Below are 112,513 nucleotides of genomic sequence, written 5' to 3' on the forward strand. Positions count from 1 at the left end.
ACATCTCCACCGACGAGGTCTACGGCGACCTCGAGCTGGACGACCCCGCCCGGTTCACCGAGAACACCCCCTACAACCCCTCCTCGCCGTACTCCTCCACCAAGGCCTCCAGCGACCTGCTGGTGCGAGCCTGGACCCGATCCTTCGGCGTCCGCGCCACCATCTCCAACTGCTCCAACAACTACGGGCCCTACCAGCACGTCGAGAAGTTCATCCCCCGCCAGATCACCGGCGTCCTCACCGGCATCCGCCCCAAGCTCTACGGCGCCGGACTCAACGTCCGCGACTGGATCCACGTCGAGGACCACAACACCGCCGTCTGGACCATCATCGACAAGGGCGCCCTCGGCCAGACCTACCTCATCGGCGCCGACGGCGAGGTCGACAACCGCACCGTCGTCGAGACCATCCTCGAACTCTGCGGCCACGACAAGGCCGACTTCGACTTCGTCACCGACCGCCCCGGACACGACCTGCGCTACGCCATCGACAGCACCCGCCTGCGCACCGAACTCGGCTGGACACCCCGCTACTCCGACTTCCGCAGCGGACTCGCCGCCACCATCGACTGGTACCGCGACAACCCGACCTGGTGGCAGGCGCAGAAGAGCACCACCGAGCAGAATTACGCCGCGGCCGGGGAGAGAACACTCTGATACTTCTGGCAGCGCTGGGCTCGCTCTCGGAATTGAAGGTGAGGGAAGGCAAGAATGACTGCGCAGTCAAGTGCGGCTTCTCTCCATTTTTCCTACTACCGAGTCAGACCGCAGGTACGCCACAAGTCTCGCGCAATGCGCGGGTTATAAGTCCATGGTTCTGCGAACTTCAGCACAGCCATAGATGGCAGCACCCCCGTCGACGGTTCAAACGCCCGTCGGCTCAACATTTCAAACCCGGCTCGCTATTGCTGATGTAGCGAGGGATTGTCAGTCGACAGTCGACCTCAACACCCGACAGCTCGACACGCGCCGAGGCCGGTCGGTACGGCAGAATGCCCGACATGGCTCAGAAGCGACGAACAGCGACCGCGCTCAGTGTGGTCATCGTGTTGGTCTGCGCATTCGCCGTCGCCGCGGTGGCAGCATTCGCCGCCACCAGGCCCGACCCCGTAGATGAGGGCATCGCTGCAAGAATCCCACCTCCCGCGCAGTACCAGTACCTGCGAGTTTCAGTGCTGGGTGACGCGGTCTCGCTCGGCGTCGGAGCATCGAACCTGGATGGCTACGTCAAGCTCCTGTCGAACAAGCTCTGCTGGAACGTCAACCGCGTCGCCGAGTCGGGTACCGGGTACGTCAACCCTGGACCCGACGGTTCCCGGCCGTTCACGACCCCGGCACGTCTCGCCGCCACTTGGGGCACCGGGCCAGAGCTGGTCATCGTGCAGGGAAGCACCAACGACGTGGGGCGACCAGGCGTTGCCGAAGCCGCAGCGGAGACGTACGCCGCGATCAAGACCGGCGCGCCGCAGGCGAAGATCGTCGTCGTCGGCCCGACGACGCCACCCTCGATCGACCCGGCCGGTGTCCGCGCCACCCGAGATGAAATCCGCGACGCGGCAATCGCGGCCGGGGCAACATTCATCGACCCGATCGAGCTGGGATGGCTGGAAGACGATGGCCTGTACGGCACCGACCGACTGCACCCCACGGACGCTGGTCACCGAGAACTAACCAAAGACCTCAGCACGGCATTCACGGGTGCCGGCGTGCTCCAGCGGGATACCTGCGCCCCCACAAACCGCTAGGCAACGCAGCGCTTCGCGAACAGCTTCCTCATGTTTGTGACTGCTCGGGGTGCTCAAGTAGCTCGTCTACGGTGCACAACCCGGCCGGCGGGCACCGGTCACCATGTTCCGCGGCACCTCACCGAGAAGTACTCCATGTTGGCGACAGCAAACGTGACCGCGGCCGGGAGCTGCAACAAAATCGGTCCGAGGCGGAGCCCGAGCCAGCACTCCCGGCCCGCAAATGTTGCCCAGCGCAGCGTCGACATCCCGCAGCTTTGTCATGTGCACGATGAAGCGGGGCCAGTTCACCGCGAAGAGGATCCCGTCGGTAATCTCGTCCCGCCATCTGGCGTAGCTGGTGGCACGCTGGAGCGAATAGAGAGACCCGTTGGCGTAGATCGAGTTGATCTCTCCGCGGCGTGGGCCAATTCGCAGAGTCGAGCCAGCCCCTGCGGACATAAGTCCGCGCCACGCCCGGTACCGCCACCCGCATATTCCGATGCAGGGAGGAACCACGATCCCACCTCTCTCGTGCCGACGGCATGACACAGGTGAGCGCCCGACGGTGCTGCTGCGATGCACCATCGGTTGCAGCCTTATACGGATATTGCGCGCATGTCGGCAATTCGAACAGACGTTCGATTTTGTCGGAGGTGTGCGGTAACTTCAGGTCATGTTTTCGGGGGGAAACGACGGGTCTCGGCGTGATGCCGATGATTCCGCCGATCAGGCTGGTGCGCAGGGGGATTCAACCCCCTGGGCCATCGCTGACCCCACTCTGTCCGAGCTGATCGCAGCCCAGGAGGAGGTGACGCGTCGCATCGCCGCCTACGACACTTCCCACCTCGGCACCGATGACAGGCTTGCTCTCCTCGTGCGGGACGAGCGCGTCTCCAGGGCGCGCCACGGTCAGGCGCTCATGTGGCTCGGCCAGCTGGTGCAGCAACGCGGATTCGATGCCAAGGGCGCCAGGAACGCCGACGCCCTGTCTCTCGTCCTGAACATCGACAGGGCAGCCGCCAGTCGCCGGCTGTCCGCCGCGGCTCAGCTCGGGGACCGCACCACGCTGCTCGGTGACCGGATGGAACCGGAGCTTCCCGACACCACGGCCGCTCTCCGCGCCGGGAACATCGACCCTGCACACACCAAGGTCATCCGTAAGTTCATGGCGAGCCTCCCGAATGCTGTCGACTCCGGGACGCGCGCGGATGCCGAGCGCCACCTCGCTGCCGCGGCACACACCGTTCGACCGGGCGAGCTCGCGATGCTCTCCGAGAGAATCGCCGCGCACATCATCGAGGAGGCCGGGTTCGAAACGCCGGCCGATCGCGTCCGTAAAAGGGGCATCTTCCCCGGCAAGGTCGGCCCCGACGGCATGCTGTCGGGTCGCTTCGTCCTGGATCCCGAAACAGTGGCGTACGCAGAGGCAATCGGCGCGAAGTTCGCCCAGCGGGGCATGAACAATCCCGACGACACCGCTGCGCCTGTCGTCGACGGCGTCGAACCCGACGCCGCGACCCGCACGCGCGATCACCGCACCCGCCCCCAGCGGCTACACGATGCCTTCAAGATGGTTCTGCGCCAGACACTTTCCTCGGGGACACTCGGTCAGCACCGCGGCCTTCCAGTGAAGGTCATCGTGACTACGACACTCTCAGAGCTGCGGCGCTGTGCCGGATTCGCCACCACCGCGTCGGGAACCACCGTGCCGATACCGGATCTCATTCGTATGGGCGCCCACGCCGACCACTACCTCGCCATCTTCGACGACGACGACGGTCGCATCCTGCACCTCGGGCGCACCAGACGCCTCGCATCCGAAGACCAACGACTCGTGCTTCTCGCCTCGGACCGAGGATGCACCGCACCGGGATGTGATCGCCCCGCCATCGAGTCCCAGGTACATCACATCGAAGAATGGCAGGACGGCGGATCGACCGACATCGATTTGCTGACCTACGTCTGCGACATGCACCATCCGATGATTCACGACGGACCGCTCGGATGGTCCACATCGACAGCGCCGCCAGGTCACCTCTACGCGGGCAGAACTCTGTGGCACCCACCTGCCATCGTCGACCCACAACGACGTGGGCGTATCAACCACTATCACCATCCCGCGGATTTCCTGTGGGACGACGACGAACCGGCCGCCTGACGCCATGGCGACCGGGTATCCGTCCTACCCAGGGCAGACGTTACTGGGTTGGTTCCCCATCCAGCGCACGATCATGCTGGACCATCGATTCGACGATGGCATCGAAATCAGTTGTGACCGACCAATTCAGCTCGTTCCTCGCCTTCAGCGGGCTGCCGATGCTCACTGCGGAATCTGCAGGCCTCGTCAGGGTTGCATCGGACTTGACCAGATCCTGCCAGTCCGAAATACCCACCGCCCCAAACGCAGCCGCGACGAAGTCCATGATCGACCTCGCCTCCCCCGTCGCCACGATGAAGTCGTCGCCCTTCCCGTGCATCGCCATCCTGTACATCGCGTCGACGTAGTCCGGGGCCCAGCCCCAATCACGCCGGATGCTCGTGTCGCCGAGTGTCAGGGTGTCCTGCTTGCCGGCCGCGATGGCGGCGACAGCCGCGGTGATCTTGCGGGTGACGAAGGTGGTCGGTCGACGAGGCGACTCATGGTTGTACAGAATCGCGTTGGTGCCCTCGAGACCGCGGGCTCGGTAGACCTGAACGAGGTTGTGCGAGAACGCTTTGGACGCGCCGTACGGCGACGTGGGCCGGATAGGGGTGTCCTCGGTCTGCGGAGACTCGGTCGATCCGGCGAAGATCTCGGCGGACGAGGCGTTCACCACCATCACCTTCTTCCCCGACTTCTCCTGCTGCTGCAGGCAGGCGTCGAGCAACGCCGCCGCGGAGACTCCGTTGACTCGCGTGGTGGTCACCGGGTCCTGCCACGACTTCCACACGGACGAGATGCCGGCCAGGTGGAAGACGTAGTCGGGCGCGATCTCCTGCACCGCCGTCGTCGTTGCGATCGGGTCGGCGATGTCCTGATATCGCACGGTGACACCGTCGAGGTACTGCAGGAACGGGGGTCCGTCGTCGTCCGGGCGGGCGATGCCGTGGACCTGCCACCCTTTCGACACCAACAGCTCGGCCAGGTAGGTGCCGTCCTGACCACCCACTCCGGTGATCAGCGCCACGGGTGCGGTGTCGTCGAGCTCCACGTCGGTAGGGCCGGTGCTCATGCGGTCAGTATGCCGTCCCGCGTGCCTCGATCCCCAGCCACGTTCGCGGTGTTGCCCAGGCGTGAGCGGGCGAAGTCGTACGCCTCGGTCAACCGCCCGGCCATCAGCGCGAAGTCGAAGGACTTCGCCACCTCCACCGACTGCGCTCTCACGAGCTCCTGGTAGTCGAGGTCGGCGAAGAAGCGCCGTACAGCGATCGCCATCTCCACCGGGGTGGTGCCGGCCAAGGGGTAGTTGAGCGACACCATGCTGGGAATAGAGCGGCTGAGAATCGGGCATCCCATCTCGGCCGCCTCGAGGGTGGACAGCGGAGCCCCTTCCCACGCAGCGGTGTGGAGGTAGAGGCTCGCCGTCTGGACCAGACGACGAACCTCGGTCGGCTCGATCCATCCCGTGATACGGACGCCGGCTCGCTCGAGGCACTCGCGCCCCTCGTCACCCGACCCGATCCACACGAACTCGCACGACGGGCCCACCACCTCGGCCACCTCGGCGAAGAAGCGCGGGTCCTTCTGGTCGGCGATCCGCCCGAGCATCGCCACCAACGGGCGGTCCGACGCTGGCGGGCGCTCCACGACGAGGGACATGGGGGTGGCGGTGTTCGGCACTTCGCGGCTCGGCATGCTCGGGCGGAGATCGTGCCCGATGGCCAGTTCGCGAGGACTCACGGCCATCAGCATCTGCTCGCGGCCGGCGAGGAAGCGTTCCACCGCCCAGTACGTGAGACGCTTCGCGGGCGGGTGGCCCTCCTCCATGGCATAGCAGTGCGGGGAGTAGACGATGCGGGTGCCCTTGGGGAGCATCGCGCGGAGCAGCCCCGCGTAGCTCGAATGCAGGTGCACGATGTCGAAGTCGTTGTCCAGGATGAGCCTTCGTGCGTCACGGAGGAACGCCATGAGGTCGCCGTCGAACGTCTGGACGGTCGCCGTCTCCGGCACGTCGAACGTCTCGTGCCCCACGCGCGTGCGAACGAACAGATGGTGCTCGTGGGCGTCGGCACCGCGGACGTAGTTCACGATGGCGCTCCGCAGCCCGCCACCGAACGCTTCCGACACATGCACGATCTTCATCTCGCACCTTCTCGGTCGTGGGTGGCACGACGCTCCCCACCCGCGTGCAGACGAAACATAACGCCCTGAACCATTCTTCGCACGCCGAACAATGTGTGTTCGCGTCGCTCGCGTTCTTACAATGGAAAAGGCATGGCTACTTTACGTATAAAGTCGATGAAACGGGCCGGAAAGCGGCACTGCGACTGTTTCGAGGTTGCGGGCGCACGGTGACAGACCACGACGAGTCGTCCATTTTCGTGCCATAGTTGTCGGCATGGCGGCACCGGTCTCGACGGACGATTCGCGCAAGCAGTGGGTCTCCCGCGTGCAGACGGGCGCTCGGGAGCAGGCCGGTGAGCGGCTCTACAACGTGGTGATCACCCGGATCCCGTCACGCACGCTTCGAGTGGGCTGGTTGCGGCTGTTCGGGGCCACCATCGGCGAGGGCACGACCATCAGGATGGGCACCCGAGTGCTGGGGCTGCGCTCCCTTGTCATCGGTGCGCACTGCGCCATCGGTGCAGGCTGCCTGCTCGACGCGCGGGGGCAGGTCACCATCCACGACGACGTGGAGATCGACACGCACGTGCAGATGATCAGCGGCCAGCACGTCGTCGACTCGGACGATTTCGGCACCACCTACTGCCCCATCGTCATCGGACACCACGCCTGGATCGCCAGCCGGTCGATGGTGGTGGTCGGAGTGCGCATCGGAGCCGGTGCAGTGGTGGGAGCCGCGTCGCTCGTGCGCGACGACGTGGCGCCGAGGACCGTCGTCGCGGGTGTCCCTGCTCGTCCCATCGGGACACGCGACGCGGCTCTCGACTATCACCCGGTAGGGAGCCCGCGCCTCACCTGAGGTGCGTCGTGCTGTCTGCGCCGACGGTGGCTGGTGGCCACGCACCCCAGGACACTCGCGCCGGACAGTCCCAGCTTCCCCACCGAGTGCGTCAGATCCGCCGAGGTGGTCGACCCCAGAAGCGCCACCAGCAGGACGCCGTCCGCGACTCCCGCGAGGACGGCCGCGTCGGCCGAGCACAGCACCGGCGGTGCGTCGATGATGACGAACTCGAAGTACTCGTGAAGTTGCTTGACCATCTCGTTCATCGTCACGCGGCCGAACAGGGCGCTCGACGACTCGGTGGCGACGCCGGTACCGATGATGCTGAGGTTGTCGCGGTCGGTGGGCACCACGGCGTCGTCGAGTGTGGCCTTGCCGCGCAGCAACTCGCTCAGCCCCGGCACTCCCCCGATACCGAACAGAGTCGGGAGCCTCCCGCCGCGGAAATCGGCGTCGATGAGGGCCACCGATCTGCCGGTGTCCGCCAGTGCAGCCGCCAGTCCTGCCGCCACCGTCGTCGATCCGGTCCCCACCGTCGGCGCCGCCACCACGATGGTCCGCGGCGGCGTGCCCGTTCTGAGCGCGAGGATCGCCGTGCGGATCTCGCGGAATGCTTCCTCCGCCGTCGGGAACGACGAGCCGAGAAGCAAGGAGTCGGCCATCGCGTCGTTCTGGCGGGGAACGACGCCGAGCACGGGCCCGGCGGCGCCGGCCGCGATGTCGTCGTCGGTGTGCACGGTCGAGTCGAGGGCCGAGCGACCCACCGCCGTCGCGAGACCGAGGATCAACCCTCCGAACAGGCCGAACACCAGGTTGCGGCCCCAGCGGGGACTCGAGGGAGCGACGGGGAGGTCGGCGAAATCGGCCACGGTGGCGGTGGCCGCCGGCAGTTGCCCCGCCTGCGCCGTCTCCAATTCCTGCACGAGCTGGCTCGTCTGGGACGCCACCGCATTGGCCAGGTCTCGAGCAGCGGCCGCGTCGGAGTCGCTGGCCGTGACGTCCAGCAGAACCGATCCCGTGACGGCCGCGGCGGTGACTCTCGACATCACGCTCTCCGGAGGAACGTTCAGACCCAGTTCGTCGATCGCGCGCTCGGCCACCTGCTTGCCCACCGCGAGCCCCGCGTACGACGCGACGCGACCGGTGGAGAACAGGCTGCCCTGATACGCGTCGCTGATGGAGCCCGCACCGGTGGTCGAGATGAAGAGTCGCGCCGTCGCCACGTAGGTCGGTTGCGACAGGGCCGACACCGCACCGGCAGCACCGACCGCGAGCACGGTGCACAGCACGATGGTGACCCAGTGTCTCCGCCAGGCCGAGAAATACTCCCGTATGTCCATGACCCGTTCTCCCCGCGGAAGATACCCAGCGATTGTGGCCGGGAATGATTGCTCATAGTATGCGGATGATCAGTGAAAAGCGCAGGGCAACATGGGTGTCACAGAATGGTCATCCGCTCGCGCAGTCGCACTGACAGAATGAAACGGCGATACCCGGAAATGGCCCCGTTTACGGGGACGTACATGAGCACGACGCGACGGAGTTCGGCGTTTCGGACACTCGAGCTCGACTGACGGAAGCGATGGTGTGTCTTGACCAAGCGAGCTCTCATCACAGGAATCACCGGACAGGACGGCATGTACCTCGCCGAACTGCTGCACGAGAAGGGGTATGACGTGTTCGGCCTGGTGGCCGGCCAGAACAATCCCAAGGCGGATCTGCTCCGCGTCACCCACCCGTACGTCGAGATCATCAGCGGCAACCTGCTCGATCTGGTGAGCCTCATTCGCGCCGTCGCCCATGCGAAGCCCGACGAGGTCTACAACCTCGGCGCCATCTCCTTCGTCGCGTACTCGTGGGAGAACGCCCGCCTCACCAGTGACGTCACCGGCGGCGGTGTGCTGAACATCCTCGAGGCGGTGCGCTTCTTCCAGGACAGCTCCGGCCGCGACGTGCGGTTCTACCAGGCATCGAGTTCCGAGATGTTCGGCAAGGTGCAGGAAGTACCGCAGACCGAGAAGACGCTTCTCTGGCCGCGCTCGCCCTACGGTGTCGCCAAGGTGTACGGCCACTACATGACGATCAACTACCGCGAGTCCTACGGCATGCATGCCAGCTCCGGCGTCTTGTTCAATCATGAATCACCGCGCCGTGGACCGGAATTCGTCACCAGAAAGGTGTCGCAGGCCGTCGCTCGCATCACATTGGGCCTGCAGGACGAGATCGCACTGGGAAACCTGGACGCCAAGCGCGACTGGGGCTTCGCCGGCGACTACGTCGAGGCGATGTGGTTGATGCTGCAGCACGACCACGCCGACGATTACGTCATCTCCACCGGTGAGACGCACTCGATCCGCGAACTGCTCGACATCGCGTTCGACGAGATCGGCATCTCCGACTGGAGCGAGCGGGTGCACATCGATCCGGCCTTCATGCGACCGGCCGAGGTGGACGAACTCATCGGCGATTCCACGAAGGCACGGGAGACGCTCGGCTGGCGTCCCAAGGTCGGCTTCGACGAGTTGGTCCGCATGATGGTGCGGCACGACGTCGACGATCAGTCCAAGCGTGCGGCCGGTGCCCTGTGAACTCCGCGCCTTACTCGAGCACGCGCAAGGAACAACTGGGTGAGCGCGTCTTCAACTTCCTGATCACCCACATCCCGTCGCACACACTCCGTCAGGGGTGGCTCCGCTTCTTCGGCGCCACCATCGGCACGGGCTCGTCGATCATGTTGGGCTCCACGACGTTCGGGCTCCGACGGCTGGTGATCGGCAACAACGTGTCCATCGGGTCGTCCGTGCTGCTGGACGCCCGCGGGGGTCTCCTCATCGACGACGACGTGGTGATCGCGTCCGACGTCCACATCATCACCGGGGACCACGACGTCGACAGTGACGATTTCGGTGTCCGCCTCGGGCCGGTGCACGTGGGACACCACGCGTGGATCGCGAGCCGCGCCACCGTGCTGCGGGACGTGGAGATCGGCGCCGGCGCCGTGATCGGTGCCGCGTCGCTGGTCCGCCGCGACGTGGGCGAGATGGAGATCGCCGCCGGCGTTCCCGCCACGGCGCTGGGCAAGCGCACGTCCGCGTTGGACTACCACCCCACCTTCCGCCCACTCCTCTACTGATGGGACCCGACGTGGTGGATCTCGCCCGTACGCGGCTGGTCTACGTCGCACCGGCTGCCGGCCGCAGCGGCGTCGGCGACTACGCCGACGATTTTCTCGCCGAGGTCGCCCCGCACTTCCTCGACGTCGTCGACTACCGCATCGAGACCGAGGGTGCGGAGACGGCGCGCGAGGTGCTCGCGCATGCGCGACGGATCCGCGCGCTGGTGAAGGCCTCGTCGGCGCAGGGCCCCACCCTCGTGCACTTCGAGCAGAGCGGCGGGTCGCTGTCGGTGTTCTGGGCATCGCTGCTGCGCGGGGTGACCGTCACGGCCACGGTGCACGATCCGCCGTACCCGGTGTGGTGGCCGTTCAAGACCAAGTCGGTGGGGCGCCACCGCCTCCTGCACCACGCCGTCCACTATCCGTTCCGGATCGTCACCACCGCGTTGCAGCGTCGAGTGTTGCGGGGGCGCACCGTCTTCGCCCTCACGACGATGGGCGCCGACAGCATCCGTCGTACCTTCCCCCGGTCACACCCGGTCGCGGCACGCATCTTCGTGCCGGCCCGCCCCGACCTCACTCCGCCCGCGGAGCGTCCACTCGCCGTCGGCTTGTTCGGCCATGTCTACCGCGGCAAGGGCTTCGATCTCATCGGCCGTCTGCGCGAGGAACTGGACGTCGACATCGACATCCGCGCCGCCGGACGAGGAACGGCGGCACTGCCGGCGATGGCCGGTGTGACCCTCGTGGGCGAGGTCAACGGTCCCGACGAGGACCGCTTCTTCGAGTCGATCCGACTGCTTCTGGTGCCGTACTCCAAGCACAATCCGTACGGCAAGGCCTATCCCGCCTCCAGCGCCGTCACCCGATCGTTCGCCTACGGAACGCCCATCGTCTGCATCACCGAGGGAGCGCTCGCCGAGACGGTGGAGCGCGGAGGCGCCGTGGGAGTCGACAGCGTCGACGATCTCGCGGCCGCGGTACTCGATGTGGTGCGCGACAGCGCCCGGCTCGACGATCTCACCCGCCAGGTCGACGCGGTACGGCGAGCCGACGCCATGACCCACTGTGCGGCCGTCTTCCTCGACGCGTGGTCCGCCGGGGCGAGCGTCGACGCCGCCGAGTACTCGGTGCAATGAGAGCGCTCGACAGCCATCTCCTCCGCACGGGGGTGGCGTCGTTCTGGAACTACAGCGGCCGGCTCGTCGGGCTCGGCTGGACGTTCGCCCTCATCCACACCCTCGGCATCGGCTCCTACGGGCAGTACGCCGTCGCGGTGGCGACGGCTGCCATCGTGAACGCCGGCATCGACAACGCGTTCTACGTCCGCTCCCTTCGACTCGACGAGGCCAGGTACGAGCGGGAGCGTTGCGCCCGCGTGCTGTTCGGCTCGGTGGTGGCGGTGGTCGGTGTCGCCGCGTTCACCGCGTCGTTCGTCGTGGGTTTCGCCGTGATCGTCGCGGCGGGCGAGCTTCTGTTCAACACCTGGAAGAGCCACCTGCTCCGGGAGGGACGTCCCGACGTCGCCATGCGCTTCGACGCGGTCCGGCAGATCACGAGCATCGTCCTCGGTGCCACGTATCTGTATGCGGTGGAGGCACCGTCGCTGTCGACAGCCGCGGCCCTGTACCTGCTCCCCTACCTCGTGGTGGCGGCCGCCTGCCTCCGGTACGTCCCCGGACGGACCCCCGCCGCACCCGGCGGGCCGAAGGAGTTCGCGCTGCTCTCCTTCGAGGCTCTCGCCGCCGCCCTCTACGCGCAGGGCGACGTCGTCGTGATCGGGTGGGTCGCGGGCGACGAGGTCGCGGGCTACTACTCCGTGGCACTCGTGGCGGCACTGGCCATCTCGACCATCGGCCAGAACTATGCCAACACCTACCTCGAGAAGATCCGGGCGGTCGGCGGTCACGTGTCGGGAGCGCCGGCGCTTCGCGACGTCGTCAAGGTCGGCCTGCTCACCGGTGGGTCGATGGCCGTCATCGGCGTCGGCATCCTGCTCTGGGGCGGCGCCGACTACACCGGCCACATCACGCTGATCCTCTCGCTGTTCGTGGTCGCGCGGGCGATCAACCACTCGTTCATCGTGGTGCTGTTCGTGCAGAAGCGCGACGCCCTGCGGGTGAAAGCCACCGTCGCCGTGGCGGTGGCGAAGCTCGCGGCACTGGCGTTGCTCGTGGGACCGCTCGGCGGGTACGGCGCGGCCGTGGCCTGTGTGGTGTGCGAGGCGGCCCTGCTGTTCGTGTACCACCGCGCCGTGCACGGCGCGGCGTCGTCCTCCATCCGAGAACCACTTCACGACAGGGCTACTCGATGAAAGCGGCATTTCTCCTGGCCAAGGATCCCCGGTTCGAGTCGACCGGCGATCTGACGATGGCGAACCTGGTGATGACGCTCGCCCGGTCGTCGTACGACGTTGCCGTCGTGTGCCTCTCCGGCCGCCCGGAGGTGGCGGAGGCCGACGTCGTCCGCATTCCCAAGACGGCTCCGCGCCCGGCCGAACTGGTGAGCCGGAGCCTGCGCACCCGTCGCAGTCTGGTGCACACGCGCTTCACCTCGGACAGCCTCGTGAAGGCCGTGGACGACACCGACGCCGACATCTTCGTCGCCGACCACAGCTACATGGCCGAGGCGTTCCTGCACTCCTCGCGGGCACATACCCGTCGACACGGAGACCCCATCCTCGCGGTGAGCACCGTCGTGTCGGAGACGTTGGTGTGGAAGGCGACCCGCGGGGTGCTCGGCCGGGTCGACTCACGTCGAATCGTCAGCGACGAGCTGCGTGTGGCGCGAAAGGCCTACACCGTCGGCACGTACGACGAGGAGGAAGCACAGTTCTACCTGGACCACGGGGTGCGACGAGCCCATTGGCTGAATTTGACGTTACCTCCGAAACCGAGAGTGGACATCGGAAGTTCCGGCCCTCGACTGGTGTTCCTCGGCGACCGGCAGTGGTCGCCCAACCAGGAGGCGTTCGAACGGCTGCTGACGTGGTGGCCGGACATCGCCCGCGGCATCGACGGTGCGGAACTGCGCATCGTCGGCTCGCGCGGACCCGGCCGGCCCGTACCGCTGCCGCCCGGTGTGGAGGATCTGGGCTTCGTCGACGACCTGGACGCGTTCCTCTCGACCAGCCGCGCCATGGTCGCGCCCATCGTCACCGGCGGCGGAGTCCGGGTGAAGATCCTCGACGCGGCCAGCCGGGGCATGCCCGTCGTCGGCACCACCGCAGCCGTCGGATCGCTCGGACCCGTCCTGGGAATCGACGGCATCGACGACAAGCACGAGTTCGTGCAGCGCTGCCGGCGCTACCTGCTCGACCGTTCGGCCGCGGTGGCCGACGGCGACGCCCTCTACCGAGCCAACGCCGACCGTTGGAACGAGGGCGCGCCGCACCGCGCGGTGCAGGAGTGGTTGGCGCCATGACCCCCCGCAGAGCGTCTCTCCTGGTGGGTAGCCTCGGCGCCGGTGTGGCCGTCGCGGTGGGGCTGCTCTCCGGCTCCAATACCAGCGCGGCCCGGCTGCTCGCGGTGGGCCTGATCGGCATGGTGGTCGGCGTGACGGTCACCCTTGCCTCACCCAAGTTCGTCTATGCTGCACTGGGATTCACGCTCGGTGGCATCCCGTTCGCGGTGATTCCCGGCGCGGGACCCGCGGTGCTGCTCCTCGCGGTCGCGGTGTGGGCCGCGATGCTCACCCACCCGCCCCCTGTCCTGCGGGTGCGCAGCCTCGACGTGATGGTGGCGCTGCTCCTGCTCGTCTCGCTCGCCTCGGTCACCCAGAGCGCCACCAGCGGAGTCCATGTCACCGAGTTCCTGAAATGGGCAGTGGCGACGTCACTGATCTTCCCGCTGCTCCGACTCGATGCGGTCGACCTGCGCCGCTTCGGCCTGTCCTACGTGTGCGGCGCGGCGGTGGGCGGCGGCGCCTCCCTCCTGATCCTGTTCTTCGACCGCACCGGGACGGCGATCTCCGTCCTGTCCCCCATCGGGTACGGGAACACCGGGACCATCGGCACCACGCTGCGCTGGTTCGAGGTGGGTGGTACATCCATCCGTCGGTTGGCCGGCACCTACATCGACCCGAACGTGGCGGGCATCTTTCTGTTCCTCGGCTTCGCCCTCGCGTTGGCGTTGACCCGCGGGTGGATCCGCATCGTGTCGAGTGCCGTCATCGGACTGGCGCTGATGGCGACCCTGTCGCGCTCGGCCATCCTGTCGGTGATCGTCGCGCTGGCGGTGTACCTCGCGTTCCAGCGACTGCGGGCACGGACCCGCGTGATCGTCGTGGCGGCCACACTGCTGGGCGCGGCTGTCGCACTCGCCATCCCCGCCGTCAACGCGCGGTTCCTGTCCAGCTTCGGCTCGTCCGACCGCGGAACCGACGACAGGGCACGCGCACTCGCGAACTTTCTCCCATCGATGGACGGGCACTGGTTCTTCGGGCGCGGGTGGGGTGCCCTCGAGCTCATCGACGAGGTGGCCGGCTACAACGCGAACTATGTCGCCAACACCCCGTTGCTGACGCTCTATCGCGGGGGCATCATCGTCGGCGTCGTGTTCCTCGCGCTGCTGCTGGCCGCGCTGGTCATCGCGTACCGACGGATGCGCTCGTCGACGCACTGGCAGGCCGGCGTGATCGGTGCGGCCTTCATCGGATTCCTGCTCGTCGCACTGCAACTGGACTTCCCGGTGGTCACCAATCCGATCGTCACGATGGTGTTCTCGGTCTTCCTCGCTCTGCTCACAGTCAACCCGACACCCACACCGGACGACAGCGCCGTCGAACCCGATCATGCTCGACTGCAGGAGGTTCCACGGTGACCGATACTCCCGCTCCCGTCACCGCACCGCCGACCCAGCGGAAGGCCTGGATCGCCGGGCTGGAAGGCCCCCGCGGTGTCGCCGCGATCTGCGTCGTCCTCGCCCACGTGGCCGTGGTGCACACCCCGAACATCGTCGCGTCGACGCGGATCGACTTCCTGGGCCAGGCCCTCACGTTCTTCTTCGCACTGTCCGGGTTCCTGCTCTACCTGCCGTACGTCACGCGCTTCGCCGACGGGGCAGTGTTCCCGAACACGAAGCGCTACTTCGTCGCCCGCGTCCGACGGGTGTTTCCCGCCTACATCGTCATCTTCCTGATCGTGAACTTCGTCCTGGGCGCCGGCTACGTGGTGAATCCCGTGACGAGCGGCTGGGATCATTCCGCCGACGGTACCGGCACCATCACCGCGCCGCTCCCCCTCCTGGCGCATCTGACGCTGACCCAGTCGTACTTCCCCAGCACTCTGCAGACCGGAATCAACCCCTCCTGGTCGCTGAGCACCGAGTGGGGCTTCTACCTCGTCCTCCCGATAGCGGGCTTCCTGCTCTTCCGGTTCGGCCGCGGCGGCCGGCGACCCCTCGTGACCGCGCTGATCCCCGCGGTGGCGCTCATCGCGCTCGCGCTGATCGCCAACACGATCGTCGGCAGGCTGCAGCACGCGAGCGGCCTCCCACCGCTCGAGCAGTACTGGGGACCGAACTGGGTCGCGGTGTTCTCGCGCAGCTTCCTCGCTCTCGCCGACCACTTCGCCTGGGGCATGGTGGCGGCCGTCGTCTACGCCGCGATCGCCCGGGGAGCCTTCTCCCGCTTGTCGACGTCGCGGTTGTCGGCGGTTCTCCTCAGCATCGCCGTCCTGGCGCTGTCCGGCTCGATGCTGCTGTTCGCGCTCGGATCTCGCTACATCTCCTCGGTGTTCGCGATCGCCTCGTGCGCCTCCATTCTCGCGATCGTCGCGCCTCTCGGCCGCGGCGAGGACTCCCGCCTCGCGAGGATGACCGACTGGGCGCCGCTCAAGTATCTCGGCATGGTCTCCCTGTCCTCCTATCTGTGGCACTACCCGGTTCTGGTCCTGGTCGGCCGTGCGGGGATTCCCATCCCGCCCACCGCACTCGGTCTCGTGTGGGGATTCGTGCTGGTCATGTCCCTGACAGTGGCGCTCGGGTCGCTTACTTACTACCTGGTGGAACGACCGATGATGCGATGGCGAGCCGGACGTACCACGTGAACCGACGGGGGTTCCTCGTGCTCGCGGCCGCGGCAGTGGCGGCGGGGTGCGCGCGGGACCGGAGTGCGCCGCCCGTGCCCGAGGAATCGGCGGCGCCTCCCCGGGTACTCGGCTACTCCACCGGGTCGTCCATCCTGTGGGCCGACGACGCGGACGTCTTCCGGACGATGGCCGCGGTCCGCGACGGCGGGGCGACATCGGTTCGAATCGACATCTCGTGGCGCTTCGCCGAACCTGCTCGGGGTCAGTACGACTGGCGACCCTCCGATCGGGTGGTCGACGCTGCCAGGGCGGCCGGCCTGGACGTGGTGGCCACGCTGACCACGACACCGGCGTGGGCGGCCATCGGGTTCTCCGACCTCGCCGCAGCGGCTCCCCGAAACCCGCAGGAGTACGGCGCGTTCGCGGGTGTCGTCGCCGATCGGTATCGCGGGCGGGTGTCGACCTACGAGATCTGGAACGAGCCGAACGGCCGACTGTTCTTCTGGCCGAACCCCGACCCCGTCCGGTACACCGCCATGCTGCGGTCCGCCTTCACCGCCGTCACCACGTCCGATCCCGACGCCGTCGTCGTGGCCGGGGCACTGGGCAACACGGACACCACCGACGGCCGGATGGACTCGAACGAGTTCCTCGTGGGTATGTACGACGCCGGTGCGGCCGGGTCGTTCCACGCGCTCTCGTACCACGCGTACGACTACGGCACCACCCTCGCCGACGCCGGACTGTACCCCAATTCAGCTGTGCAGCAGATCATCAGGATGCGGCAGACGATGGTGGCGCACGGGGATGCGGCGGCACGCATCTGGATCACCGAGTACGGCGCGCCCGACACCGGCGTGGACGCGGACACGCAGGCGCGGCTCGTCGTGGAGTCGGCGCAGCAGTGGGGTGAGGTGCCGTACGGCGGGCCGTTCTACGTCTACACCGTCCGTGACGGCGACAGCCTGTCCCCCGATCCGGAGGCCCGCTTCGGCGTGCTCGACGATGCCTTCGTACCCAAACCCGTCTACGGACAGTTGGCCGCACTGGCCGCGGCGGGGCTGCCCCAGCGCGACATCGCGAACCGGTTCGACGCCGCCGCACCCTCCGACTTGGGCGAGCCGCGGGGCCCGGTCTTCGCACTCCCCGCGGGCTCGGGCCGCCAGTACACCCACGGCAGCCTGTACTCGACTTCGAGCGGCTGGCTCACCTCGCCGCCGGCGGTCGCCGACATCGCCCGCACCACGGGGCTCGTTCCGGCGGGCCCGTTCCACGACGGATACCAGGACCTGCTGGCCGACGGCGGGTTCCGGGTGTTCTCCGATCCGCGGTTCGGCACGTGGGCCGTCGTCGGCGCGATCCTCGATCAGTGGCGGCCGGAGCTCGGGTTCCCGGTCACCGGGGAGTACGAGGCGCCCGACGGTCAGCGCGTCGTGGACTTCGAGTCCGGCCGCATCCTGTGGAACCCGACGGACGGGGCAGTGGTGGTGCGCGACCGGTGACGCGGCTGGGCGCGCTGCGCCGGGTTTCCGCTGACGTCGCCAATGCTGGACATTGCGACACCGTTTCACGGGCCGCTACTCGAGCGTGACGGGCGTCCGGGGATTGCGGTTCAGAGGCGTCTCCTCGCGCAGAATGCGAGCCCCGTCCTCGATGTCCGCATTGTGAATGGCACGGCCCATGGCGACGCCGATGACCAGGGCTGCGACAACCCAGACGGCGCCGATGCCGTAGACGATCCACCACATCGCACGAGTGTGACACCGAAATTCGGAAATGTGACCAGAAATGGCAATTAAACCATTGAGAACGTTTCTCGGCGGGGTTCGAAGCGCCACCACGGGCGTCTTCGGTACGCGATCCGCACCACAGAGCCTGTCATTCGATCGAAGGACGGGGTCAACGACGCTTCCGTGCACTCGGCCTGTTCAGGCGTGTTTCGAGTTCTTCGACGCCGAGGACGAGTCGAATGAGATCGCGGGATGACTTGCAGCGGAAACAGCGGATGGCCATACTTTCCGCATGGTCAGACGACGTTCGCGCATTGTTGCGCCCGATAAACCGACTCTCGGACAAGTCAGCTCCGTCGGTGTCAGTTTCGTCGCTTTTCTCGTGTTGCTGTTTCTCTGCATCAGCCACGGCCTTCTCTGAATTCGGCCCACTTGCGCGCATGTAGGCAAATCGAACACATGTTCGATTTTTGTCGGTGGTCCGCGGTACTGTGAGGCATGTTTTCGGGGGGAAACGCAGGGGATGGTCGTCGTGACGACGGCTCCATCGGCGACCCCGTTCTCGCCCAGCTCGTCGATGCGCAGGAGGAGCTGACGCGCCGCATCGCGGCCTACGACACTCAGCACATCGGGACGGCCGACCGTCTCGCCCTTCTGGTGCGGGACGAGAAGGTGACGCGGTCGCGGCAGGCGCAGGCGCACGTGTGGCTGGCCGAACTCGTCCAGCAGCGCGGCTTCGAGGAGACCGGGGCGCACAACGCCGATGCGCTGGCTCAACTCCTGACCATCGATCGCGCAGCCGCCGTGGCGCGACTGTCCGTGGCCGCTCAGCTCGGCAACAGGACCACCCTGCTCGGCGACGTCATCAAACCCGAGCTGCCCGCCACCGCTGCGGCGCTGCGCGAGGGTGCCATCGACCCGGCCCACGTGAAGGTGATCCGGAAGTTCGACAAGAATCTCCCCGCTGCTGTGGATGCCGACACCCGCGCCCACGCGGAGCGCCACCTGGCCGACGCGGCGCGCGAGGTGCGTCCCGCAGAGCTCGCGGCGCTCGCCGAACGCATCACCGCGCACATCGTCGAGGAAGGCGAGTTCGAGCTCCCGCCGGAGCGCGTCCGCAAGCGCGGCATCTTCATGGGCAAGCAGGACAGCGACGGGATGCGCAGCGGCAGGTTCGTTCTCGATCCCGAGACCGCGGCGTACATCGACGCCTACAACAGCAAGTACGCGGCGCTCGGAGTGGGCAATCCCGAGGACACACGCGCGCCCGTCATCGGAGAACCGGACGACGAGACCCGCCAGCGCGACACCCGGACCACACCGCAACGACGGCACGACGCTCTCAAATTGCTGCTGCGCGACACACTGTCCTCCGACGATCTCGGCAAGCATCGCGGTGTGCCGGTCAAGGTCATCATCGTCGCCCGGCTCGAGGACCTGATCCGAGGCACCGGACTGGCCACCACCGCAACGGGTTCCACCATGCCGATCCGCGACGTCATCCGCATGGGGTCGCACGCCGACCACTACCTCGCTGTCTTCGGCGACGACGACGGCAGACCACTGCACTTCGGCCGCACCCGCCGCATCGCCAGTGAGGACCAGCGCCTCGTCCTGATGGCCACGGACCGCGGATGCACAGCACCGGGGTGTGATCGCCCTGCCGTCGCCACCCAGGCGCACCACATCCACGAGTGGCAGGACGGCGGGCCCACAGACATCGAGTCGCTCACCTTCGTGTGCGACATGCACCATCCGATGGTCCACGACGGAGCACTCGGATGGTCCACCACCACAGCGCCACCAGGCCATCCCTACGCCGGGCGCACTCTGTGGCACCCGCCTGCCCTCATCGACCCGTCGAGGACGGGCCGGGTGAACCACTATCACCACCCACAGGACTATCTGTGGGAGGACGACGAGCCGGCGGCATGAGTCATCTCGCTGAGCCGCAACGCATCCCACGGCGCGAAGCCCTTCGCGTCGTTGTCGAAGTAGACGTACACGTCTCGCTTCGCAGCGCGCCACTCACCGATGCGCTCGGCCCACCGGCCGAGCGCCTCGTCGGAGTACCCACTCGTGTACAGCTCCGTGTCGCCGTGCAACCGGACGTAGACCACGTCGCTGGTCACCTCGGTGAGCATCGGGAACTTCCCCGCCGAGTCGGCCACCACGCACCCGATGCCCTGTGCCCGCATCAGCTCGTACGCCTCCGCTGAGTCGAAGCTCGGGTGCCGCACCTCGAGACAGTGTCGCAGCGGCCGGTCCTCGTCGACGTCCAGGAACATGCGGTCGTCGGCGAGCTTGTCGTCGTGCTTCTCCCCCAGCCGAGCGGCCTCCGTTGTCGACCGCGGCAGCAGCGCGAAGAAGTCGGCCATCCTCGTGGCGTCGAAACGGAACGTGGCCGGCAGCTGCCACAGGATCGGCCCGAGCTGTGGCCCCAGCGCGAGAACACCCGACGCGAAGAAGTTGCCCAGCGCCGCGTCCACCCCCACCAGCTTCTTCATGTGGGTGACGAAGCGCGGCCCCTTCACCGCGAACACGAAGCCCTCGGGTGTCTCCGCACGCCAACGCTGGTAACTCGACGGCCGCTGCAGGGAGTAGAACGAGCCGTTGATCTCGATGGAGGTCAGTGCACGGGAGGCGTACTCCAGCTCACGGCGCTGCGCCAGCCCCGCGGGATAGAAGTCGCCCCGCCAGCCCGCATAACGCCAGCCGGAGATGCCGATGCGAAGTTCCATCGGCTACCTCCCGTCCTCTCGGCGTCCGTCAGCAGATACCCGCACACCGGGCTGCGACACATGGGGCCTGGTGCGATCACGGTCGCGGTGGCCAGGCGGCCCAGCCGTCAGGCAGTGCACGGAGAATGGGATCCGCAGCGTCGAGACGCGCTGCGGGGATACCGTCGGAACCGGTCCGCCCCGAGCTCGCGCCGTCGGGAAAGGTGAATGCGTACCCGACCATCGGACGGAGCCCGCGCTTCACACTCTCCCGATAGTTGCCGTTCACGACCGCGAACACCTGACGCTCGAGGCCGTCGGCTTCGTCCTGCCAGGTCGAGTCGCACGCGTCGCACCCGCAGCTCGGGAAGTAGAAATCGTGCAGCAGACCCGCGTGCACTGCGATCCCCGGGTACGGGGTGAACACCAGCGTCAGAGGTGCGCACGTCGACGCGTTCGGCCGAACGCGGACTCCCCGAACCACGTCACGATTCGGACGAATCAAGTCCGCCACCGCCTCCGGACCCTCGTCGATCTCGACGTCGTAGGTGTCGCCCAGGTGCTCGATGAGGGCATCCGCGATCACATGAAGTGGCGCATAGCGTTCCGGGTGTTCGGTCACGGAATAGGCACTCTCCGGCGGAGAGTCGGCCCACAGGTTCCCGTAGTCGATGACCCGACCGTCGGAGTCGCGGAACACCGACTCCTCGATCGTGGGGCGTACGTACGAACTCACGTCAGTCATCCTCTCTCGCTGCGAGCAGTCCGATCGGTGCTACCGCCCGGTCCGTGCGGGGATCGCGCCACACCGCGACACCCGTCTCGTGAAGCGAGAGGGTCCACCGAAGTCGGTCGAGGTCCAGGTGCGCACCGGACCGGCGCCAGTGCAGGTCCGACCCCACCGCGACACACGCGTCGACCATCTGGGTGGGCGCACCCATTCCGGAGTCGGGGAGCAGCGGAAACGTTCATTCGTCGACGTACTCGAGATCGGGGCCCCACATCGGTCCAGTGTGGCAAGCATTCCGGTGCTCGGAAAACTGTTTTTCACGATCCCCTCGACACCGTACGGTTCGGTGCATGGACGAGGTCGTGACCCGACGGAAGAACCAGCCACCGCCCCGACATGTGGTCTTCGACGATCTCGCGCATCCGGGTCGAGAGACCAGACGACCGTGGTTGCACCTGCTCGATGACGAGACGCTTCCGCGCGTCATCGAGTCCGAGCCGCCGTCGCTGGTCGTGTGGTCGTCGCTCTGGCCGGCGAGACCCGAGGCCCGTATTAAATTCGACCTGGCCGACGGTGGCGCTGGGACGAACCTCCGGTGGACGTTGCTCCTCGACCCACCGCGCCCTGACGACGACGCCGTTCGCGGCATGCGCAAGCGCATCGACAGGCTGATCAATGGCAACCTCCGCCATACCTACGGGCAGTGACCGACCGGTGCGGTGAATGGGAGCGTGCGAGAGCCACCATGACGCCAGGGATCAGGGACTGTCCAGCACCCTCTCCAGCGGCACGTTCGGGATCGTGATCCCCCGCGACGCGCCGAGGCCCGTGATCTGCAGCCAGATGGTGTCGGCGAGGAAGGCAGCGAACGTGTCGAGATCGACCGAATCCTTCTGTGCGCGCCACGTTCTCACGGCGCCGACGCAGCCGGAGATGAGGCTCGACACCCACGGCCCGACCAGGCGCAGGTCGTCGTCGCCCAGATCGGCGTCGACGAGGGCGAGGAATCCGCCGACGGCCACCTCGATCTTCTCGGCGACGCGGGCGATGGTGCTCTGCAGAGGTGATTCGGACGATCCGGTGACGTTCTGCTCGATGACGTACGTCCAGGTGGGGTGGGCCACGACCCAGCGCACGTACGAGTCGACCACCCGTTGCACCACCGAGCGTGGCAGACCCTCGAGTGTCACCGACGCCGTCAGGGTGTGTTCCAGCTGCTCGCAGATGGTGTGCTGGATGGCGACGTCGAGGTCAGCCCGGTCGGCGAAGTAGCGGTAGATGCCGGTGCGATGGATGCGCGCCTCGTCGGCGATCTGCTGCGCCGTGACCCACTCCCCCGGATGCACGCCCCGCTCGAGCACGTCGAGGGCAGCGGCGATCACCTGACGGCGGCGGTCGGCGTTGTGCTGATCCCACCGTCGCCTCCGGCCGTCACCGGAGGTGGTGCGCTCGGTGCTCATCGCACCGAAGCATCTCACGTACGCAGTAGTCTCCGCGGAGCCCTGACGTTCACACGTGCCGCGACGGCCTCCTGATCGAGCCGATCGACGATCTTCACGCGCGGCCGACCGTTCCGTCGACCGAGAGCGAGCTCCTCCGCATCCAGCCGGCGCCATGCCGCCAGGTCACCCGCCCGCGGGATCGCCGCTGCGATCAACTCGTCGGGCGTGTGGTGCGGCTCGGTGATGTCGGAGTCCAGGTGGTCGAGCACCGCCTCCACCGTCTCCTGCGCGCAGGTCTTGTTCGTGCCGATGAAGCCGCGCGGACCGCGCTTGATCCACCCGACGACGAACACACCCGGCGCCACCCGCCCGCGATCGTTCGGCACGGTGCCCGTGCGCTCGTCGAACGGGAGCCCGGGCAGACCGACACCGCGGAAGCCGACCGACCGCACCACCAGGCCGGCGTCGAGGACGTACTCGTCGGACGTCGGGACGGCGACGACGGCACCGTCAGCACCCTCGACCAGGTTGTTCCGGGCGACGCGGACGCCGGTCACCCGGCCGTCCCGGCCCAGGATCTCCACCGGAGACACCGCGAACGTGAGCACGATGCGACGGCGCGTGGCGTCTGTCGATCGCGGCCGAGCAGCCAGCTCCGCGAGCAGGCGACTCCGCTGATCGTCACCTTGCAGCTGTGCGGGATCCGCCTCGACGATGACATCGACATCGGTGAGCGCTGCGAGACCCATCAGCTCGGGCACGGTGAAGGCCGCGTCGGCCGGTCCGCGTCGGCCGAGAATCTGCACCTCTCGGATCCGAGATCCCCGGAGCTGGTCGAGAGCGTGCGGCGCGATGTCCGTTCTCTCCGAGAGCCATTCGGTGTCGCGGGTGAGCATGCGCGCGACGTCGAGGGCGACGTTGCCGTTGCCGACGACGACGGCGCGCTGGTGATCGAGCGTGACGGCGGCGTCCCGATGGTCGGGATGGCCGTTGTACCAGCCGACGAGGTCGGTGGCCGCCACGGAGCCCGTCAGATTCTCACCGGGAATGCCGAGCGCGCGATCGGACGAGGCGCCGACGGCGAACACTACGGCGTGATAGACCGATTCCAGTTGCGCCACAGTGACAGTCGTGCCCACATCGGCGCCCAGCACGTAACGGAAGCCGGGCTCGTTCTCGATCGCCTCGAAGAGATCGGTGACCTTCTTGGTGGTCGCGTGGTCGGGCGCGACGCCGTGCCGCACCAGACCGTGCGGAGTGTGGAGCTTGTCGTAGACGTCGACCGACGCCACCTCGGGATGCTTGAGCAGCTCGTCCGCGGTGTACAGCCCGGCGGGCCCGGCACCGATCACCGCGACGCGGAACGGGCCACCGCGGCGCAGACGGCGTTGCGGCGCAACGAGAGCCAGCGGAGTGCGGTCCGCGTGCGGAGACCGCTCGAAGTACTCCGCGTTGAGGGCCGCGTACGGAGCCGTCTCGATGGTCAGCTTCGTATCGGGGACGATCGCGCCCACCGGGCACGCCGTCACACAGGCACTGCATCCCACGCATGTCGCCGGGTCGATGAACAGCATGTCGGTGGTCCCGAACCCGGGCTCACCCGGCGCGGGGTGGATGCAGTTGACCGGGCACGCGAGGACGCAGGACGCGTCGGCGCAGCACGTCCCGGTGACGACGTGGGGCATCGAATCAGGCCGCGGCGGAGGCGGGCTCGCTGCGGAACCGCGACGGGCGTCCGTCGATACGCAGACTCGTCCACAGACGCTTCGAGACGCGGTTCATCAGGCCCATGTCCTCGGACAGCTTGCGGACGTCACCGAACATGTCGCGCAACGTCTTCGCGGAGGCCTCGTTGTCCCACCACACCTCACGCACCACCTCGGGCGGGATTCCGAGCTCGCGCTGCACCTGCTTGCTGGGTTTCATGATGACGTCGCACAGCACGCGCATGATGATCGGCGTCGCGATGGACATCGCGAACCGCTGACGTCGGGACAGTTTGGGCGCGCGGTGCTCCAGGTACTGGTGCGCGAAGCCGATGTGCCGCGCCTCCTCGGCGACGTGGATCTGCATGATGCGCGTCATCAACGGGTGCTGCGATGCACCGGCGCGCAGGATCGACTTCTGCGCATGGTCGATGGGCTCCTCGCCGGCCAGCACTCCGACGAAGAAGCCGAACGGCAGCGGGCCCGCGAAGAGGGGAAGAAGAGGGCCGGCCTTGCGGAACCACTTCGGGCCACCGGGCACGGCGACACCGATCCGGTTCACCAGCTCCTGGAACATCTGGGTGTGGTGGCACTCCTCCGTCGCCTCGTGCGTGGAGTAGCGGAACTCCGGCGAGCCGTTCGGGAGCCGCAGCGCGTAGTTCATGATGCCGGCGATGAGCACCTGCTCGAACTGCAGACCCACCTTGAGGATGTTGGCCTGCCGGTACATCCCGACCGCGATCTGCCGATCGAGAGGCAGCGACCGGTACCACTCGGTGTTGCCCAGCGGATCGGCTGCCGGGAGCACCCAGCGGGGATCGTCGGCCACGATCGCGTAGTACGGATCGTCCCAGGGGATGTCGAGGAATGCATCGAAGTGCTGGTGAACGGACGCTTCGGACAGGGTGCGCAGCGTCTGCTCGTACTCGGAGCGCGTGTCGGATGTGATCGTCATGGCGTGAACCTCCGTGAGTGCCGGGCCGACTTGGTGCGACAGGCTGTTGCAGTAAAAGTTACTGCAACTCGGTGTACCACGCAAGCGTTGAGCCGTCGCGAATTGGTACAACGAACGTTGTCATCGTGGCCGAAATCAGGCCATTCTCGGTTGTTGCATTCACTCGGCATCTATTCTTCGATCATCGGGTACCGTTTGCCCGTCCTTGCGAACCGCAGCTCCGAATACCGGGAACTCGACCTGTCCTTCTCCTCACTGCCGCATCGTTCGTCGGGGGTCGACGCGGCTCGACGAACGAGAGTGTGTGTTGCCCGTACGTCCGATCCCGACCGCCGACCACGCCGCGGCACGCCTCGAGTACCCGAGCGTGCCTGCGATGCGTCTCGTCGTGTTGACGCTGGTCATCATCGTGGGCCTGGCCGGGATCACCTGGGGTCTGTCACCGCAGTTCGACAGGACGTCCTTCGTCATCGTCGCCGTGGCGGCGCTGACCACTCTTCCGTCCGCGTTGCTCATCTACCTCTACGGGCGGAACCTCCGCTACTCGATCCCTTTCGTCGTCTACGCCGACATCGGCATCACCGTCGTTCTGTTCGCCTCCCGCTCGCCGTTCGACGCCCTTCCCGGCGTTGTCCTACTGATGCTGGTGTCGTTGTTCGCGGGTGTGTACGTCTCCGGGCGGATCCTGGCGGCCCAACTGGCCTTCGCCGCAGCGATCCTCGTCGTGCTGTCTGTGCTCTCGGTACACGACGGAGTCCCCGGCTGGCTCGTTCTGTCTCGAGCGCTCACCCTGCTCACCGCGGTCATCGTGCCGATCCTGCTCAAGATGCACGTCGACTTCCTCACCGACAAGCTCGAGAACAGCCGACGCGACAGCGTCAGCGGCCTGCTCAACCGTCGCGGCCTCGACGGCGCCGTCGCCCGGTTCGATGTCCCCCGCGGAGTCGAGCAGACCCTGGGCACGGCCGTCGTCCATCTCCGCGACTTCGTGCAGATCGAGCGACGCCTCGGCCGCGCCACGAGCCACGACCTGGTCGCCGAGACATCGAGTCTCCTCACGGATGCGTTTCCCGACGCCATCGTGGCCCGGACCCAACCGGGCGAATTCGCTTGTGTCTGGCTCGGTTCCGCGGACGACGTGGCCGAGCGGCTCGCCGCGGCGCGCGCCCTGGTGGAGTCGACCCGCCTGCGCAGCGCCACCGTCAGCATGACCTGCACCAGTTCCACCGTGCCGGTCGACTACCGCACCACGGTGACCGTCGCGCTCGGCAAGACCCTCACCGCCGCCGCGTTCCTGCAGTACGGCGACGCCGTGGCTCCGCGCAGCAACCACCACGTCGCCGAGCTGATCGCCGACGGCGGGCCCGCCATCGTATTCCAACCCGTATTGTCGGTGTCGACGGGTCGGGTCATGGGCTACGAAGCGTTGTCCCGCTTCCCTTCCGGGCACGGCACCACCCAGAGCTGGTTCCTCGACGCGGCCGCCGACGGCCTGCAGATCCCGCTGGAGCTCGCTGCTGTCCGACGCGCCGTCGCGGCGTCCCGAGACCTCCCGACCGACGTCTTCCTCGCCGTCAACGTCTCGGCGACCACCATCGTCGCCACCGACCTGGTACCGATTCTCGACGAGGCCGCCGAGTGCCGACGCGTCGTCGTCGAGATCACCGAGCACGACCTGGTCAGCGACTACACCGCACTCGGCGCCGCGCTCGATCATCTGCGCGACGAGGGCCTGTCCATCTCCGTCGACGACGTCGGGGCCGGCTACTCCGGTCTCCGTCAGCTCGTCGAGATCAAGCCCGACGTCCTCAAGCTCGACGCCTCGATCGTGCGCGGCATCGACACCGACCCCATGCGCCGCGCCGCCGCCAGCGCCCTCACCACCTTCGCGGCCGCCATCGGTGCGGAATGCGTGTACGAGGGCATCGAGACGCCGCAGGAGCTGGAGTCGGCGCGCAGCCTCGGTGCCGACATGGTGCAGGGGTTCCTGCTGGGGCGTCCCACCTCCACTCCGATCCTGAGCCGTCAGGACGGCATGAACGCCCTCTGAGCGGGTATGGCCAGGCCATGACGACACCCGGTTCCGACTTCGTTCCCCGCACCGCCGTCGTGACCGGCGGCGACTCCGGCATCGGCCGCGCGGTGGCCGTCGCGTTGGCCGGCGGCGGCCTCGACGTCGGGGTGACCTACAACCGCGACCGCGAGGGCGCCGAGGCCACCGTCGCGGAGATCCGCGCGCTCGGGTGCAGCGGGTTCAGTGCCCACATGGACCTGACCGACCTCCCGGGCGCCCCGTTCGCCGTCGACTCGCTGGCCAGTGAGCTCGGCGGGATCGACGTGCTGGTGAACTGCTCCGGCACGGGGACCGCCACCTCGTTCCTCGACCTGGACTTCGAGTCGTGGCGCACGGTGCTGTCGGTCGACGTCGACGGGGCGTTCCTGTGTGGCCAGCACGCCGCACGGCTGATGGTGGAGCAGGCTCACGGCGGGCGCATCGTCAATGTCACCAGCGTGCACGAACACCTGCCCAAGGTCGGGGCGGCACCGTACTGCGCCGCGAAGGCCGGTCTCGGCGGACTGACGCAGGTGATGGCGATCGAGCTCGCGCAGTTCGGCATCACGGTGAACTCGGTTGCGCCGGGCGAGATCTCGACACCGATGACCGGTCAGACCGACGAGAACCCCGAGAGCAACCCCCGGCCGGGTGTCCCGCTCGGGCGTACCGGCGACGCACGGGAGATCGCCTCCGTCGTCGCGTTCCTCGCCGGCCCGACGTCGTCGTACATGACGGGCGCCTCCCTCGTCGTGGACGGCGGCATGGCCCTGATGGGGCCGCAGGCCGTCCAGTTCGTGAGGGACGACGCCTGGCGGAGCGTGTGACGTCCGATGGCCCTGCACTGCAGGGCCATCGGGGTCGTCAGGTGCCCTTGACGTTCATGATCTGGCGGAGCTCGTGGAGCACCGTGACCAGATCGCGAGCATCCTCCATCACCACGTCGATGGACTTGTAGGCATCGGGGATCTCGTCGATGAACTCGGCCGAGTCCCGGTACTCGATCCCCACCATCCGCTCCCGCAGGTCGTCCTGCGTGTAGCGCTTGCGCGCCTCGGCCCGGGAGAACCGCCGACCCGCACCGTGCGGAGCCGAGTGCAGACCGCTCGCGCTGCCCTTGCCCTCGACGACGTACGACCGCGTTCCCATGCTGCCCGGAATGATGGCCCGCACACCCTCGGCCGCGTGGACGGCGCCCTTACGGGTGAGCCACACGTCCTTGCCGGCATGCTTCTCCGGCCGGGTGTAGTTGTGGTGACAGTTGATTCGATCCGACTCGACACTCGTGTCGGTACCGGCCCGATGCACGAACTGGTGCAGGAACCGATCCATCATCTCGGCCCGGTTGAGGTACGCGAACCGCTGCGCCCACGTCAGATCCGCGATGTACCGATCGAACTCGGGCGTGCCCTGGGCCAGGTACGCGAGGTCACGGTCGGGCAGCTGGATCCACCACTTCTCGCACATCTTCTGCGCGATCGCGATGTGCTTCTTGGCGATCTTGTTGCCCACCCCTCGCGAACCCGAGTGCAGGAACAGCCACACCCGGTCCCGCTCGTCGAGACACAGCTCGATGAAGTGGTTGCCACCACCGAGAGACCCCAGCTGCTGACGCCACTTCGGCGAGTGCGACAGGTCCACCCCGCTCTTCTCGGCCAGTTCCTCGAGCTCCGCGATCTTGGCAGCGGTGAACTCGAAGCGGTCGAGGTGCCCGTTGTAGTTGCCAGGCGAGAGGGGGATGACGCGCTCGACGTCCTGACGCAGCTGCGCCAGGTCGAGGTCCGTGATGTCGCTGTGAGTCAGCGTCGTCTCGACGCCGATCATCCCGCACCCGATATCGACGCCGACCGCGGCGGGGATGACCGCGCGCAGTGTCGGAATGACCGTGCCCACAGCGCTTCCCATTCCGGGGTGCGCATCGGGCATCAGGGCGACATGGGGGTGGATGAACGGCATGGCCGCGGTGCGACGCGCCTGCTCCAACGTGGCGTCCTCGATGGCCGAGGCCCAGTTGAGCAGCCGCGTTCCCGCGCCTGTCGGTGGCATGGTGATCTCCTTCGTTGTCGGTGAGTCAGTGACGGTACGAGGTGTGGGTACCTCGGGGCCAGGCAATTACGCTGTCCCGCATGCACTCGGAGTACGACGCGATCGCCCCGGACTACGCGGCAGCCTTCGCCGACGAGCTCGGCTCGCGCCCCTTCGACCGCGGGTTCCTGTCGTCGTTCGCTCGCTCGGTGCGGTCCTCGCGCGGCACGACGGTGCTCGACGCCGGGTGCGGGCCCGGCCAGGCGGCACGCGAGCTCGCGGGTGCCGGCCTCGACGTCCTGGGCCTCGACGCGTCGAAGGGCATGATCGCCGCAGCATCGGGGCCGGCCTCCTGGGTGGTGGGCGACATGACCGCGCTCCCCCTGGCCGACGGTTCTGTTCACGGCGTGTGCGCCTGGTACTCGATCGTGCACACCCCCACCGCCGATCTGCCCGCTCTGTTCTCCGAGTTCCGCCGCGTCACCGTCCCGGACGGCTGGCTGCTGCTGGCATTCCAGACCGCCGCACCCACCCGCGAACTGCGCACCGCGTTCGGGCGGGACGTGCACCTCGACTACCTCCGCCACGACGTCGACGAGGTGCAGTCGCTGCTCATCGACAGCGGGTACGTGCTGCACCGGGACGCCGTGCGATCCGCCCACGGCACGGAGACGGCGGCGCAGGCGTTCGTCGTCGCGCGGGCACGCGATCACCTCGTGGAGCCGCCGCCGCGGGGGTGTTGATCGTGGATGTCAGACCCCGGTTTCCGGGGTCCTGGTTCCACTGTTCCTGCGGGGATCCCCGGTGGGCCCACGACCGTCCAACAGTGCGTGGACGAACTGGACAGATTCGCTGGTCGGCACGACGGCGTCATCAGCCGGGCGCAGGCCCTCGCACTGGGGCTGTCGTCCACTGCGCTCGAACGCCGCGTGTCCGCAGGACGCTGGACCCGCATGGCGTCGGGAATCTACATGCCGGCAGGTCAACCGGTCACCCAGCAGGCGATGGTGCGCATCGCGGTGCTCCGATGCGGTCGCGGAGCACTGGCGAGTGGGCCCACCGCCGCGTGGTGGCTCGGCCTGCTCGAGCGGCCGCCCGCCCACTCCTGGGTGACCATTCCGCGTGCTCGGCGCTACCTCGATCGGTCGGTCACCGTGCGACGACGCGACGTTCCTGCAGTCGACGTGGCGGTGGCCCGCGATCTCCGCGTCACCGGCCTCGCTCTGACTGTGCTGGAGACCGCGGTGATCCTGGAGGAGGCACGACCCGGCGACGGAACCCAGTTCCTCGACCGCGCACTGCAGACCCGCACGTCACTGGACCGGCTGCAGAGTGCCCACGCTCGCAACCCCGGACGTGTCGGCAGCCCTCGCGCCGCGGCGATGCTCGTGCACGCGGCGACCGGCGGCGAATCCGAGGCGGAGCGAATCTTCCTTCGACTGCTGCGCACCTTTCGCATCACGGGATGGGAGTGCGCCGTGCGATCGTGCGGCTACGTGATCGACGTGGCCTTCGTCGACCGGCGGGTGGCGATCGAGATCGACGGCTGGGCGTATCACCGCACGCCCGAGCGCATGGCACACGACGCGGTGCGTCAGAACGCGCTCGTGAACGACGGCTGGACGGTGCTCCGGTTCACCTACCACCGGCTGATCCGAGAGCCCGATGCCGTGATCGCCGAAGTACGTCGGGCACTGCGTCGATAGTGGAATCGGCGCCCCGGATTCCGGGGTCCAGATTCCACTATCAGCGTTTTCCACGCAACAGGATGATCGCGAACGCCGGCACACCCACGAGCGCCGTCACGACCCCCACCGGGATCTCCTGAGGAGCGAAGACGCTGCGCGCCAGGGTGTCCGCCCACACCATGAACACGGCACCGATCGCCATGGACACCGGCAGCACGCGGTGATGGGCGGTGCCGACGAGGATGCGAGCCGCGTGCGGGATGACCAGCCCGACGAACCCGATGGCTCCCGCCGACGCCACGATGGTCGCGGTCATCAGTGCAGTGACTCCGAGCAGGACGACGGACAGGCGGAGCATCGAGACACCGAGCGCGCGGGCCGTGTCCGATCCCAGCGTGACCGCGTCGAGCGACGGCGCCGCCACCACGCACGCCACCGCCCCGATCCCGACGGCGCCGGCGCACACCGCGACATCGCTCCACCCGGCACCGGCGAGCGAGCCCAGCAACCAGAACAGCACCCCGCGCGTCTGCTCGGCGTCGGCGGAGGACAGCACGATGAACGAGGTGAGGGCCGAGAACAACTGCGTACCGGCCACTCCCGCCAAGATCACCGGCCCAGTTCCACCGCCGGCGCCGGTGGCCAGCATCATCACCAGCACGAAGGACACGAGAGCACCGACGAAGGCGCCGGTCGACAGCGACAGTGCGCCCGCACCCACACCGAGCACCGCCACCGACACGGCGCCCGTCGAGGCACCGGACGAGATGCCGAGAACGAACGGATCCGCCAAGCGGTTACGCAGCAGCGACTGCATGATCGCGCCACACAGCGCCAGGCCGCACCCGCAGATCGCCGCGAGAAGTGCACGGGGAAGCCGCAGTTCCCAGACGATGCCGTCCTGGATGCGGCTGACGTCCGCCGGCGGGCCACCGAGATGCGCGACGACGACGGCGACCACGTCGGGCACCGTCACGTTCGCCGGGCCCAGCGCGATGGACACCGCCACCGACGCGACGACCGCCAGCAGCGTGGCCACGACCGCCAATGCCGGTCGCACCCTCACCCGTTCGACCACTCCTGCAGTGCCGCAGCCACTTTCTCGATACCGTCGATGGTCCGGATCGACGGATTGAGGTCGGCTCCGTTCACGACGATGTAGCGCTTGTCGATCACCGCCTGCATACGACTCGTCACCGGGTTGCTCTCGAGGAATGCGATCTTGCTCGCCAGCGCGTCACCGTCGATGCTGCGCCGGCTGAGGTCGGCCAGCACGAGTGCGGAGGGGTTGCGGTCGGCGACACTCTCCCAACTCACCTGCGGCCATTCGTCCTTCGTGTCCGCGAAGACGTTGCGCACGCCCACCGCGTTCGAGATGACACCGGACGCTCCGCAGCACCCGGCCATGTAGGGGGCAGTGGTGTCGGCGAACCAGTACGCGAGCGACGCCTCCGACACCGGCGTGGATGCCGCGTCGTAGCGCGTTCGCAGCTCGTCGACGAGGGCATCCCCTCGGTCGCGGACATCGAAGATCGCCGCGAGATCGCGCACCTCCTCGAACACCGTCTCGATGCTCAGTGGCTCGTCCCGGGCACCGTCGGCGTTGACGCTGGTGGCCGACTTACCGATGCAGTCGGTCGGCGACAGGTACGTCGGGACGCCGAGGGCATCGAACCGGTCGCGGTCCGCGACTCCACCCTCTCCCAGCGTTCCGCCGAACGACGCGGTGACCAGATCGGGCTCGGTGTCCAGCACCACCTCGAGCGAGGGCTTGTTGTCCGCCAGCCGAGGAACCTGCGCGTCGGCGTCCGCGAGGTCGGCCCGTACCGGGTCGGTCCAGGTGGCGGTACCGACCATCCGATCTTCCAGCCCGAGGGACAGCAGAATCTCGGTGGATCCCTGGTTGAGGGAGACGGCGCGCTGCGGCGGCGCGTCGATGGTGACGGTGCGGCCGCAGTTCTCGAGGGTGACGGGATAGTTGCTTCCGGCCTCGGCCGCAGCCGTCGTGGTCGGGCCGGTGGAGCATCCTGTGGCGAGGAGGCCGACTGTCGTGACGACAGCGGCGATCGCTAGGCGTGGGGTCATGTTCGGTTGTGCCGTCCTGCTGGGAGCCCGTGCGCGGAGCTTCGAGGGTGGTGCCGGACAGCAAGCGATCGGACTTCGAGCCGAAGCTCGTCACCGTTGCGCGCCAGTCCCGGAATCGCACCGGGTTCCCTCGCTGAACGACTGTTCGAGGGTCACTCTAACGGTCGGTCGTCAGGCCGCCGAGTCGCGGCGGTGTTCGGGAGTCGACTCCTGCCGACGTGCGTCGCGCTCGTCGCGCTCCGCCTTGCGGACGGCGCGACCGATCCAGACACCGATGAGGACCGCCATGAGAAGCCACGCGACCGCAATGCCGACCACGAGCATCCAGCCCGTGGTCACGAGCGGGTCCCGAGGTGGTGCGGTGTTGTCACGACGAGTTTTCGTCACGGCCATTCGCGAGGATTGCCGTGCTCGATCACAATCAGATCTCGGTCCCCATCACCTCGTGGGAGCGAGTGGCGCGTCACCGTCGACGTCGTGTGCGTGCTCGACGTCTTCCTCGACGTCGGCCACATGAATGGCATGGCCGACTCGGACGCCGAGAACGACCGACACCACCATCCAGACGGCCACGAAGCCGATGACGAACCACCACATGTCACGAAGTGTTCCACCGATACCGGCGACCGAACCGCCTGCGAGGACGCGACATGGTCACGGTATCCGCTCAGTTCACATACGGAATGTTCACGAAGCTGGGGTTCGCGGGGTCGAGTTGCACGTGCTGAGGTGCCAGCGCGGAGTCGACGAGCATCGGCCCCAGTGGCAGGTAGCGCGGCACGCTGGCGGCGTAGACGTCGATGCGGATCCGGTGGCCCGGCGCGATCACGGCATCCGTGGGGAGCAGGTTGATGTCCACCGTGGTCGGGACGCCGGGTACGAGCGGCTGCCGGCTCGCGAGCGTGAGCGCCGGCTTCGCGTCGACGTAGTCGCCGTTGGCCGAGCGGGTGCTCGTCGCCTCGTCGATCTGGCGCAGCGATGCGGTGAGAGCGCCGTGGCTGATCGGGGTGGACGTGCCGTCCGGCGCGACGTCGTTCATCGTCGCGGCCCAGAAGCCGTCGGGCCGATCGAGCACCGTGTTGAGATGCAGGTTGGTGGCACCCGAGATCTGGGTGGGCTTCTCGGCCGGCGCGCTGGTGAACGTCAGGGCCTCGGCCTCGTTGAACCGGGAGTCCTTCGTGCACACGGACCCCAGGATCGCCGCCGCACCCGCAGTACCGACCGCGGCGTCGCGGGAACAGACCCCGCGCAGGCCCGGCGCGACGGTGAGGCGTGCGGTGTCGGACGTCGGCGACGAGGACAGCGAGCCGTCGTGGAGGCTGTGCCCGGCGGTGCCGCTGGGGGCGGCGGAGAGGTAGGTGCGCTGTGACTGCGCTCCGGCACGGGGGAACTGATCGGTGGTGGTCCACCCGCCGCCCTGCTGGAACAGCGTCACGGGGCCGTACTTCTCGACACCGTTGTCGACGCCCTTGAGCCAGTGGTCGAACCACGCGCGTTCGAGTGCATCGAGTCGCGGCGGGTTGCCCGGGCGTCCGAAGCCCGCGCCCGGATTGACGTGGTACCCGTCGCCCATGATCAGCTGCTTGCGTCCGGGCGCGACCGGGATGTCGTTGTAGATGCGCGGCTCGCTGTTGGTGAAGATGTCGTGCCAGCCGCCGTAGACCATGGTGGGTACCTCGATCTGCGACAGATCCGCCGAACGGTCGGCGTAGAACTCGCCGTCCTGCGCGACACCGAGTGTCTCGGGCCGGATGTCGGCAATGGTCGGCGCCGTGAAGGCGTTGGCGAGTTCGGGGATCAGGATCGCCGGATCGGCCAATCGATCGGCGAGCCACCGAGTGTCGAACTGCCCCTGCAGGATCGACTGCACGTTCGGGACGAACTTCAGCACGTTGACCAATGTGAGCCACAGCGGCATGAACCCGACACCCAACGCGCCGCCGGTACCCACGATGTCGCGCAGCAGGTCGTTGCCGGGCTCGACCGGGAAGATGGCCTTCAGCGCCGGCGGACGCAGCGCCGCGGCCTGCACGGAGTTGATGGCCGAGTAGGAGATGCCCGACATGCCGACCTGACCGTCGGACCAGGACTGCCGTGACGTCCAGTCGATGATCTCCGCCGAATCCTGTTGCTCGCGTGGACCCAACACGTCCCACGTGCCCTGCGAGAACCCGGTGCCGCGGGCGTCGACGACCACCTGGGCGTAGCCGTTCTGGACCAGGTTCCGGTTGACGGCGAAGAGACGCAGGCCCCCGCCGTCGACCGCCTGCGTGAGATCGGTGATGCCGTCGAACGGCGTACCCGCGAAGTTGAGGCTCGCCAGGAAGTCGAGCACCGGCTCGCTCACTCCGGGGATCTGCTGGATCGAGTCGATCAGGTTGCCCACGAGCTTGGTGTACGGCGTGATGTTCAGGACGGTCGGGAGGTCGGTCTCCACCGGGCGACCGGACGCATCGGCGGGCCGGTAGATGTTGGCCTGCAACACCGTTCCGTCACTCATCGTGATGGGGACGTCCCAGTCGATGGCCACCTGCGGGTAGTGCGGCGGCGCATCGGCCGCGGCGGTCCAGGCGACGGCGTCCGCGCCGCCGGTGGGATCCGCCGTGGCCGGCACCGCGGTACCGGATGCGACGAGGAGGGCGACGAGAACGCCCGAGATGACCGTGGAACGACGCCGCACACGAGCCCCCATGCTCTGATCGGCACCCTCCCCTGTGATGGGCGCCACTAACCTACCGGACGGTAACCTACGGTCACGGAAAGGTCAACGACCATTCATGCGCCGAACAACAAGAAGAGACCGAGGAAGGTGTACAGCACCATCACCAGCATCAGTGCCAGTTCGCCGAGCAGCGCATCCTTTTTCGGTAAGAGCCGCAGAGCCGCGTCGTGCGCCAGTGTCACTCCGACGATGTGCCCGATCACCACGCACAGCACCGTGATCGACGCGACCACCGACGGGTGCGAGGACAACGCGTAGTTCACCGACGCGTCCGCGATGCCGAGCGGATTCCATCCTCGGTCGAACGGATCGAACAACGTGAAGACGCTCTGCTGACCTTTCTCCACGAGATAGGTGAGGTAATGGGCGAAGAAGTACCCGACGACGATCGGGATCAGCGAGTGCGCCAGCAAGCCGGGCAACTGCGCGCGACGCTCCCTCGTCACGCCGCCGGTGGTGCGCGCCGCGAGCCAGAACACGGTGCCCACCAGTGCGACACACGCCAGCACGCCGGCCGTGCGGATCAGCACCGGGTCACCGAGGTCACGCGCGAACGACTTCCAACTCGGCGTCTGCGCCAGCGAGTCGAACGCGGTGGAGCCGAGCAGCGTGGCCGTCACGGCGACGGTTCCGCGTCGTACGGGGAGGGTGGCGGCGCCGTCGAGCGGGTTGCGCACCACGAGGGCGCGTGACTCCCTGTCGCGCGCCAGGATCGACAACCGCGCCACGGTGTCGCTGAACACCTCGAACGGATCCGCGCGCGCGAACCATTCCTCGCCGAAGATCAGGGCGCCGCCGAGCAGGACCACCACGTACAGCAGACACCAGGTACGCACGGCGGCGACCGAACCGGGATCACTCGACGCCAGTTCGAGCCACACGAAGGCCAACAGGCCCAGCACCGCCGGGACCACCCCGATGCCGTCGGGCAGGGTCCGCGGCCGGCCGTGCGGCAGAACGCGATACAGCGCGCGGACCGGGGACACGATGCGCCACACCGGCCCGAAGACCAGCGATGCCGGAACCAGCCCGACCCACACCAGCACGTAGAACACGCCGAGCAGCGCGTTGGATGCATCCTGCGGACCCAGCACCGACGCCGCACCGACCCACACGGCCAGCGCCACCGACGCGGTGCCGACGACGCCCCGGAACGCGGCAGCGTCCACGAGTCGCGCCAGCGGCGTCCGGACCAGGTGTCGATCGGGCGTCAGACGCGGAGTCTTCCATGCCAACAACAGGACCGCGAAGGACGCTGCCAGCGCCCAGGCGCCCCCGATGAGGGCGTACGTCACCGGGATCGGCAGGTCGGTCGACCCGCCGAGACCGTGCGCGAGGAGCTCGCTGCTCACGACCGGACGAGCACCGTCGCCACGGTGACGTCGACCTCGTGCAACTCGATGTCGACCGAGCCCGGCACGTCGACCGTGAAGCGGAACTGCTGATCGTCACCTACCGCCACCGGGAAGCTGTGCTCCGGAACGGAATGCACGTGGATCTCGTCCTCCGCGTCGCTGGACACGGTCACGAGGATCTCCTCGCCGACCCTGCCCTCGAGACGCTGGTCGACCGGGGTGACCTCACCGCCCGCGATGGAGACGTCGAGCGTGGTGGTCGGCGTGATGCGTGGGACGTCGGACGCCGCTACGGACGTGGCCGGTGTCGAGGAGACCTGCTCGGGCGTCGCCTCGGTCTCCGGCTCCGCCTGCGAGCACCCCGCCAGCGCCAGTACCGCCAGCCCGACCACCACTACCCGCCTCACTCCGTGCCCTCCCTCTCGTTCGCGTCCTTCAGGTCGTTCTCGGCGTTCTCCGCCCGCTCGGCCCGCCGGTCGCGCACGACGATGACGATCACCACGAGAGCGATGAGCACTGCGGGGATGACGGCCGGAAGTGCCAGCACGACAGAGTGATCCGCGAGGTAGATCACGTTCGGGTCGGGCGTCATACGCGACTGCGCTCCTTGCTGCCCTTCGTCGCGGTGTTGCCGGGGGTGGCCAGGCTGATGCGTGCGGCGCCCCAGGACAGCGACCAGATGAGGGCCAGCGAGCAGGCCAGCACCACGAGGCACGCCGCCGTGAACAGCCATGCCGGGTGGTCGAACGAGCGCTCGCGCTGCAGCAGCTTGGTCTCGTACTGGAATTCGCGGGTGAACTCGGTGGTCGCGGGGACCTCCTCGGCGCCGATGCCCTCGTCCGCCGCCATGAAGATGGGCGCACCGGCCATGGTGCGGCCGTCCTGGATGCGCAGGAACGTCTTCCACGTCCCGTCGACCGGCATGGCACGCGTGGAGCGGTACTCACCCGGGCCGGTGCGCTCGAGGTTGTCGACGACGAGTCCGTGCAGCGAGTCGCCTGCGCCCTGCCAGGCGAGGATGGAGACCCACTCGGGATCGTCGGACACCAGGTCGCTCGGGTCGATGCTCACCGTGGCGGTGACCATGCGGAAGCCGTCCTCGCGGGGAGCGTCGGTGAGACTCACGGTCGCGTTCGCGCCCTGCGGAACGTCGATCATCAAGCCGTTGGCGACGCTGCCGCCGAGCACCAGCACCATCGCGACGACGACGGAACGCCGGACGGCGGGACGCGGGAGTCCGTCACCGCTGAGCGCCTGCGCGAAGAGACCCGCGGTGAGACCGACGACGAGGCCGGCGGGGATGCAGGTGGCGAGCGCCTCGACCCACATGCTGTTCGGCCACGGGTAGAGGAAGACGGCGTCGACCCACATGGACTCCAGGTACAGGCCGACGGTGCCCACGGCGACACCGGTGACGGCACCGAACAGGAGGCGGCGGTGGACGAGACTGGTCAGACCCATGATCTCGACGACCACGGCCATGCCCAGGTAGAGCGTGAACACGCTGTGCGGCTCACCGAGGACGGGACCGACGATCAGCGCGGTGATCTCGCGGATCACCGCGGCGAACGCGACGGCGAACAGAGCGGATCCACGACCGACCATGAGCCGCGCAGCAATGAGCGCGAAGGCACCGGCAGCCGTCATGAGCAGCGGTTGGAAGACGAGCCGGAACTGTTCGACACCGAAGTCGTACTCGATCTGGAAGACGGACAGGCCGATGACGAGACCACCGAAGGCGGAGCTGCGCATGAACCAGGTGATGATCGAGCGCTTGCGCGAGTCGACGGCCTGCGCCGGGTCCGCCTTCGTCTCGCCGTCGGGCTCACCGGCGGTGGCGGCGGTGGTCACGGCGGTGGAGGCCATCGCGACGCGACCCTCGTGCTCGAGCAGCAGCACGCCGACGAGCGAGAGCCCGGCCCCGCCGATGAGCATGAGGTGCGTCGGTCCCCACAGCGTCACGTCCTGGCCGAACATGCGGTGCCAGATGTCGTCGAGCGGGAAGCCGATGAGCGCGTACAGGCCCGAGCCGGCGATGAGCAGCCCGCCGGTGGGGGCGTACCAGGTCCGGGTGATCTTGATGGCTGCCGGACCGGGCTTCTCGTCGCGCGGCAGGATGATCGCCAGCGCACCGGCGATGAACAGGAAGAACAGGCCCACCAGGATGAAGTAGTGCGCCGGATTGGCCAACGGGCCCTCGTCGCGACCCCGTCCGATGTGCAGGCTGACGTCCCAGATGAAGCCGAAGAACGCGGTGAGGATCGTCGAGATGAACATGACGAGCGGCAGCGCCACCCACCCGGGGCGGTGCAGCTTCTCGCCCGCGTAGTCCGCGAGGCGCTGCAGCCACGTGATGCGCCTCGTCCGGTGCATCACGGCCAGATACAGCAGGAACAGCGAGATGACACCGGCTGCCGCGGTCATGCCGAAGACCTGATCGAGCGCGGCGCCGCCACCGGCCGGCGCCTGTGCGATCAGGTTACTCGAGGTAACACCTACATTGTTCACGCATCGGATTATGTCTGTAACCGGGCGTCGACACCAGAGCTACCCGAAAGTAATTTCTCGGGCACTCTCACGTGCCGCACGCGGCGGTCGTCGCTGCTCTATCGTCTGCGCATGGACGTCGAACTCCGGCACAACCCTTCCAACACCGTCGCCCGATGCCGCCTCGCGCCACGGGAATCGCTGAACACCGAGGGCGGGGCGATGCTCGCGTGTTCGGCCGGTGTGGACATCCGGAGCAGCACCCCGGGCGGATTCCTCGGCGGACTCAAACGCAGCGCGCTGAGCGCCGGATCCTTCTACATCACCACGTACACGGCACCGGACCAGGGCGGCTGGATCGACCTGGCCGGCAAGCTGCCCGGCGACGTCATCACCGTCGACGTCGCCGACGGGCAGGAGTGGTTCGTGGGCCACGGTTCGTGGCTCGGCAACTCCCCCGACGTCACCGTCGACCCGCAGTTCGGCGGAATGAAGCAGATGTTCGGCGGCCAGGGCGCCTTCGGCTACAAGGCGTCGGGACGCGGGCACGTGCTGCTGGGTGTGTACGGCGCCATCGACGTCATGGACCTCGGTCCCGGGGAACGCGTCACCATCGACACCGGTCACGTGGTGGCGTACCACCTCGCGATGACGTTCGACGTGCGTCGAGCGGTACAGGGGAAGACGATGCAGACGCTGAAGTCCGGCGAGGGGCTGGTGTTCGACTTCACCGGTCCGGGCCGCGTCCTGCTGCAGACCAGGAACCCTCGCGAACTCGAACGGCTCATCGACGAGAACCGGCCACGCTCGAGCTGATCGTGGAACTCAGACCCCGGAATCCGGGGTTCAGACTCCACTATTCGCGGTGTAGGCCCGCCAGCCGCCGAACTCGGTGATGTCGGTGCCCGCCTCCGCCGCATCGGCGGCGCACATGAAACCGACCACCTCCCGACCGTCGGACAGCGTCACCGATCCCAGGCCCATCGGTGCGGGCAGCCCGGCCAGGAACGTGCCGAGGTGCGCCGGGGCCATCCGATACAGCTCGCCCGGGATGGAGGCGCTGCCGCCGCGCACCAGTCCGGGCTTGGGCGGTGTGGTGCCCAGATCGACCAGGCGGTAGTCGGCGGAGGTGCTCACCTCACCGACGAACCGCGCACCACGCTCGACCAGCTGACCGTTCAGCGGGAACCCTCGCAGGTGCGCGCCGACGACGAGCACGTCCACGCCGTCCTCCACGAGTACCGCCGTGTCCTGATCCGCCACCGCGGCGCCGATGTCGAGCAGTACCTGATCGGTGAACGCGGGGCCCACGACCATGACGCCGCAGGGATCCCCCGCCGTCGTGCGCGCACCCGGCACCGCGACCGCCGCCATGTCGAGAAGGTTGCAGAAGTTGGTGAACGTGCCGAGCCTGCGATTGATGCCGAGCGGATCCGCCTGTACCGCAGCGATGGTGGGGTGCTCGGTGGTCGTCGGCAGCACCAGGCCGTCGAGCCCGTCGAGAATCGACGCCGCGTGCGCCTTGGCCGCCAGCAGCGTCGAGAGGTCGTCGACGTACGCGTGCGCTGCCGGATCCTTCGCGCCCAGCACGATGCGGGAGACGGTCGGGTCGGCGTGCTCGGGCGATGTCGACAGGAACTCGCCGACCGCCGCGTAGCGCTGCGCCACGATCGCCCCGTCGTACAACAGCACGGCCGCGTCCAGCAGCACGGAGATGTCGACGATCTCGTGGTCGATCCCCACAGCGTCCAGTCCCGACACCGTGCGCTCGAACGCCTCCGCGTACTCGGGGCACAGCGCGCGGAGATCCTCGGTGCGTGGAACGGCGACACGGGGGCGCGGCGGGGCCGACAACGGCACCGTCGCGGGCCACGCACGACTCCGCGGATCCGCCGAGTCCGCACCGATCATGATCGCCATGGCTGCTGTGGCCGTGGTGATGTCGGCGGCGAAGACCGTCACGGCGTCGTAGTCCACGCACGCCGGGACGACGCCGGTGTTCGGCACCAGTCCCAGCGTCGGCTTGATGCCCACCAGGGAGGCGAAGGCCGCAGGAACTCGGCCCGACCCTGCCGTGTCCGTTCCGAGGGCGATGTCCACGATGCCCAGCGCGACCGCGGTCGCGGAGCCGGAACTCGAGCCGCCCGAGATCTTCTCGGGGTCGTGCGCGTGCCGCACCGCGCCGTACGGGCTGCGCGTTCCCACGAGTCCGGTGGCGAACTGGTCGAGATTGGTCTTGCCCACCACCAGAGCGCCGGCGGCGCGGAGTCGCGCGACCACGGTCGCATCGGCGTCCGGGGTACGGGCGAACTCGGGGCACGCCGCCGTCGTCGGGAGACCCGCGACGTCGATGTTGTCCTTGACCGCGAGCACGGTCCCGTACAGCGGCAGGCTCTCGTCCAGTCCGGCGGCCTCCGCGAGGACCTCCGCCTCGTCGCGCAGCGTGATCCACACCTCGGGGCGATCGACCTCGGCGATGCGCTTGTACGCGAGCAACACTCGGTCGGTGACGGTCGTCATCATGCTCCCTGTGCTGTGGTGAGGGCGAACTCCCCGGCCGCGGACCAGGCATCGCGCTCGATGCCGAACGCCTCGGCCTGCTTCTTGCGGAACTCGGCGATGGAGCTGTCGTTCTCGGCCAGGAACTCGTCGTGGTCGGCCAGAGAGAAGGTGCCGTCGGTGATCTCGACACCCGCTCCGCGCCCGGCCGCGAGATCGGCGCGCATGTCGGCGAGTTCCTCGGTGCTGACGGGGTACCAGGAGATGCGGTCGAAGAAGCGCAGCAGCCAGGGCGTGCCCTCTTCGAACCCCTTCGTGGTCAGAGGATGACGGTGGTTCCAGACCTGCGTGGTGCGACCGACGAACTGGTAGCCGCCGGGTCCCTCCATGCCGTAGATGCACAGATACGCGCCGCCGATCCCCACGGCGTTCTCCGGTGTCCACGTGCGGGCCGGGTTGTACTTCGTCGTGACGAGGCGGTGCCGTGGATCCAGCGGAGTCGCCACCGGTGCACCGAGATACACGTCGCCCAGGCCCAGCACCATGTACTCGGCGTCGAAGACCGTGTCGTACACGTCGTCGACGGACTCGAGCCCGTTCATCCGGCGGATGAACTCGATGTTCCACGGGCACCACGGCGCGTCGGAGCGTACGCCGTGCATGTAGCGCTGGATCGCCTCGCGCGTGGACGGGTCGTCCCACGAGAGCGGCAGCCGCACCTGCCGACTGGGCACCGTGAGCTCGGAGGTGTCCGGCAGCGCGTCCTCGGCCTCGAGCAGCAGATCGAGGAGTTTCGCAGTCGGCAGCACGTCGGGGTCGACCTTCACCTGCAACGACCGGATACCGGGCGTCAGATCGACCAGTCCGGCGGGGGCGATGGCCTCGACGGCCTCGTGCAGTGCGTGCGCGCGGGCCCGCAGTGCCAGGTCGAGGGACATCTCGCCGTACTCGACCAGGATGTTGTCGTCACCGGAACGTCGGTAGGTGACCGGCGTGGCACCGTCGCGGCGCGCGATGACACCGTCGTCCCCGTCGCCGCCGCGCGAGAACACCACGGGCAGGCCGGCGCGCCGGCCGACGCCCAGCGTGTTCTTCGAGGCGGCCGCAGCGGCCTCGAGCGCGACGAAGCGCACCGTGTCGCCGGGGCGCAGCTGACCGAGCTTCCAGCGATCGGCCGCGACCACCGTCACCGGGCACACGAAGCCGCCCAGGCTCGGGCCGTCGGGACCGAGTAGGATGGGAGTGTCGCCCGTGAAGTCCAGCGCCCCGACCGAATACGCGTTGTCGTGGATGTTCGACGGGTGCAGACCCGCCTCTCCCCCGTCGGTGCGCGCCCAGTCCGGGCGGGGTCCGACCAGCCGCACGCCGGTGCGATCGGAGTTGAAGTGCACCTCGTAGTCGGTGCCGAGAATGGTGTCCATGTCGGTGCGGGTGAAGAACTCGGGTGCTCCGTGCGGGCCCTCCGTGACGGCGAGCTGCCACGAGTGCGTCAGCGCCGGAACGTGTTCCATCGGCACGGGTGCGGGCGTGCCGGTCGCGCGATCCGCCGGGGCGAGGTCGTCGTCCGCCTGCAGCACACGGCCGTCGAGCCCGCCGAACGTCCCGAGCGTGAAGGTCGACGCACTGCCGAGGTACTCCTCGGCCAGGACGCTGCCGCGGATCGCGACGTACATCCGCAGACCGGCCCCGGACACCGCACCCACGTCCAGCACCCCGCCCGCGGGCACCGTGATCGGCGTCCAGCGCTCGGCGGGTTCGCCGTTCACCGTGACGGGTGCGTCCGCACCGGTGACGCACACGACGGTCTCATCGGCGAAACGCAGTGCGGGACCGCTCATCGTGGTCTCGAGCGCCGGCGCTCCCTCCGGGTTGCCGACGGCGACGTTGGCCAACCGCAGCGACAGGTCGTCCATCGGCCCGGACGGGGGTACTCCCACCTTCCAGTACCCCACCCGGCCGGGCCAGTCCTGAATGGTGGTGAGCATGCCGGGGCGCTCGACGTGGATGCTCATGCGGGCCGCGTCACGATCAGGCGAACCGGTGTCGGGTCGAAACCGTTGCACGGGTTGTTGATCTGCGGGCAGTTCGAGATCAGGACCAGCGAGTCGATCTCCGCGCGCAGCGCGATCCGCTTGCCCGGCGCGGACAGTCCGTCGACGATGCCCAGGCTGCCGTCCGCGTCGACCGGGACGTTCATGAAGAAGTTGATGTTGGAGACGATGTCGCGCTTGCCCAGACCCCACCGCGACCCCTCGAGCACGAAGTTCTCGACACACGCGTGCTGGTGCTTGGTGTGGTGGCCGTAGCGCAGCGTGTTCGACTCCTGCGAGCACGCGCCGCCGATCGTGTCGTGATTGCCCACCTCGTCGGCGACGATGGTCATCATCGGCCGGGACTCACTGTCGCGCAGCACCGTTCCCGTGGTGAGGTAGACGTTGCCCTGACCCACCATGGTGGCCGGTGCGCTGTAGCGGACGGTGTGGTCGTCGGCGCCGTAGACCAGGGTGTCGACGGCCTGGTTGCCCTCCAGGTCGAGGATGGTGAGGACGTCACCGGCGCGCACGACGGCGGACCACGGGCCACGGGCAGGTGCGACCTCGTCGAGGATCACCCGGCCGGCCACCAGCGCCAGTTCCTGTACTGCTGTGGTCATTTCGAGCCTCCTGCTGCGTACGTGTCCTCCGTGTTGGCGACGGCACGGAGGTATTCGGGGTCGGTGTTCGGCAGCGCGTCGAGATCCTGCGGCGACGGCCAGGCCAGCACCTCGAGCGACGTGGTGTCGAAGGTGGGCGACGGATCGATCGGGTGCGCCGTGTTGGCGATGCTCACGATCACCGGCAGGTGCAGGATCAGGTCGACCTCGCGGCCGGCACCCGCGGAACCCGTGCTGCGGAGCGCCCCGTCGGGATCGACGGTGACGCCGTGGAAGAAGCTGAGTGTCGGCGGCACGTCGCGGGGACCGAGTCCGTTCTTCAGGGCGGCCAGGATCAGCAACTCGCGGCCCGCGGGCGACGCCGAGTACGCGCTGCCGTCACCGTACTTCGCGGTGTTGGTGAGCAGCGTCGTCGTACCGCACAGTGCGTCGTGGTGTCCGGACGAGTCGGCCAGCACGGTGGCGAGCACCCGCCCCTGGTCGGACAGCAGCGGATGACCCACCCCCATGTACGCCTGCCACGGCACCTTGACGGTGTCGGCGGTGTTCAGGCGTTCCCACGGTGCGTCGGCACGGTGCAGCAGGACGTGCGCGCAGGCCGCTCCGTCGATGTCGCGCAACCGGACTCGGGTTCCGCGCTGGAGCACCTTCGTCGTGTACCGCCCGCCGGGAACCGTCTCGGCCCAGACGAGCGACGAGGCATCGGTTCCGGGAACCTCGTGCGGCCACAGGGAGGGTGGGACCACCGGCATCGAGTCGGTGATCTCCCGAGCCTGCGACCGGGCGTGCTCGCGGGCGGCTGTGGTGGTGGCGGTCATGCGGACACTCCTGTGGTGACGGGGTTGGGGTGGGCCTTGCCGCGCGGGAAGCACAGCGCACCGACGGCGACGACGGCCAGCACGGTGAGGGGCGCGGCCCAGCGCAGTAGCGGGAAATCGCCGGAGGGGTCGTAGATCTCGGGGCGCGGCCAGGACAGGTTGACCACCATGGCAGCGCCGTAGACGACGGCGAGAAGGTTGACGGGCAGGCCGAGTCGGCCGAGGGTGAACAGCGGCTTGCCCTCGGAGTCGACCTTCGGTGCGCCGGTGGTGTTGTGGGGCCAGCCCTTCAGCCGCTGGAGGAGCAGCGGCACGGTGACCATCATGTAGGCGAGGTAGATGAGCACGATGCACACGCTGGCGAGGGTGGAAAAGATCGCCGAGTTGCCGACGTTGACCACGAGCACCAGGACGCAGCCCAGTCCGATGACGACGGCCGGGGCGATGGGCGTGCCCGTGGTCTTGTTGACCGATCCGAGAACACGGGACGCGGGGAGCCGGCCGTCGCGGGCCATCGAGAACATGAGCCGGGACGCGGCGGTCTGAATGGCCAACGTGCAGATGAGGATCGCGATGGCCACGTCGATCAGGAGCACGGTGCCCCACGGGGACGAGAGCACGGAGTTCAGCACGTACGGCAGGCCCTGCGTCGCGAGTTCACCGTCGGTGAGGCTGGGTGCCGCCATGAGCGCACCGATGATCATGAGCCCGCCGCCCAGCGCGGAGACGGACAGCGCGAGACGGATGGTGCGCGGTGCGACCCGACGGGGATTCTTCGTCTCCTCGGCCAGTTCGCCGGCGGAGCCGAATCCCACCATGACGTAGGCGGCCATGAGTCCCGAGACGATCCACGCCCCGATGTAGCCGGAATCGACGGGCACGCCGCCGGTGTCGAACACGACGTCCGGTCCGCGCTGAGCATGAGTGAAGAACACGCCGATCACCGCGATGACACCGACGATCTCGCAGGTCACGCCGATCGAGTTGATGCGCGCCATGGCATTGACACCGATGGAGTTGATGGTCGTGGTGATCACCAGCAGCGCGGTGCCCAGCACGACGGCGTTGGTGGCGCCGTCCGACGAGGTCAGTGCGGTGTCGGTGCCGACGATCTGGAAGCCGCTCCAGACGTTCGGCAGCACCACCTGCAGTGCGATGGCGGCGGCGGAGGCCGTCACGATCTGCGCGATGATCATGAACCATCCGGCGAACCAGCCGGTGATCTCACCGCCGACGCGGCGTGACCACTGGTAGATGGCCCCGGAGATGGGGTAGCGCGCGGCCAGTTCGGCGAAGCACAGCGCCACCATGAACTGGCCGACGAACACCACCGGCCACGCCCAGAAGAACGCCGGGCCGGCGAAGCTGAAGCCCAGGCCGAACAGCTGGAAGATCGTCGTCAGGATCGAGACGAACGAGAAGCCCGCCGCGAAGGACGCGAACTTCCCCAGCTTGCGATGCAGCTGTTGTTCGTACCCGAACTCGAGGAGATCGTCGGAGTCGCCGTCCGCGTGACGGTCCGACGGGGGTGGGAGCACGGCCTGGCTCATGGGTGTTCTCCATCGACGGGAGGGGTGTATCTGTCGAGTGATAGTTAATCGGACGCAGCGGCCGCGGTGGTGTCCGTGATGTATCGAGATGTTGCGAGTGCGTTACGAGCTCAGGGCGCGCAGGAAGAGGGGGAGGAAGGGGCGTGCGGACGGTGCGCCGGCCTGGCGGAACGGTGCCGAGTCCTGCGATGCGGCGATCCAGTCCCGCCGCTCGACGTCGGTCAGATCCAGCCGGAACCCGGTCGGCGCGACGAGCAGATGCAGCAGCATGGTCGCGGCCCGTCCGTTGCCTTCACGGAAGGGATGCACCTGATTGACGTCGGCGTAGGTGCGGCTCAGGAGGTACGCGAGCTCGCCCCGGTCGGCGGCCGCCCAGTCGGCACTCAGGATGGTCTCGTGCACGCCCATGAGGCCGTCCCACACGACGGAGCACCTCGCGAACGCGGTGCCGTTCTTCGACAGTTCCACGGTGCGCACGTCGCCTGCCCACACGTAGACGTCCTGGAAGACGTAGCGGTGCACGCTCAGCAGGCGGTGCACACCGACGGCGCCCCCGAGGTCGGCCCGCCCGGTGTGACAGCGGACCAGACGGAGTGCGGTGAGGATGCTCTCCGCGCGGTGCAACGCGGCCGCGTCGACGATGCCCAGCACGTTGCGCAGCGTCGTCGACCCGGGCAGCAGGTACGGGGTGTGCCGCGGACGCAGTGCCGCCCAGCGTGATTCACGCTTCGGTCCGTCGCCGACGAGCCCCTCGCGCACCGACGGCAGCACCGTCTCGCCGCGACACTCGGCGACGAGGAGTGCGAGGTCCGCCGGCGTGGGACGCCATCCCTCGAGCCGTTCGGCGGCGACGGCCTGATCGACGGCGTGGCACTGCTCCGGGGTGAGCCCGGCGAAGGTGTCGGGATGTTCCTCGGACGGCCTCATCGAGCCAGGTACGCCGAGGCCCGTTGCACGCCCGCCACTTCCCGCGCAGCCGCGTCGAGCAGGCTCCGGTCGAGGGGCGTGAGGTCCGACGGGCGCACCAGGTCGTCGACGGGGCGGCCGTCGCGCAGTGCCTCGCACTGGTGCCGCAGCCGGATGCGCTGGACGACGTCGAACGATTCCGCGAGCACCGCGGCGTCGTCCTCGGACAGCACCTGCGCGCGAGCACCGTGCTCGAGCCGAGCCGGCGTGCCCACGGCGTCGTGCCCGGCGGAGACACCGGCCCAGCGCGCGATGTCCACGATGGGAGTCAGGATCCCCGCCTTCACGTCCATCATGTCCGCACGACGGAAGAGCTTGTCTCGCAGCGTCACCCGCGCCTTGACCGTCGCCGCCTCACGCAACATCAGCAGTCGCGAGTGAGCGGCGTCGGCCAGCGCGGCGCGCGCGGGCTCCGCCGGTGTCCATCCGCCAGGCACCACCGGACGCGTATCGAGCGCGAGCGAGAGCATCACCACACCGGTGTCCTCGTACGGATCGGCCACCCAGCCTGCCACCGCGTCGGACCACTCGTCGACCGTCCGCACGAAGCGCGGCGACGCGGCACTCGCGTGATGGGGATCGGCTGCGAGACCGCAGCGTTCGAGTACGGCGTGCACGTCCGACCCCATCGGGGACGGGCCGCCCACCCGCGCCGTCTCGACATCGGACGACGGGACCGATTCGCGCCGAGCGACGCTTCCGGAGACGAGCCAGGTGGACGCGTCGTCGCCCAGCAGTTCGGCGGCCCGGCGCACGGTGGCCGTCACCACGGACGATCGCACTGCCGTCACGTCGGCCGACGGGACGCGGGAATCGTTCAGCGACAACGTCACCGAGGCAAGCCGCCCGCATGCCTCGACCAGATCGTCGACACTCGCCGAGCGCTCCACCGCGGTGCGCAGCGCTGTGCCCGCACGCAGCGCCGGCGAGAGCAGGTCCTGTTCGAGGGCGATGCCGAGCACGCCCCCACTCGCATCCAGCACCACCAGTCGGCGGACACCCGCAGTGAGCGCGAGGGCCGCCGCCTCCGCGACGGGCACCTCGGCGTCGACAGTGACGGCAGGAACGGACGCGACGGCCGATACCGGTGCCGCGGTGCTCAGGCCCGCGGCGATCACGCGTCGGCGCAGGTCGCCGTCGGTCACCACTCCCCACACCGAGCCCGGGCACTGCACGACGAGGGTGCTCGACCGCGCCCGGGTCATCGCGTCGGCTGCCTCCGCGACGGTGATGTCGGCTCGACCGATCGGGACACCGCGACGCGTCAGCGCGCTCACCGGGGAACGCCGACGCGAGGAGGTCACCCGGCCACGTTAACCCCGACGGCCCCACTGTTCCCGGTGCACGGCGTCGGACAGGGGCCGACGCGGACGCCACCCGAACCGCTCGAGGTCCGGAACCTCCTGGAACTGCGTCACCGGACCGACGCACAGCCACGCGACGGGACGCACGGCGTCGTCGCCGGTCAGGCCGATGATGTCCCGCAGCACCGCCTCGTCGTAGAACGACACCCACCCGACGCCGACGCCCTCGGACACCGCTGCGAGCCACAGGTTCTCGATGGCGAGGGCCACGGAGAGCAGTCCCGTGTCCCGCACCGTGGCCCGGCCCAGGACGTGCTCACCACCGCGGGAGTCGTCGTACGTCACGACGATGCCGGTGCCACTGGTCTCGATTCCCTCGACGCGGATCGGGTCGAAGGTCTCGGCGCGGTCGGCGGGCAGTGATGCCGCGAAATCGGCGCGGCACTGTGCCACGTGCGCGGCGAATCGACCCAGCGTCTCGGGGTGTCGGACGATCACGAAGTCCCACGGCTGGGTGTTCCCGACGCTCGGAGCCCGGTGGGCGGCGGTGAGGATCCTGGTGAGGACGGCGTCGTCCACCACCTCACCGCTGAACTCACTGCGGACGTCCCGACGTGCGGCGATGGCGTCGTACACGGACAGGTGCTCGGTGCTCATGTGGTGACCGTGCCAGAACACGCCTAGTGTCGACACCACTCGGTGCGTCCGAGTCTCGAGACAACGGGGGGGCGTTTCATCGTGGGTTCGACACCCGGCACCACGCCACCGCCCGGTAGAGGTCAGCTCACCCGCGCCGTCATCCTGCGCGCGGGCATCGCCTTCATCGACGACAACGGCGCGCGGGATCTGACGATGCGCCGACTCGGCGGGCGTCTCGGGGTCGAGGCGATGGCGCTCTACCACTACTTCGGTGGCAAGGAAGAACTGCTCGACGGCATCGTCGACCAGGTCATCGACGATCTGGGGAGCGACCCGCAGGTGCTGATGAAAGGCGCCTCGAGCTGGCAGGACTACCTGCAGCGGCTGGCGCACGGCGTGCGCCGGATGGCTCTCGAACATCCTGAGGTGTTCCCCCTCATCGCGACCCGGCCCAACAGCGCACCGTGGGTACGGCCCCCGCTCCGCAGCGTCCGGTGGCTCGAGAACTTCCTCTCCAGCTTGAAGGAATGGGGATTCGACGACGCGGCCGCGGCCGCCGCGTATCGCTCGTACACGAGTTTCCTGCTCGGACAGCTGCTGCTCGAGGTCTCGGCGCAGGGAGTCTCGATCGGTCCGACGGACCCCAACGATCCCGACGATCCGCGCGCCACCGCCCAGCCCGGAGACGACATCGACCCGACGGAGTTCCCCACCGTGGTGCGGATGAGGGCGGAGCTGGCGCGCGATCTCGGGCTGCCCGAGTTCGAGAGGGCGCTCGAGGCCCTGCTCGACCGACTCGCCGCCACCCTGCCTCAGGCGGACGGGTAGCGCAGCTTGGCGCCCGCCTCGACGATGTCCGCAGCGAGTCTGTGCAGCGGACGATTGTTGTTCTGCGACAACTTCGAGAGCATCTCGAACGCCTGGACCGAGTCCACCTCGAACCGCTCCATCAGCATGCCCTTGGCCTGACCGATGATGTCACGGGACGCGAGACCGGACCGGAACTGCGCTTCCTTCTGCAGACTCTGCACCGCGATGGCGGCGTGCGCCGCGATCGCCGTCGCCACGGTCAGGCTGTCCTCGTCGAACGCCGCGGTCGACGAGGAGTACAGCGTGAGCACTCCCAGCGTGCGCTCGTGCATCGCCAACGGAAGGGCGGCCAGCGCCCGGACACCGACGTCGTCGGCCACCTCCGCCAGATCGGGCCACCGATGCACCGGACCGGCGACGACGGCAGCGAGGTCCACGTCCGCCTCGGAGGACCGATGCAGCAGATCGACGGTCGGTCCGTCCCCCGGCCGCCTCTGCACCCGGTCGAGTGCGGACGCGATGTCGCTGCTCGTGCGGCTGGGCTCCGCAGGCCCCGATACCTCGGCCGCCAGCCGCACCGACGCGTGATCCGCGGCGTCGATCAGATCGACCGACACCGCGAGGACGTGATCGAGAACCTCGTCGATCGTCCGGACCTGGCGCGACCCGGCGAACTCGCGCGCCAGCTCGGCCAGAGTGCGCACCAGATCGAGGTGCTCGGAGCTCGGCGGCCGACCGTCGTTGCTCATGTGTGGTGCTGATCCCTTCGGTTCTCTCATCATCCGTCGTCACTCGGTCGTCGCAGACCGGACGACAAAAGGCGACACCCACCAGTGCCGACGCCTACTGCTGGACGCCGGGCGGGGTATCGCCTTCCGCGCAACTATAACCGGACACCCCGACAGCGGTACGGTGGTCTCGCACTCCGCGTACGGGTCGTCGAGTGATGAATCGGCGAAGGCGGGAGATGCGGGAATGACCGACAGCGCGGACACCACGGCCGAACGACGGGCGTTGGCCCTGTTGGCGGAGGCCCTGACAGACCTGGACAGTGCGCTCGCCGTCTCCCACACGGCCGACGGCGCGCTCGACACGATCTGCGCGCGCGTCGTGACGGCGATTCCCGACGCCGACGCAGCGGGCGTCACTGTCTTCCGCCGCGGCAGGCCGCAGACCGCCGCGAGCACCGAGACGTTCGTCCTCGAGGTGGACCAGGCCCAGTATCGCAGCGAGCAGGGACCGTGCATCGAGTCGGCGTTGACCCACGAGGTGGTGCGTGCCGATCTCGACGACGTGTCCCAGCGCTGGCCCGTGTTCGCGAAGGCGATCGATCACCTCGACGTCGCGAGTTTCCTGTCCGCGCCCGTCACCTCGGGCGGTGCCCTCAATCTCTACAGCCACACCGGCCACCGGTTCGATTCCGTCGACGAGTCGGCGATGCGGGTGTTCGTGCAGGCCGCCCAGTCGGCCCTGACCGGAGCGGAGAACTCCGAGCACGCCGCGAGACAGGTCGAGACCTATGCCGCCGCGATGGAGTCCCGGGCCGCGATCGAACAGGCCAAGGGCGCCCTGATGCTGGGACTCAACGTGTCGGCCGACAAAGCCTTCGACCTGCTGCTCTGGCGCTCGCAGACCACGAACATCAAGGTACGGACTCTCGCCGAGCAACTGGTCCGCGACATCGGCTCGCTCGGCGATGCACCGGACGCTCTGTCCACCGAACTCGGCAAGCTGCTGATGACAGCGCACACGCGCGTGCCGTCGGGTCAGGTCACTCCAGCCGAGTAGTGCGCCCCGTGTGGCGGGAACGAGCCCGGTCAGCTCAGGGCATCGATCACCGCACGCGCCCGATCTGCGAGCGAGGTCCGTGAGCGGCGGGCGTCGGTGACGAGCAGGTCGGTCGCGGGGCCGATGGCGAGACCATGGGTCTCGGCGAGCACACCGATGGCCTGATCGATCACGGCGGCGTCCTCGAGGACCTGCTGTCGACGCGTCGCCTCGACCGACAGGCGCACGTCGCCCTCGGTGTCGACGCTGACGGCCAACGCCGCCAGATCCGCGACGGCCTGAACGAACGCCGCCGCGTGACCCGGTGCCCGCCACGGCCCCGACGTGTGGACCACGACGGCGCCGATGACCCGGTTCGCGATCCGAGCCGGGTAGGCACGCATACCGCCGATGCCGGCCGCACGCGCCTCGCGGGCGTGGTCCTGCCAGCGCCCCGGAGCGTTCTCCAGATCGTCGAGCAGCACGGCCGCGCCGGTACGCACGCACATCGCCACCGGTCCGCCCACGGACAGCGATCGGTCGAGCAACCCGGTCGAGGCCGCAGCGACCAGGTCGAGGTCGACCGACCCGGACCCGTCGAACACCACCGACACCGCAGCGGCCCGCAGGGCCTCGCGGGTACGGGTGGCGAGGAGGTGGAGCAGATAGGGGGCGTCGACCCCGGCGGCCAGATGGCCCGTCAACTCGGCGAGGACGACGACGGGCGACGGCACGTCGGTGTCACCGACGGGGCCGGTGCCGGGCGGATCGAAAGTGGGCGGGAAAGTCACGACGGCTGTCCTTTCGTCGTCGAGTCCGACGCGGTGTCGTCGGTGGAGAAGCGCACCTTGCGCTCGACCACCTCGCGGGCGATGTCGTCGACGGGGCGTCGGGCCGAGTACGCCGCGGCGCGCAGCCGGGCGAGCGCCTCGGTCGGCGACACCCGCATCTGCACCGTGATCATGCCGACGGCCAGATTGACGTAGGGCCGGGTGCGATGGTCGCCCAGCGGCGAGTCGTCCGAGGCGTCGCCGAGCGACTGTCCCGCGCCGAGGCCGGGCGCGAAGGCTTCCAGCAGGCTGATGGCTGCCGCGTCCGCGGTCAGCTGGGCGACAGCGGCGAACTCGTCGCTGAGTTCACCGACGGATGCGCGATACAGCTCGAGCACGCCGAACACGGTGTTGCCGCCGCGCAGCGGGAAGGCGAACAGAGCGGCCGCGCCCCCGTCCGACGCGTCGGCGGCGAATCCGGGCCAGTGCTCCTCCGCCTCGCTGTCGAGATCGGCGACGAACACGGTCCGGCCACGGTGGAAGGCGTCGACGCAGGGACCCTGACCGGTGGTGAACTGCAGTTCGTCGAGGTACTGCGACACGGCGTCGGTGGCGTAGACCAACTCGCGCGTGGTGCCGCTCATGACGGTGATGGCGGCGCCGTCCACCTCGACCAACTGCACGACACTGCGGCACAGATCGGCGATGTCGGTGATGGACAACGGTGCGTGCGCGTCGTCGTCACCACCCGATCGCGTCGTCATGACCTGCACTCACTCCTCGTCGATCGACGTCCACACCGTTGTCCGCGACCCGAGGAATGCCCCGTGTGCCGCGAGTCAACCGCAGCGACAAGTCTGGACCGCGCGGGCGACCGGCGTAGAGTTTTCCCGCACCGTTGCACTCGTGAACGGGCGAACGACCGAGAACACGGAGACCCATGACGAGCGACCCGGAGCAGTCGTTGTATGAACGCATCCGTGCGGCCGCAGACGAGCTCGTATTGCTCGAGCGACTCGGGGCCGTGGTCACCTAGCGCATCCGGCTGTCCCTCGATGCGCGCGCCGCGATCGATCTCGCCGTGGGTGCACTGATGGTGCGGCACGGATGCGAGGCACCTGCCGCGGTCGCGCGACTGGCGTCGACGGCGTCGTCGCGGTCCGCCACGATGCCCGAGATCGCCGCCGAGGTGCTCGCGACCATCCGATGAGCGGTCGACTCAGTACGCGCCGTCGCTGCCGACGACGGCCTTGAGGGTCTTCAGCACGATGAGCAGATCACCTGTCATGGACCAGTTCTCGACGTAGCTCAGGTCGAGGCGCACCGATTCCTCCCAGGACAGGTCGGAGCGGCCACTCACCTGCCACAGGCCCGTCAGACCGGGTTTGACCAGCAGCCGGCGGCGCACGTCGCCGTCGTAGGTCTCCACCTCGCGGCGCAGCGGCGGCCGCGGGCCCACGATCGACATCTCGCGGCGCAGCACGTTGAAGAACTGCGGCAGCTCGTCGATGCTCAGCCGCCGCATCACGCGGCCGACCTTGGTGACACGCGGATCCTCGCGCATCTTGAACAGGACGCCGCCCTCGCTGTCGTTGAGCGCCAACAACTCCGACACCCGAGCGTCCGCGTCCTGCACCATCGAGCGGAACTTGATCATCTGGAACGGTGTGCCGTCGAGGCCCATGCGCTCGGATCGGTAGAACACCGGACCCTTGCTGGTGGCCTTGACGAGAAGGGCGGCGAGGAGGAACAGCGGGGCCACGGCGACGAGGGCGACCACGGCGAACACCATGTCGAACGCCGTCTTCCCGAAGCGGCTCGCACCGTTGTACTGCGGCTTCTCCACGTGGATGAGCGGGAGGCCGGCGACCGGCCGCATGTGCAGGCGCGGGCCGGCGACGTCGACGACGCCGGGAGCCACGACCAGATCGACGTTCTTCTTCTCGAGGTCCCAGACCATGCGGCGGATGCCCTCGTGGCCGATGTGGTCCGTCGCGGTGACGGCGACGGTGTCCGCGCCCGTGGCCTCGATGGCATCGAGCACGTCGTTCTCGTTGCCGAGGACGGGAATCTCGAGACCGTCGACGGACAGCTGATCCTCGGTGACCGACTGGGTGCGCGGCAGGCACACCCCGACCACGGCGTATCCGGCACTCCCGTCGCGGTTGAACGACCGCGCCATGGAGAGGGCCGAGCTGTGACTGCCGACGATGACGACCGACGTCTGATAGTCGCCGCGACGACGTCCGCGAGCCACGTGCTTGCGGAAGAGCCACCGCGAGACCAGGAGCCCGATCAGCCCGACCGGCAGTGCGATGGCCAGGTAGCCACGCGCCAGTTCGAAGCGGAAGAGCAACGAGATGATGGCCACGAGCCCGAAGAGGCGGAAGGTGGCGGACAGCAGACGCCTGTACTCCTCGGCTCCCCCGCCGAGCACACGCGGCGAGCGGGTGCGGAAGATCGCGAGGAATGCGATCCACGTCAGCGCGAGGGTGACCGAGACCAACGTGTAGTTGAACGCCGCGCGCGGTACCTCGAGATCCGGCCGACCGAAGCGCACCACCTGTGCGCAGGCGACGGCGGCGACGACGACGAGCACGTCGGTCACCCGGAGCCGGTCCATGTACGCGCGCTCCCAGTCGCGTCGCGAGGTCGCCCTCCGCGATCGCCGAGCCCGCGGCAGTGCGACGTCGCGGCGCTCGGCCGACTCGCTCTCCGCCGGGCTGGGAGCAGACACGTGTACCTCGTTCCGTTCGACTGGATCCGCCTGGGACTCGACCGCTGATTCGTGTATCAGGGCAGTCGGTAGCTTATTGCCTTCCCGCAAGGCTCGCTCAGACAACCACAGTGCGGTGAATCACACGGTGAGTTCACACAGATTTAGCGTGTTCGAACGACACGATTTCAGAGGACCCTCAGGCCATTTGTTTGCGGCCGCTCACGAAGAAGACGATCCGCGACGCGACATCGATGATCTGGTCGGCGTAGCGCTCGAAATACCGTCCCAGCAGTGCGATGTCCACGGCATTCATCACGTTGTGCCCGTGATCGTCCGCCGACACGGTGTCCACGACCGTTGTCTTCAGAGAATCGACCCGATCGTTCTGTGAACTCAGACAATCGATACGCCCGAGATCACTCGTACGCAGTGCGTCGACTATTCGACCGGACATGTCGAGACACAATTCGCTCATCTCACGAAACTGCGGCATCAGATGATCGGGAACGATCGGCTCGGGAAAGCGTCGGCGTGCGGCTTCGGCGATGTGCACCGCGAGGCCGACCATCCGTGAGAGGTCACTGCTGATGCGCACGGCCGAGAACACTCGGCGGAGGTCCGCCGCGACGGGTGCCTGCAGCGCCAGTACGGTGACAGCCTGATCCTCGCAGCGGGCACCGAGTTCTCCGAGTGCCTCGCCGCGGGCGATGACGGACTCCGCAGCCTGCAGGTCGCCGTCGAGCAGAGCGATGCTGGCGTCGCGCATGGCGGTCTCCGCCGCCTGCGCGAGAGCGCACAGATCGTCGTTCAATCCCTCGAGTTGAGCTGTGTACGCGTTGCGCATGATGTCCCCGATTCTGGCCGTCCCGCCGACGCGTCCCGGAGGACGCGACGATGGGGAGTACCCACGAGAGCGCCCCCTAATCGAGCAGAGAGCGAACATCGCGCGCGGGCACCGCACGAGAGTAGAGAAATCCTTGGACGCGAGTGCACCCAGTATGGCGGGCGGCCGCGACCTGGTGGTCGCTTTCGATTCCCTCCACGACCAGGGCACGGCCGGTGTCGACCGCGAATCCGGCCAGTGCGCGGACCAACGAGTCGCCCGCGGCTGTACCGAGCGTGCGCGCGATGCCAGCGTCGATCTTGAATCCGTCGACGGGGAAGTCGACGAGGCGTTCGAGCGACGAGAAGCCGATGCCGATGTCGTCGAGCAGCACCCGGAACCCGACGGCCTGCAGGGCGCTGACGAACTCGTGGGCCCGCGCCGGACGTGCGTGCGACACGGTCTCGGTCAGTTCGAAGACCACGCGCGCCGCCGGCACCGCGGACGCGGCGACGATCTCGATCAGGTGGCGCACCGCGTCGGGGGCCGCGAGATGCCGCGCGGACAGGTTGACGTGCAGGTCCATCTCGGGAGCGTCGACCATCCACCGCTCGAAGTCGACGAGCGCGCGGACGAGGACCGCGTGGTCGACGTCGATCTCGAGGTCGCTGCCCTCGATGGTGGGCAGGAAGTCCGCGGGACTCACCATCGACGGCGCAGTGGTGCCGTCGCCCGGACGCGTCCAGCGGGCGAGAGCCTCGACCGCGGTGACGGCGCCGGACGACACGTCCACGATCGGCTGATACCAGGGGGTGATCTCGCCCCGCTCGATCGCGGCCGCGACAGCGCGGACGCACCCGGCGGTCTTCGCACGGCCGTGACCACGCAGCGCCTCGAGATGGGTCTCGACCACCCGGCCGAACTCGGTGAGGGTGGTGACCGTGTACTCGTTCGCGGGGTGCGGCTCGGTGTCCAGCACACAGAGGGTGCCGATGATCAGCCCCTCGCGACCGCGGAGCGGTACCGCGACGTAGGACCCGAGGGACAGGGCGTGCAGCGCCTGCGCGGTGGCTGCCCGGACCGGATCGTTCGAGAATCGGTCGAGGCCGGAGTCCGAGACCGCGACCGGCGCCGCCGACGCGACCACGTGCTGACAAGCAGTGTCCGAGCGCGGCAGTGTGTGCGGGAACGGTCCCCCGTGCTGAGCACGGGTGTACTGCACGTCCTCGTCGAGGATGTTGAGCTGCGCGGCGGAGAATCCCAGCGTGGTCGCCGCGAGAGCTGTGAGGGTCTGGAGCGTGGGGTCCGTGGCCGAGAAATCGACATAGTGCCGCGCCGACTCACTCTGGCGCCGGAGTGCGCTCCTCGGCATGACGTGTCCGTTCTACGAGGCCACCGTCGGATGGTTCCGACGTGGCGTGTCCCGACACCGTGACCCCCCGGATCGTCAGTGATTCGTACCTGTTCCAGCCCCGTATCGTTCACGGGCAGGAAAAAGTTTCATCCATTCCACAGTCGAGTCATCGTACAAGCCGTCAAACAGGCACGACGCCGGGTATCGGAGGTTCGGCCGTAGTATCACCGAATGACAGCAGACGGGCCCCTGACCGGGTCGGACTGGAACGCACGCGAGCGGCACGAGACCGAGACCGAGCGCCTCGACCGCAACTGGTCGAACCTCCTGCAGGAGCTGCGCGTGGTGCAGACCGGTATCCAGTTGCTCACCGGCTTCCTGCTCACCCTCCCGTTCCAGGCCCGGTTCCCGGAACTCGAGACGTACGAGCAGGCCGTGTACCTCGTGACGCTCGGAGCATCGGTCACCGCCACCATCCTTCTGGTCGCGCCGGTGGCTCTGCACAGGATCCTGTTCCGTCGACGGGCACTGCGTCAGCTCGTCGACCACGCGAACCGGTTCGCTCTCGCCGGTTTCGTCCTGCTGGGCATCGCGATGTCCGGCGTACCGCTGCTCATCTTCGACCTGGTGGTGGGTCCCACCGCGGGCATCATCGCGTGCGCAGTGGCGGCCACCCTGTTCGTCTCGGTCTGCCTCGTACTGCCCGTGTCGTTGCGCCGCCGGCTGGGTCCGGTGAACGATCGGTCCGATTCGACCGAGTGATCTCGACCATGGATGTGCAAAATCTGCGCGCAGTGGGTACAGGGGTTCCATGATCACCGACGTCGCCGACGACATGCCGGTCACCGACCGTGATGACGCGACCCGCGATCTGATCCTGCAGGACATCCCCGCCGAGCCGCGGGCGCTGACCGGTGTGCGTACGACGGTGCTCGCATGGCTGCGCGACCGAGGCCTCGACGAGGACCTGTGCCAGGACATCACCCTGGCCACGTACGAGGCACTGGCCAACAGCGTCGAGCACGCCTACGAGCGCTCCGCGGACACCGTGGTGCGCACCGTCGGACTCGAGGTGCGTACTCCGCGGGCCGGCGAGGTGACCATCGACGTGACCGATCGGGGATCCTGGGTCGACAACGGCAACGATCCGCGCCGAGGTCGAGGGCTTCCCCTCATTCATGCGCTCGCGCACGAGGCGTCGGTGGATTCCTCGGAGGACGGCACGACCGTCCGGATGCGGTGGAACGCGGCCTGACGGTCAGACCAGTGCGTGCCGCGACTGCGTCGTCACCGCGGGCACCGGTTCCGACCGCGTCGGTACCACCGGCAGCGGCGCGCTGAACGGAGACTCCGACCGCCGTGCGGCGAGGAGGGCAGCCCCCGTCGCGGCGATGGACTGCGGATCCTGCGGCATCACCAGAGCGGAACCCCACTCGCGCGCGAACACACCGCGCAGCAGAGGGAGGTTCGCCGGTCCGCCGGCCAGCACCACGGCGTCGACACGATGCGCACCCCGGCGCACCACATCGCTCACCCAGTCGGCAGCCTCGGTGACGTAGTCCAGCATCAGCCGGTCCACCGTGGTCCGCCAGACGTTCACAGTGCCCCCGACGAACGGTCCGCCGACGCGCACGACGCGATGCAGGGCGATCATCTCCATCGCCCACTCGACGCCCTCGGTCAGTAGCTGAGAGTCGTTCGGCGACAGCGGTTCCGCTGTGCCGTAGGCAGCCAGGAGGTGCTCGCGGACACTGTCCGCGAAGGCGCTGCCCCGGTAGCGGTCGGTCCACGTCGCATCCTTGACGAAGCCCGTGGCCACGTCGACGACGGACACCGACGTACCGCTCTTCCCCATGTCGACGACGGCGATCGTGGATCCCGACTCGACCAGGCCGCGCATTCTCAGATACATCAGCTGGGCGCCGAGTTCCGAAGCGAGACGGACACATCCGCCGGTGTGCACGGACAGGGAGATGGTTCCCACGCGTGACCGGGGCTCGTCCGGAACCACCAGCACGGCGGTCTCACGATCGGCGCCGTGGCGCGCACAGACCGAATCCACCACGTCGACAGCGGCTTCCAGTCGATCACGACCGCGTGCCACCGTGACGGACTCGGTACCGAGCAACGCACGGCCCATGGGATCCATCACCGCGGCTCGTATCGCCGACGCTCCGAGGGAAATTCCTACCACTGCTCGCATGACCCGCCCCGTTCCTGGTGTTCCGCGACGAAGCCTAGGCGCTCGAACAGGGAAAAGGTCGGTTCTCAGTGGCTATTGGCAAAGTTTGGTTGGTTTCACTAGTAACCGGGGAGTCACTCGACCGACGCGGTACCGGACGTGTCCGGCGTCGGGTCGGGCTCGGACGGCTGGCTAGGCGGCTCGGAATCCGTCGGCGGCTCGGACGACGAGCCTCCCGTCGATCCGGGTGTCTCGTCGCCGCCGGAACCACCGCCCGTACCGGTGCCGGGATCGGTACCACCCGTGCCGGTTCCGCCGCCGCTGGTCGATCCGCCGCCGGTGGAGCCACCACTGGTCGAACCTCCGCTGGTCGAACCACCGCTGGTCGAACCACCGCTGGTCGAGCCTCCACTCGTCGAACCACCGCTCGTGGAACCACTCGTCGGCGATCCACCGCTCGTGGAACCGCCGCTCGTCGATCCGCCGCTGGACGGCGCCGCCGACGAGGTTCCCGGTCGCGTGGTCGCGGCACCGGGTGCGGCGGGCACCGACGCGGCGCCGTTCTGCTGCGTGACACCGGGGCGGATGCCGGTGAGGGCGTCCGCGGCCGTGGTGCCGCCGGGCACGGGTGCCGGAACGGCCGTGGGGCTCGATCCGGCGGGCGCTGCGGGATTGGGGGCGATACCGGTGCCCGCCTCGGCCGAGTCGGTGGCCGACGTGGACAGAGGTTCCGCGACACCGGCGGCCTCGGGAGCCCGCGGTCCCGTCACGGCCCAGACCGCGAACGATCCCGCCAGGACGGCGGCAGCGACTCCCGCACCCACGACGGCGAATCCCCGGCGCGTCTCGCGCGAGGACGCGTCGACCGGCTCGGGCAGCACCACCGGGATCGGACCGGTGATCGCGTCGCCGGCGTCGTGGTCGGCCCACAGCGCGACGGCGACCGCCGGTTCGAGGGACGGATCGACGTCCACCGCGTCGACGACGACCACGTCGCGAACGTGACCGTCGCGCAGCGCGGACTCGACGGGCTCACGCAGATGCGATGACTCGAGGACGACGGCGGCACCGGTGAGCAGCAGATCGGCGCGGGCAGCCCGGAGCCGCATGACACCGATGGACGTCGCGACCGCCGCGGCCACCTCGGCCGGGGACCCGCTCTGCATCGGGATGGTGCGCTCGTCGACCGGACCGAGCCGAGGCAGCTCGACGTCGACGAGAGCCGCCGTCACCTCGTCGCTCGTCGCCGAGATTCCCAGCACGATGTGCATGTCGTCGTCGTCCGCCTGTTCGTTCTCGATGATGCGTGGTCTCGTACGGTCCCGCCCGATGGATCAGTGCGCCGTGGAGGGCTGGGCGCTGGTTGCCGCGGGCGTGGTCGTCCGAGTCGTCGTGGGCGTCGGCGACGGAGCCGCAGATGTCGTCGTCGTGCTGGTGTTCGAGTTCGGCCGCCGTGTCGTGGTGAGCTCCGGCGTCTCCTCCGGCTCGTCCTGTACCGCGGTGGAGGGTGCCGGGGCGAGCGTCGGGCGCTGGGAGATCGAGGTCGACGGGGTGACGCTCGACGGTGCTGCGACGGGCGTCTCCGTGGACGGCGCCGGCGCGGCGGTGGCGGTGGCGCTCGACGACGCCGCCGAGGGCGAGGCCGGCGCCGCGTCGACGCGCGGGGCAGTGCTGGGCACGGTGGTGGCGGTGGGCGTGGCGTCGACGGACGACGTGACGACGACGCGATCCGTCGCCTGCACGGCCTCGGTCTCCGACCGGCCCGACGCACCGGCGGCTGCGCCGAGGGTGACCGCGGCGACGAGCGCCGTGGTTCCCACCACGACACCGGCACGGGACCGACGTCGCCGCGTGGAGCGGGCGCGTCGAGGCGCACCGGTGACGACGCGCGGCGTGGGCAGCGGTGGTCGAGCGGTCTCCGGCTCCGGTGCCACCTCGGGTTCCGGGGTGGGAACCGGCTCCGCCGCTGGGGTGTGAGCCGGCTCCGCCACCGTGGTGAAGGCGGCCGTGACCTCGTCGTCCGCCGGCGGTGCGGTGACGACGGGCAACGGCACGGCGTCCACGGCGGGGGGCACGACGGTGGAGAGATGTGCGGCGCCCATGGCCGCGAAGAACTGCGGCCAGCGCGGCGTGATGACGGGGACCGCGACGCGAGCGGCGATGTCGCGGCGCACCGACGGGATGTGCGCGCCGCCGCCGACCAGGAGCACGGCGTCGGCTCCGCGGGCCACGGCGTCGTCCACGAGGTCGACGAGCATCGCGGTGGGCTGGGCGATGAGAAGTTCGAAGTCGGTGCGGCGCAGGCGAACCGAATCGGTGACGAACGGCCCCGACAGGTCGACCGCACGCTCGTCGGACAACATCTCCTTGGCCGCGAGACTGTCTCGCGCCAGGGTGCGCACGGCGGCGGGGCTCATCTTCTCGGCAGCACCGAAGGTGGTGGACAGGTGATCGGCGACCGCGGCGTCGATCGCGTCACCGGACAGCTCGGTGATGCCCACGCTCGAGTACAGGTCACCGGTCTGTGTGTCCAGGACGTGCACGCGCGTGCCGACCCGACCGAGGTCGACGATCGCGAGGGTGCGAGCCGCGTCGACGCAGCCCTCCATCCGTGCGGCGGCCAGCAGCGCGTCGCACTCGGCGACGAGTCGGACTCCGCCGGGACCGTAGGTGCTCTCGGGGTCTCCCCCCACGGCGATCACCGGCGCGTCCGGACCGACGCACAGATCCGCGGCCATCTCGAACGCTGCCGCAGCGGCCGCGGACAGAGGATGGTCGGATCCGGTGGCGAGCGAGCGCACCTCGACGACCCGGCCCTCCGGGTCCATCACGACTCCGCGCACGCACCCGGTGCTCATGGAGACACCGAACGTTTCCGTCTCGGTTCGCATCATGGATCACCACCATCGGCTGTCGGAGTTTTAGACAGACCGATAGTAGAGCGTCAAACCGGGCATAGCAACGTATACGACGGCGAAAACCGACCGTAGGTCTACTGGAGAAAGTTCAAATAAGCCTTCGACGGGGTCGGACCGCGCTGTCCCTGATACTTCGATCCCAGCGCTGAGCTGCCATAAGGATTGATCGCCGGACTGGAGAGACGGAACAAGCAGAGCTGCCCGATCTTCATGCCCGGCCACAACGTGATGGGCAGATTGGCGACATTCGAGAGCTCCAGCGTGATGTGTCCGCTGAAGCCCGGATCGATGAAACCCGCCGTCGAGTGTGTGAGAAGTCCCAGCCGGCCCAGACTCGACTTGCCCTCGAGTCGCCCCGCGAGATCGTTCGGCAGCGTCGTCAGCTCGAGCGTCGACCCGAGCACGAACTCGCCCGGATGCAGAACGAACGGCTCCCCCTCGGCGGGCTCCACCAACGTGGTCAGCTCGTCCTGCTGCAGCTTCGGATCGATGTGGGTGTAGCGCGAGTTGTCGAACACCCGGAACAGCCCGTCCAGGCGCACGTCCACACTCGACGGCTGCACCATCGCCTCGTCGAACGGTTCGATGCCGAGCGTTCCGGCATCCACCTCGGCCTTGATGTCGCGATCGGAGAGCAGCACGCACAGAGACTATCGACCGAGCCCGCCGAGGCCACCCGGGCGCCCTGCTAATCTTCAGGGCAGCACCACCGGCCGATGTAGTTCAATGGCAGAACATCAGCTTCCCAAGCTGAATACGCGGGTTCGATTCCCGTCATCGGCTCCACGAACGCCCTCACCGCCGGGCGATGGTGGAATCCAGACCCCGGATTCCGGGGCCTACATTCCACGATCCACACTCGCGGTCGTCCCACTGTGTCCAGCGACACGCGTCGTTCCTGGTCAGGCTGGGTACACCTCCGCGCACACCCCCTCTCCCCCCGGAAACGAGCACCTCCATGACCGAACGCGTCGTCTCCGCACGCCTCGATGTCGACATCACGGCCGCCAGCACCCTGGAGTTCCAGATCGCCGTGGCCCCGCATCCCGGCGCGCAGGTCGCCGAGACCCTCTCGTTCGTCCTGGACGGGAAGACGGTCGAGGCCCGCGAGGTCAGCGGAGCCCACGGCAACCGGATCCACGTCCTCGAGGCGCCGGTGGGCAACCTGCAGGTCTACTACGACGCGACCGTCACCGGGAACGCGGAGCCGTCCCCCGTCACGGATCTCGATCGCTCGGTCTACCTCCGTCCGAGCCGGTACGCGGAGGCCGACAAGTTCTTCGGCTTCGCGGCCACGGAGTTCGGCAGCGAGACGGACGACGCGGTCCTGCTGTCGGAGGTGTCCGACTGGGTCGGCCGTCGACTGCACTACGTCCCGGGGAGCAGCGATCCCATCGACGGTGCGGCGGACACGCTGCTCGCCGGTGCCGGCGTGTGCCGTGATTACGCGCACCTGGTCGTCGCGATGCTGCGCGCGCTGAACGTTCCGGCTCGTCTGGTCGCCGTCTACGCACCCGGATGCGACCCGATGGACTTCCACGCCGTCGCGGAGGCCCTGGTGAACGACACCTGGCACGTCGTGGACGCGACGTGCCTCGCACCTCGATCGACGCTGGTCCGGATCGCGACCGGACGCGATGCGGCCGACACCGCGTTCCTCGACAACCACAAGGGTTCGATCACGCTGAACAGCTCCACGGTCACGGCCGTGGCGACCGACGGCCTGCCGAAGGACGACATCCACGAGCTGGTCTCCCTCACCTGATCCGGCGCATGCGTCGGTCGCCTCCTGCGTCGTCGGGTTACTGTGACTCGACGAATCAGGAAGCGAGACGCACATGAGCATCGAACGAGATGCAGCGTTCACGGGTGGGCGAGGGACGGCGGCGGACCGGAGCAACGACTCCGACGATGCCGTCGAGCGGCTGACGACGACGCCGAACAAGGACCCGTTCTACCGCTCCCCCGCCGGGTTCGAGAAGGCCGAGCTGGGGACCGTGCTGCGGTCGCGCCGTGTCGAGATCGCCCTGTTCGGCACCATCCGCCAGCGCGTGTCGGCATGGCAGCTGCTCTACCGGACGTCCGACATGCACGGCGAACCGCGCACGGGTGTCACCACGATCCTGCTGCCGGCCGGCGCGGTCCCGGGTCGGAGCAGGCCGCTGCTGTCCTACCAGTGCGCCATCGACGCCGTCTCGGACCGCTGCTTCCCGTCGTACGCGCTGCGGGACGGAGCACACGCCCACGGCGCCGTGCCCCAGTTCGAGCTGCTCATCATCCTGTACGCGCTGCGCCGCGGGTGGGCGCTGTCCCTGCCGGATCACGAGGGCATGGACGGCCGCTGGGGTGCACCGATCGAACCCGGATACTGCACTCTCGACGGCATCCGCGCCGCCCTGTCGTTCGCACCTCTGGAGCTCGACGACTCGGCGCCCGTCGCACTGTGGGGGTATTCGGGCGGCGGCCTGGCCACGTCGTGGGCCGCCGAGGCCGCCGACGAGTACGCGCCGGAGCTGAACGTCGTCGGTGCCGCGCTGGGCTCGCCCGTCGGTGATCCGGCGTCGGCGTTCTCCCGCCTCAACGGCACGATCTTCGCCGCGTTGCCCACCATGGTGGTCGAGGGTCTGCGCCGCACCTACCCCGATCTGGACCGGACGATCCGCGATCACGTCGCGCAGCCCGGCATGACCATTCTGTCCTCGCTCGAGCGCAAGACCACGGTGCACGCCGTTCTGACGCTGCTGATGCACGACCTCGAGCGCTACACCGACATCCCGCTCGCCGACGTCATGGCGACCCCCGAGCTGGTGCAGATCTTCCAGGACATCCAGCCGGGCAAGTCCGCACCGAGCTTCCCGCTCCTCATCATGCAGGCGGTGCACGACCCCATCATCGCCGTCGACGACGTGGACGGGCAGGTGGAGCGGTACCGCACCGCCGGCGCCCACGTGACGTACGTGCGCGACCGGCTCAGCGAGCACCTGTCGCTGCACCCCATCGCCGCACCTGCGACGCTGAACTGGCTCGCCGATCGCATCGCCGACCGCCCGGTGCCCCCGAACACCACCGAGACCGTGTGGTCCTCGGCCCTGTCGGTGTCAGGTGTCCGAGGGCTGCTCGGGCTCACCGTCTCGACCGGTCGCGCTCTGCTCGGCCGGGTCCGCTAGGCGGTCGTCGCCGGAGTCGCGGCGCGTCGGCTCGATCCCGAAGTCGGGTGGCCCCGACGCCTCCGCGAAACCGGACGGCTCCGAGTGCTTCTCGTCGGACGTCGACATGATCACGCCCCGAGCTTGTCGATCATGTCGTTCAACGCGGTGGCCGCCGTCTCGAGTCGCTCGGGTGACCTGTCGTCTCCCAGTTGCTCGACGAGTGCGGCCTTGGTGGTCACCAGAACGGCACCCGAATCGTCGTCGGTCATCGTCAATTCGCCGTCCCGCATCACCAGCAGCGTTCCGTCGGGTGCGTCGAGCACGCCGCGCACCGTGTCGCTCGTCATCGTCATCGTGTCGATCCTCCTGTCAGGGTGTTGCCTCGTGACCGCGCTTGCCGTGCGTGCGTCGGTCCTCCTTCATCTCCGCCTCGAAGACGTGACGGCGGCCGTCCATCAGGTCGTCGCGGATCCGGCGTTCGTGCTCACGCGCGGTGGTCCAGTACCCGTCGTCGAAGTCCTCGACCATCTGGAACGTCCACCGACCCTCGATGACGTTGCGGCCGACCACCTCTCGCTCCAGTGCGTCCGCTGCGTCACCGTGCCCTGCGTCGCGCAGCTCGTCCGCGGCAGAGCCGAACTGGAGATCGGCGTGGCCCATCAGCTGGTGGAACGTGTACAGGTGGCCGCGGGCGCGTTCCACCCACTCGAGGGCCTCCGAGACCGAACCGACGGCGGACACCGTGGCATCGTCGGACCCGTCCGGACGGTGGTGGTCCGTCAGCATCTTCTCGCGATCATCGCTCATACCTGCCGGTTACCCGTCCGGCAGTCACGGCACACACCCCAGAAGAAGACGTCGACGCCGTCGATGTCGAAGTCGTCGTCCTCCGGCTCGGGAGCACGTCGACGCACATCGGAGGTGAGGGCCGTGTCGAACACTCGGCGGCACTGCCGACACATCAGATGGTGGTGGTCGTCGCCGTCGACCCGAAGTTCGTACAGCGCGGGCGAATTGGCGGGCTCGATCCGGCGCAGGAGATCCACCGACACGAGTGCGTCGAGGTTGCCGTAGACGGTCTGCCGCGACATCCCCTGACTCTTCAGCGTGCGGGCCACGTAGCCGGCGTCGACGTGTGGGTGCCGCGCCACGACGTTCAGCACGCGAAGGCGCGGACGGGTCACGCGCAGCCCGCGCTCACGCAGTACCCGACGCCACTGCTCTTCCGACGAGACGACCGTCGGCTGTTCCCTGGTGTCCACGACGCCGGAGTGCCCCCGCAGGGCGCCGTGAAACGTCCGGGCCGTGTCAGTCGTCGCGACCCCGGTCCTCGGTGGTGGACGCACGGATCTTGCGGCGATGGCTGGTGTCGCAGAAGGGGTAGTTCTTGCTGCGTCGACACGCGCAGAGCGCCACCATGAAGCGGTCGGACCGCACGCGGGTGCCGTCCTCCATCTCCACGTCGACGGGCCCCTCCACCATCACCGGCCCGCCCGGAACAACACGGACGAGCCGTGCTGCGGGAGCAGCGTCAGGCGCGTCGGGCACGGACGACCACCAATTCCTCGGAGCGCCGACCCGGCTGCAGGGCGCCCGTGGCCTCGAGCCACTCGGCGCGCGCGTGCATGACGGGACCGAACGCGATCCGACGGCGAGCCACCACGTCGACCGTGGTGCCGGACCGCATCAGACGCTCGATCGTGCGGTCCACACCGGCGAACTCGGACTGCACGATCAGCATGGTGCCGCCCGGAGTGAGGAGATCGAAGGCATTGTCGCACAACGGGTCCAGGACGATGCGACCGTCGGCGCCGGCGTCCCACGCACGGTGCACACCGCGCCCCTCCGGCGCGGTCGGCGACGGCACGTACGGCGGATTGGAGACCACGAGGTCGAACGGCGCCTCGGCGAGGGCGTCGATGAGCGTGCCCTGTCGCGCATCGACCTCGACACCGATGCGCTCGGCGTTGTCCAGGGCGCACGCGACGGCGCGAGCATCCAGGTCGTAGGCGAGCACCTCACGTGCACCGAGACACGCAGCCTGGAGTGCGAGCACTCCGGTACCCGTACACAGATCGAGGGCGCGAGCACCCAGGGGCGACGCCGCCACCGGCATGACCTCGCAGAGCAGTCTCGAATCGTCCTGGGGGGCGTACACACCGGGGTGTGCACGCACCATGCCGATCGTGTCGCGATGAATCGTCGTCACACGAGAACCTTCCGTCGGCGCAGATGCGCTGGCAGCATCTGCCGCCTTTCTTCAGGAATGGCATTCCCGAACGGACGCGATTCAAACGCGGGACCGGCGCGTCACCACCTCCGGGCGATGATGGAGACGATGCGCGGAATCTCCTCGTCGGCAAGCGGTTCGACCCCGATGACCACCTGGCGGGTGAGCAGACCGTCCACGGACATGGCGAACAGTTCCGCCGACGCCACGGTCGCGGGGTAGCCCGCCTCGCTCATCTTGGACGACACCAGGCCGACGAACGCGGCCAATTGGGCGTCGAACGCCGCCTTGAGTTCGGGCCGCACCAGACCCTCGCCGAGAAGGTGGTGCCGTGCGACGACGCGGCCGCGATGCTCCTCGCTGCACATGTCGCGGACGAACCCGACGACGGCGTCGACCACGGCGTCGTGATGCCAGGTGTCGAGTGCGAAGTGCCGACCGGCGACCTCGAGATCTCTCCGGAACACCTCGTCGAGCGCCAGCGAGAGCAGGGTGGCTCGATCGGGCGCGTGATAGTTGACGGCGCCGGCACCGAGACCGGTGGCCTGATCGACCGCACGATGAGTGAACCCACGGGGACCGCGTTCGGCGAGCACCTGCACCGCGGCGGCAGAGATGAGTGAGCGCCGACTTCTGGGCTTCTCCACCGTCTCACCATCACTCATTGGTGAGATGTTACGGCCCTGACGTGCCGGTACCACCATCACCGGTCACGGTCGGCTCACGATGATCGCGCCGGCGGAACGGGCTGATCGAGCCCGCTCCACCGTCCCCCGACTGCCGCGTCACTGTCATGACAGGCGTTGAGGATACACCCGTCTCGGCACGTCCGCTCGTGCTTGACACCGGGGTCGCCGGCGTCTTTTCTGTACAGATGTTGAGGAATCGGGCCATGAGTCGTCGCGGGATGTTGGGAGCGGCCGCCGTCGCCGCGGGAGCGGTCACGGTGGGGATCGCCCCGCGCGTCCGCGCAGCGCCGACACTCCCCTCGGCGGCCTGCGCCGTTCGCTACCCCGGCTACCGCGGCGCCGACTTCGCGCTCCCGTACGCCCACTACATGCAGGCCCGGACCGCCCCCGCGCCGCAGATCGTGACCGACGCCTTCGCCGGCCCGGCGCTACCGCCGGGAGCGGTACCTCGGTTCGAGGACATCACGCGCGATCTCGGCCCGACCGGGACGTCCGCCGTGGAGACCGGGTACGGCCAGGGCGCCGACGGGGTGGTCTTCGTGGCGGTGCGCACCGTCATGCCGAGAGTCACTGCGGCCATGTGGGACTGGTGGTTCGGGTGGCACTCCAGCGAGGCCGCGCGCTACAAGTTGTGGCATCCCGACGCGCACCAGTTCGCCGCCCTGGACACCGACCTCACCACCGCCGACCTCACGGACCGGCAGAAGTACATCGGCAACACCACCTACGTCGACGAGTACGTGGGGCCGAAACTGCAGCAGCTCGGGATCAACTTCCGAGACCCGGTGGCGCACGGGTTCACCGTGCCGTCGGATCAGACCATCGTCCTCGGCCGCGTCGGGAGCAGCATCGCCCCCGTGGACCTGGGGTGGCTCGCCCACCAGGTCCGCCCGATCGAGGGCGGCGCCGAGATGCGCAGCCGGTTCCACCTGAACCTCCGCGGCCTGCACGTACCGAACGTGACGCAGGCCGCGTGTGCGGTGGCCCGTGGTGCGTCGGTCGATCCGACCGATCTGCAGCTGAGCCTCGACCTCGGTCGTGATCTGCTGATGCACTGCGGGCAGGAGATGAACCACCTCGCGGCGTTCCTCCCCGAACTGCACGCCGAGTTCTCGTGACCCGGCACCTCAGCGAGCCGACTCGGACCCCTTCTCCACCAGTTGGACCGACAACCGGCCGATCGGGGTGTTGGAGTCCTGGGACAGCCTGGTCAGCAGGGTGAAGGCCTGCTGGGCGTCGACGCCGAAACGCTCCATGATCATGCCCTTGGCCTGCCCGATGACGTCCCGGGACGCCAGGGCCGAATGCAGTTGATCCTCGACCCGACCCGCGGTCAGAGCGATCGCGGCGTGGGTGGCGAGCGCCTCCCCGACCATGATCGCGTCGTCGGTGAAGGCTCGGGGCTCGAACGCGAACAGGTTCAGGGCACCGAAGGTGTCGCGGTGGGTGAAGAGCTGAAAGGAGAGCGAGCTCCGCACGCCCTCCGCCAGGGCGATCGGCGCATACTTCGGCCACCGGGTGTCGGTGGTCAGATCGTCGGCCCGCACCACCGCGGTGGTGGTCGCCGCGTCCAGGCACGGGCCCTCCCCGAACTCGATCTGAGCTGCGTCGAGCCGCGGCGGAAGAGACGACGTGGGCCCGTGCGAGGTGAACGACGACCTGCCCGAGATCGCCACCACGTCGGCGGCGTCCGTTCCGGGAACCAGATCGAGGGCCGCCTCGGTGACCCTGCGCAACGTGTCGTCGAGATCGGTGTGTGCCGTCAGGTCGCGAGCGAACGCCGCCAGCGCCGACGCGATGTCCGACGGCTCCCGTTCTCGAGACGCGTTCATCCGACCTCCTCGAGCAGCAGCGGGCATGACACTCGGCACAGATTGACCGCGACCGGGGACGGGTAAACCAGGATCACTCACTCGAAAGGCATGTCTTGCGCATCCTGGTCACCGGGTCCACCGGCTACATCGGCTCACGTCTCGTTCCCATCCTGCTGGGCGACGGTCACGACGTGCTCGCCGCCATGCGCGACGACAGCAAGGCGTCCTCCTTCAGCTGGGAGGACGACGTGACGCCGGTCCACTTCGACATCACCGACGAGAAGTCCATCGACGCCGCGCTCGAGGGTGCGGACGCGGTCGTCTACCTCGTGCACTCGATGGACGACGGCGACTTCGTGACCAAGGATCGCGAGGCCGCGCAGGCCGTCGCGCGCGCCGCGGAGAAGCACGGCGTGGGCCGCATCGTCTACCTGTCCGGCCACGTGCCCGACGACGACGAGGACCTCTCCGACCACATCACGTCGCGCCTGCAGGTCGAGGAGGTGTTCCTCAACTCGTCCGTCCCGGCGACGGTGTTCCGGGCGGCCATCATCCTCGGGTCCGGCTCCACCTCGTTCGAGCTCGTACGCAGGATGGTCGAACGTCTCCCGGTCACTCCCGTGCCGAGCTGGATGGTGAAGAAGGTGCAGCCGATCGCGACGACCGACGTCCTGCACATCATCGCCGCCGCTCTCGGTGACGAGCCCATTCCGGGGTCGTACGACATCGGCGGGACCGAGGTGCTCACCTACCCCGAGTTGCTCACCCGCTACGCGACCATCGCCGAACTGTCGCGGCCCCAGTTCCGCGTGCCGCTGGTTCCCACACCGATCGTCGGGCGAGCCGTCGCCGCCATCACACAGATGCCGCCCGGCACCGTGATCTCGTTGGTGGACAGCCTGCATCACGACATGATCGTCCGTCGCGGCAACGCGGCCACGGACACGTTCGCGCACGCCGTCGACTCTCTCGTGGGTATCGACGAGTCCATCAGGCGGTCGCTGACGGTCAGCTCGCACGACGGCACCGACGCCGAGGGCACCACCGACCCGCAGTCCGCGGCGGACACCGACCCCTCGTGGGCCGGCGGCGTCGTGTCGATCGGCCGAGACGGACGGGTGCGTCACGACGTGTCCGGACGATTCTCGCGAGCGCTGTTGCACCCGCGTTCCTGAGGCGGGACCAGGATTCCCGGTCGGGAACGCGGGTACCCGGCCGGTATGACTTCGTCGAACGGCTCGATCGACCAATACACCAAGAGAGACCCACGTACCGCCTACCCGACTCCGGATCGCGAGGGGCAGCAACCGATCTCGCATCCCGGGCTGACCGAGGACATGCGGACCACCCCCGACCACGGGGAGTCCACCTACCGCGGATCAGGGCGGCTCACCGGCCGGAAGGCACTGATCACCGGAGCGGACAGCGGCATCGGCCGCGCCGTCGCCCTGGCGTTCGCGCGCGAGGGCGCCGACGTCGTGCTGTCGTACCTCGAGTCCGAGGAGCCCGATGCGCGCGAGACGGTGCGGCTCGTCGAGGAGGCCGGCCGCCGGGCCGTCAGCGTCCCCGGTGACATCCGCGACGAGGCGCACTGCGACGCCCTGATCGACACCGCGGTGCGCGAACTGGGTGGTCTCGACATTCTCGTGAACAACGCGGCGTTCCAGATGGCCCAGAGCGGCGGTATCGCCGACATCACCACCGAGCAGTTCGACCGCGTACTGAAGACCAACCTGTACGCGTTGTTCTGGTTGTCCAAGAAGGCTGTGGCCGTGATGGATCCGGGCTCGACCATCGTCAACACCTCCTCCGTCCAGGGCGTGAGCGCCTCACCCGAACTGCTCGACTACGCCACCACCAAGGCCGGCATCATCAATTTCTCCAAGGGGCTCGCGAGCGACGTCGCCCAGCAGGGCATCCGCGTGAACGTCGTGGCACCCGGACCCATCTGGACACCGCTGATCCCGGCCACGATGCCGTCGGACAGTGTCGACGGTTTCGGCGACCAGGTGCCGCTCGGACGTCCGGGACAGCCCGCGGAACTCGCACCCGCGTACGTGTTCCTCGCCTCGGGCGAGTCCAGCTACATCACCGGGCAGGTCATCGGCGTGACCGGCGGTTCCCCGATCACCTGAGCATTCCCGCATCCGCACGACACGAAAGGCACATCATGAGAGCAGTGACCTGGCACGGCAAGCGCGACGTCCGCGTCGACAACGTCCCGGATCCGACGATCCAGGATCCGACGGACGCCATCATCGAGGTGACGTCCACCAACATCTGCGGCTCCGATCTGCACCTCTACGAGGTGCTCGGGCCGTTCATGAACGTCGGTGACATCCTCGGCCACGAACCGATGGGCATCGTGCGCGAGGTCGGCAGCGCCGTGTCGACGCTGGCGGTGGGCGACCGCATCGTCGTCCCGTTCCAGATCTCGTGCGGCTCGTGCTTCATGTGCGATCAGTCGCTGTACACCCAGTGCGAGACCACCCAGGTACGCGAGACCGGTATGGGCGCAGCACTGTTCGGCTACTCCGAGCTCTACGGATCGGTGCCGGGCGGCCAGGCGCAGTACCTGAGGGTGCCGCACGCCGACTTCACCCACATCAAGGTCCCGGAGGGCCCGAGCGACGAGCGATTCGTCTACCTGTCCGACGTACTGCCCACCGCGTGGCAGGCCGTGCAGTACGCGGGGGTGCCCGAGGGCGGCTCGCTGACCGTGCTGGGCCTCGGTCCGATCGGCGACATGGCGGCACGCATCGGCACCCATCTCGGATACCGCGTCATCGGCGTCGACCGCGTACCCGAGCGGCTCGAGCGTGCTCGCGCTCGCGGCATCGAGACGGTGGATCTCCGGGCCCACGGAGGGCAGGTCGGAGACGTCGTCCGCGAACTGACCGACGGCCGCGGTACCGACTCGGTCGTCGACGCGGTCGGAATGGAGGCCCACGGCTCACCGGTGGCGAAGGCCGCGCAGCAGGTGGCGGGTCTGCTCCCGGACGCCCTCGCGAAACCGTTCATGGAGAAGGCCGGAGTGGACCGCCTCGACGCGGTCTACTCGGCGGTCGACATCGTCCGCCGGGGCGGCACGATCTCACTGTCCGGCGTGTACGGCGGCGCGGCGGATCCGATGCCGATGATGACCATGTTCGACAAGCAGATCCAACTGCGCATGGGTCAGGCGAACGTCAAGAGGTGGGTCGACGACATCATGCCGTTGCTGACGGACGACGATCCGTTGGGCGTGGACGATTTCGCGACCCACACCCTGCCGTTGACGCAGGCGCCGCACGCCTACGAGATCTTCCAGAAGAAGCAGGACGGAGCCGTGAAGATCATCCTGCGTCCGTGACGAGCGGGTCAGCTCGCGAGCGGCTCCGGTTCCACCGAAGCCACGACCGGCACGAGACGGGTGAGGCCGAGGACACCGAGAGTGCGCCGCACCCGAGGTGACGGCGAGATCACGACGTCGATCGCGGTCGGGGCGTCCGACAGGACGTCCTCGATCGCGGTCACGCCGGCCGAGCTGAAGAACCGGACGTCGGTGAGGTCGACCGTGACGGGGCCGTCCGAGACGGCCGCTCGGAGGCAGCGGGTCAGGTCGCGCGCGGTGACGAGGTCGACGTCGCCACGGACGGCGACGATGCGGCGGCCGTCGTGGCCTGCGTGGACGACGACGTCGAACGGGCTGGAGGAGTGGTGGGAAGGAGCAACCGTGGTCATCATGTTCCTTCTGCGGCGCTGCTCGGACGCGGTGTCTCGCACCGGTACCGAGGGTGTAGCGAAGGGCCCTGGGCTGGACCGCCTTGCAGACAACTCTGATCGATCGACATCGCGGTTCGGCGAACCGGAACATCACGATCAGGTCACGGCGGGTAACGGAATGATCACGGCGCCGGGCTCGCCGAGCGGGTTCATCAGACTGTCCTCATGAACCCCCGCCCTCTCGCCCGGTTCTCGGACTCGGTCGTCACGTTCACGGGACGCTCGTCTTCCGACTACGGCGCACTGCATCGCTGGTCGATCGACGAGCCGGAACAGTTCTGGGCCGGCGTCAGCACCTTCTTCGACGTGCCGCTCACCGGTCACGAGTCCGTCCTGTCCCCCTCGGAGGACCCCCGCGTGTTCAGCGGGCGGCAGTGGTTCCGGGGTGCCAGCGTGAACTACGTGGATCGCGTACTGGCGTGGTGCGACCGGTCACCCGAGTCCGTGGCGATCATCGACGACACCGAACCGGGCGGGCTCGGCACCCGCACATCGTCGTACGCGGAACTGGCCGAGCAGATCTCCTCGATCGCCGCCGCGCTGCACCGCCTCGGCGTGCGGAGCGGCGACCGGGTGGCCGGTTACGTCCCGAACACGACCGAGGCCGCCGTCGCGTTCCTCGCCACCGCCGCACTCGGCGCCGTCTGGACCTCGTGCGGGCAGGACTACTCCGCGGCCGCAGCGGTGGACCGGCTCGGACAGCTCGAACCGACGGTGCTGGTGACCGCCGACGGCTACCGCTTCGCCGGTGTGGACCGCGACCGCCGGGACCAGGTGGCGGTACTGCAGGCCTCGATTCCCTCCCTGCGCGCGGTGATCGCCTTCTCCCGACTCGGCACCGACGTACCCGGAGCCGTCCGATGGGACGATCTGCTCGACGAGGTGCGCGGTGGCCCACGGGTGCTCCCCGAGCCTGTCCCGTTCGACCACCCACTGTGGGTGCTGTTCTCCTCCGGCACCACCGGGCGCCCCAAGGGCATCGTTCACGGCCACGGCGGTGTTCTGCTCGAGCACCTCAAATCTGCTGCGCTGCAGTCGGACATGACCGAGGACGACGTGTTCCTCTGGTACACCTCACCCAGCTGGATGATGTGGAACTACCTGCTGGCCGGGCTGCTCGTGGGCTCGACCGTCGTCTGCTACGACGGCAGCCCCGGCCATCCGGACGCCGGCGCACTGTGGGAGCTCGCGGCGCGGCACCGCGTGACCGTGCTCGGCACCAGTCCCGGGTACCTCCTGCACTGCGAGAGTGTCGGAGTCGAACCGGCTTGGGCACAGGACCTCTCGGCACTGCGCATTCTCGGGGTCACCGGGTCGGTCCTCCCCGCCGCGGCGCACGGCTGGGTGGCGGAGCACGTGGGGCGGTCGGTGCACCTCGCGCCGGTGTCGGGCGGCACGGACGTCGTCAGCGGATTCGTGGGAGCGCCCACCGGGGTGCCCGTGGTCCCCGGCGAGATTCCTGCCGTGAATCTCGGTGTCGCTCTGGAGGCGTGGAGCGACGAGGGGACCCCGCTGGTGGACGAACCGGGTGAGATGGTCATCGTCGCGCCGATGCCGTCCATGCCCGTCGGGTTCTGGAAGGACCCGAGCGGTGACCGCTACGCCGACGCGTACTTCTCCACATTCCCCGGCGTCTGGCGGCACGGCGACTCGATCACCGTGACCAGCAGGGGCAGCGTGGTGATCCACGGACGATCGGACGCCACGCTCAACCGCAACGGTGTGCGCATGGGCAGCGCCGACATCTACGGCGTGGTCGAGCGCCTGCCCGGCATCGCAGAGAGTCTCGTCGTGGGTCTCGAACGCCCGGACGGCAGCTACTGGATGCCGCTGTTCGTCGTCACGTCCGACGACGTGGAGCTCGACGACGATCTGCGCGAACACATCTCGGCGGCGCTGCGGAGGGAGGCCTCGCCGCGTCACGTCCCGGACGACATCATCGAGATCCGCGCCGTGCCGCACACGCGGACCGGGAAGAAGCTCGAGATCCCGGTCAAGAAGATCCTGTCGGGTGCGGACCCGTCGACGGTGGCCGATCCGGAGTCGGTCGACGACCCCGACGCGCTGCGCTGGTTCGCGGCGCTGGCGCCGGGGTCCTGACCTGTCGGCTCAGCTCAGCGTGGCGCGCAGCGCGTCGACGGCCGAGACCGGCTCACGCTCGAGCAGTCGAGTCAGATCTCCCGACTCGGTGTCGAGGTCGCCGCGGGCGATGCCCGCGTCGGCGCTCGCCAGCATCTGCGCGACGGGCGCGGGCAGTCCCGCACCCTCGAGCGCGCCGATGTGCTCGTCGGTGCTCAGATCCTGGTACTCCACCGGCGCGCCGATGATCTCGGAGATCGCACCCGCCAGACCCTCGTACGTCAGACGCTCGCCGCCCAGCTCGTATACGGCGCCCGCCTGGTCGTCGGCGATCAGCACCGCGGCCGCGGCCGCCGCGTAGTCGGCCCGAGCAGCACCGGCCACGACACCCGACCCGCCGCTCCCGATGATGGCGCCGGTGTGCTGTGCCTGGCCGATCGACGCCGCGTAGTTCTCCCAGTACCACCCGTTGCGCAGCAGCACGGACGGCACGGAGGACGACGCGAGGCGCTCCTCGGTGGCGACGTGCTCGGGCGCGAGACTGATGCCGCTCGTCGGCGCCTTCAGCACACTGGTGTATGCGATGAGCGAGACACCGGCCGCCTCGGCGGCCTCGATGACGTTGGTGTGCTGCGGGATTCGCTTCCCGGGCTCGGAACCCGACACGAGCAGGAGCTTGTCCACCCCGTCGAGAGCGGCGCGCAACGCAGCGGGATCCGCGTAGTCGGCGACGCGGACGACGACACCGCGCGCCGCCAGGTCGGCGGCCTTGGCCTCGTCGCGCACCACGGCCACGATGTCGCCCGCGGCGACCCCGTGATCGAGGAGCGATCGAATCACTGCGCTGCCGAGTTGTCCGGTCGCGCCGGTCACCGCTGTCGTGGTCATGAGCATGTCTCCCTGGAGAGTGAGCGTCGTCCGGCGCACCACGAGGGTGTGCCGCTGCGACCGATCCGGCCGTCGGCACCACTATGCACTTACTGTTCGTGCAGTGCAACATTCCTCGTAATCACTTACGGACCAGCTGGTAGGATGGCACTCGTGCCCGACACCGACCCGACACTCGAAGCCGACGTGTTCTCTCGCCACTGCTCGTCCCGCGACACGATGCAGGACATCACCAGTCGCTGGGGCCTGCTGGCGCTCGCCGCGCTGCACGAGGGGCCGTACCGGTTCGGAGCGCTTCGGCGGCGCGTGGACGGGGTCAGCGAGAGGATGCTGTCGCAGACACTGCAGCGGCTGGAGCGTGACGGGCTGATCACCCGCACCGTGCTCGAACAGATTCCGCCGAAGGTGGAGTACGCACTCACCGACCTCGGGCGCGAGACGGCGACCCGGCTCGTCGGCCTCATCGAGTTCGTCGAGTCGACTCTTCCGACCGTGACGGCCGCGCGCGCCGAGTACGACGCGCGCGGCACGGACGGGGTCTAGCTGGTTCCGCGGCCCGTCTCGGACTGCAGCTTGTCGATCATCTCGGACGCCTGCGCCTTGGTCAGGTCCGACGGCACCTCTTCACCGGCCTCGCGGGCCAGCGTCTCGAGGTAGCTCAACTGGGGGCCGGTGGGCGGCTCGTCACCGGTGACCCAGTCGGACGGATCCTTCTCCGCGCTCTGGTCGACGTCCGCATTGCCTGTCTTGGTGGTGTCATTCGCATCGCTCATACGTTCGACTGTACCCACGAGTACCTCCGCGCAAACCGACGCGAATCGGCGAGCAGGCAGCCGCCGAGCGCGCCGATCGAGATTCATTCCGGTTTACTCCGTAAGAAACCGATCCAAGTCTCGCGTTTCACAGAATGTTTTCAGTTCGAGGTGCTACAAACGGAATCGTGATAGTCGTCGTGGTTGTCGGAGTGGTGTGGCTGCTGGTCGCCGCGGGTGCCGCAGTGCTGCTCGGACGCGCCGCATCGCGCGCGGACCACGAGGAACTCGGCTCCGAGCTCCAGTGGGACATGGCCGAACTCGATCACGAGGTCTTCGGCTCCCGCTGACTGGCCGACCATTCTCCGTCGGCCGCCCCAAGTCACAGCACGACGGCAGAATAATCCCCGTCGGTCGGTTTCAGGGATTGGTACGCGAACGCAATTCGGTCGATCGCAGCCTCCAATCGATCGGCACCCTCCGTGTACGGCAGGCGCACGTGGCGCTCGAACGCCCCCTCCACCCCGAACCGCGGCCCCGCCGCCAGCGCCACCCCGTGCGCCGGCGCGATCGCGGCGAGAGCCGTGGACGCCGCGGCAGGCATCTGAACCCACAACGACAGGCCGCCCGGCGCCGGGTCGTACGACCAGTCCGGAAGGTGCCGCGCCAGAGCCGCCGTCAGCGCATCCCGGTTACCACGGAGTTCCGCGCGGCGGGGAACCAAGATCTCCTCGTGCCGCTCGATCAGTGCCGCGCACGCGAGCTGATCCATGATCGGCGTGCCGATGTCGACGGCGGCCCGCGATGTCGCCAAGCGAGAGATCAGCGACGGCGACGCCCTGATCCAGCCGACCCGCAGACCACCCCAGTACGCCTTCGACGCGGACCCCACGGTGACGACGGTGCCGGGATGCCCCACCGCCGCGACCGGAGCGGGCGGCGCCTCGTCCAGCCACAGGTCGGCCATCGACTCGTCCACCACCAACGTGGTGCCGGTCCGGCGGGCGTTCGACGCCAGTTCCGCGCGGCCGGCGACATCGAGCAGAGCACCCGTCGGATTGTGGAAGTCGGGCAGCACGTACGCCATTCGCGCCCCCGTCTGCACCGTCGCGTCGCGAATCGCGTCGAGGTCCCACCGCCGCGACGAGCGCGCCGATCCAGGGGTCGAGTACTCCCGCGGCCTCAACGGAACGGGCACCGCGCGCGCCGCAGTTCGTCGAATCGCCTCCAGCGCATTGGGATACGTCGGGTGATCGACCACCACCCGGTCACCTGGCGACACCAGCACCTCGAGCAGCAGCCGCCAGGCCTGCTGCGCGCCGGACGTCACCATGATCTGGTCCGGCGACGTGGGCAGCCCCCGCTCGTCGTACCGGCGAGCCAGGGCCTGCCGCAGTGTCGCGAGACCGACCGGCTCGATACCGTGACCCGTGTAGTAGGCCGGAAGTGCCTCCAGCGCAGCGGCGTACGCCTGTGTCACCTCGTCGGACGGGGCGGTGACGGCGGCATGGGTCAGATCGATCACCGACGCCGCCGCGCGGGCCGGCCGCCCCGCCAGGGTGGTCCGCGGCAGTGCGACCGTGCTGCGGGAACCCTGCCTGCTCAACAGGTACCCCTCGTCACGCAGTGCCGCGTACGTGTTGGTGACGGTGGTGCGGGACAGCGACAGGGCTCCCGCCAGATCGCGCTCACTGGGCAGGGCGACGCCCAGGGGGATGCGGCCGTCGTGCACCAGGAGCCGGATCCCGTCGGCGAGTGCCCGGTAGACCGGCCGGTGCCGCCCCGACGGCCGCCAGTGCCCGAGGTCCCGCGAGAGAGTCGACGCACCGATCACGCGAGTCACCATGAGGTCCAGTATCCACCTCGGTGGACACCGGGGTGCAGTCCAGTTCAGGCGGTGCGGACGGATCCCATGAGGAATGCCCCGGTACCCGGGAGCCATCCGACGGTGCCGTTCTCGAACACGTTGTAGCGGCCGTGGCCCGTCGGAGTGCGCTTCTCATCGGTGAGCGGGTAGCCGAGCGATCCACTCGGGCCGCCGTGCGCGAGGTACCAGGCGAGGATGTCGCCGTGCACCTCGTGCGCGCCGCCCTCGGGGAGCGCGAAGACCATGGCGTGCTGGAACTCGAGCATCCCACCGCCGCGCGGCCCCAGCATCAGCTCGCCGACACGGTCACCGATCCACGAGTGCTCGAAGCTGAAACGCTCGAACTGGCACTGGAAGACCTCGAGCCCGACGTAGGTGCTGTCCATAGCGGTCCTCCACTGACCTGCTCTCGCCGAGAGGGGGATCCGTTTTGTTCCACCTCATAGCGAACCTGAGCCACAGTATGAGCCATCCTGGCGTTATCGTCACGCCATTTGTGATATCTCGACCGTGTCAGGACAGGATGTCGCGCCGCACGATGGTCTGGTCACGGCCCGGACCGACGCCGATGTACGACATGTACGACCCCGAGAGCTCCTCGAGACGCAGCACGTACCTCTGGGCGTTGACGGGCAACTCCTCGAAGGTCCGCGCCCCCGAGATGTCCTCCCACCACCCGGGCATCTCCTCGTAGATCGGCTTCGCGTGATGGAACCCGGTCTGCGTCATCGGCATGTCGTCGTGACGCACGCCGTCCACGTCGTACGCGACGCAGATCGGGATGGTGTCGAGCGAGGACAGTACGTCGAGCTTGGTGAGGAAGTAGTCGGTGATGCCGTTGACGCGCGTGGCGTACCGCGCGATGACGGCGTCGAACCAGCCGGTGCGCCGGGCGCGGCCGGTGGTGACACCCACCTCGCCGCCCTGCTTGGCCAGGTACTCGCCCGACTCGTCGAACAGCTCCGTCGGGAACGGGCCCGAGCCGACGCGCGTGGTGTACGCCTTCAGGATGCCGAGGACGGTGGTGATCCGACCCGGGCCGACGCCCGAGCCCACGGCCGCGCCGCCCGCCGTCGGGTTGGACGACGTGACGAACGGATAGGTGCCGTGATCGACGTCGAGGAGCGTGCCCTGCGAACCCTCGAGCAGCACCGTCTCGCCGCGCTCGAGCGCCTGGTTCAACGCGAGCCGGGTGTCGGCGATGCGGTGCTTGAAGCCCTCGGCCTGGCCGAGCACCTCCTCCACGACCTTCTTCGACTCGAGGGCGCGCCGGTTGTAGATCTTGGCGAGCACCTGGTTCTTGAATTCCAGTGCGGCCTCGACCTTCTGGGTCAGGATCTTCTCGTCCAGGACATCCGCCGCGCGCACTCCGACGCGGGCGATCTTGTCCTGGTAGCACGGGCCGATGCCGCGTCCGGTGGTGCCGATCTTGCGGGCACCGAGGAAACGTTCGGTGACCTTGTCGATGGCCACGTGGTACGGCATGATCAGGTGCGCATCGGCGCTGAGCAGCAGTTTCGACGTGTCCACGTCGCGCTTCTCGAGGCCGTCGAGTTCGGTGAGCAGCACACCCGGATCCACGACGACGCCGTTGCCGATCACGTTGTTCACACCGGGCGAGAGGATGCCCGACGGGATGAGGTGAAGCGCGAACTTGTCGCCGTTCGGCAGCACCACGGTGTGGCCGGCGTTGTTGCCACCCTGGTAGCGCACCACCCACTGCAGTCGCTCGCCGAACAGATCCGTGGCCTTGCCCTTGCCCTCGTCGCCCCACTGGGCGCCGATGAGGACGATTGCCGGCATGTGTTGCTCCATCACTCGGGTGGACAGCCGGACCATCCCGGGCTGTGGCACGTGTCGGAACGCACTTCGTGACGTGCGGAACGCGCACCGACCATGACCGGTGACACAGTGTACCGCCCGAGACGACACGTGCCGCTCACAGCCGACCGCACACCGTACTGCCTGGTCTTCTGTCGCGGCGGCACGGTCAAAGCGACGCGAAATCGAGACCGGGCAAGCGCCTTCCCGGGGTCCACGACGACCGTGTCCTGATTAGGGTGGGGCAGACCCATCCGGCTGAGAAGGAATTCGCGTGACTCCGTTCGTCTTGCAGTGCGGCAGGCCCTTGCTGCCCATCGCGCTGTCCTCGCTACCGCTCACCGCGGTACCCGAGGTGCCGTCGAAGGAGGAGTGCGACGCCCTGCTCGCCGAACTCGACGCGGTACACGACCCCCGGCTGATCGTGCTCGGCACCGACGCCTCGCTCGCCGCCGTCCTCACCCGGTTGATGCGGCGCGACCGACTCGACATCGAGCTCGCCTACGTCGCCGAGACCGCCAGCGAGGCCAGCCACCTCTTCCGCGTCGGCACCGGATCGCGCGCCGCCAAGGTCGCGCTGTCCGGCACCGCCTCCCCCACTCCCCTCATCCGTGACGACGCCGGATCGGCCGTCGTCGGACTCGCCACCGTCTCGGGGCCGTCGGGCCACCTCGTCGGCGAGGCCTACGTCGACGACACCAAGCTCTTCTCCGGTGAGGTGCCGGGCATCGAGGTCACCCCGACGCTCGAGATGCCGGGACTCCGAGCTCGGGTGCAGGGCAAGCGCGGACTGTTCCGCCGCCGCTGGATCACCGGCCGGGCGATGCAACTCGGAGCCACGGCGGCGCGTCTGACGAAGGACGGCATCGACATCCCCCGTGAGACCACCCGGTCCACCATCTACCGCCACGACAAGCAGTGGTTGCTCGTACGTTAGCGCCGACTGATACTGCTGCTCAACATCTTTCGTAGTTCTTCGGCGTCCCGTGGTCGCGATCCCGGTTCGAGCATTCCGTCCCGGACGAGGTCCGCCGCGAGCGCCAACGGCCACGGTGTCCGCAACCTGGCCCGTCCCAGCAGGTCGGTGTCCGACAGCAACGTCACCGGATCCCCCTGCACCACAGCGCCGTCCACGACCACGGCGACCGAGTGCGACCACTCCAGCGCCAGGGCCACGTCGTGTGTCGACAGCACCACGGTCGTGTGGTGATTCTCCAGGCGGTGCAGCGCGGCGAACATCTCGTCGACGCCCTGCGGATCGAGCCCGGCCGTCGGTTCGTCGAGCAACAGGATGCACGGCCGCATGGCCACGGCGCCGGCCGTCGCGACGCGCTTGCGCTCACCGTAGGACAGCTGGTGCGTCGGCCGCGACCGCAGATGGTCGATGCCCATCACCTCGAGCGCCGCCTCCGTGCGCTCGCGCACCTCGTCGGGCCCCAGGCCGAGGTTCACCGGACCGTAGGCGACGTCTCGGTACACGTCGACCGAGAACAACTGATCGTCCGGATCCTGCAGCACCAGTTGCACTTCCTGGCGATGTGCCCGCAGGCCCGACCGGCTGTGGCGCAGTGCGACGTCGTCGATCTCCACCCGTCCGCCGTCAGGAACGATCGCTCCGGACAGGCACCGCAGCAGGGTCGTCTTGCCCGAGCCGTTGGCGCCCAGGAGCGCCACCCTGGCGGCGGCGGGAACGCTCAGGCTCGCTCCGGCCAGCACCGGCGGCCCGCCCTGATACCGCACCTCGAGGTCGCGGGCGGTGAGCGTGCGGTGGCTCATGCGCGATGTCCCAGCAGGGACAGCGCCACCACGGCTCCCAGCACCGCCACGACGGTCACCAGGAAGCTCGGCGAACTGCGCTGCCGGTCGACCGGATCCGCCGAGACCGCGTCGCCGAACTCGCGACCCGCCAGCCCCGCCTCGAGCCGCGAGGCCCGGTCCCACGACTTGATCAGCACAGCGGCCGTCAGCAGACCCGCGGAATGCAGTGACCGGCGCGGCGACGAGTAGCCGAGGCGGGCGGTCTGCGACTGGCGGATCGTGCGTACCGACGACAGCAGCACGAACAGGAAGCGGTACATCACGGCGGCGACTTCGATGCATGCCTGCGGTACCCGCAGCCGTCGCAGCCCGGACAGGATGTCGATCATCGGTGTCGTGACGGCCAGCAGGAGCACGGCCGACGTCCCGGCGATCGCGTGACCGGACACCTCCAGCGCTCGTCGCGCGCTGTCGGCCGTGACCCCGACACTCCAGTCCGGCGTGGCGGTCACCGTGACGGCGACGGAGACGGCGCCGAGGGCGATGAAGGCCGCCGGTGCGGTGAGCGCACGCAGCACCGGCCGGAGCGGTGTGCGGGCAGCCCCGACGGCCGCACCGAGCGCGACCACCGTGACGATCAGCGCGCCGGGCCACGGCGGGAGCAGCAGCGCGCACAGCACGAGGCCCAGCGAGAGTACTGCCTTGTCCCCCACCGCGCGCGTGCGCCACGGACTGGCCCAGGCCGCGTCGTCGACCGCGAGACCCTGCACCTACGTCCGTTCGAGTTCGGTGCGGAGCGCGTCGAGCTTGCGCCGACCGCGCAGCGCCGCCAGCACGTACCCGAGGACGAGTCCACCCAGCGCGGCCTGCAGCGCGAAGAGTCCCGACTCCACCTCGCCCGACGTCGGCGAGAACACCGACTCGAACCACGGCACGTAGTCCGGGTGGTCCTCCTCGATCTGCGACGTGGCGGCCGAATCGGTACCGACGAACCGCTCCTCGTCGCCGCTGCGTCCCGCGTCGAGCACCAGCGCGGCGCCGACGATGAGGACGATCCCGAGGACGAGCAGCAGGTTGATCACCACGTTCCTACGCATCGACGGCACCCTTCTCGCGGCGGAGCACTCCGAGGTCCCGCAGCTCCGGCGTCGCCACGGTCCGCAGGACGCGGAACACCAGCACACCCAGCAGGCCCTCCGCGATGGCGAGCGGAATCTGGGTGACAGCGAAGATGGACAGGAACTTGGTGACGGCTCCGAGTACGCCGCTCTGCGGATCCGGGAACGCGAGCGCGATCTGCACCGACGTCGTGCAGTACGTCGACAGGTCGGCCAGCATCATCGCGAAGAACACCGACAGCGACAGACCACCGCCCAGCCTGCCGGTGAGACGGAACGCGGCGTACCCCACCCACGGGCCGACGATCGCCATGGAGAACGCGTTGGCGCCCAGCGTCGTCAGGCCGCCGTGCGCGAGCAGCAACGCCTGGAAGAGCAACACCACCGTGCCGAGGAACGCCATGACCGGCGGCTTGAACAACACCGCCCCCAGGCCGGTTCCGGTGGGATGACTCGAGCTGCCCGTGACGGACGGCAGCTTGATGGCGGAGAGAACGAAGGTGAAGGCACCGGCAGCACCCAGCAGCAGACGGCTGCGGGGGTTCTCCCGGACCTGGACGACGACGGCGCGAGCGCCGTGAACGACGAACGGCGCCGCGGCGCACGTCCAGACTGCCGCGTGAACGGGTGGCAGAAAACCCTCGGCGATGTGCACGAGTGGAACTCCTCAGATTGCGCGTCCGATTCGAGTCTCACGTGCCGGATCGGCGATCTGACTCACGGGCGACGAGGCCCGCTCACAGTGGCGCGACCGTTCCGGATTCTCACCGGATTCCCCTCGCCAGCACGTCGCAGGTACTGACCTGCCGTGTCATGGTCGCACAGGTGTTCCGATGCCTGTCACCATCCCGGCCGGCCTGCTACCAGGTGAGCTCGTCGCGGCAGGTGGCACCGTGCACCGCGGGCTCGACCTGCACGGTGGCGTGGTCCAGGCCGTAGGCCGAGAGCACTTCCTTCCCGCGGGCCAGCATCACCGATCCGGAACCGTCCGACGTGATGTGCACCGTGGCGACGTCCATGCCGGTGGTGAGGGTCCAGACGTGCAGGTCGTGGACGTCGACGACTCCGGGCAGCGCCCGCAGATCGGCCTCGAGCGCACCGATGTCCACCGACGACGGGCTGGCCTGCGTGAGGATGCGCAACGACTGGCCGGCGAGCGAGAGTGCCCGCGGCACCACCCACAGCGAGATGGCGATACCCACGACGATGTCCGCCCACGTCCAGTCGAACGCCAGGAGCAGCACACCGGCGACGAGCACCCCGACGCTGCCCACGGTGTCCGCGAGCACCTCGAGATAGGCCCCGCGTACCGCGATGGAGTCCTTCGCGTCGGCGCGGATGAGCAGCATGACGACGATGTTGGCGACGAGTCCCGCGGCGGCCGTCAGCACCATCGCGAGGCCCGGGATGTCCGGCTGGTCCCCGATGCGGCGGATCGCCTCGACGAAGATGAAGACCGCGACCCCGAGCAGCAGTACCGCGTTGGCGACAGCGGTGAGGACCTCGGCCCGGTGCCACCCGAATGTCCGTGCAGCGGAACTCGATCCGCGCCGGGCCATCGTGAGCGCGACGAGGCCCATCGACATGCCGATGATGTCGGTGAGCATGTGCCCGGCATCGGCGAGCAGGCCCAGCGAATTGATGATCAGGCCGACGGTCAGCTCGAGGGCGAAGAACGCGACGAGCACGAACCACGCGATCCCCATGCGTCGCAGCCGCCCGGTGCCGGCCTCACCAGCCGCCGGTGTGTGCGCATGTCCGTGCCCCGCTCCCATGATCGAGACCATACATGCGAATGTGTGCATATGGTGAGTCACGCTTCCCGCGGGGCTTCCGTACTCGAGGAGGGGTTGCAGCCTCCGCGGGAACACGGAACGGCTGCGGGAACCCAGAGACCTCCGGCGTCAGCGGAACGCGATGGCCATCCCGGCCGCGAGCAGACGCCGTAGCCGTTCGGGATGACGCAGGTCGTCCCACGTCCACCGCACCACATGGCAGCCGAGCGCGCGGAGGGCGTCCTCGCGCAGCTTCTCGTCGATCACCGACTGTGCTCCGCCGCGATACTTCATCAGCCCGTCGAACTCGCCCACCAGCCGACCGTCCCAGTCGAAATCGGTGCGGGCCACGATGCGACCACGATCGTCGAGGAAGCGATGCTGCAGCCTCGGCGAGGCAATCTCGGGCCACTGCATCATCAGGGCTCGGCTCCACGATTCGCCGATGCTCTCGGTGAGAGGGCTCGCGAGGTCCACCGCGCGGCGGGCGGTGGCGATGCCGCGACGGCGCCCGAGCCGTGCGAGGCACTCCTGCAGATCCGGCGCCTCCGTGCGGAGTGCGGACTCGACAGCGCACAGCGCACGATCGAGTCCCACCGTGCACGCGATGTCGAGCGCCGTCCGCGTCGGCGTCGTGACCTGCACACCGTCGACGGTGGTGACGTCCAGCGGGGACAGCGGCACCCGGTGCTCGGCGACCCTCCTCGTCGACGCACCACCTCCTCGACCGTCGACGCTCACGTGCACCCGGTCTCGGTCGGGAGCGAGAAGGGGGAGCCGATGCAGCGCCGCCGCAGACTCGTGACTGGCGACGGCCACCGCGGTGCGTCCCGCCATGACTCCGAGCACGCGCAGGCGGTAGCGCTCGTCTGGTGATGCCGACGCCCACTCCGAGCCGGGGCCGTGGGAACCGCGGCTCACGCGGACCAGTTCGCCGCGCCTCACCAGACCGCGCAGCGCCGCATCTGTCACGTCACCGGTCGCGCGGCGGTGCAGGTCCATGGCGGTGAGTGTCGATCACGCGCGGACGGGGACACGCCTTCCTGGCGCCCGCCTGTGGAGCACCCTCGTCCTGTGTACCGGCAGCTCCCGCAGGGCTTCCGTACTCGAGGAGGGGTTGCAGCTTCCGCGGGAACATGGAACGGCAGCGGGAACCCTAGTAATCGAGCTCCGGCGGCACGGCGGGGTGGTCGACGGTCGGGGGCAGGGTCGCCAGCGCGGAGATACGCGAGAGCCCCGCCACCTGGAGCAGGTCGACGACGATGGACCGGATCTGCGCGAGCACCACCACCGCGGACAGGCCGGCGTCCTGCATGAGCTCCGCCTTCGCACCGACCGCCACGTGCCGGAGAACCCGCGCTGCCTCTGCTCGGTCGGGTTGCTCGCCGGGATCAGCGAGCATCATCTTCCGCACCACCTCGGTGGCCTGCGCGAGCTTCTCGACGAGGTCGACCAGTCGGGGGTCGAGAATTTCGTCGTCGCGCACCAGGGACAGGGAGCGCCTGGCGAGAACCCGGATGTTGCGCACCGCGTTGTCCAGCGGATCCGCCGTCGCTGCCAGCTCGGCCAGGCGCTGCTTGCTGTTCCAGTACAGCGGGGAGATGCGGCTGATCTCGCGCCCGCCCTTGAGATCGGTGCGCATCGCGTCGATGGCCGGTTGTGTGGCGCGCGCAGCCTTCAGTGCCTTGGCGATCGGTTCCGCGTCGTTGGCCAGGAGACCGTCCGCGACGAGTTGCAGTACCCGGCCCGACGTGGCGATGACGGTGGCCGCGTCCTTGCGTGCGCGGCGCACGGGGTGCGTCGGCACGACGGCGACGACGGCGAGTCCCACCAGACCGCCGATCAACGCGTCGACCATGCGGTTGAGTCCGCCGGCGTTGCCCGGCGGGATGAGCGTCGCCACCAGCACGGCCGACGATCCCGCCTGCATCGCGATGATGGCGCCGCTGTCGAGGAAGACGGCGGTCGACATCGCGAGCGCGACGACCAGGGCGATCTGCCACGGTCCGGTCCCGATGAGGGCGATGATCGCGTCACCGACACCGATACCGACCGTGACGCCGACGACGAGTTCGGCCGAGCGTCGCATCCGCGCCCCGAGGGACACACCGAGCGAGACGACGGCCGCGATCGGTGCGAAGAAGGGCGTGACGTGCCCGACGACGTCCGTCGCCACGAACCACGCGATGCCCGCGGCGAGCGCGCACTGGATGATCGGCAACCCGGAGACACTCAGTCGCCGCAACGAGGCGTCGATCCGCGCGGAGCCGCGGGTGCGCAGGCCGAGATGCGGGGCCGTGAATCGTGGGTAGCTCCCGAATCGGCCCATCAAGCTGGTGCTAGCCGACGCCGAGTTCGTCCGCGGCGCGCGGATCGCAGTCCTCGAGCAGGTCGAGGCAGCGGGCGTACTCGTCCGTCTCCCCGATCGACTGCGCGGCGCGGGCCAGGACGGCCACGCAGCGCAGGAAGCCGCGGTTGGGCTCGTGGCTGTACGGCACGGGTCCGAAGCCCTTCCAGCCGTTGCGACGCAGCTGGTCGAGCCCGCGGTGGTAGCCGGTGCGTGCGTAGGCGTACGCGGTGATGGTGCGGCCGTCGGACAGGGCGGCCTCGGCGAGGTAGGCCCACGCGATCGACGCGGTGGGGTGCGCCGCGGCCACCTCCTCGGGGGCCGTGTGGTTCAGCAGAGCGGACTCGGCCTCGTCGTCGCCGGGCAGCAGGGTGGGCTGGGGACCGAGGAGATCACCGAAGGAAGTCATGACGACAGTCTCCCACGGAGCGCGCGGGAGACGTCGGGCGCTGGATAAGGTGCACGCGTGTCCCCGGATAACTCGCGCCCCGCCGCACCGCGCCGCATCGAACCCAGCGCCGCACCGAAGAAGGTGTCGACACGCTCCGGTGGACGGCGGCGCGGACCGTGGATCGCGGCGGCCCTCGTGGCCCTGCTGGCGATCGCGGGTGTCGTGGCGTTCGCACTGCTGCGGGGCGGCACGAGCGTCACGGGTCCGAGCGACGACGAGAAGATCCGCACCTCGATCGACACCTTCACCACGGCGTTGCGTGACGGCGACCTGACCGCTCTGCGCGGCGTCACGTGCGGCGCGCTGGCGTCCTTCTACGGCGGCATCTCCGAGGCCGACTTCGCCGCGACGCACGACGCCGCCGTCGCATCCGGAACGGTGCCGGTGGTACAGAGCGTCGACACCATTCAGATCACCGAAGCGGAACCGCCGGATCAGACGACGGCGATCGCACAGGTCACCGCGCGCACCGAGGGCGCGGAGCCCTCGGCGCGCACGTTCGACCTCGCGCTGGACGGCGAGACCTGGAAGGTCTGCGCCTGACCGCGCTCGTGCGCCTCTTGCGCATCCGGGGATGCGCAAGAGGCGCACGGGCGTCAGCCCGCTGACACACTCCGACCGGCGGACTTCAGGTCGTTGCACGCCTCGACGACGCGCGCCGTCATACCGGCCTCGGCCTTCTTGAGGTAGCTGCGCGGGTCGTAGGCCTTCTTGTTACCCACCTCGCCGTCGACCTTCAGCACGCCGTCGTAGTTGCTGAAGAAGTGGCCGGCGATGGGCCGACTGAACGCGTACTGGGTGTCGGTGTCGACGTTCATCTTCACGACGCCGTACTCGAGGGCCTCCTCGATCTCACTCTTGGCCGAGCCCGAGCCGCCGTGGAAGACGAAGTCGAAGGGCTTGGAGCCGGCAGCGAGTCCGAGCTTCTCGGTGGCGACGCGCTGGCCGTCCGCGAGCACCGACGGCTTGAGCTTGACGTTGCCCGGCTTGTAGACGCCGTGGACGTTGCCGAACGTCGCGGCCAACAGGTAGCGCGATCCGGCATCGCCGGCACCGAGCGCCTCGACCGTCTTCAGGAAGTCCTCGTTCGAGGTGTACAGCTTGTCGTTGATCTCCGCCTCGACGCCGTCCTCCTCGCCGCCGACCACGCCGATCTCGATCTCCAGGATGATGCGCGCCGCGGCGGCCCGGGCCAGCAGATCCTTGGCGATCTCGAGGTTCTCGTCGATCGGCACCGCGGAGCCGTCCCACATGTGCGACTGGAAGAGGGGGTTCTTCCCGGCGTCGACGCGCTCCTGCGACACCGCGAGGAGCGGACGCACGTAGGTGTCCAGCTTGTCCTTGGGGCAATGGTCGGTGTGCAGCGCGATGGTGACGTCGTACTTCGCGGCGACGACGTGGGCGAACTCGGCGAGCGCGACGGCGCCGGTGACCATGTCCTTCACACCGAGGCCGGACGCGAACTCCGCGCCACCGGTGGAAAACTGGATGATGCCGTCGCTGCCCGCGTCGGCGAAGCCCTTGATGGCCGCGTTGACGGACTCGGATCCCACGCAGTTGATGGCGGGAAAAGCGAACTTGTGTTCCTTGGCGCGGCCGAGCATCTCGGCGTACACCTCGGGAGTTGCGATCGGCACGAAGAAACCTCCACGGTGAGCGAACGGGGCACCCGATCAGGTGCGGTCACTAGCAGTATGTCAACCGAGGTGACGCCGGTCGCGCCCTGCCCGATCTACTCGCCGGTAGTTGCTGAGAGTTGCTCGTGAGTTGTACTACCCGCCACTCGGCGTGCGGGTATCGGCTGCTCTCGCCGGTACTGTGGGCGCTTGTGACTACCGTGGCCGCCTCCGTGACCGACCTCGCCCTGCTGCCGGGGTTCCTCGATCCCGTCAACCTGCTGAACTCGTTCGGCACCTGGGTCCTGGTCGGTCTGCTGCTGGTGGTGTTCATCGAGTCGGGCCTGCTGTTCCCGCTGCTCCCAGGCGATTCGCTGCTGTTCACGGCCGGTCTGATCGCCGCGTCTAAGAGCGCGGAGATCGAGCCGTTCGCGCCGCTGTGGGTGCTGTTGGTGACCATTCCGATCGCCGCGGTGCTGGGTGATCAGGCGGGATATCTGATCGGCAAGAAGGCCGGCACGGGCCTGTTCACGGACGACGCCCGCTTCCTCAAGAAGCGCTACATCGACGAGTCGCACGCGTTCTTCGAGAAGCACGGTCCCATCACCATCTTCCTGGCGCGCTTCGTGCCCATCGTGCGTACGTTCGCGCCGGTCGTGGCCGGCGCCTCGGGCATGCGCTACCGCACATTCATCACCTACAACGTCGTCGGCGGCATCGTCTGGGGCTCGGGCGTCACGCTGCTCGGCTACCTGCTGGGCCAGATCGCCGTCATCCGCGACAACGTCGACATCATCTTCCTGCTCATCGTCGCCGTCTCCGTCCTGCCCATCGCCTGGGAGGTCGGCAAGCGGATCGTCTCCTCGCGCCGCACCCCGCTCGGTGAGGCCGTCGACGCGTTCGACGGCAAGATCGACGGCAAGATCGAGCCGTCCAAGTGGTCCGAGCCGGCCCAGAGGTCGGACACTGCTCAGCGGTCGGAACCAGCTCAGTGGTCCGAGCCCGTCCAGCGCACCGAGCCCGCTCCGCGCGACTCGTCCTCGTAGATCGGTCCCCCGTTCATGCTTCTCGCCGGTAGCACCGTGCTCGCCGAAGGCGGCGCGATGGGATTCCTCGAATCGGCCGGGCCCACCCTGGTCTGGCTCATCGTGGTGTCCTTCGTGTTCCTCGAGTGCGCCGTCATCGTGGGCCTCTTCCTTCCCGGCGACTCGCTGCTGATCACCGCCGGCATCGGACTGGCCGCCCACGCCTCGGGCACCTCGCACGTGTGGGCGCTGTCCGCGGGCGCGTTCCTGGCCGCCATCGCCGGTAATCAGGTGGGGTACATGATCGGTAAACGCACCGGTCATCGCCTCGTGGCGCGCAAGAACGGCAAGTACGTCAACACCGCGAATCTGGAGAAGGTCAACCGACTTCTCGAGAAGCACGGCTTCTGGGCGGTGCTCGTCGCGCGCTGGATCCCGTGGGTGCGGACCCTGTGCCCGATGGTCGCCGGTGCCGGTGGGATGAACCACCGCCGCTACACCATCGCCAGCACGCTGGGTGCGCTCATCTGGGCACCCGTGCTGCTGCTGATCGGCTTCTACTTCGGAGCGGTGCTCGACAAGGTGTCGTGGCTGTTCCCCACCGTGCTCACGCTGATGATCGTCTCGATCGTGGTCGGCACCATCTTCGGTCTGTACCAGTACCGCAAGGAGATGAAGAAGCCGGTGGAGACCACCGAAGTGCACGATCTCTGACGGCTGACGTTCAGCCGAGGCTGTGCGCCGCCTCCATCAACATCCAGCCGCCGAGCTGGACGGAGAAGTCGCGCTCCGGCACGGACGACGACGTGACGGTGCCGGCGCTGAACCGGGCGATCGACGCACCGAACGAGGGCAGCTTGGCGATGGCGGACCAGTCGCTCCCGAACAGCGGCAGGCCCTCGATGGACAGGCAGTTGTCCCACGCGGCCTCCGCCGACGCCAGGACGATGTCGGCGGCGACCGAGCGCGCCTCGTGGTCCTCGTCGTCGTCTCCGGGCAACGACGTCGCCACCAGTGCGAGGTACCGGGCGAGGATCCCGTTGAACAGGCCGCCGTCCCCTCCCCCGCCGCCGATGATCACGCCGTCCTTCGTGAGGTGCTGCTGCACGGCGGCGACGAGTCGATGCACGCGCTCGCGGTGCTTGTCGTCACCGAGGCTGATCGCGAGTTCGGTCTCGGCGCCGAGCACGACGCCCTGGCAGTAGGAGTAGATCGGCGTCTCGACGCGGCCGTCGGCGTGGATGCCGTCGAGCACGAGATGGGTCGTCGGATCGACGAGAGTCGCGTCGATCCAGTCGGCCATGGCCTGGGCGCGCCACAGCTTGCCGGTCCGTGCGAGCAGCACCGCCGCCGGGCCGTTGGCCGGCACGTTGAAGAAGTCGCTCTTCCTGGACCAGCGGATACCGCCCCCGTGCGCCGGATCCCAGGCGTCGAACAGCTCCGACTCCAGGGCCGCGATCGCGGTGCGATTGTCGACGAGGTGCAGACGTTGCGCTCGCTCGAGGGACAGCCCCAGCCACGCCATGTCGTCGTAGTACGAGTTGGTCCAGCCGGTGAGGTTGCGCAGCCGGTGGGTGCGCGCGATCCGGGCCAGCCGTCGTCGGCGGCGCGCCGACGGCGCCCGCTCCTCGGCGTCGACCACACAGTCGATGAGGTGCGCCTGCCACCAGTAGTGCCAGCGGAAGAACAACCGCTCCCGTCGGACCGGCGGCCACGCCACGACACCCAGAGCCGTCCCCGGCAGTCCCCACAGACGGCGGACGTGGCGAGAGAAGACGGCCTCCTCGGCGGCGTCCGCCCTGGAGGACCACGTGTCGTGCATGATTCGATCCTGCCAGTACCCCTCGGCTCGGGAGCCGTCGGGCACGGTCACCAGGCCAGGTCGGGATCCGCGTGCTGCCGGATCCAGGCGTGCATCGTGATCCCGGCTGCGACACCGGCATTGATACTGCGGGTGGAGCCGAACTGCGCGATGGACACCGTCATCGACGCGGCGGCGCGCGCGTCGTCGGTCACGCCCGGGCCCTCCTGACCGAAGAGCAGCAGCGCATTCCGCGGGAGAACGGCAGTCTCGAGCGGGACGGACCCGGGCACGTTGTCGACGGCGACGACGGTCAGACCGGCCTCGGCGGCGTAGGCCATCAGTCCGCCGACGTCGGCGTGGTGCTCGATGTGTTGGTAGCGGTCGGTGACCATCGCACCGCGACGGTTCCAACGCCGACGCCCGACGATGTGCACCGCGGCGGCGCCGAACGCGTTGGCCGTGCGGACGACCGTCCCGATGTTGGCGTCGTGCGCGAAGTTCTCGATGGCCACGTGCATCGGATGCCGGCGCGTGTCCAGGTCCGCGACGATGGCCTCGCGCGTCCAGTACCGGTACGCGTCGACGACGTTGCGCCGATCCCCCTCGTCGAGGAGTTCCGGGTCGTAGCGGGGATCGGTGGGCCGAGGCCCGTCACGCTCGACGTCCCAGGCGGGTACGCCGCGCGGGTGCTCACCCCACTCGGTGGCACCCGCCTCGTCGCTGCGGTCGTTCTCGGTCAACTCAGGAATGCGACAGACGGCGGTTGACCTCGCGGGTCAGCCAGACCGGGGAGAACCGCGAGCCCATGGACAGCGCCTTGGACGGGAGCCCCACCGGGAAGTGCACCTTGTGGTAGATCCGCTTGGCGGGCTGCGTCGACTTGAAGATCGCGTCGGCGACGTCCTGCGCGGTCAACTTGATGCCCAGCGAACCGGTGGTACCGGTCTGGATCCCCTTGGTCATGGCGGTCTGCACGAAGAGCGGCCACATGGCCTTCACGGCGATGTCGTGCTTGTGCCACTCGAGGTCGAGCGCCTCGGTGAGCCCGCGCACCGCGAACTTGGTCGCGCCGTACGTGGCGAGCTCGGGCTGGCCGTAGATGGCGGAGGCGGAGCACAGGTTCACCACCTGGGCGCCGCGCGTCTTCTTCAGGTACGGGAACGCTTCGAGAAGACCGTTGAGCACGCCGCCGACGTTGATGTCGAACTGCTTGCGGTGCGTCTCGATGGCCTGCTCGGCGAACTGGCCCGCGATGAGGATGCCCGCGTTGTTGATGAGCACGTCGAGTCGCCCGCCCGCCGCCTCGTCGAACTCCTTCAGTCGCTCGGTGAACTGTGCGGTGTCGGTGACGTCGAGGATTCCCGTCGTCGACGTCGAGCCCTTCGCCGCGATCTCCTTCGCGAGAGAGGCCAGTCCCGTCTCGTCGATGTCGTACGCACCGACGTGGTACCCGGCGGCGGCGAACGTGAGTGCGGTGGCCCGCCCGATGCCGGCTGCTGCGCCGGTGATGAAGACAGTAGGTTGAGACATGTCTGAAGAGTAAAGGGTCGGGCTGAGCTGCAACAGAGCGGTGAGCCGAAAACTTACCGCCGAGTAGCTTCCGGCGTCCTCGGAGGCGCTCACGGGAGGGATCCGAGTCGATGGACCACGAGAGAGTGGGTCGGGCGGTGGCCGTGGTCACCGCCATCTACGTCGTCGTGCTGGCGGTCTGGGCGCTCGTGCTGCTCCCCAAGGCCCCGGACGGCACCGTTCCGTATCAGATCGCTGCCCTGGTCGCGGGCTTCGGCGCGGCACTGGGACTCGCGATGATGGCTGCCGGGCGCCCCACCGCCGACGAACGCCGCATGCGCGACCACGGGCTCGAGGGGTGGACCGTCGTCGACGAGGTACGGGAGGTCGGAGCCGAGACGGAGGTCGACCTCACGATCACCGTGCCCGGGACGGGGTCCTACCCGGGCACTGTCCGACGCACGGGGTCCGTTCGGTACGAGGTCGGCGCGACCGTTCCCGTCGTCGTCGATCCCGACGACCGGACGCGGATCCGGTTGTGACACCGACCGACTCGACCCGGCACCACACCGTTCTCGACACCCCGGTGGGTCCTCTCACCGTCGTGCGCACCGGGACGGCGCTGTCGGGCGTCTACTTTCCCGGTCACCGTCCGGCACCGGCTCCCGGCCGGATCGGCACCGCCCGGGCGGACGGGTTCGACGAGATCCGCGATCAGTTGGCGGAGTACTTCGGCGGCCGGCGGCGCCGCTTCGATCTCGAGCTGGCCCCGGTGGGCACCGAATTCCAGAACGAGGTGTGGGCCGCGCTCCGCACGATCCCCTACGGCGAGACGTGGACGTACTCCGCTCTGGCAGTCGCCGTCGGCCGGCCCACCTCGGTGCGAGCGGTGGCGTCGGCCAACGCCCGGAACCCGTTGTCGATCGTCGTGCCGTGCCACCGCGTCATCGGAATGTCCGGCAGCCTCACGGGTTTCGCCGGCGGCGTCGAGCGCAAACGCCTGCTGCTCGATCTCGAGTCGGGAACCCCGACACTGTTCCCGTGAGGGAGTCGACGAGCGCGTACTGAGCGCCGATGTAGGTCGCGAGCACCGCGACCTCGAGGACGTCGCGCAGGCGCGCGTCGGCCGTGGTCCGCCGCACGAGCACCATGCCGTCGGAGACGGTGAACAGCGTCGATCCGACGACGGCACGGGTGTCGCCGTCCGCACCGAGAACGGACATGGCACCGAGGGCGACGCCGTAGGCCATGGAGATCGGTGCAATGGTCGGGGCGCGTCTCGTGGCCAGCACGGCGCCGCCCGCCCATCCCGCCGCTCGAAGCAGAGCATGGTGCGGCCGCGCGCGAGAACCGTTGCGATGCAACAGTACCGACCAGCACCCCTGCATGACGGCGAACGACGACGCCCCCGCGGTGAACCGGCGATCGTCGTCCGGATCGATCATCGCGACGTCGCCGAGCGTCGCCGCCGAGAGCCCCGCAGCCAGCAGTGGCGAGCGGTGGGCGCCGGATCGCACCGCGAGAATCGGCATGAGGAGCGGCTTGCACACCGTCTGCACGACGGGTCGGTGCGTGGCGGCACCGACGATGGTGCCCGCCGCAGCGACGGCGTAGGCCAGGGCCGTGGCCCTGCGGACCAGCGTGGCGGACGACCCGGACGGCATGCGGACACCGTAACCGACCCCACACTGGATTTCGATAGTTAGCTTATGTAACGTTAAGGGAGTGCAGACCACGGCGATGCGAACCGACGAACTGCGGACACTGCTGTCCGAACTGGTCACCACGACCTCGCGCTTCACCCGGCTCGCGGCCTCGGTCGCGCCCGCGGAGCATCCCCGTACGTGGTCGCGCGCGCTCTCCCTGCTCGACGAGTACGGCGCGATCCGGATCAGCGAGTTCGCCCGCCTCGACCGATGCTCGCAACCCTCGGCGACAGCCCTGCTGCGCACGCTCCACGAGAACGGTCTCGTCGACCGCATGACGGATCCGACCGACTCCCGCGCCGTGGTCGTGTCGATCTCGGACCGCGGACGCACCTGGCTCGCCGACTCGCGTCGCGCCATCGGCGACGGACTGCTCCGCCACCTGGGCGAGCCCGATCCCGACCAACTCCGACGCATCGTCGAGGGCCTCGACGACCTGCGCTCGGTACTCAAGAACACAGCACGAAAGGAACACCCGTGACGACGATCGAGGAGAAGAAGGACGCGTCCCAGCCGAGCCTTCTGCAGCAACCGAAGGCCGTGTGGGCAGTGGCGTTCGCCAGTGTCATCGCCTTCATGGGGATCGGCCTCGTCGATCCCATTCTCAAGCCCATCGGCGAACAGTTGAACGCGACACCGTCGCAGGTGTCTCTCCTGTTCACGTCCTACATGCTGGTGACGGGCGTGGCGATGCTCGTCACGGGCGTCGTCTCGTCGCGCTTCGGCCCGAAGAAGACACTGCTGGCCGGTCTCGCGATCATCATCGTGTTCGCCGCGCTCGCAGGCTCGTCGAGCACCATCACCCAGATCGTCGGATTCCGCGCCGGCTGGGGACTGGGCAACGCACTCTTCATCGCGACCGCCCTGGCGACGATCGTCGGCGCCGCGAGCGGTGGCGTCGCGCGGGCCATCATCCTGTACGAGGCCGCACTGGGCATCGGCATCGCCACCGGCCCACTGGTCGGCGGCGTCCTGGGCAGCATCAGCTGGCGGGGCCCGTTCTTCGGCGTCGCCGTCCTGATGGCCGTGGCCGTCGTGCTGCTCGTCGTCATGCTGCCGGAGGGCGAGAAGCCCACGCACCGAACCTCTCTCGCGGACCCCTTCCGCGCACTGCGGCACCGCGGGCTGCTCACGGTCGGCATCACGGCACTGCTGTACAACTACGGATTCTTCACCCTGCTCGCCTACACGCCGTTCCCGCTCGACCTCGGCACCTACGCGATCGGCTTCATCTTCTTCGGCTGGGGACTCGCGCTCGCGGTGGCCTCGGTGTTCCTCGCACCGCGCCTGCAGCGCCGGTTCGGGACGCTGAACATGATGATGCTCGCGCTGCTCCTCTTCGCCGCCGACCTCGCCGCGATGGCTCTGTTCACGGAGAGCAAGCCGGTTCTGATCGTGTGCGTCGTCCTTGCCGGACTGTTCCTCGGCGTCAACAACACCCTCATCACCGAGACCGTCATGATCTCGGCGCCGGTCGAACGGTCCACCGCCTCGGCGGCCTACAGCTTCGTGCGGTTCGCCGGCGGCGCTGCCGCCCCGTACCTCGCCGGCAAGCTCGGTGAATCCAATGTGCACGTGCCGTTCTGGGTGGGCGCCGCCTGCACCTTCCTGGCCATCGGCGTCCTGGCGACCGGCCGGAAGGTCCTCGCACACGTCGACGACCACGACCCGGCACCGCACAGCGTCGACGAGGCGACAGCGCTCACCGTCGGCGACTGACCAGGGAAAACCGAATCACACCAGTCACATTCACCGCATGAACACCATCTGCACCAAAGGTCACACTTCGATGACGAAGTAACTCTGAAGTAAAGGTCTAGGCGGACCGGAAGGTACGTTCTGTTCGGTCGGGGGACGCGTACACCATTCTTCACCGCTTCTCGGATACGGCAGGAATGCCGTCTTCGGTATCGAAAGGCCATTCATGTCGGACAAGTCCATCACCCGTGCCCGCAGGACGCGGCTCGCTGCAGCAGGCGCCGTGCTCGCCGTGTCGCTGGCTGTCGCCGCACCCGCCGTGGCCGTCGCCCAGCAGGATCCGCCGGACAGCTCGGAGAGCAGCGAGTCCTCCTCGAGTACCACCACCGAGGCTCCCGCCACGTCGAGCACCGAGCAGGCTCCCTCGGCGACGGATGCGCCGCCGGTCACCACCGTGCCCACCACCGCTCCCCCGGCCCGGCCGCTGCCGCAGGTCACCGGTTCCGTCGTGGTCGACGACGAGGGCAACTCCTCCATCAAGGTCGACATCGACGCGAAGCTGACCGAGGACGAGAAGAAGGCACTGCAGGTGGCCAAGGACGCCACCAAGGCCGCCGTCGACGCCATCAAAAAGGCGCAGGCATTCCTCGACGACGCCATCGCCGCAGCGCAGGGCGGCGACGCCGCTGCCGAGGCCGAGGTCGACGAAGCGAAGGCCGAGCTCGAGGCATCCAAGGCCGAGGAATCGGCGTCGGTCGCCGAGCAGGAGAGCATCGTCGCCGCCGGTGTCGCCGCCAAGGCGCAGGAAGAGGCGGACGCCGCCAAGGCTGCAGCGGACGAGGAGAAGAGCAAGGCGGACGCCGCTCAGGCCGAGGCCGACGCTGCGAAGGACAAGGCCGACGAGCTCGAGGGCGACGCTGCCGCGGATCCGACCGAGGCAGAGTCCGCGCGTGCGGACGCCGATGCGAAGGCCGAGGCCGCAGCCGCCGCGCGCACCGCCGCGGAGGAGGCCACGAAGGCTGCCGAGGAGTCGCTGAAGGCCGTCGGTGACGCGTTCGCGACGCTCGACGCCGCCAAGGTCACCACGGCGATCCAGGCCGCGTACGCGAAGGCGTCGACGCTCTTCGCCGCTGTCGTCAAGGCAGCGACGACGCAGGTGGCCGCCACGGTCGCCGAGGAGAACGCGAAGCGGCTCGAAGCAGCCGGTGACGCCGAGGCGGCAGCAGCAGCCGAGGCCGCCGCAGCAGCGAAGGCCGAGGCCGAGGCAGCTGCGAAGGATGCCGCGGACAAGAAGGCCGCCGACGAGGCTGCCGCGGAGAACGCCGCCAAGGAGACCGTCACGGTCGAGGTCGGCGACGAGAAGAAGGAGGACGTCGAGGTCGCGACCATCGACTCCACCACGGTCGAGGTCACCGCCTCCGGAATCCGTCTCATCGGCTTCTACGTCGACGGCCCGACGCGCACGTTCAAGGTGGTCGACTACTTCACCGACGACGAGGAGGGCAACGTCATCGTCGCCGGCGAACTGCCGGAGATCGGTCTCGTGTCGTCCGAGTCGAGCCTCGCGGGGTCGGATCAGGCGAGTGCCTCGAACGACGAGGGCGGACTGCCCGTCGCCGCGATCGGCACCGGCGTGGCCGTCGTCGCCGTCGCGGGTGTCGGTGCGTTCGCACTCTCGCGTCGCAAGGGCACTCGCTCCTGACGACCGAGCGCGTGGGTGCGGGGGCTCTCTCGGCCCCGCACCCACGCGCTCTCGGCGTTTTGGGATGATGAAGACATGCCGACACTCGCCTACGTCATCGCCGGATCCGAAGCCACGGGAGGCGCCGGCCTGCAGGCCGACCTCAAGACGTTCGAGCGGCTCGGGGTCTACGGCGTCGGCACCATCACCTGCATCGTCTCGTTCGATCCGAAGGCCGGGTGGGGCCACCGTTTCGTCCCCATCGCGGGACCGGTGATCGCCGACCAGATCCAGGCGGCGACGGCTGCCCACTCACTGGACGTCGTGAAGATCGGCATGCTCGGCACACCCGAGACCGTTGCCACCGTCGCCGAGTCGCTCCGTCAGCAGCCGTGGCGACACGTCGTCGTGGATCCCGTCCTCATCTGCAAGGGCCAGGAGCCGGGCGCGGCGCTGGACACGGACAACGCCCTGCGCGCCGAGATCCTCCCGCTCGCGACCGTCGTCACGCCCAATCTCTTCGAGGCGCAGACCTTGTCGGGAATGGACTCGATCGAGTCCGTCGACGATCTGTCGGAGGCCGCCCGCCGCATCGCGGACCTCGGACCGCGCTACGTGGTGGTCAAGGGCGGCGCGGGTCTGCCCGGCGACGAGGCCGTCGACGTCCTGTTCGACGGTACCGACGTCTCGGTGTTCCGTGCGCCGAAGATCGGCGAGGAGCGCGTCTCCGGAGCCGGCTGCATCTTCGCCGCCGCCATCACCGCCGAGCTGGCGAAGGGTTCCTCGGTCCAGGACGCGGTGGCCACGGCCAAGGACTTCGCGCACGCCGGCATCGTCGGCCGCGTGACGACGAACGCGCCCTTCACCGCCGTCGGCTGGCAGTAGAGCTCAGAGGTTCAGGTCGCCCAGACCGAGGAGGGACCGGTACTCGAGACCCTCGGCCGCGATGACCGCGTCGGCGCCGGTGGCGCGGTCCACCACCGTAGCGACGCCCACCACGACGGCACCGGCGTCACGCAGAGCCGCGACGGCCGTGAGCGGGGAGTTGCCGGTGGTGGTGGTGTCCTCGACGACCAGGACCCGTTTGCCCACGATGTCCGGGCCCTCGATCTGGCGCTGCATGCCGTGGGCCTTGGCCGCCTTGCGGACGACGAACGCGTCGATGGGACGGCCCGGCGCGTGCATCACCGCCAACGCGACGGGGTCGGCACCCATGGTGAGTCCGCCCACGGCGTCGAAATCCCAGTCCGACACCAGTTCTCGCATGAGCTGCCCGATGAGCGCACCGGCGCGGTGGTGCAGTGTCGCACGGCGGAGGTCGACGTAGTAGTCGGCTTCCGTGCCCGACGACAGCGTCACCTTCCCGTGCACGACGGCCAACTCGCGGACCAGTTCTGCCAGTTCGGACTTCTCGGTAGCTGCCACGAGCAGTGAATCTATCGGGTGCGCTCAGGCGGCGTGCTGCGGCGCCCGCAACCATGCCGTGTCGGCGTCCGCGGTCTCGGCGAACACCTCGGGCGCCCGGACGCCCAACAGCCGGACGACGGGTCCGGACAACGGCGAGTCGGCGAGCGAGGCCAATGACGAGGCCTGCGTGTTGTACACGCGGACGGCCCCGGCGACGCGATGCTCGATGCGATCGAGTTCCGTTGCGGGCGAGCTGAAGTCCCACCCGAGAGGCCCACTGGCCCGACCGTCGAAGAGCACCTCGTGCAGCGCGACCGACAGCGCGTTCTCGGCGCCGGCCCGGGCGCCGAGCTCGGCGCGCCGATCCCGCATCATGGCCGACAGCGACCGCGCTCCGACGAGTTGGTTCACGGCGGCGCGGTCGAGATCGGCGTCGACGGCAGCGCGCACGAGATCGGGGATCACGGCCCGTCGTCGATCGAGCTCGATTTCGAGCAGGTTCAGTCCGGCAGCGACGGAGTCGGCCGACCGACGTGTCCGCCGGACGACCGACACGATCCAGCCGATACCGATGATCATCACGAACGCCACCAGGGCCACAACAGTCACACCAGAAACATAGCGCCGTCGAGTGTGAACGTCGACCCGAGGTCGAGGGTTCGCCCCGGCCGCTGGAGCCTACGTGCGACCGCGCGCGCTGCCGACCAGGGAGACCACGCGGCGAGCGATGGTACGGGGCACCAGACGCGATACCGAAGTCAGTGACTTGTACTGAAGCCCAGGCACACTCAGCACGGTGTTCTTCTCCAGGTCGGCGAGCGAGGCGTCGACGACCTGGTCCACGGAGAGGTACATGAACGACGGAATCGACGACATCTCGATGCCGGCGCGCTCGTGGAACTCGGTCCGCACGAAGCCCGGGCACAGAGCCTGGATACGGACGCCGGTGCCGGCGAGACCGCCCGCGAGACCCTCGCTGAACGAGACGACGTACGCCTTCGATGCGGAGTACGTGGAACCGCGACCCGACATCAGGCCGGCGACGCTCGCCACGTTGATCACCGAGCCCTTCGCACCCGCGATCATCGACGGCAGCGCCGCGCGGGTGAACTGCATGACGGCGGTGACGTTGACGTCGAGCTGCGACTGCAGCAGCGCGGGATCCGCCGTCCAGAACTCGCCGGACGTGCCGAAGCCCGCGTTGTTGATCAGGACCTGCACGCCCTCCTGCAGTCGGGCGACCACGGCAGCGCGGCCCTCCTCGGTCGCGAGGTCCGCGCCCAGGATCTCCGACGAGGTGCCGTACGACGCGCGTAGCTCGCCGGCCAGTGCCTCGAGCCTGACGGTGTCGCGGGCGACCAGGACGAGGTCGTGGTCACTGGCGGCGAGACGGCGGGCGAACCCGCCGCCGATGCCGGACGTCGGACCGGTGACGAGGGCGATGGGCCGCGGTGTTGGAGTCGACATGCGCACGAGACTAACGGGTGAGGTTCCTCACGGCAGCACGTGGCTGATGAAACGATCAGTCGTCGCGTCCGGGTGCTGCGCGGCGTCGCGAGGGCGGCAACACGTGCAGAAGGCCGGACAGGCGCGTGACGGCGTCGATCGCGGCGTCCCAGTCGCGTCCCGAACTGCCCACCGGAACGGTGCCCAGCGTCCACGGACCCTCGCTCCACAGCAGCTGCACCACATCGGGCACCGAGTGCGTGAAGGCGACCATGCGCTGGTCACAGACTCGCCGTGCCACGTCGAGGTCGGTCGCGAAGATGATGCGCGGACCCAGCGAGCCGAGGAGCTGCATGTCGGCCTCCTTCGGCGGCGGCGTCGTGCGGGACCGCAGATCGAGGTCGACGTCGGATCCCACCTCGCGGCGCACCGCCACGACGGTCGCGGCGTCCTCGAGGTCGAACAGGACGAACTCCTCGCCGCGTCGCACACCCTCGACCACGTCGACGGCACCGAGGAACTCCTGGTTCGCCATGGCCGCGCGCGAGAAGGTCGACGGCAGGTCGGGATCGGCGGGAACGTAGTGGTAGCCCTGCGCTTTCGCCCAGATCTGACGCACCCGGCCCTGCTGTCCGCGGCGGGCGCGATCGATGTACAGCAGTGCCACCGCACCGAGGAGTGCGATCAGAGCAAGGCCGAACCACATCGCTGTCATCGCTCTCCACTGTACTTTTCCCGGGGCACGGCGCCGTCGTCGGCCCATCGTGTCATTACCCGCCGGTATACCCATGGGTAGCGCATCGCCACAGGTCAGTGACCGATCACGACCCTTTCGGGCGTTGGTGAGATGTACTCGCCAGTACGCTCGTGGACCGTCACACTGGCTCGGAAGACACTTTCCCTTCGAGACGGCGGAGCGCATGTTCACACGCATAGCAGTAGTCAACCGAGGCGAAGCAGCTGTTCGCCTCATCCGAGCGGTACGCGAGCTGAACAACGAATCGCGGTCCGCCGAGCCTCTGCGCGTCATCGCTCTGCACACCGACGCCGAGCGGAAGGCGATGTTCGTCCGCCAGGCCGACGAGGCCGTCACGCTCCGCAAGACGGGCGTGCAGAACCCGTACCTCGACTACGTCGAGCTCGAGCGCGCACTCGTCGAGGCCCGCGCCGACGCCGTGTGGGTCGGCTGGGGCTTCGTCGCCGAGGACCCGACCTTCGCCGACATCTGCGCTCGCCTGGGCATCACGTTCATCGGTCCGTCCGCTGCCTCGATGCGCCTGCTCGGCGACAAGGTCGAGGCCAAGATCCTCGCCGAGAAGGTGGGCGTCCCGGTCGCGCCGTGGAGCGGTGGTCCCGTCGAGACCCGCGCCGATGCACGTCGGCACGCCGCCGCCATCGGTTATCCCCTGATCATCAAGGCGCGCAGCGGCGGTGGCGGTCGCGGTATCCGCAAGGTCTTCGCCGAGGACGAGCTCGAGCTCGCACTCGAGCGCACCCAGGGTGAGGCCGAACGATCGTTCGGCGACCCGGTCGTCTTCCTCGAGCGGCTCGTCACCGAGGCGCGCCACGTCGAGGTCCAGGTCATCGCCGACACCCACGGCAACGTGTGGGCACCCGGCGTCCGCGACTGCTCGATCCAGCGTCGCAACCAGAAGGTCATCGAGGAGTCCAGTTCGGCCGTTCTGACCCGGGAGCAGGCCGACGAGCTGCGCGCCGCCTCCGCGGAGCTGGTCCGCGCCGCCGGGTATCACGGCGCCGGCACGGTGGAGTACCTCTACCAGCCCGAGCAGAAGATCTTCACGTTCCTCGAGGTCAACACGCGCCTGCAGGTCGAGCACCCCATCACCGAGGTGACGACGGGCCTCGATTTGGTCAAGCTGCAGATCCTCGTCGCGGGCGGCCACGTGCTCGAGGGCGACTGCCCGACCGAGTTCGGTCACGCCGTCGAGGCACGACTCAACGCCGAGGACGCCGACAACGGTTTCGCACCGGCGCCCGGCACCGTCCGGTTGCTGAAGTTCCCGCTCGGATCGGGCCTGCGCGTCGACACGGGCATCGCCCAGGGCGACGTCATCCCGCCCGACTACGACTCCATGGTCGCGAAGGTGATCGCCTGGGGCCGTGACCGTTCCGAGGCCCTCGCCCGGCTGCGCACGGCGCTTCGCGAGACCACAGTCGTCATCGACGGCGGCACCACCACGAAGTCGTTCCTGCTCGACCTGCTCGACCGCGAGGAGCTCATCGACGCCACTGCCGACACCGGCTGGCTCGACCGCACCGGCGCGGGCACCGCGGAGGGCCCCACCCGCGTCGCCGACGTCGCACTGATCGCCGCGGCCGTCGACGCCTACGACGCGGACGAGGCCCGTGAGCGCGCCAAGTTCCTGCTGTCCGCCCGCGGCGGCCGTCCCCGCGCCAGCCACGACATCGGCCGCACGGTCGAGCTCAACTACCAGGGCCAGGGCTACCGCCTGACCGTCGGCCAGGTGGGACCGCACCGCTACCTGGTCGCGGTCGACGACCACGAGATCACCATCGACATCGAGCGGCTCGGCACCTTCGAGCGTCGCGCCGAGATCGACGGCACCCGCTACTCCGTCGTCACCGTGCCCGGCCCCGCCGGGTATCTCGTCGAGGTCGACGGCGTGAGCCACCAGATCAGCCAGGACGAGGCCGGCCTGGTGCGCGCACCTGCCCCCGCCGTCGTCGTCGCCGTGCCGGTCGCCGTGGGTGACGAGGTCGAGGCGGGACAGACGCTCGTGGTCCTCGAGGCCATGAAGATGGAGACCGCGGTGCGCGCCGCCTCTGCCGGTCGGGTGAGCGAGGTGCTCGCCGTCGTCAACGCACAGGTCGACAACGGCGCGGCGTTGCTGCGCGTCGACCCGATCGGTGAGACGGCCGCCGCCTCCACCACCGCCCGGGTCGAGTTCCGCTCGCCGTGCGGCGACGCCGACCGCGACGACCGCATCGACGCACTGGCCCGTCTCGACGAACTGCGGGCTCTCCTCAGCGGATTCGACGTCAGCGCGTCCCGTGCGCTCGCCACCATCGCCGAGTACGACGCTCTGCGCGGGGCACTCCCGCGCAAGGACGGCGAGCTGGTCCGCGCCGAGCTGGACCTGCTCACCACCTTCGCCGACATGTGCGAGCTGACGCGTAACCGTCCGACCATGGACGAGGAGGGCACCGACGAGCGCGTCCACAGTCCGCGCGAGCACTTCCACGCGTTCCTGCAGTCGCTCGACGCCGACGTCCAGGGCCTGCCGGACGAGTTCCGCGACAAGCTGGCTCGCGCACTGCGGCACTACGACAAGAACGATCTCGATCGCGGCACCGATCTCGAGGAGGCCGTCTACCGACTCTTCCTGGCGCAGCAGCGCATCGAGAACCAGGTCCCGGCCATCGCGGCGCTCCTCGATCGGTGGATCGCCGACCCGTCGGTCGCCCCCGACGCGGACAGCGCCGTCGGTGAGGTGCTCGACCGCCTCGTCGTCGCGACCCAGGTGCGGTACCCGGTGATCGGCGACGTCGCCCGCAACCTCCGCTTCCAGTTGTTCGACGAGCCGCAGATCCGTAAGGCGCGCGAGCAGGTCTACGACGGTGTCCGCGGCAGTCTGCAGTACCTGGCCGAGCGGCCCGACGCCGACGATCACCAGGAGCGCATCGACGCCCTGGTCGCCACGGAGGAGCCGCTCGTGGAGCTGCTCTCCCAGCGCATGTCCGATCCGGGTGCCCTGCTCGAGGTGATCACCCGCCAGTACTACGAGATCCGTGACTTCGAGGACGTGAAGGCCTTCGATCGCGAAGGGCAGCACTATGTCTCGGGCACCTTCACCCTCGTCGGCGGCAAGGTCAACCTGCTCTCGACGATGACCGATCGCGCGGGCCTCTCGTCGACGCTGGTGGCGCTCACCGAGACCGCGGGGCCGGCACCCGAGAACCTCGCGGTGGATCTGTACCTCTCGTGGCCGACAGCTCCCGAGGACGGCGACCAGGTGGTCGAGGAGCTGCGCACCGAGATCGCCGCACACCCGGCGACCACGTCGTGGCGTCGCGTCACGGTCACCGTCTTCGGACGCGGCACCGGCATCTCGCGCCAGGTGACGTTCCGGCCGCAGGCAGGCGTTCTGACAGAGGACGTCTCGCTCCGCGACCTGCATCCGCTCACCGGTCAGCGACTGGACCTGTGGCGCCTCAAGAACTTCGACGGCACCCGCATCCCCTCCGCACCCGGCACGTACCTGTTCGATCTGGTGGCGAAGGACAACCCCAAGGACGAGCGACTGGTCGCCCTGGCCGAGATCCGCGACGCCGCAGTGCAGTTCGACGCCCAGGGCAACGTGGTCTCGGTTCCCGCCATCGAGCGCACGCTCTCCGCGTGCCTCGACGGCATCCGCCGCGCCCAGGCTCGCCGCGGCAACCGCCGCCTCGACCACAATCGCGTCGTCCTCTACGTGTGGCCGGTGCTGAACCTGCCGCTCGACAAGCTGCGCATCGTGGCCCGGCATCTCGCGCCGCTCACCGTGGCCGCCGGTCTCGAGGAGATCACCATGATGGCCCGCGTCGTGGTGCGCCCCGGCGCGGAGCCCACCATGCAGGCACTGCGCTTCTCGTACCGACCCGGTACCGGAGTGGTCACCAAGATCACCGACCCGCCCACCGAGCCCATGCGCCCGCTGGACACGTACACGCAGAACGTGCAGCGCTCGCAGGCACGCGGCACCGTCTACCCGTACGAGCTGATCCCCGTGCTGACCAAGCGCGACGGTTCCTTCGTCGAGTACGACCTGGACGAGTCCGGTGCGCTGCAGCCCATCTCGCGTCCGTACGGTCAGAACACCGCGGGCATCATCGTGGGCCTGGTGTCCACGCCGACGGCGCTCTACCCGGAGGGCATGACCCGCGTCGCCCTGTTCGGCGATCCGACCAAGGCGTTGGGCACGGTGGCCGAGGCCGAGTGTGCGCGCGTCGTCGCCGCGATCGACCTGGCCGAGGAGATGAACGTCCCGGTCGAGTGGTTCGCGCTCTCCTCCGGCGCGACCATCTCCATGGGCAGCGGCACGGAGAACATGGACTGGGTGTCGCGGGCTCTGCGCCGCATCATCACCTTCACGCAGGCCGGTCACGAGATCAACGTGATCGTCGCGGGCATCAACGTCGGCGCGCAGCCGTACTGGAACGCCGAGGCCACGATGCTCATGCACACCAAGGGCATCCTGGTGATGACGCCGGAGAGCGCGATGGTGCTCACCGGCAAGCAGTCCCTGGACTACTCCGGTGGCGTCTCCGCGGAGGACAACTTCGGCATCGGTGGCTACGACCGCGTCATGGGCCCCAACGGGCAGGCGCAGTACTGGGCTCCGAACCTCGGAGCTGCGTGCGACGTCCTCTTCGCGCACTACGATCACGCGTATCGCGCACCGGGAGAACGCTTCCCGCGCCGCACCACGACCGTCGACCCGGTCGACCGCGACGTGCGGACCTACCCGCACGTCCACCCGTCGAGCGACTTCAAGACCGTCGGCGACATCTTCTCCTCGGCCACCAACCCGGAGCGCAAGAAGCCGTTCGACATCCGCACCGTCATGCGCGCCGTGGTCGATCAGGACCACGCCGTGCTCGAGCGATGGGCCGACATGGCCGACGCGGACACGTCCGTCGTCTTCGACGCCCACCTCGCCGGTTACCCGGTGTCGGTGATCGGCATCGAATCGCGTGCCATCTCGCGCAAGGGATGGTTCCCGTCCGACGGCCCCGACCAGTGGACGTCGGGAACGCTGTTCCCCCGCTCGTCCAAGAAGACGGCCCGTGCGATCAACGCAGCCAGCGGCAACCGCCCGCTGGTGGTGCTGGCCAACCTGTCCGGCTTCGACGGGTCACCGGAGTCGCTGCGCAACCTGCAGCTCGAGTACGGCGCCGAGATCGGCCGTGCCATCGTCAACTTCGACGGACCGATCGTGTTCTGCGTGGTCTCCCGGTATCACGGCGGCGCGTTCGTGGTGTTCTCCGGAGCGCTCAACGAGAACATGGAGGTGCTGGCCGTCGAGGGATCGTTCGCGTCCGTCCTCGGTGGTGCACCGGCCGCAGCAGTGGTCTTCACGCGAGACGTCAACAAGCGCACCGCATCCGACCCGTCCGTCCGCGATCTGGAGGCACGCATGAACTCCTCCGAGGACGACACGGAGCGGGCGCGGTTGCAGGTGGAGCTGTCGGCCACCCGCACCGCGGTGCGCTCGGAGAAGCTCGGTGAGGTGGCGTCCGAGTTCGAGGCGGTGCACAACATCGAGCGAGCGCGGACCGTCGGTTCGGTGCACCACATAGTGGCGGCCGCCGAACTGCGCCCGCAGATCGTCGCGGCGATCGAGCGCGGAATGGCCCGCCAGGCCTGACCTGATCGACAGAGAGACACCCTCCCCCGCGTGTGCGAGGGAGGGTGTCTCTCGTTCGGTGGTGTCGGTCGACGCCCCGGCGTCAGTTGAAGCCGATACCGGCGCTGACGATGACCTCGGCGGTGATGGACCCGTCGGCCAGCGGGGTGCCCTGCACCACGATCGAGGTGCCGGGCGCGAGGTCCGCCACCGTGGCGGCACCGAGCGCGAGGATCTGCGTGTTCGCGTTCGTCACCACAGTGACGGTGGACCCGCCGATCCCGTCCATGACGATGGTGGTGCCGTCGTTCGAGATGATCGTGCCCACGGAGGCCCCCTGGGACCCCAGCGCCTCCCCCACTCCCCCGGGAATCTGCTCCAGACCCGGCAGCGAGCCGAGCGGCGGGACACTCGTCGACGGCGGCGCCGTGGTCGTGGGCGGGGCGGAGCGCGGCGTGATGGCGGGCGCCGCGGTGCGCGAGGACGACGTCGAGTCGTACAGCAGATAGGCCCCGGTGCCAATGAGTGCGATCACGACGAGCGCCGCCACGACGATGAGTGCGGTCTTCGGACCGCGCGGGGGCTTGCTGTCGCCGTTCTCGAGGAAGGGCGCCTCGCCGTACTGGTTCTGCTGGTACGGGGGCTGCTGGTACTGGGGATAGCCCTGTGTCGGGTAGCCCTGCTGCTGTGGATAACCCTGCTGTGCCGGGTAGCCCTGAGTCGGATACTGCTGCTGCTGGGGGTAGCCCTGCTCGTACGGCGGTTGCTGGGCGTACCAGTCGCCTGCCGGGAGCGCCTCGGTCGGGTTGTAACCGGACTGCCCGTAGGCCTGGCCCGGATCCGACGTGTGACCGGGAGTGCCGAGGTACTCCGTCGGCTGGTCGCGGTCGCGAGCCGAGTCGTCGTTGTCGCGCGGTCCGGTCGGCGTCGTCATGACCTCAGGATAGTCCCCGAAAAGACCGGGCAAATCGGACGAGATGTGCCGTGCGCCGGGCACCGAACCGACCGTTGTGATCGACTCGGTAGGTTCGCATCTCACGAGGAGAACTGACATGTCGATCGACAACAAGGACGCGGACCCAGTCAGCGCGACCGGACAACCCGGCGCTCTGGGAACCAGCCTGAAACCACGTCACATCACCATGATCTCGATCGCCGGCGTCATCGGCGCCGGACTGTTCGTCGGATCCGCGACCGCGATCAACCTGGCCGGCCCCGCCGTGCTGTTGTCGTATCTGTTCGCCGGCATCCTCGTCGTCCTGGTGATGCGCATGCTCGGGGAGATGGCGACCGCCAACCCCGACACCGGATCGTTCTCCACGTATGCGACCCGCGCGCTCGGCCACTGGGCCGGGTTCTCCGTCGGGTGGCTCTACTGGTGGTTCTGGGTGCTGGTCATCCCGGTCGAGGCCACGGCCGGTGCGCTGATCATGTCGTCGTGGATCGGCGGTGACCAGTGGATCTGGGCGCTCGCCATCACGCTGATCCTCACCGTCACCAACCTGCTGAGCGTGGGCAACTACGGCGAGTTCGAGTTCTGGTTCGCTCTCATCAAGGTGGTCGCGATCATCGGGTTCATCGCGCTCGGCGTGCTCGCGATCCTGGGTCTGCTGCCGGGCAGCGACGTCAGCGGGGTGTCGCACCTGTGGTCGGACGGCGGGTTCATGCCCTTCGGTTTCGGTGCGGTCATCGCCGCCATGCTCACGACGATGTTCTCGTTCATGGGCACCGAGATCGTCACCATCGCCGCCGCGGAGTCGCCCGATCCGAAGAAGGGCATCACCCGCGCAGTCAACTCGGTGATCTGGCGCATCATGATCTTCTACCTCGGCTCGATCTTCATCGTCGTCGCCCTGGTGCCGGCCGCGGAGCTCGACGCCGAGACCGGCTCGTACCAGTTCGTGTTGGGGCAGATGAACATTCCGCACGCTGACCGCATCATGGACGTCGTCATCCTCACCGCCGTCGCATCGTGCCTGAATTCCGCGCTGTACACGGCGAGCCGCATGTTGTTCTCGCTGTCCGAGCGTGGGGACGCCCCCGCGGCGGTACGCAAGGTGTCGAGCCGCGGCGTGCCCTACGTCGCCGTACTGGCCTCCACCGCACTCGGATTCGTGGCCGTCGTCGGCAACTACGCGCTGCCGGAGAAACTGTTCGGGTACCTGCTCGCGACCACCGGTGCCGTGGCTCTCTTCGTGTACCTCGCCATCGCGGCCAGCCAGTTGGTGTTGCGGCGCACGCTCGACCGGGAGGGTCGCCGACCTCCGGTGCGCATGTGGCTGTATCCGTGGCTGACGTATCTGGCG

General features: G+C 68.6%; 114 protein-coding genes, 1 tRNA gene and 2 riboswitches (1 of these 117 cut by a window edge). Of the genes, 46 read left to right on the forward strand and 69 right to left on the reverse strand.

Annotated features, from left to right (window positions below):
- Nucleotides 1–656: dTDP-glucose 4,6-dehydratase (locus tag HQ312_RS12580; RefSeq protein WP_222638792.1), on the forward strand; the 656-nt coding region annotated here is incomplete at its 5' end.
- Between the two features lie 344 nt (nt 657–1,000).
- Nucleotides 1,001–1,744, forward strand: a complete 744-nt coding sequence (locus HQ312_RS12585) for an SGNH/GDSL hydrolase family protein (protein ID WP_222638793.1) — start codon at nt 1,001–1,003, stop codon at nt 1,742–1,744.
- A 66-nt stretch (nt 1,745–1,810) separates the two neighbouring features.
- Here the strand turns inward: HQ312_RS12585 and HQ312_RS22320 are convergent, their stop codons facing one another.
- Complete coding sequence (locus HQ312_RS22320; RefSeq protein WP_374198298.1) at nt 1,811–2,311, reverse strand: DUF72 domain-containing protein; 501 nt, start codon at nt 2,309–2,311, stop codon at nt 1,811–1,813.
- 223 nt (nt 2,312–2,534) lie between these two features.
- On the opposite strand from HQ312_RS22320, the gene HQ312_RS12590 reads away from it, so the two are divergent.
- Nucleotides 2,535–3,884, forward strand: a complete 1,350-nt coding sequence (locus tag HQ312_RS12590) for an HNH endonuclease signature motif containing protein (RefSeq protein WP_222638794.1) — start codon at nt 2,535–2,537, stop codon at nt 3,882–3,884.
- A 40-nt stretch (nt 3,885–3,924) separates the two neighbouring features.
- On the opposite strand, the gene HQ312_RS12595 is transcribed toward HQ312_RS12590, so the two are convergent.
- Together HQ312_RS12595 and HQ312_RS12600 are read right to left on the reverse strand one after the other, a co-directional pair.
- The gene (locus HQ312_RS12595) at nt 3,925–4,938 is read right to left on the reverse strand and encodes a GDP-mannose 4,6-dehydratase (protein WP_222638795.1); all 1,014 of its coding nucleotides are present in this window, start codon (nt 4,936–4,938) and stop codon (nt 3,925–3,927) included.
- Nucleotides 4,935–6,008 (reverse strand): glycosyltransferase, encoded by a 1,074-nt coding sequence (locus HQ312_RS12600; RefSeq protein WP_222638796.1) that lies wholly within the window; start codon nt 6,006–6,008, stop codon nt 4,935–4,937. The genes HQ312_RS12595 and HQ312_RS12600 overlap by 4 nt, the downstream gene beginning before the upstream one ends.
- 256 nt (nt 6,009–6,264) lie before the next feature.
- On the opposite strand from HQ312_RS12600, the gene HQ312_RS12605 reads away from it, so the two are divergent.
- Nucleotides 6,265–6,849, forward strand: coding sequence for an acyltransferase (locus HQ312_RS12605; RefSeq protein ID WP_261782283.1), 585 nt, complete (start codon nt 6,265–6,267; stop codon nt 6,847–6,849).
- Here the strand turns inward: HQ312_RS12605 and HQ312_RS12610 are convergent.
- A complete protein-coding gene (locus tag HQ312_RS12610; RefSeq protein ID WP_222638797.1) occupies nt 6,819–8,171 on the reverse strand; it encodes a polysaccharide biosynthesis tyrosine autokinase in 1,353 nt (450 codons plus the stop codon). The two genes, HQ312_RS12605 and HQ312_RS12610, sit on opposite strands and share 31 nt — an antisense overlap.
- Before the next feature lie 252 nt (nt 8,172–8,423).
- Between HQ312_RS12610 and HQ312_RS12615 the strand changes: the two genes are divergently transcribed.
- Genes HQ312_RS12615 through HQ312_RS12650 form a run of 8 tightly spaced genes read left to right on the forward strand, consistent with a single transcriptional unit; the run spans nt 8,424 to nt 17,476 of the window.
- A complete protein-coding gene (locus HQ312_RS12615) occupies nt 8,424–9,419 on the forward strand; it encodes a GDP-mannose 4,6-dehydratase (protein WP_222638798.1) in 996 nt (331 codons plus the stop codon).
- Nucleotides 9,416–9,964 carry an acyltransferase gene (locus HQ312_RS12620; protein ID WP_051613483.1) on the forward strand — a complete coding sequence of 183 codons (549 nt, stop codon included), beginning with the start codon at nt 9,416–9,418 and terminating at the stop codon, nt 9,962–9,964. Before HQ312_RS12615 ends, HQ312_RS12620 begins: the two co-directional genes overlap by 4 nt.
- Nucleotides 9,964–11,085 (forward strand): glycosyltransferase family 1 protein, encoded by a 1,122-nt coding sequence (locus tag HQ312_RS12625; RefSeq protein ID WP_222638799.1) that lies wholly within the window; start codon nt 9,964–9,966, stop codon nt 11,083–11,085. The genes HQ312_RS12620 and HQ312_RS12625 overlap by 1 nt, the downstream gene beginning before the upstream one ends.
- On the forward strand, nt 11,082–12,260 hold the full coding sequence (locus tag HQ312_RS12630; RefSeq protein ID WP_222638800.1) for a hypothetical protein: 1,179 nt from the start codon (nt 11,082–11,084) through the stop codon (nt 12,258–12,260). The genes HQ312_RS12625 and HQ312_RS12630 overlap by 4 nt, the downstream gene beginning before the upstream one ends.
- Complete coding sequence (locus HQ312_RS12635) at nt 12,257–13,369, forward strand: glycosyltransferase family 4 protein (RefSeq protein WP_222638801.1); 1,113 nt, start codon at nt 12,257–12,259, stop codon at nt 13,367–13,369. The genes HQ312_RS12630 and HQ312_RS12635 overlap by 4 nt, the downstream gene beginning before the upstream one ends.
- Nucleotides 13,366–14,766 (forward strand): O-antigen ligase family protein, encoded by a 1,401-nt coding sequence (locus HQ312_RS12640; protein WP_222638802.1) that lies wholly within the window; start codon nt 13,366–13,368, stop codon nt 14,764–14,766. Before HQ312_RS12635 ends, HQ312_RS12640 begins: the two co-directional genes overlap by 4 nt.
- On the forward strand, nt 14,763–15,992 hold the full coding sequence (locus HQ312_RS12645; RefSeq protein WP_222638803.1) for an acyltransferase: 1,230 nt from the start codon (nt 14,763–14,765) through the stop codon (nt 15,990–15,992). Before HQ312_RS12640 ends, HQ312_RS12645 begins: the two co-directional genes overlap by 4 nt.
- Nucleotides 15,989–17,476 carry a cellulase family glycosylhydrolase gene (locus tag HQ312_RS12650; protein WP_222638804.1) on the forward strand — a complete coding sequence of 496 codons (1,488 nt, stop codon included), beginning with the start codon at nt 15,989–15,991 and terminating at the stop codon, nt 17,474–17,476. The genes HQ312_RS12645 and HQ312_RS12650 overlap by 4 nt, the downstream gene beginning before the upstream one ends.
- A 75-nt stretch (nt 17,477–17,551) precedes the next feature.
- Here the strand turns inward: HQ312_RS12650 and HQ312_RS12655 are convergent, their stop codons facing one another.
- Nucleotides 17,552–17,722 carry a hypothetical protein gene (locus tag HQ312_RS12655; RefSeq protein WP_222638805.1) on the reverse strand — a complete coding sequence of 57 codons (171 nt, stop codon included), beginning with the start codon at nt 17,720–17,722 and terminating at the stop codon, nt 17,552–17,554.
- A gap of 480 nt (nt 17,723–18,202) precedes the next feature.
- Between HQ312_RS12655 and HQ312_RS12660 the strand changes: the two genes are divergently transcribed.
- Entirely contained in the window at nt 18,203–19,639 is a 1,437-nt protein-coding gene (locus HQ312_RS12660) for an HNH endonuclease signature motif containing protein (protein WP_222638806.1), read from the forward strand.
- On the opposite strand, the gene HQ312_RS12665 is transcribed toward HQ312_RS12660, so the two are convergent.
- Together HQ312_RS12665 and HQ312_RS12670 are read right to left on the reverse strand one after the other, a co-directional pair.
- Nucleotides 19,606–20,445 (reverse strand): DUF72 domain-containing protein, encoded by an 840-nt coding sequence (locus HQ312_RS12665; RefSeq protein WP_222638807.1) that lies wholly within the window; start codon nt 20,443–20,445, stop codon nt 19,606–19,608. The two genes, HQ312_RS12660 and HQ312_RS12665, sit on opposite strands and share 34 nt — an antisense overlap.
- Before the next feature lie 76 nt (nt 20,446–20,521).
- Nucleotides 20,522–21,160 (reverse strand): DUF6226 family protein, encoded by a 639-nt coding sequence (locus HQ312_RS12670; RefSeq protein WP_222638808.1) that lies wholly within the window; start codon nt 21,158–21,160, stop codon nt 20,522–20,524.
- A 344-nt stretch (nt 21,161–21,504) separates the two neighbouring features.
- Between HQ312_RS12670 and HQ312_RS12675 the strand changes: the two genes are divergently transcribed.
- Nucleotides 21,505–21,861 (forward strand): hypothetical protein, encoded by a 357-nt coding sequence (locus HQ312_RS12675; RefSeq protein ID WP_222638809.1) that lies wholly within the window; start codon nt 21,505–21,507, stop codon nt 21,859–21,861.
- Nucleotides 21,862–21,912: 51 nt separating this feature from the next.
- On the opposite strand, the gene HQ312_RS12680 is transcribed toward HQ312_RS12675, so the two are convergent.
- The 3 genes from HQ312_RS12680 to HQ312_RS12690 are packed head-to-tail and all read right to left on the reverse strand — an operon-like array spanning nt 21,913 to nt 25,257.
- On the reverse strand, nt 21,913–22,614 hold the full coding sequence (locus HQ312_RS12680; RefSeq protein WP_222638810.1) for a TetR/AcrR family transcriptional regulator: 702 nt from the start codon (nt 22,612–22,614) through the stop codon (nt 21,913–21,915).
- 14 nt (nt 22,615–22,628) lie between these two features.
- Complete coding sequence (locus HQ312_RS12685; protein ID WP_222638811.1) at nt 22,629–24,281, reverse strand: FAD-dependent oxidoreductase; 1,653 nt, start codon at nt 24,279–24,281, stop codon at nt 22,629–22,631.
- A 4-nt stretch (nt 24,282–24,285) separates the two neighbouring features.
- Nucleotides 24,286–25,257, reverse strand: a complete 972-nt coding sequence (locus tag HQ312_RS12690) for a diiron oxygenase (RefSeq protein WP_222638812.1) — start codon at nt 25,255–25,257, stop codon at nt 24,286–24,288.
- A 304-nt stretch (nt 25,258–25,561) separates the two neighbouring features.
- Here HQ312_RS12690 and HQ312_RS12695 point away from each other — a divergent pair, with 304 nt between their 5' ends.
- The gene (locus HQ312_RS12695; RefSeq protein WP_222638813.1) at nt 25,562–27,307 is read left to right on the forward strand and encodes an EAL domain-containing protein; all 1,746 of its coding nucleotides are present in this window, start codon (nt 25,562–25,564) and stop codon (nt 27,305–27,307) included.
- 17 nt (nt 27,308–27,324) lie between these two features.
- Entirely contained in the window at nt 27,325–28,137 is an 813-nt protein-coding gene (locus HQ312_RS12700) for an SDR family oxidoreductase (RefSeq protein WP_222638814.1), read from the forward strand.
- Between the two features lie 37 nt (nt 28,138–28,174).
- On the opposite strand, the gene HQ312_RS12705 is transcribed toward HQ312_RS12700, so the two are convergent.
- Nucleotides 28,175–29,356 carry an RtcB family protein gene (locus tag HQ312_RS12705; RefSeq protein ID WP_056443848.1) on the reverse strand — a complete coding sequence of 394 codons (1,182 nt, stop codon included), beginning with the start codon at nt 29,354–29,356 and terminating at the stop codon, nt 28,175–28,177.
- Between the two features lie 80 nt (nt 29,357–29,436).
- On the opposite strand from HQ312_RS12705, the gene HQ312_RS12710 reads away from it, so the two are divergent.
- Nucleotides 29,437–30,078: a class I SAM-dependent methyltransferase gene (locus HQ312_RS12710; protein ID WP_222638815.1), complete on the forward strand. Its 642-nt coding sequence runs from the start codon at nt 29,437–29,439 to the stop codon at nt 30,076–30,078.
- A gap of 87 nt (nt 30,079–30,165) precedes the next feature.
- Nucleotides 30,166–31,041: a type IV toxin-antitoxin system AbiEi family antitoxin domain-containing protein gene (locus HQ312_RS12715; protein ID WP_308123886.1), complete on the forward strand. Its 876-nt coding sequence runs from the start codon at nt 30,166–30,168 to the stop codon at nt 31,039–31,041.
- A 40-nt stretch (nt 31,042–31,081) separates the two neighbouring features.
- Here HQ312_RS12715 and HQ312_RS12720 read toward each other — a convergent pair whose 3' ends face one another.
- The 9 genes from HQ312_RS12720 to HQ312_RS12760 all read right to left on the reverse strand — a co-directional run bounded on the left by HQ312_RS12720 (nt 31,082) and on the right by HQ312_RS12760 (nt 39,609).
- Nucleotides 31,082–32,089, reverse strand: coding sequence for an iron ABC transporter permease (locus tag HQ312_RS12720; protein ID WP_222638817.1), 1,008 nt, complete (start codon nt 32,087–32,089; stop codon nt 31,082–31,084).
- A complete protein-coding gene (locus HQ312_RS12725) occupies nt 32,086–33,108 on the reverse strand; it encodes an ABC transporter substrate-binding protein (protein ID WP_222638818.1) in 1,023 nt (340 codons plus the stop codon). The genes HQ312_RS12720 and HQ312_RS12725 overlap by 4 nt, the downstream gene beginning before the upstream one ends.
- A 41-nt stretch (nt 33,109–33,149) precedes the next feature.
- A riboswitch (cobalamin riboswitch) is annotated at nt 33,150–33,269 on the reverse strand.
- A 10-nt stretch (nt 33,270–33,279) separates the two neighbouring features.
- Nucleotides 33,280–33,447, reverse strand: coding sequence for a hypothetical protein (locus HQ312_RS12730; RefSeq protein WP_155957070.1), 168 nt, complete (start codon nt 33,445–33,447; stop codon nt 33,280–33,282).
- A gap of 99 nt (nt 33,448–33,546) precedes the next feature.
- A complete protein-coding gene (locus tag HQ312_RS12735; RefSeq protein WP_155957071.1) occupies nt 33,547–33,705 on the reverse strand; it encodes a hypothetical protein in 159 nt (52 codons plus the stop codon).
- 70 nt (nt 33,706–33,775) lie between these two features.
- On the reverse strand, nt 33,776–35,800 hold the full coding sequence (locus HQ312_RS12740) for a CocE/NonD family hydrolase (protein ID WP_222638819.1): 2,025 nt from the start codon (nt 35,798–35,800) through the stop codon (nt 33,776–33,778).
- Nucleotides 35,801–35,883: 83 nt separating this feature from the next.
- On the reverse strand, nt 35,884–37,182 hold the full coding sequence (locus HQ312_RS12745) for a hypothetical protein (RefSeq protein ID WP_027506369.1): 1,299 nt from the start codon (nt 37,180–37,182) through the stop codon (nt 35,884–35,886).
- On the reverse strand, nt 37,179–37,592 hold the full coding sequence (locus tag HQ312_RS12750; protein ID WP_222638820.1) for a hypothetical protein: 414 nt from the start codon (nt 37,590–37,592) through the stop codon (nt 37,179–37,181). Before HQ312_RS12750 ends, HQ312_RS12745 begins: the two co-directional genes overlap by 4 nt.
- Nucleotides 37,589–37,777: a hypothetical protein gene (locus HQ312_RS12755; protein ID WP_222638821.1), complete on the reverse strand. Its 189-nt coding sequence runs from the start codon at nt 37,775–37,777 to the stop codon at nt 37,589–37,591. Before HQ312_RS12755 ends, HQ312_RS12750 begins: the two co-directional genes overlap by 4 nt.
- Nucleotides 37,774–39,609, reverse strand: coding sequence for a hypothetical protein (locus tag HQ312_RS12760; RefSeq protein WP_261782286.1), 1,836 nt, complete (start codon nt 39,607–39,609; stop codon nt 37,774–37,776). Before HQ312_RS12760 ends, HQ312_RS12755 begins: the two co-directional genes overlap by 4 nt.
- Nucleotides 39,610–39,804: 195 nt before the next feature.
- Here HQ312_RS12760 and HQ312_RS12765 point away from each other — a divergent pair, with 195 nt between their 5' ends.
- Nucleotides 39,805–40,488 carry a TIGR00266 family protein gene (locus tag HQ312_RS12765; protein ID WP_222638823.1) on the forward strand — a complete coding sequence of 228 codons (684 nt, stop codon included), beginning with the start codon at nt 39,805–39,807 and terminating at the stop codon, nt 40,486–40,488.
- A gap of 30 nt (nt 40,489–40,518) precedes the next feature.
- Here the strand turns inward: HQ312_RS12765 and atzF are convergent, their stop codons facing one another.
- The 8 genes from atzF to bluB form a co-directional block, all read right to left on the reverse strand.
- On the reverse strand, nt 40,519–42,195 hold the full coding sequence (atzF, locus tag HQ312_RS12770; protein WP_222638824.1) for an allophanate hydrolase: 1,677 nt from the start codon (nt 42,193–42,195) through the stop codon (nt 40,519–40,521).
- Nucleotides 42,192–44,183, reverse strand: coding sequence for a 5-oxoprolinase/urea amidolyase family protein (locus HQ312_RS12775; protein WP_222638825.1), 1,992 nt, complete (start codon nt 44,181–44,183; stop codon nt 42,192–42,194). Before HQ312_RS12775 ends, atzF begins: the two co-directional genes overlap by 4 nt.
- The gene (locus HQ312_RS12780; RefSeq protein ID WP_056443812.1) at nt 44,180–44,824 is read right to left on the reverse strand and encodes an urea amidolyase associated protein UAAP2; all 645 of its coding nucleotides are present in this window, start codon (nt 44,822–44,824) and stop codon (nt 44,180–44,182) included. The genes HQ312_RS12775 and HQ312_RS12780 overlap by 4 nt, the downstream gene beginning before the upstream one ends.
- Complete coding sequence (locus HQ312_RS12785) at nt 44,821–45,642, reverse strand: urea amidolyase associated protein UAAP1 (RefSeq protein ID WP_222638826.1); 822 nt, start codon at nt 45,640–45,642, stop codon at nt 44,821–44,823. The genes HQ312_RS12780 and HQ312_RS12785 overlap by 4 nt, the downstream gene beginning before the upstream one ends.
- Nucleotides 45,639–47,192 (reverse strand): amino acid permease, encoded by a 1,554-nt coding sequence (locus HQ312_RS12790; protein WP_222638827.1) that lies wholly within the window; start codon nt 47,190–47,192, stop codon nt 45,639–45,641. The genes HQ312_RS12785 and HQ312_RS12790 overlap by 4 nt, the downstream gene beginning before the upstream one ends.
- Before the next feature lie 102 nt (nt 47,193–47,294).
- Nucleotides 47,295–48,119 (reverse strand): Fic family protein, encoded by an 825-nt coding sequence (locus tag HQ312_RS12795; protein WP_222638828.1) that lies wholly within the window; start codon nt 48,117–48,119, stop codon nt 47,295–47,297.
- On the reverse strand, nt 48,116–49,462 hold the full coding sequence (locus tag HQ312_RS12800; RefSeq protein ID WP_222638829.1) for a putative nucleotidyltransferase substrate binding domain-containing protein: 1,347 nt from the start codon (nt 49,460–49,462) through the stop codon (nt 48,116–48,118). The genes HQ312_RS12795 and HQ312_RS12800 overlap by 4 nt, the downstream gene beginning before the upstream one ends.
- A 9-nt stretch (nt 49,463–49,471) precedes the next feature.
- Nucleotides 49,472–50,119, reverse strand: a complete 648-nt coding sequence (bluB, locus tag HQ312_RS12805; protein WP_222638830.1) for a 5,6-dimethylbenzimidazole synthase — start codon at nt 50,117–50,119, stop codon at nt 49,472–49,474.
- 81 nt (nt 50,120–50,200) lie between these two features.
- Between bluB and HQ312_RS12810 the strand changes: the two genes are divergently transcribed.
- The gene (locus tag HQ312_RS12810; protein WP_235579020.1) at nt 50,201–50,929 is read left to right on the forward strand and encodes a TetR/AcrR family transcriptional regulator; all 729 of its coding nucleotides are present in this window, start codon (nt 50,201–50,203) and stop codon (nt 50,927–50,929) included.
- Here the strand turns inward: HQ312_RS12810 and HQ312_RS12815 are convergent.
- Nucleotides 50,914–51,660 (reverse strand): GAF and ANTAR domain-containing protein, encoded by a 747-nt coding sequence (locus tag HQ312_RS12815; RefSeq protein ID WP_222633122.1) that lies wholly within the window; start codon nt 51,658–51,660, stop codon nt 50,914–50,916. The two genes, HQ312_RS12810 and HQ312_RS12815, sit on opposite strands and share 16 nt — an antisense overlap.
- Before the next feature lie 226 nt (nt 51,661–51,886).
- Here HQ312_RS12815 and HQ312_RS12820 point away from each other — a divergent pair, with 226 nt between their 5' ends.
- Complete coding sequence (locus tag HQ312_RS12820; protein ID WP_222638831.1) at nt 51,887–52,699, forward strand: GAF and ANTAR domain-containing protein; 813 nt, start codon at nt 51,887–51,889, stop codon at nt 52,697–52,699.
- Nucleotides 52,700–52,728: 29 nt separating this feature from the next.
- Here HQ312_RS12820 and HQ312_RS12825 read toward each other — a convergent pair whose 3' ends face one another.
- Both HQ312_RS12825 and HQ312_RS12830 read right to left on the reverse strand, forming a co-directional pair.
- On the reverse strand, nt 52,729–53,469 hold the full coding sequence (locus HQ312_RS12825) for a GAF and ANTAR domain-containing protein (RefSeq protein WP_222638832.1): 741 nt from the start codon (nt 53,467–53,469) through the stop codon (nt 52,729–52,731).
- A complete protein-coding gene (locus HQ312_RS12830) occupies nt 53,466–54,212 on the reverse strand; it encodes a GAF domain-containing protein (protein ID WP_056443790.1) in 747 nt (248 codons plus the stop codon). The genes HQ312_RS12825 and HQ312_RS12830 overlap by 4 nt, the downstream gene beginning before the upstream one ends.
- A 281-nt stretch (nt 54,213–54,493) precedes the next feature.
- On the opposite strand from HQ312_RS12830, the gene HQ312_RS12835 reads away from it, so the two are divergent.
- Entirely contained in the window at nt 54,494–54,658 is a 165-nt protein-coding gene (locus HQ312_RS12835; protein WP_261782304.1) for an ANTAR domain-containing protein, read from the forward strand.
- A 9-nt stretch (nt 54,659–54,667) separates the two neighbouring features.
- On the opposite strand, the gene HQ312_RS12840 is transcribed toward HQ312_RS12835, so the two are convergent.
- From HQ312_RS12840 to HQ312_RS12850, 3 genes are all read right to left on the reverse strand, one after another.
- On the reverse strand, nt 54,668–56,071 hold the full coding sequence (locus HQ312_RS12840) for a sugar transferase (RefSeq protein WP_037186361.1): 1,404 nt from the start codon (nt 56,069–56,071) through the stop codon (nt 54,668–54,670).
- 292 nt (nt 56,072–56,363) lie between these two features.
- Nucleotides 56,364–57,011, reverse strand: a complete 648-nt coding sequence (locus HQ312_RS12845) for a PhoU domain-containing protein (RefSeq protein ID WP_222633126.1) — start codon at nt 57,009–57,011, stop codon at nt 56,364–56,366.
- 76 nt (nt 57,012–57,087) lie between these two features.
- Complete coding sequence (locus HQ312_RS12850) at nt 57,088–58,362, reverse strand: EAL domain-containing protein (protein WP_222638834.1); 1,275 nt, start codon at nt 58,360–58,362, stop codon at nt 57,088–57,090.
- Nucleotides 58,363–58,575: 213 nt separating this feature from the next.
- Between HQ312_RS12850 and HQ312_RS12855 the strand changes: the two genes are divergently transcribed.
- Together HQ312_RS12855 and HQ312_RS12860 are read left to right on the forward strand one after the other, a co-directional pair.
- The gene (locus HQ312_RS12855) at nt 58,576–59,106 is read left to right on the forward strand and encodes a DUF6328 family protein (RefSeq protein ID WP_222633128.1); all 531 of its coding nucleotides are present in this window, start codon (nt 58,576–58,578) and stop codon (nt 59,104–59,106) included.
- Nucleotides 59,107–59,155: 49 nt separating this feature from the next.
- Entirely contained in the window at nt 59,156–59,599 is a 444-nt protein-coding gene (locus HQ312_RS12860) for an ATP-binding protein (protein WP_222633129.1), read from the forward strand.
- A gap of 3 nt (nt 59,600–59,602) precedes the next feature.
- On the opposite strand, the gene HQ312_RS12865 is transcribed toward HQ312_RS12860, so the two are convergent.
- From HQ312_RS12865 to dcd, 4 genes are all read right to left on the reverse strand, one after another.
- Complete coding sequence (locus HQ312_RS12865; protein ID WP_156380600.1) at nt 59,603–60,547, reverse strand: Hsp70 family protein; 945 nt, start codon at nt 60,545–60,547, stop codon at nt 59,603–59,605.
- A gap of 113 nt (nt 60,548–60,660) precedes the next feature.
- Nucleotides 60,661–61,797, reverse strand: a complete 1,137-nt coding sequence (locus HQ312_RS12870) for a hypothetical protein (RefSeq protein ID WP_222638835.1) — start codon at nt 61,795–61,797, stop codon at nt 60,661–60,663.
- Nucleotides 61,798–61,860: 63 nt separating this feature from the next.
- Nucleotides 61,861–63,420 (reverse strand): Hsp70 family protein, encoded by a 1,560-nt coding sequence (locus tag HQ312_RS12875; protein ID WP_222638836.1) that lies wholly within the window; start codon nt 63,418–63,420, stop codon nt 61,861–61,863.
- A 98-nt stretch (nt 63,421–63,518) separates the two neighbouring features.
- A complete protein-coding gene (gene dcd, locus HQ312_RS12880) occupies nt 63,519–64,085 on the reverse strand; it encodes a dCTP deaminase (RefSeq protein WP_027506388.1) in 567 nt (188 codons plus the stop codon).
- 71 nt (nt 64,086–64,156) lie between these two features.
- Here dcd and HQ312_RS12885 point away from each other — a divergent pair.
- From HQ312_RS12885 to HQ312_RS12895, 3 genes are all read left to right on the forward strand, one after another.
- Nucleotides 64,157–64,230 (forward strand) — tRNA-Gly (locus HQ312_RS12885).
- A gap of 172 nt (nt 64,231–64,402) precedes the next feature.
- Nucleotides 64,403–65,209, forward strand: coding sequence for a transglutaminase family protein (locus HQ312_RS12890; RefSeq protein ID WP_222638837.1), 807 nt, complete (start codon nt 64,403–64,405; stop codon nt 65,207–65,209).
- 73 nt (nt 65,210–65,282) lie between these two features.
- Nucleotides 65,283–66,611, forward strand: a complete 1,329-nt coding sequence (locus HQ312_RS12895) for a lipase family protein (RefSeq protein ID WP_222638838.1) — start codon at nt 65,283–65,285, stop codon at nt 66,609–66,611.
- A 110-nt stretch (nt 66,612–66,721) separates the two neighbouring features.
- On the opposite strand, the gene HQ312_RS12900 is transcribed toward HQ312_RS12895, so the two are convergent.
- From HQ312_RS12900 to HQ312_RS12925, 6 genes are all read right to left on the reverse strand, one after another.
- A complete protein-coding gene (locus HQ312_RS12900) occupies nt 66,722–66,946 on the reverse strand; it encodes a hypothetical protein (protein ID WP_027506392.1) in 225 nt (74 codons plus the stop codon).
- 16 nt (nt 66,947–66,962) lie between these two features.
- Nucleotides 66,963–67,400 carry a hypothetical protein gene (locus HQ312_RS12905; protein ID WP_222638839.1) on the reverse strand — a complete coding sequence of 146 codons (438 nt, stop codon included), beginning with the start codon at nt 67,398–67,400 and terminating at the stop codon, nt 66,963–66,965.
- Nucleotides 67,397–67,855, reverse strand: a complete 459-nt coding sequence (locus HQ312_RS12910) for a Fur family transcriptional regulator (RefSeq protein WP_222638840.1) — start codon at nt 67,853–67,855, stop codon at nt 67,397–67,399. Before HQ312_RS12910 ends, HQ312_RS12905 begins: the two co-directional genes overlap by 4 nt.
- Before the next feature lie 46 nt (nt 67,856–67,901).
- The gene (locus HQ312_RS12915; protein WP_082544411.1) at nt 67,902–68,075 is read right to left on the reverse strand and encodes a CDGSH iron-sulfur domain-containing protein; all 174 of its coding nucleotides are present in this window, start codon (nt 68,073–68,075) and stop codon (nt 67,902–67,904) included.
- A gap of 49 nt (nt 68,076–68,124) precedes the next feature.
- Nucleotides 68,125–68,802 carry a methyltransferase gene (locus HQ312_RS12920; protein WP_308115782.1) on the reverse strand — a complete coding sequence of 226 codons (678 nt, stop codon included), beginning with the start codon at nt 68,800–68,802 and terminating at the stop codon, nt 68,125–68,127.
- 101 nt (nt 68,803–68,903) lie between these two features.
- The gene (locus HQ312_RS12925) at nt 68,904–69,488 is read right to left on the reverse strand and encodes a TetR/AcrR family transcriptional regulator (protein ID WP_027506396.1); all 585 of its coding nucleotides are present in this window, start codon (nt 69,486–69,488) and stop codon (nt 68,904–68,906) included.
- 227 nt (nt 69,489–69,715) lie between these two features.
- Between HQ312_RS12925 and HQ312_RS12930 the strand changes: the two genes are divergently transcribed.
- Complete coding sequence (locus tag HQ312_RS12930) at nt 69,716–70,630, forward strand: DAPG hydrolase family protein (RefSeq protein ID WP_222638841.1); 915 nt, start codon at nt 69,716–69,718, stop codon at nt 70,628–70,630.
- Between the two features lie 9 nt (nt 70,631–70,639).
- Here the strand turns inward: HQ312_RS12930 and HQ312_RS12935 are convergent, their stop codons facing one another.
- On the reverse strand, nt 70,640–71,344 hold the full coding sequence (locus tag HQ312_RS12935) for a GAF and ANTAR domain-containing protein (protein ID WP_222638842.1): 705 nt from the start codon (nt 71,342–71,344) through the stop codon (nt 70,640–70,642).
- Between the two features lie 95 nt (nt 71,345–71,439).
- Between HQ312_RS12935 and HQ312_RS12940 the strand changes: the two genes are divergently transcribed.
- Genes HQ312_RS12940 through HQ312_RS12950 form a run of 3 tightly spaced genes read left to right on the forward strand, consistent with a single transcriptional unit; the run spans nt 71,440 to nt 74,678 of the window.
- Nucleotides 71,440–72,501, forward strand: coding sequence for an NAD(P)H-binding protein (locus HQ312_RS12940; protein ID WP_222638843.1), 1,062 nt, complete (start codon nt 71,440–71,442; stop codon nt 72,499–72,501).
- A 45-nt stretch (nt 72,502–72,546) separates the two neighbouring features.
- A complete protein-coding gene (locus HQ312_RS12945; protein ID WP_222638844.1) occupies nt 72,547–73,461 on the forward strand; it encodes an SDR family oxidoreductase in 915 nt (304 codons plus the stop codon).
- A 35-nt stretch (nt 73,462–73,496) separates the two neighbouring features.
- Nucleotides 73,497–74,678: a zinc-dependent alcohol dehydrogenase gene (locus tag HQ312_RS12950; RefSeq protein WP_027506400.1), complete on the forward strand. Its 1,182-nt coding sequence runs from the start codon at nt 73,497–73,499 to the stop codon at nt 74,676–74,678.
- An 8-nt stretch (nt 74,679–74,686) separates the two neighbouring features.
- On the opposite strand, the gene HQ312_RS12955 is transcribed toward HQ312_RS12950, so the two are convergent.
- A complete protein-coding gene (locus HQ312_RS12955; protein WP_056443708.1) occupies nt 74,687–75,049 on the reverse strand; it encodes an STAS domain-containing protein in 363 nt (120 codons plus the stop codon).
- Nucleotides 75,050–75,256: 207 nt separating this feature from the next.
- Here HQ312_RS12955 and HQ312_RS12960 point away from each other — a divergent pair, with 207 nt between their 5' ends.
- Entirely contained in the window at nt 75,257–77,191 is a 1,935-nt protein-coding gene (locus HQ312_RS12960; protein WP_222638845.1) for an acetoacetate--CoA ligase, read from the forward strand.
- 9 nt (nt 77,192–77,200) lie between these two features.
- On the opposite strand, the gene HQ312_RS12965 is transcribed toward HQ312_RS12960, so the two are convergent.
- Nucleotides 77,201–78,058, reverse strand: coding sequence for an NmrA family NAD(P)-binding protein (locus HQ312_RS12965; RefSeq protein WP_197027820.1), 858 nt, complete (start codon nt 78,056–78,058; stop codon nt 77,201–77,203).
- A gap of 144 nt (nt 78,059–78,202) precedes the next feature.
- Here HQ312_RS12965 and HQ312_RS12970 point away from each other — a divergent pair, with 144 nt between their 5' ends.
- Entirely contained in the window at nt 78,203–78,601 is a 399-nt protein-coding gene (locus HQ312_RS12970; RefSeq protein WP_197027821.1) for a helix-turn-helix domain-containing protein, read from the forward strand.
- Here the strand turns inward: HQ312_RS12970 and HQ312_RS12975 are convergent.
- Nucleotides 78,598–78,831 carry a DUF3072 domain-containing protein gene (locus HQ312_RS12975; RefSeq protein ID WP_027506404.1) on the reverse strand — a complete coding sequence of 78 codons (234 nt, stop codon included), beginning with the start codon at nt 78,829–78,831 and terminating at the stop codon, nt 78,598–78,600. The genes HQ312_RS12970 and HQ312_RS12975 overlap by 4 nt on opposite strands.
- A gap of 167 nt (nt 78,832–78,998) precedes the next feature.
- Here HQ312_RS12975 and HQ312_RS12980 point away from each other — a divergent pair, with 167 nt between their 5' ends.
- Entirely contained in the window at nt 78,999–79,160 is a 162-nt protein-coding gene (locus HQ312_RS12980; protein WP_155957078.1) for a hypothetical protein, read from the forward strand.
- Between the two features lie 32 nt (nt 79,161–79,192).
- On the opposite strand, the gene HQ312_RS12985 is transcribed toward HQ312_RS12980, so the two are convergent.
- The 3 genes from HQ312_RS12985 to HQ312_RS12995 form a co-directional block, all read right to left on the reverse strand.
- Nucleotides 79,193–80,656, reverse strand: coding sequence for a PLP-dependent aminotransferase family protein (locus HQ312_RS12985; RefSeq protein ID WP_222638846.1), 1,464 nt, complete (start codon nt 80,654–80,656; stop codon nt 79,193–79,195).
- A 44-nt stretch (nt 80,657–80,700) separates the two neighbouring features.
- On the reverse strand, nt 80,701–81,063 hold the full coding sequence (locus HQ312_RS12990; protein ID WP_051613506.1) for an LGFP repeat-containing protein: 363 nt from the start codon (nt 81,061–81,063) through the stop codon (nt 80,701–80,703).
- A gap of 127 nt (nt 81,064–81,190) precedes the next feature.
- On the reverse strand, nt 81,191–82,480 hold the full coding sequence (locus HQ312_RS12995) for an adenylosuccinate synthase (RefSeq protein WP_222638847.1): 1,290 nt from the start codon (nt 82,478–82,480) through the stop codon (nt 81,191–81,193).
- A 292-nt stretch (nt 82,481–82,772) separates the two neighbouring features.
- Between HQ312_RS12995 and HQ312_RS13000 the strand changes: the two genes are divergently transcribed.
- Nucleotides 82,773–83,435, forward strand: coding sequence for a hypothetical protein (locus HQ312_RS13000; RefSeq protein WP_027506407.1), 663 nt, complete (start codon nt 82,773–82,775; stop codon nt 83,433–83,435).
- Here the strand turns inward: HQ312_RS13000 and HQ312_RS13005 are convergent.
- The 8 genes from HQ312_RS13005 to HQ312_RS13040 all read right to left on the reverse strand — a co-directional run bounded on the left by HQ312_RS13005 (nt 83,432) and on the right by HQ312_RS13040 (nt 89,905).
- A complete protein-coding gene (locus HQ312_RS13005) occupies nt 83,432–84,274 on the reverse strand; it encodes an energy-coupling factor ABC transporter ATP-binding protein (RefSeq protein ID WP_222638848.1) in 843 nt (280 codons plus the stop codon). The two genes, HQ312_RS13000 and HQ312_RS13005, sit on opposite strands and share 4 nt — an antisense overlap.
- Nucleotides 84,271–85,026 carry a cobalt ECF transporter T component CbiQ gene (cbiQ, locus tag HQ312_RS13010; protein ID WP_222638849.1) on the reverse strand — a complete coding sequence of 252 codons (756 nt, stop codon included), beginning with the start codon at nt 85,024–85,026 and terminating at the stop codon, nt 84,271–84,273. The genes HQ312_RS13005 and cbiQ overlap by 4 nt, the downstream gene beginning before the upstream one ends.
- Entirely contained in the window at nt 85,027–85,353 is a 327-nt protein-coding gene (locus HQ312_RS13015; RefSeq protein ID WP_222638850.1) for an energy-coupling factor ABC transporter substrate-binding protein, read from the reverse strand.
- Entirely contained in the window at nt 85,346–86,029 is a 684-nt protein-coding gene (locus HQ312_RS13020; protein WP_204869804.1) for an energy-coupling factor ABC transporter permease, read from the reverse strand. Before HQ312_RS13020 ends, HQ312_RS13015 begins: the two co-directional genes overlap by 8 nt.
- A 33-nt stretch (nt 86,030–86,062) precedes the next feature.
- Nucleotides 86,063–86,192, reverse strand: a riboswitch (cobalamin riboswitch).
- Between the two features lie 42 nt (nt 86,193–86,234).
- Nucleotides 86,235–87,149 (reverse strand): cation diffusion facilitator family transporter, encoded by a 915-nt coding sequence (locus HQ312_RS13025; RefSeq protein WP_222633144.1) that lies wholly within the window; start codon nt 87,147–87,149, stop codon nt 86,235–86,237.
- 129 nt (nt 87,150–87,278) lie between these two features.
- Nucleotides 87,279–88,151, reverse strand: coding sequence for a type IV toxin-antitoxin system AbiEi family antitoxin (locus HQ312_RS13030; RefSeq protein WP_222638851.1), 873 nt, complete (start codon nt 88,149–88,151; stop codon nt 87,279–87,281).
- Nucleotides 88,152–88,305: 154 nt separating this feature from the next.
- Nucleotides 88,306–89,478 carry an aromatic acid exporter family protein gene (locus tag HQ312_RS13035; protein WP_204869801.1) on the reverse strand — a complete coding sequence of 391 codons (1,173 nt, stop codon included), beginning with the start codon at nt 89,476–89,478 and terminating at the stop codon, nt 88,306–88,308.
- A gap of 10 nt (nt 89,479–89,488) precedes the next feature.
- Nucleotides 89,489–89,905, reverse strand: coding sequence for a DUF3151 domain-containing protein (locus HQ312_RS13040; RefSeq protein WP_027506413.1), 417 nt, complete (start codon nt 89,903–89,905; stop codon nt 89,489–89,491).
- 57 nt (nt 89,906–89,962) lie between these two features.
- On the opposite strand from HQ312_RS13040, the gene HQ312_RS13045 reads away from it, so the two are divergent.
- Complete coding sequence (locus HQ312_RS13045; RefSeq protein WP_222638852.1) at nt 89,963–90,490, forward strand: hypothetical protein; 528 nt, start codon at nt 89,963–89,965, stop codon at nt 90,488–90,490.
- Nucleotides 90,491–90,543: 53 nt separating this feature from the next.
- Here the strand turns inward: HQ312_RS13045 and fbaA are convergent, their stop codons facing one another.
- Nucleotides 90,544–91,584 carry a class II fructose-bisphosphate aldolase gene (gene fbaA, locus HQ312_RS13050; protein WP_027506415.1) on the reverse strand — a complete coding sequence of 347 codons (1,041 nt, stop codon included), beginning with the start codon at nt 91,582–91,584 and terminating at the stop codon, nt 90,544–90,546.
- Nucleotides 91,585–91,775: 191 nt separating this feature from the next.
- Between fbaA and HQ312_RS13055 the strand changes: the two genes are divergently transcribed.
- Both HQ312_RS13055 and HQ312_RS13060 read left to right on the forward strand, forming a co-directional pair.
- Nucleotides 91,776–92,609 (forward strand): VTT domain-containing protein, encoded by an 834-nt coding sequence (locus tag HQ312_RS13055; RefSeq protein WP_308123887.1) that lies wholly within the window; start codon nt 91,776–91,778, stop codon nt 92,607–92,609.
- A 15-nt stretch (nt 92,610–92,624) separates the two neighbouring features.
- Nucleotides 92,625–93,302 carry a DedA family protein gene (locus HQ312_RS13060; protein WP_051613508.1) on the forward strand — a complete coding sequence of 226 codons (678 nt, stop codon included), beginning with the start codon at nt 92,625–92,627 and terminating at the stop codon, nt 93,300–93,302.
- Nucleotides 93,303–93,312: 10 nt separating this feature from the next.
- On the opposite strand, the gene HQ312_RS13065 is transcribed toward HQ312_RS13060, so the two are convergent.
- Genes HQ312_RS13065 through HQ312_RS13075 form a run of 3 tightly spaced genes read right to left on the reverse strand, consistent with a single transcriptional unit; the run spans nt 93,313 to nt 95,922 of the window.
- Entirely contained in the window at nt 93,313–94,410 is a 1,098-nt protein-coding gene (locus tag HQ312_RS13065) for a glycoside hydrolase family 76 protein (protein WP_222638853.1), read from the reverse strand.
- Between the two features lie 47 nt (nt 94,411–94,457).
- Nucleotides 94,458–95,132, reverse strand: coding sequence for an RNA methyltransferase (locus tag HQ312_RS13070; protein ID WP_056443675.1), 675 nt, complete (start codon nt 95,130–95,132; stop codon nt 94,458–94,460).
- Between the two features lies 1 nt (nt 95,133).
- Nucleotides 95,134–95,922 carry an SDR family oxidoreductase gene (locus HQ312_RS13075; RefSeq protein WP_027506419.1) on the reverse strand — a complete coding sequence of 263 codons (789 nt, stop codon included), beginning with the start codon at nt 95,920–95,922 and terminating at the stop codon, nt 95,134–95,136.
- A 110-nt stretch (nt 95,923–96,032) separates the two neighbouring features.
- On the opposite strand from HQ312_RS13075, the gene HQ312_RS13080 reads away from it, so the two are divergent.
- Together HQ312_RS13080 and HQ312_RS13085 are read left to right on the forward strand one after the other, a co-directional pair.
- Nucleotides 96,033–96,443 carry a hypothetical protein gene (locus tag HQ312_RS13080; RefSeq protein ID WP_222638854.1) on the forward strand — a complete coding sequence of 137 codons (411 nt, stop codon included), beginning with the start codon at nt 96,033–96,035 and terminating at the stop codon, nt 96,441–96,443.
- Nucleotides 96,440–96,946, forward strand: coding sequence for a methylated-DNA--[protein]-cysteine S-methyltransferase (locus tag HQ312_RS13085; protein ID WP_222626475.1), 507 nt, complete (start codon nt 96,440–96,442; stop codon nt 96,944–96,946). Before HQ312_RS13080 ends, HQ312_RS13085 begins: the two co-directional genes overlap by 4 nt.
- Here HQ312_RS13085 and HQ312_RS13090 read toward each other — a convergent pair.
- Entirely contained in the window at nt 96,867–97,565 is a 699-nt protein-coding gene (locus tag HQ312_RS13090; RefSeq protein ID WP_222638855.1) for a lysoplasmalogenase, read from the reverse strand. The two genes, HQ312_RS13085 and HQ312_RS13090, sit on opposite strands and share 80 nt — an antisense overlap.
- 76 nt (nt 97,566–97,641) lie before the next feature.
- Between HQ312_RS13090 and HQ312_RS13095 the strand changes: the two genes are divergently transcribed.
- The 4 genes from HQ312_RS13095 (at nt 97,642) to thiD (ending at nt 101,871) form a co-directional block, all read left to right on the forward strand.
- A complete protein-coding gene (locus HQ312_RS13095) occupies nt 97,642–98,088 on the forward strand; it encodes a MarR family winged helix-turn-helix transcriptional regulator (RefSeq protein ID WP_222638989.1) in 447 nt (148 codons plus the stop codon).
- Nucleotides 98,085–99,326, forward strand: coding sequence for an MFS transporter (locus HQ312_RS13100; protein WP_222638856.1), 1,242 nt, complete (start codon nt 98,085–98,087; stop codon nt 99,324–99,326). The genes HQ312_RS13095 and HQ312_RS13100 overlap by 4 nt, the downstream gene beginning before the upstream one ends.
- Before the next feature lie 205 nt (nt 99,327–99,531).
- Entirely contained in the window at nt 99,532–101,007 is a 1,476-nt protein-coding gene (locus HQ312_RS13105) for a hypothetical protein (RefSeq protein WP_222638857.1), read from the forward strand.
- Nucleotides 101,008–101,082: 75 nt separating this feature from the next.
- A complete protein-coding gene (gene thiD, locus HQ312_RS13110) occupies nt 101,083–101,871 on the forward strand; it encodes a bifunctional hydroxymethylpyrimidine kinase/phosphomethylpyrimidine kinase (RefSeq protein ID WP_222638858.1) in 789 nt (262 codons plus the stop codon).
- A gap of 3 nt (nt 101,872–101,874) precedes the next feature.
- Here the strand turns inward: thiD and pyrE are convergent, their stop codons facing one another.
- The 4 genes from pyrE to HQ312_RS13130 all read right to left on the reverse strand — a co-directional run bounded on the left by pyrE (nt 101,875) and on the right by HQ312_RS13130 (nt 104,545).
- Entirely contained in the window at nt 101,875–102,411 is a 537-nt protein-coding gene (gene pyrE, locus HQ312_RS13115; protein ID WP_037186299.1) for an orotate phosphoribosyltransferase, read from the reverse strand.
- A gap of 24 nt (nt 102,412–102,435) precedes the next feature.
- A complete protein-coding gene (locus HQ312_RS13120) occupies nt 102,436–103,002 on the reverse strand; it encodes a hypothetical protein (protein WP_156380596.1) in 567 nt (188 codons plus the stop codon).
- Between the two features lie 69 nt (nt 103,003–103,071).
- Nucleotides 103,072–103,860 carry an SDR family oxidoreductase gene (locus tag HQ312_RS13125; RefSeq protein WP_222638859.1) on the reverse strand — a complete coding sequence of 263 codons (789 nt, stop codon included), beginning with the start codon at nt 103,858–103,860 and terminating at the stop codon, nt 103,072–103,074.
- A 55-nt stretch (nt 103,861–103,915) separates the two neighbouring features.
- Nucleotides 103,916–104,545 carry a hypothetical protein gene (locus HQ312_RS13130; RefSeq protein ID WP_056444305.1) on the reverse strand — a complete coding sequence of 210 codons (630 nt, stop codon included), beginning with the start codon at nt 104,543–104,545 and terminating at the stop codon, nt 103,916–103,918.
- 214 nt (nt 104,546–104,759) lie between these two features.
- On the opposite strand from HQ312_RS13130, the gene HQ312_RS13135 reads away from it, so the two are divergent.
- The gene (locus tag HQ312_RS13135; protein ID WP_222633152.1) at nt 104,760–110,228 is read left to right on the forward strand and encodes a carboxyl transferase domain-containing protein; all 5,469 of its coding nucleotides are present in this window, start codon (nt 104,760–104,762) and stop codon (nt 110,226–110,228) included.
- Nucleotides 110,229–110,310: 82 nt separating this feature from the next.
- Here HQ312_RS13135 and HQ312_RS13140 read toward each other — a convergent pair whose 3' ends face one another.
- On the reverse strand, nt 110,311–111,141 hold the full coding sequence (locus HQ312_RS13140) for a hypothetical protein (RefSeq protein ID WP_222638860.1): 831 nt from the start codon (nt 111,139–111,141) through the stop codon (nt 110,311–110,313).
- A gap of 118 nt (nt 111,142–111,259) precedes the next feature.
- On the opposite strand from HQ312_RS13140, the gene HQ312_RS13145 reads away from it, so the two are divergent.
- On the forward strand, nt 111,260–112,513 hold the 5' portion of the coding sequence (locus HQ312_RS13145; RefSeq protein WP_027506428.1) for an amino acid permease. The gene runs 153 nt beyond the window's last position; the window shows 1,254 of its 1,407 coding nt (coding positions 1–1,254); its start codon is at nt 111,260–111,262; its stop codon lies beyond the right edge, outside the window.

The organism is Rhodococcus sp. BP-316, assembly GCF_019836105.1.
Lineage (GTDB): Bacteria > Actinomycetota > Actinomycetes > Mycobacteriales > Mycobacteriaceae > Rhodococcoides.

Excerpts from the sequence above, each read along its gene's own strand:
- HQ312_RS12665 (WP_222638807.1), bottom strand. The coding sequence starts at position 20,445 with ATGGAACTTCGCATCGGCATCTCCGGCTGGCGTTATGCGGGCTGGCGG.
- HQ312_RS12930 (WP_222638841.1), top strand. The coding sequence starts at position 69,716 with ATGAGTCGTCGCGGGATGTTGGGAGCGGCCGCCGTCGCCGCGGGAGCG.
- HQ312_RS12775 (WP_222638825.1), bottom strand. The coding sequence starts at position 44,183 with ATGAGCATCCACGTCGAGCGCCCCGGCATGCTCACCACCATTCAGGAC.
- HQ312_RS13015 (WP_222638850.1), bottom strand. The coding sequence starts at position 85,353 with ATGCGTAGGAACGTGGTGATCAACCTGCTGCTCGTCCTCGGGATCGTC.
- atzF (WP_222638824.1), bottom strand. The coding sequence starts at position 42,195 with ATGATGACGACCGTCACCGACCGAGTGTTGCTCGCGTACAAGCGCATC.
- HQ312_RS12640 (WP_222638802.1), top strand. The coding sequence starts at position 13,366 with ATGACCCCCCGCAGAGCGTCTCTCCTGGTGGGTAGCCTCGGCGCCGGT.
- HQ312_RS12735 (WP_155957071.1), bottom strand. The coding sequence starts at position 33,705 with ATGTGGTGGTTCGTCATCGGCTTCGTGGCCGTCTGGATGGTGGTGTCG.
- HQ312_RS12945 (WP_222638844.1), top strand. The coding sequence starts at position 72,547 with ATGACTTCGTCGAACGGCTCGATCGACCAATACACCAAGAGAGACCCA.
- HQ312_RS12865 (WP_156380600.1), bottom strand. The coding sequence starts at position 60,547 with ATGCGAGCAGTGGTAGGAATTTCCCTCGGAGCGTCGGCGATACGAGCC.
- HQ312_RS13090 (WP_222638855.1), bottom strand. The coding sequence starts at position 97,565 with ATGCCGTCCGGGTCGTCCGCCACGCTGGTCCGCAGGGCCACGGCCCTG.
- HQ312_RS12595 (WP_222638795.1), bottom strand. The coding sequence starts at position 4,938 with ATGAGCACCGGCCCTACCGACGTGGAGCTCGACGACACCGCACCCGTG.
- HQ312_RS12840 (WP_037186361.1), bottom strand. The coding sequence starts at position 56,071 with ATGGACCGGCTCCGGGTGACCGACGTGCTCGTCGTCGTCGCCGCCGTC.
- HQ312_RS13080 (WP_222638854.1), top strand. The coding sequence starts at position 96,033 with ATGGACCACGAGAGAGTGGGTCGGGCGGTGGCCGTGGTCACCGCCATC.
- HQ312_RS13095 (WP_222638989.1), top strand. The coding sequence starts at position 97,642 with ATGCGAACCGACGAACTGCGGACACTGCTGTCCGAACTGGTCACCACG.
- HQ312_RS12585 (WP_222638793.1), top strand. The coding sequence starts at position 1,001 with ATGGCTCAGAAGCGACGAACAGCGACCGCGCTCAGTGTGGTCATCGTG.
- HQ312_RS13005 (WP_222638848.1), bottom strand. The coding sequence starts at position 84,274 with ATGAGCCACCGCACGCTCACCGCCCGCGACCTCGAGGTGCGGTATCAG.
- HQ312_RS12900 (WP_027506392.1), bottom strand. The coding sequence starts at position 66,946 with ATGACGATGACGAGCGACACGGTGCGCGGCGTGCTCGACGCACCCGAC.
- HQ312_RS12710 (WP_222638815.1), top strand. The coding sequence starts at position 29,437 with ATGCACTCGGAGTACGACGCGATCGCCCCGGACTACGCGGCAGCCTTC.
- HQ312_RS13030 (WP_222638851.1), bottom strand. The coding sequence starts at position 88,151 with ATGGACCTGCACCGCCGCGCGACCGGTGACGTGACAGATGCGGCGCTG.
- thiD (WP_222638858.1), top strand. The coding sequence starts at position 101,083 with ATGCCGACACTCGCCTACGTCATCGCCGGATCCGAAGCCACGGGAGGC.
- HQ312_RS12820 (WP_222638831.1), top strand. The coding sequence starts at position 51,887 with ATGACCGACAGCGCGGACACCACGGCCGAACGACGGGCGTTGGCCCTG.
- HQ312_RS13140 (WP_222638860.1), bottom strand. The coding sequence starts at position 111,141 with ATGACGACGCCGACCGGACCGCGCGACAACGACGACTCGGCTCGCGAC.
- HQ312_RS13035 (WP_204869801.1), bottom strand. The coding sequence starts at position 89,478 with ATGGGCCGATTCGGGAGCTACCCACGATTCACGGCCCCGCATCTCGGC.
- HQ312_RS12960 (WP_222638845.1), top strand. The coding sequence starts at position 75,257 with ATGAACCCCCGCCCTCTCGCCCGGTTCTCGGACTCGGTCGTCACGTTC.
- HQ312_RS12705 (WP_056443848.1), bottom strand. The coding sequence starts at position 29,356 with ATGCCACCGACAGGCGCGGGAACGCGGCTGCTCAACTGGGCCTCGGCC.
- HQ312_RS12850 (WP_222638834.1), bottom strand. The coding sequence starts at position 58,362 with ATGCCGAGGAGCGCACTCCGGCGCCAGAGTGAGTCGGCGCGGCACTAT.
- HQ312_RS12605 (WP_261782283.1), top strand. The coding sequence starts at position 6,265 with ATGGCGGCACCGGTCTCGACGGACGATTCGCGCAAGCAGTGGGTCTCC.
- HQ312_RS12685 (WP_222638811.1), bottom strand. The coding sequence starts at position 24,281 with ATGCCCCACGTCGTCACCGGGACGTGCTGCGCCGACGCGTCCTGCGTC.
- HQ312_RS13040 (WP_027506413.1), bottom strand. The coding sequence starts at position 89,905 with ATGACTTCCTTCGGTGATCTCCTCGGTCCCCAGCCCACCCTGCTGCCC.
- HQ312_RS12610 (WP_222638797.1), bottom strand. The coding sequence starts at position 8,171 with ATGGACATACGGGAGTATTTCTCGGCCTGGCGGAGACACTGGGTCACC.
- HQ312_RS12780 (WP_056443812.1), bottom strand. The coding sequence starts at position 44,824 with ATGACCACAGCAGTACAGGAACTGGCGCTGGTGGCCGGCCGGGTGATC.
- HQ312_RS12765 (WP_222638823.1), top strand. The coding sequence starts at position 39,805 with ATGGACGTCGAACTCCGGCACAACCCTTCCAACACCGTCGCCCGATGC.
- HQ312_RS12785 (WP_222638826.1), bottom strand. The coding sequence starts at position 45,642 with ATGACCGCCACCACCACAGCCGCCCGCGAGCACGCCCGGTCGCAGGCT.
- HQ312_RS13130 (WP_056444305.1), bottom strand. The coding sequence starts at position 104,545 with ATGTGGTTCGGCCTTGCTCTGATCGCACTCCTCGGTGCGGTGGCACTG.
- HQ312_RS12790 (WP_222638827.1), bottom strand. The coding sequence starts at position 47,192 with ATGAGCCAGGCCGTGCTCCCACCCCCGTCGGACCGTCACGCGGACGGC.
- HQ312_RS12625 (WP_222638799.1), top strand. The coding sequence starts at position 9,964 with ATGGGACCCGACGTGGTGGATCTCGCCCGTACGCGGCTGGTCTACGTC.
- HQ312_RS12830 (WP_056443790.1), bottom strand. The coding sequence starts at position 54,212 with ATGACGACGCGATCGGGTGGTGACGACGACGCGCACGCACCGTTGTCC.
- HQ312_RS13075 (WP_027506419.1), bottom strand. The coding sequence starts at position 95,922 with ATGTCTCAACCTACTGTCTTCATCACCGGCGCAGCAGCCGGCATCGGG.
- HQ312_RS12895 (WP_222638838.1), top strand. The coding sequence starts at position 65,283 with ATGAGCATCGAACGAGATGCAGCGTTCACGGGTGGGCGAGGGACGGCG.
- HQ312_RS12870 (WP_222638835.1), bottom strand. The coding sequence starts at position 61,797 with ATGCACATCGTGCTGGGAATCTCGGCGACGAGCGACGAGGTGACGGCG.
- HQ312_RS12755 (WP_222638821.1), bottom strand. The coding sequence starts at position 37,777 with ATGACGCCCGACCCGAACGTGATCTACCTCGCGGATCACTCTGTCGTG.
- bluB (WP_222638830.1), bottom strand. The coding sequence starts at position 50,119 with ATGAGCACCGAGCACCTGTCCGTGTACGACGCCATCGCCGCACGTCGG.
- HQ312_RS12970 (WP_197027821.1), top strand. The coding sequence starts at position 78,203 with ATGGCACTCGTGCCCGACACCGACCCGACACTCGAAGCCGACGTGTTC.
- HQ312_RS13025 (WP_222633144.1), bottom strand. The coding sequence starts at position 87,149 with ATGGGAGCGGGGCACGGACATGCGCACACACCGGCGGCTGGTGAGGCC.
- HQ312_RS12700 (WP_222638814.1), top strand. The coding sequence starts at position 27,325 with ATGACGACACCCGGTTCCGACTTCGTTCCCCGCACCGCCGTCGTGACC.
- HQ312_RS13125 (WP_222638859.1), bottom strand. The coding sequence starts at position 103,860 with ATGTCGACTCCAACACCGCGGCCCATCGCCCTCGTCACCGGTCCGACG.
- HQ312_RS22320 (WP_374198298.1), bottom strand. The coding sequence starts at position 2,311 with ATGGTGCATCGCAGCAGCACCGTCGGGCGCTCACCTGTGTCATGCCGT.
- HQ312_RS12975 (WP_027506404.1), bottom strand. The coding sequence starts at position 78,831 with ATGAGCGATGCGAATGACACCACCAAGACAGGCAATGCGGACGTCGAC.
- HQ312_RS13065 (WP_222638853.1), bottom strand. The coding sequence starts at position 94,410 with ATGCACGACACGTGGTCCTCCAGGGCGGACGCCGCCGAGGAGGCCGTC.
- HQ312_RS13060 (WP_051613508.1), top strand. The coding sequence starts at position 92,625 with ATGCTTCTCGCCGGTAGCACCGTGCTCGCCGAAGGCGGCGCGATGGGA.
- HQ312_RS12995 (WP_222638847.1), bottom strand. The coding sequence starts at position 82,480 with ATGCCGGCAATCGTCCTCATCGGCGCCCAGTGGGGCGACGAGGGCAAG.
- HQ312_RS12725 (WP_222638818.1), bottom strand. The coding sequence starts at position 33,108 with ATGACCCCACGCCTAGCGATCGCCGCTGTCGTCACGACAGTCGGCCTC.
- HQ312_RS12915 (WP_082544411.1), bottom strand. The coding sequence starts at position 68,075 with ATGGTGGAGGGGCCCGTCGACGTGGAGATGGAGGACGGCACCCGCGTG.
- HQ312_RS12630 (WP_222638800.1), top strand. The coding sequence starts at position 11,082 with ATGAGAGCGCTCGACAGCCATCTCCTCCGCACGGGGGTGGCGTCGTTC.
- HQ312_RS12660 (WP_222638806.1), top strand. The coding sequence starts at position 18,203 with ATGTTTTCGGGGGGAAACGCAGGGGATGGTCGTCGTGACGACGGCTCC.
- HQ312_RS12680 (WP_222638810.1), bottom strand. The coding sequence starts at position 22,614 with ATGAGCACCGAGCGCACCACCTCCGGTGACGGCCGGAGGCGACGGTGG.
- HQ312_RS12875 (WP_222638836.1), bottom strand. The coding sequence starts at position 63,420 with ATGATGCGAACCGAGACGGAAACGTTCGGTGTCTCCATGAGCACCGGG.
- HQ312_RS12740 (WP_222638819.1), bottom strand. The coding sequence starts at position 35,800 with ATGGGGGCTCGTGTGCGGCGTCGTTCCACGGTCATCTCGGGCGTTCTC.
- HQ312_RS12935 (WP_222638842.1), bottom strand. The coding sequence starts at position 71,344 with ATGAACGCGTCTCGAGAACGGGAGCCGTCGGACATCGCGTCGGCGCTG.
- HQ312_RS12655 (WP_222638805.1), bottom strand. The coding sequence starts at position 17,722 with ATGTGGTGGATCGTCTACGGCATCGGCGCCGTCTGGGTTGTCGCAGCC.
- HQ312_RS12845 (WP_222633126.1), bottom strand. The coding sequence starts at position 57,011 with ATGCGCAACGCGTACACAGCTCAACTCGAGGGATTGAACGACGATCTG.
- HQ312_RS12675 (WP_222638809.1), top strand. The coding sequence starts at position 21,505 with ATGGACGAGGTCGTGACCCGACGGAAGAACCAGCCACCGCCCCGACAT.
- HQ312_RS12860 (WP_222633129.1), top strand. The coding sequence starts at position 59,156 with ATGATCACCGACGTCGCCGACGACATGCCGGTCACCGACCGTGATGAC.
- HQ312_RS13105 (WP_222638857.1), top strand. The coding sequence starts at position 99,532 with ATGTCGGACAAGTCCATCACCCGTGCCCGCAGGACGCGGCTCGCTGCA.
- HQ312_RS12965 (WP_197027820.1), bottom strand. The coding sequence starts at position 78,058 with ATGACCACGACAGCGGTGACCGGCGCGACCGGACAACTCGGCAGCGCA.
- HQ312_RS12855 (WP_222633128.1), top strand. The coding sequence starts at position 58,576 with ATGACAGCAGACGGGCCCCTGACCGGGTCGGACTGGAACGCACGCGAG.
- HQ312_RS12635 (WP_222638801.1), top strand. The coding sequence starts at position 12,257 with ATGAAAGCGGCATTTCTCCTGGCCAAGGATCCCCGGTTCGAGTCGACC.
- HQ312_RS12925 (WP_027506396.1), bottom strand. The coding sequence starts at position 69,488 with ATGAGTGATGGTGAGACGGTGGAGAAGCCCAGAAGTCGGCGCTCACTC.
- HQ312_RS12815 (WP_222633122.1), bottom strand. The coding sequence starts at position 51,660 with ATGAGCAACGACGGTCGGCCGCCGAGCTCCGAGCACCTCGATCTGGTG.
- HQ312_RS12990 (WP_051613506.1), bottom strand. The coding sequence starts at position 81,063 with ATGGACAGCACCTACGTCGGGCTCGAGGTCTTCCAGTGCCAGTTCGAG.
- HQ312_RS12955 (WP_056443708.1), bottom strand. The coding sequence starts at position 75,049 with ATGACCACGGTTGCTCCTTCCCACCACTCCTCCAGCCCGTTCGACGTC.
- HQ312_RS12890 (WP_222638837.1), top strand. The coding sequence starts at position 64,403 with ATGACCGAACGCGTCGTCTCCGCACGCCTCGATGTCGACATCACGGCC.
- HQ312_RS12905 (WP_222638839.1), bottom strand. The coding sequence starts at position 67,400 with ATGAGCGATGATCGCGAGAAGATGCTGACGGACCACCACCGTCCGGAC.
- HQ312_RS12950 (WP_027506400.1), top strand. The coding sequence starts at position 73,497 with ATGAGAGCAGTGACCTGGCACGGCAAGCGCGACGTCCGCGTCGACAAC.
- HQ312_RS13135 (WP_222633152.1), top strand. The coding sequence starts at position 104,760 with ATGTTCACACGCATAGCAGTAGTCAACCGAGGCGAAGCAGCTGTTCGC.
- HQ312_RS12795 (WP_222638828.1), bottom strand. The coding sequence starts at position 48,119 with ATGAGGCCGTCCGAGGAACATCCCGACACCTTCGCCGGGCTCACCCCG.
- HQ312_RS12600 (WP_222638796.1), bottom strand. The coding sequence starts at position 6,008 with ATGAAGATCGTGCATGTGTCGGAAGCGTTCGGTGGCGGGCTGCGGAGC.
- HQ312_RS12760 (WP_261782286.1), bottom strand. The coding sequence starts at position 39,609 with ATGACCGCGGCAGCCGGTGTCATCTCGCTGTTCCTGCTGTATCTGGCC.
- HQ312_RS12985 (WP_222638846.1), bottom strand. The coding sequence starts at position 80,656 with ATGGTGACTCGCGTGATCGGTGCGTCGACTCTCTCGCGGGACCTCGGG.
- HQ312_RS12690 (WP_222638812.1), bottom strand. The coding sequence starts at position 25,257 with ATGACGATCACATCCGACACGCGCTCCGAGTACGAGCAGACGCTGCGC.